The sequence below is a fragment of the Campylobacter sp. BCW_6873 genome, from assembly GCF_001762365.1.
In the GTDB taxonomy this organism is placed as follows: Bacteria; Campylobacterota; Campylobacteria; order Campylobacterales; family Campylobacteraceae; genus Campylobacter_D; species Campylobacter_D jejuni.
The window spans coordinates 1-115343 of record NZ_MJWS01000079.1 but is presented as its reverse complement, the minus strand read 5'-3'; the positions used below and the strand labels follow the sequence as shown (position 1 = coordinate 115343).

The 115343-nt window shown below is 29.8% G+C and carries 111 protein-coding genes, 1 other RNA gene and 3 pseudogenes (1 of these 115 running past the window's edge); 75 read left to right on the top strand and 40 right to left on the bottom strand.

Annotation, left to right across the window (positions count from 1 at the left end; translation table 11 throughout):
* The 17 genes from AJ932_RS07700 to AJ932_RS07620 all read left to right on the top strand — a co-directional run.
* Nucleotides 1-54: the 3' end of a DUF4006 family protein gene (locus AJ932_RS07700; protein WP_072223679.1), read on the top strand. It extends 168 nt beyond the left edge of the window; only the last 54 of its 222 coding nucleotides appear in the window; its start codon lies off the left edge, out of view; the stop codon is at nt 52-54.
* Nucleotides 51-152, top strand: a complete 102-nt coding sequence (locus AJ932_RS07695; protein WP_002858872.1) for a hypothetical protein — start codon at nt 51-53, stop codon at nt 150-152. Before AJ932_RS07700 ends, AJ932_RS07695 begins: the two co-directional genes overlap by 4 nt.
* Complete coding sequence (locus AJ932_RS07690; protein ID WP_002870878.1) at nt 149-751, top strand: hypothetical protein; 603 nt, start codon at nt 149-151, stop codon at nt 749-751. The genes AJ932_RS07695 and AJ932_RS07690 overlap by 4 nt, the downstream gene beginning before the upstream one ends.
* A complete protein-coding gene (locus AJ932_RS07685) occupies nt 738-1259 on the top strand; it encodes a FixH family protein (protein WP_002862138.1) in 522 nt (173 codons plus the stop codon). The genes AJ932_RS07690 and AJ932_RS07685 overlap by 14 nt, the downstream gene beginning before the upstream one ends.
* Nucleotides 1256-3622 carry a PD-(D/E)XK nuclease family protein gene (locus tag AJ932_RS07680; RefSeq protein ID WP_070278694.1) on the top strand — a complete coding sequence of 789 codons (2367 nt, stop codon included), beginning with the start codon at nt 1256-1258 and terminating at the stop codon, nt 3620-3622. The genes AJ932_RS07685 and AJ932_RS07680 overlap by 4 nt, the downstream gene beginning before the upstream one ends.
* Entirely contained in the window at nt 3619-6384 is a 2766-nt protein-coding gene (locus AJ932_RS07675; RefSeq protein ID WP_070210365.1) for a RecB-like helicase, read from the top strand. The genes AJ932_RS07680 and AJ932_RS07675 overlap by 4 nt, the downstream gene beginning before the upstream one ends.
* 83 nt (nt 6385-6467) lie before the next feature.
* Nucleotides 6468-6893: a 50S ribosomal protein L13 gene (gene rplM, locus AJ932_RS07670; RefSeq protein WP_002779321.1), complete on the top strand. Its 426-nt coding sequence runs from the start codon at nt 6468-6470 to the stop codon at nt 6891-6893.
* 2 nt (nt 6894-6895) lie between these two features.
* Nucleotides 6896-7285 (top strand): 30S ribosomal protein S9, encoded by a 390-nt coding sequence (gene rpsI / locus AJ932_RS07665; RefSeq protein WP_002851459.1) that lies wholly within the window; start codon nt 6896-6898, stop codon nt 7283-7285.
* A 124-nt stretch (nt 7286-7409) separates the two neighbouring features.
* Nucleotides 7410-8369, top strand: a complete 960-nt coding sequence (gene cadF, locus AJ932_RS07660; RefSeq protein ID WP_002862134.1) for a fibronectin-binding outer membrane protein CadF — start codon at nt 7410-7412, stop codon at nt 8367-8369.
* The gene (locus tag AJ932_RS07655) at nt 8369-9010 is read left to right on the top strand and encodes an HAD family hydrolase (RefSeq protein WP_070278692.1); all 642 of its coding nucleotides are present in this window, start codon (nt 8369-8371) and stop codon (nt 9008-9010) included. Before cadF ends, AJ932_RS07655 begins: the two co-directional genes overlap by 1 nt.
* A gap of 92 nt (nt 9011-9102) precedes the next feature.
* Nucleotides 9103-12663 (top strand): pyruvate:ferredoxin (flavodoxin) oxidoreductase, encoded by a 3561-nt coding sequence (nifJ, locus tag AJ932_RS07650; protein ID WP_070278690.1) that lies wholly within the window; start codon nt 9103-9105, stop codon nt 12661-12663.
* A gap of 23 nt (nt 12664-12686) precedes the next feature.
* Nucleotides 12687-12998, top strand: coding sequence for a hypothetical protein (locus AJ932_RS07645; RefSeq protein ID WP_002855438.1), 312 nt, complete (start codon nt 12687-12689; stop codon nt 12996-12998).
* On the top strand, nt 12976-14388 hold the full coding sequence (gene mshL, locus AJ932_RS07640; protein ID WP_070278688.1) for a pilus (MSHA type) biogenesis protein MshL: 1413 nt from the start codon (nt 12976-12978) through the stop codon (nt 14386-14388). Before AJ932_RS07645 ends, mshL begins: the two co-directional genes overlap by 23 nt.
* Complete coding sequence (locus tag AJ932_RS07635) at nt 14381-14989, top strand: ATP-binding protein (protein ID WP_002921280.1); 609 nt, start codon at nt 14381-14383, stop codon at nt 14987-14989. The genes mshL and AJ932_RS07635 overlap by 8 nt, the downstream gene beginning before the upstream one ends.
* 3 nt (nt 14990-14992) lie before the next feature.
* Entirely contained in the window at nt 14993-15580 is a 588-nt protein-coding gene (locus AJ932_RS07630; RefSeq protein WP_002921278.1) for a hypothetical protein, read from the top strand.
* A complete protein-coding gene (locus tag AJ932_RS07625) occupies nt 15570-17129 on the top strand; it encodes a GspE/PulE family protein (RefSeq protein ID WP_002862127.1) in 1560 nt (519 codons plus the stop codon). The genes AJ932_RS07630 and AJ932_RS07625 overlap by 11 nt, the downstream gene beginning before the upstream one ends.
* The gene (locus AJ932_RS07620; RefSeq protein ID WP_002921263.1) at nt 17126-18307 is read left to right on the top strand and encodes a type II secretion system F family protein; all 1182 of its coding nucleotides are present in this window, start codon (nt 17126-17128) and stop codon (nt 18305-18307) included. The genes AJ932_RS07625 and AJ932_RS07620 overlap by 4 nt, the downstream gene beginning before the upstream one ends.
* Here AJ932_RS07620 and AJ932_RS07615 read toward each other — a convergent pair.
* The 10 genes from AJ932_RS07615 to AJ932_RS07570 form a co-directional block, all read right to left on the bottom strand.
* Entirely contained in the window at nt 18300-19064 is a 765-nt protein-coding gene (locus AJ932_RS07615) for a TSUP family transporter (protein ID WP_070278686.1), read from the bottom strand. The two genes, AJ932_RS07620 and AJ932_RS07615, sit on opposite strands and share 8 nt — an antisense overlap.
* Nucleotides 19065-19067: 3 nt before the next feature.
* Nucleotides 19068-19832 carry a TIGR02757 family protein gene (locus AJ932_RS07610; RefSeq protein WP_002921261.1) on the bottom strand — a complete coding sequence of 255 codons (765 nt, stop codon included), beginning with the start codon at nt 19830-19832 and terminating at the stop codon, nt 19068-19070.
* Between the two features lie 16 nt (nt 19833-19848).
* Entirely contained in the window at nt 19849-21675 is a 1827-nt protein-coding gene (flgK, locus tag AJ932_RS07605; RefSeq protein ID WP_002921259.1) for a flagellar hook-associated protein FlgK, read from the bottom strand.
* Between the two features lie 9 nt (nt 21676-21684).
* Nucleotides 21685-22119 carry a flagellar protein FlgN gene (locus AJ932_RS07600; protein WP_002856482.1) on the bottom strand — a complete coding sequence of 145 codons (435 nt, stop codon included), beginning with the start codon at nt 22117-22119 and terminating at the stop codon, nt 21685-21687.
* A 39-nt stretch (nt 22120-22158) separates the two neighbouring features.
* A complete protein-coding gene (gene flgM, locus AJ932_RS07595) occupies nt 22159-22356 on the bottom strand; it encodes a flagellar biosynthesis anti-sigma factor FlgM (protein ID WP_002792053.1) in 198 nt (65 codons plus the stop codon).
* 62 nt (nt 22357-22418) lie between these two features.
* The gene (locus AJ932_RS07590) at nt 22419-22760 is read right to left on the bottom strand and encodes a hypothetical protein (RefSeq protein ID WP_002862122.1); all 342 of its coding nucleotides are present in this window, start codon (nt 22758-22760) and stop codon (nt 22419-22421) included.
* Nucleotides 22760-23806 carry a flagellar basal body P-ring protein FlgI gene (locus tag AJ932_RS07585; protein ID WP_070278683.1) on the bottom strand — a complete coding sequence of 349 codons (1047 nt, stop codon included), beginning with the start codon at nt 23804-23806 and terminating at the stop codon, nt 22760-22762. The genes AJ932_RS07590 and AJ932_RS07585 overlap by 1 nt, the downstream gene beginning before the upstream one ends.
* A 58-nt stretch (nt 23807-23864) precedes the next feature.
* A complete protein-coding gene (gene rsmD / locus AJ932_RS07580; RefSeq protein WP_002932292.1) occupies nt 23865-24548 on the bottom strand; it encodes a 16S rRNA (guanine(966)-N(2))-methyltransferase RsmD in 684 nt (227 codons plus the stop codon).
* Nucleotides 24541-24924 carry an ornithine carbamoyltransferase gene (locus tag AJ932_RS07575; protein ID WP_070278682.1) on the bottom strand — a complete coding sequence of 128 codons (384 nt, stop codon included), beginning with the start codon at nt 24922-24924 and terminating at the stop codon, nt 24541-24543. Before AJ932_RS07575 ends, rsmD begins: the two co-directional genes overlap by 8 nt.
* Nucleotides 24921-25994, bottom strand: coding sequence for a DUF5644 domain-containing protein (locus AJ932_RS07570; RefSeq protein WP_070278680.1), 1074 nt, complete (start codon nt 25992-25994; stop codon nt 24921-24923). Before AJ932_RS07570 ends, AJ932_RS07575 begins: the two co-directional genes overlap by 4 nt.
* An 86-nt stretch (nt 25995-26080) precedes the next feature.
* Between AJ932_RS07570 and AJ932_RS07565 the strand changes: the two genes are divergently transcribed.
* The 3 genes and pseudogenes from AJ932_RS07565 (at nt 26081) to AJ932_RS07555 (ending at nt 28425) form a co-directional block, all read left to right on the top strand.
* Nucleotides 26081-26902 (top strand): thiamine-phosphate kinase, encoded by an 822-nt coding sequence (locus AJ932_RS07565; RefSeq protein ID WP_070278678.1) that lies wholly within the window; start codon nt 26081-26083, stop codon nt 26900-26902.
* Nucleotides 26871-27989, top strand: a complete 1119-nt coding sequence (gene truD / locus AJ932_RS07560; protein WP_070278677.1) for a tRNA pseudouridine(13) synthase TruD — start codon at nt 26871-26873, stop codon at nt 27987-27989. Before AJ932_RS07565 ends, truD begins: the two co-directional genes overlap by 32 nt.
* A gap of 121 nt (nt 27990-28110) precedes the next feature.
* Nucleotides 28111-28425, top strand: a pseudogene (locus AJ932_RS07555) (hypothetical protein).
* 157 nt (nt 28426-28582) lie between these two features.
* Here the strand turns inward: AJ932_RS07555 and prfB are convergent.
* Nucleotides 28583-29680: a peptide chain release factor 2 gene (prfB, locus tag AJ932_RS07550; protein WP_070278675.1), complete on the bottom strand. Its 1098-nt coding sequence runs from the start codon at nt 29678-29680 to the stop codon at nt 28583-28585.
* Nucleotides 29681-29753: 73 nt separating this feature from the next.
* Between prfB and rimO the strand changes: the two genes are divergently transcribed.
* Both rimO and tilS read left to right on the top strand, forming a co-directional pair.
* Nucleotides 29754-31073 (top strand): 30S ribosomal protein S12 methylthiotransferase RimO, encoded by a 1320-nt coding sequence (gene rimO, locus AJ932_RS07545; protein ID WP_070278674.1) that lies wholly within the window; start codon nt 29754-29756, stop codon nt 31071-31073.
* Nucleotides 31063-32028, top strand: a complete 966-nt coding sequence (tilS, locus tag AJ932_RS07540) for a tRNA lysidine(34) synthetase TilS (protein ID WP_070278673.1) — start codon at nt 31063-31065, stop codon at nt 32026-32028. The genes rimO and tilS overlap by 11 nt, the downstream gene beginning before the upstream one ends.
* On the opposite strand, the gene AJ932_RS07535 is transcribed toward tilS, so the two are convergent.
* Genes AJ932_RS07535 through ciaI form a run of 3 tightly spaced genes read right to left on the bottom strand, consistent with a single transcriptional unit; the run spans nt 32011 to nt 34015 of the window.
* Nucleotides 32011-32724: an EI24 domain-containing protein gene (locus tag AJ932_RS07535; RefSeq protein ID WP_070278672.1), complete on the bottom strand. Its 714-nt coding sequence runs from the start codon at nt 32722-32724 to the stop codon at nt 32011-32013. The genes tilS and AJ932_RS07535 overlap by 18 nt on opposite strands.
* A 1-nt stretch (nt 32725) precedes the next feature.
* Nucleotides 32726-33415: a dUTP diphosphatase gene (locus tag AJ932_RS07530; RefSeq protein WP_070278671.1), complete on the bottom strand. Its 690-nt coding sequence runs from the start codon at nt 33413-33415 to the stop codon at nt 32726-32728.
* A 36-nt stretch (nt 33416-33451) separates the two neighbouring features.
* Nucleotides 33452-34015, bottom strand: a complete 564-nt coding sequence (gene ciaI / locus AJ932_RS07525) for an intracellular survival protein CiaI (RefSeq protein ID WP_002826203.1) — start codon at nt 34013-34015, stop codon at nt 33452-33454.
* Nucleotides 34016-34091: 76 nt separating this feature from the next.
* Between ciaI and AJ932_RS07520 the strand changes: the two genes are divergently transcribed.
* From AJ932_RS07520 to AJ932_RS07370, 32 genes are all read left to right on the top strand, one after another.
* Nucleotides 34092-34499 carry a hypothetical protein gene (locus AJ932_RS07520; RefSeq protein WP_070278670.1) on the top strand — a complete coding sequence of 136 codons (408 nt, stop codon included), beginning with the start codon at nt 34092-34094 and terminating at the stop codon, nt 34497-34499.
* Nucleotides 34500-34570: 71 nt separating this feature from the next.
* Nucleotides 34571-35353 carry an ABC transporter permease gene (locus AJ932_RS07515; RefSeq protein WP_070278668.1) on the top strand — a complete coding sequence of 261 codons (783 nt, stop codon included), beginning with the start codon at nt 34571-34573 and terminating at the stop codon, nt 35351-35353.
* The gene (locus AJ932_RS07510) at nt 35350-36012 is read left to right on the top strand and encodes an ABC transporter ATP-binding protein (RefSeq protein ID WP_070246284.1); all 663 of its coding nucleotides are present in this window, start codon (nt 35350-35352) and stop codon (nt 36010-36012) included. The genes AJ932_RS07515 and AJ932_RS07510 overlap by 4 nt, the downstream gene beginning before the upstream one ends.
* Entirely contained in the window at nt 36012-37130 is a 1119-nt protein-coding gene (locus AJ932_RS07505) for a capsule biosynthesis protein (RefSeq protein WP_070278666.1), read from the top strand. The genes AJ932_RS07510 and AJ932_RS07505 overlap by 1 nt, the downstream gene beginning before the upstream one ends.
* Before the next feature lies 1 nt (nt 37131).
* Complete coding sequence (locus tag AJ932_RS07500; protein WP_070278664.1) at nt 37132-38790, top strand: polysaccharide biosynthesis/export family protein; 1659 nt, start codon at nt 37132-37134, stop codon at nt 38788-38790.
* A 9-nt stretch (nt 38791-38799) separates the two neighbouring features.
* Nucleotides 38800-39747: an SIS domain-containing protein gene (locus AJ932_RS07495; protein ID WP_070278662.1), complete on the top strand. Its 948-nt coding sequence runs from the start codon at nt 38800-38802 to the stop codon at nt 39745-39747.
* Between the two features lie 3 nt (nt 39748-39750).
* Entirely contained in the window at nt 39751-41382 is a 1632-nt protein-coding gene (locus tag AJ932_RS07490; RefSeq protein ID WP_070278660.1) for a glycosyltransferase, read from the top strand.
* The gene (locus AJ932_RS07485) at nt 41375-42418 is read left to right on the top strand and encodes a glycosyltransferase family 2 protein (protein ID WP_070278658.1); all 1044 of its coding nucleotides are present in this window, start codon (nt 41375-41377) and stop codon (nt 42416-42418) included. The genes AJ932_RS07490 and AJ932_RS07485 overlap by 8 nt, the downstream gene beginning before the upstream one ends.
* Nucleotides 42419-42421: 3 nt before the next feature.
* A complete protein-coding gene (locus AJ932_RS07480; RefSeq protein WP_070278656.1) occupies nt 42422-43804 on the top strand; it encodes a glycosyltransferase family 2 protein in 1383 nt (460 codons plus the stop codon).
* Nucleotides 43805-43856: 52 nt separating this feature from the next.
* Nucleotides 43857-44813, top strand: a complete 957-nt coding sequence (locus AJ932_RS07475; RefSeq protein WP_070278654.1) for a UDP-glucuronic acid decarboxylase family protein — start codon at nt 43857-43859, stop codon at nt 44811-44813.
* 5 nt (nt 44814-44818) lie between these two features.
* Nucleotides 44819-46117 (top strand): UDP-glucose dehydrogenase family protein, encoded by a 1299-nt coding sequence (locus AJ932_RS07470; RefSeq protein WP_070278652.1) that lies wholly within the window; start codon nt 44819-44821, stop codon nt 46115-46117.
* Nucleotides 46114-47088, top strand: coding sequence for a UDP-glucose 4-epimerase GalE (galE, locus tag AJ932_RS07465; protein WP_070278650.1), 975 nt, complete (start codon nt 46114-46116; stop codon nt 47086-47088). The genes AJ932_RS07470 and galE overlap by 4 nt, the downstream gene beginning before the upstream one ends.
* A 1-nt stretch (nt 47089) precedes the next feature.
* Complete coding sequence (gene glf, locus AJ932_RS07460; protein ID WP_070278648.1) at nt 47090-48208, top strand: UDP-galactopyranose mutase; 1119 nt, start codon at nt 47090-47092, stop codon at nt 48206-48208.
* On the top strand, nt 48205-49173 hold the full coding sequence (locus AJ932_RS07455; protein ID WP_002912516.1) for a DUF4422 domain-containing protein: 969 nt from the start codon (nt 48205-48207) through the stop codon (nt 49171-49173). The genes glf and AJ932_RS07455 overlap by 4 nt, the downstream gene beginning before the upstream one ends.
* Complete coding sequence (locus AJ932_RS07450) at nt 49160-51010, top strand: capsule biosynthesis protein CapA (protein WP_032582290.1); 1851 nt, start codon at nt 49160-49162, stop codon at nt 51008-51010. The genes AJ932_RS07455 and AJ932_RS07450 overlap by 14 nt, the downstream gene beginning before the upstream one ends.
* Nucleotides 51001-51546 carry a dTDP-4-dehydrorhamnose 3,5-epimerase family protein gene (locus AJ932_RS07445; RefSeq protein WP_002912518.1) on the top strand — a complete coding sequence of 182 codons (546 nt, stop codon included), beginning with the start codon at nt 51001-51003 and terminating at the stop codon, nt 51544-51546. Before AJ932_RS07450 ends, AJ932_RS07445 begins: the two co-directional genes overlap by 10 nt.
* A complete protein-coding gene (locus tag AJ932_RS07440) occupies nt 51546-52604 on the top strand; it encodes a GDP-L-fucose synthase family protein (RefSeq protein WP_002912519.1) in 1059 nt (352 codons plus the stop codon). Before AJ932_RS07445 ends, AJ932_RS07440 begins: the two co-directional genes overlap by 1 nt.
* Before the next feature lie 8 nt (nt 52605-52612).
* Entirely contained in the window at nt 52613-53644 is a 1032-nt protein-coding gene (locus AJ932_RS07435) for a GDP-mannose 4,6-dehydratase (RefSeq protein WP_070278646.1), read from the top strand.
* Complete coding sequence (gene hddA, locus AJ932_RS07430; RefSeq protein ID WP_063674761.1) at nt 53641-54660, top strand: D-glycero-D-manno-heptose 7-phosphate kinase; 1020 nt, start codon at nt 53641-53643, stop codon at nt 54658-54660. The genes AJ932_RS07435 and hddA overlap by 4 nt, the downstream gene beginning before the upstream one ends.
* Entirely contained in the window at nt 54648-55253 is a 606-nt protein-coding gene (gene gmhA2 / locus AJ932_RS07425; RefSeq protein WP_070278644.1) for a D-sedoheptulose 7-phosphate isomerase, read from the top strand. The genes hddA and gmhA2 overlap by 13 nt, the downstream gene beginning before the upstream one ends.
* Complete coding sequence (locus AJ932_RS07420) at nt 55241-55915, top strand: nucleotidyltransferase family protein (protein ID WP_070278642.1); 675 nt, start codon at nt 55241-55243, stop codon at nt 55913-55915. The genes gmhA2 and AJ932_RS07420 overlap by 13 nt, the downstream gene beginning before the upstream one ends.
* 12 nt (nt 55916-55927) lie before the next feature.
* Nucleotides 55928-56041, top strand: coding sequence for a sugar transferase (locus AJ932_RS10365; protein WP_126239730.1), 114 nt, complete (start codon nt 55928-55930; stop codon nt 56039-56041).
* Between the two features lie 346 nt (nt 56042-56387).
* Complete coding sequence (locus AJ932_RS07415) at nt 56388-57743, top strand: DUF2972 domain-containing protein (RefSeq protein ID WP_186820401.1); 1356 nt, start codon at nt 56388-56390, stop codon at nt 57741-57743.
* A complete protein-coding gene (locus AJ932_RS07410; RefSeq protein ID WP_070278639.1) occupies nt 57733-58266 on the top strand; it encodes an adenylyl-sulfate kinase in 534 nt (177 codons plus the stop codon). The genes AJ932_RS07415 and AJ932_RS07410 overlap by 11 nt, the downstream gene beginning before the upstream one ends.
* Nucleotides 58267-59313, top strand: coding sequence for a sulfate adenylyltransferase (locus AJ932_RS07405; protein WP_070278637.1), 1047 nt, complete (start codon nt 58267-58269; stop codon nt 59311-59313). It begins immediately after the preceding gene.
* 10 nt (nt 59314-59323) lie between these two features.
* Nucleotides 59324-60283, top strand: coding sequence for a pyruvate kinase (locus tag AJ932_RS07400; protein ID WP_032590092.1), 960 nt, complete (start codon nt 59324-59326; stop codon nt 60281-60283).
* 9 nt (nt 60284-60292) lie between these two features.
* Complete coding sequence (locus tag AJ932_RS07395; protein ID WP_070278635.1) at nt 60293-61546, top strand: cation:proton antiporter; 1254 nt, start codon at nt 60293-60295, stop codon at nt 61544-61546.
* Nucleotides 61547-61623: 77 nt separating this feature from the next.
* On the top strand, nt 61624-63693 hold the full coding sequence (locus AJ932_RS07390; RefSeq protein ID WP_070278633.1) for a capsular polysaccharide biosynthesis protein: 2070 nt from the start codon (nt 61624-61626) through the stop codon (nt 63691-63693).
* The gene (kpsS, locus tag AJ932_RS07385) at nt 63690-64874 is read left to right on the top strand and encodes a capsule polysaccharide modification protein KpsS (protein WP_070278631.1); all 1185 of its coding nucleotides are present in this window, start codon (nt 63690-63692) and stop codon (nt 64872-64874) included. The genes AJ932_RS07390 and kpsS overlap by 4 nt, the downstream gene beginning before the upstream one ends.
* Nucleotides 64875-64946: 72 nt before the next feature.
* Nucleotides 64947-66068: a DUF829 domain-containing protein gene (locus AJ932_RS07380; RefSeq protein ID WP_070278629.1), complete on the top strand. Its 1122-nt coding sequence runs from the start codon at nt 64947-64949 to the stop codon at nt 66066-66068.
* Complete coding sequence (locus AJ932_RS07375) at nt 66065-67426, top strand: cytochrome P450 (protein WP_002936391.1); 1362 nt, start codon at nt 66065-66067, stop codon at nt 67424-67426. Before AJ932_RS07380 ends, AJ932_RS07375 begins: the two co-directional genes overlap by 4 nt.
* The gene (locus tag AJ932_RS07370; RefSeq protein ID WP_002862076.1) at nt 67423-67842 is read left to right on the top strand and encodes a hypothetical protein; all 420 of its coding nucleotides are present in this window, start codon (nt 67423-67425) and stop codon (nt 67840-67842) included. The genes AJ932_RS07375 and AJ932_RS07370 overlap by 4 nt, the downstream gene beginning before the upstream one ends.
* On the opposite strand, the gene acpS is transcribed toward AJ932_RS07370, so the two are convergent.
* Together acpS and fliL are read right to left on the bottom strand one after the other, a co-directional pair.
* Nucleotides 67843-68190, bottom strand: a complete 348-nt coding sequence (acpS, locus tag AJ932_RS07365; protein WP_002866684.1) for a holo-ACP synthase — start codon at nt 68188-68190, stop codon at nt 67843-67845.
* On the bottom strand, nt 68191-68727 hold the full coding sequence (fliL, locus tag AJ932_RS07360) for a flagellar basal body-associated protein FliL (RefSeq protein WP_002877383.1): 537 nt from the start codon (nt 68725-68727) through the stop codon (nt 68191-68193).
* Nucleotides 68728-68829: 102 nt separating this feature from the next.
* Between fliL and pgmL the strand changes: the two are divergent.
* Nucleotides 68830-70219 (top strand): annotated as a pseudogene (gene pgmL, locus AJ932_RS07355) (phosphoglucosamine mutase PgmL).
* A 47-nt stretch (nt 70220-70266) separates the two neighbouring features.
* Entirely contained in the window at nt 70267-70644 is a 378-nt protein-coding gene (locus AJ932_RS07350; protein ID WP_061210734.1) for a DUF1090 family protein, read from the top strand.
* Nucleotides 70645-70674: 30 nt separating this feature from the next.
* Here the strand turns inward: AJ932_RS07350 and rsfS are convergent, their stop codons facing one another.
* Together rsfS and nadD are read right to left on the bottom strand one after the other, a co-directional pair.
* Entirely contained in the window at nt 70675-71001 is a 327-nt protein-coding gene (rsfS, locus tag AJ932_RS07345) for a ribosome silencing factor (RefSeq protein ID WP_052804812.1), read from the bottom strand.
* 27 nt (nt 71002-71028) lie between these two features.
* A complete protein-coding gene (gene nadD, locus AJ932_RS07340; protein ID WP_002862071.1) occupies nt 71029-71574 on the bottom strand; it encodes a nicotinate (nicotinamide) nucleotide adenylyltransferase in 546 nt (181 codons plus the stop codon).
* 59 nt (nt 71575-71633) lie between these two features.
* Between nadD and gap the strand changes: the two genes are divergently transcribed.
* Genes gap through AJ932_RS07315 form a run of 5 tightly spaced genes read left to right on the top strand, consistent with a single transcriptional unit; the run spans nt 71634 to nt 76830 of the window.
* Complete coding sequence (gene gap, locus AJ932_RS07335; protein WP_070278625.1) at nt 71634-72632, top strand: type I glyceraldehyde-3-phosphate dehydrogenase; 999 nt, start codon at nt 71634-71636, stop codon at nt 72630-72632.
* 2 nt (nt 72633-72634) lie between these two features.
* Nucleotides 72635-73837, top strand: a complete 1203-nt coding sequence (locus AJ932_RS07330) for a phosphoglycerate kinase (protein WP_002783833.1) — start codon at nt 72635-72637, stop codon at nt 73835-73837.
* Nucleotides 73834-74505 carry a triose-phosphate isomerase gene (locus AJ932_RS07325; RefSeq protein ID WP_002859678.1) on the top strand — a complete coding sequence of 224 codons (672 nt, stop codon included), beginning with the start codon at nt 73834-73836 and terminating at the stop codon, nt 74503-74505. The genes AJ932_RS07330 and AJ932_RS07325 overlap by 4 nt, the downstream gene beginning before the upstream one ends.
* Before the next feature lie 3 nt (nt 74506-74508).
* Entirely contained in the window at nt 74509-75333 is an 825-nt protein-coding gene (gene fabI / locus AJ932_RS07320; RefSeq protein WP_002870612.1) for an enoyl-ACP reductase FabI, read from the top strand.
* A gap of 3 nt (nt 75334-75336) precedes the next feature.
* Nucleotides 75337-76830: a hydrogenase small subunit gene (locus AJ932_RS07315; protein WP_070278624.1), complete on the top strand. Its 1494-nt coding sequence runs from the start codon at nt 75337-75339 to the stop codon at nt 76828-76830.
* On the opposite strand, the gene feoB is transcribed toward AJ932_RS07315, so the two are convergent.
* The 7 genes from feoB to AJ932_RS07280 all read right to left on the bottom strand — a co-directional run bounded on the left by feoB (nt 76816) and on the right by AJ932_RS07280 (nt 84679).
* Nucleotides 76816-78669: a ferrous iron transport protein B gene (feoB, locus tag AJ932_RS07310; protein WP_070278623.1), complete on the bottom strand. Its 1854-nt coding sequence runs from the start codon at nt 78667-78669 to the stop codon at nt 76816-76818. The two genes, AJ932_RS07315 and feoB, sit on opposite strands and share 15 nt — an antisense overlap.
* Nucleotides 78666-78890 carry a ferrous iron transport protein A gene (locus AJ932_RS07305; RefSeq protein ID WP_002779147.1) on the bottom strand — a complete coding sequence of 75 codons (225 nt, stop codon included), beginning with the start codon at nt 78888-78890 and terminating at the stop codon, nt 78666-78668. Before AJ932_RS07305 ends, feoB begins: the two co-directional genes overlap by 4 nt.
* Before the next feature lie 81 nt (nt 78891-78971).
* Nucleotides 78972-80312, bottom strand: a complete 1341-nt coding sequence (locus AJ932_RS07300; RefSeq protein WP_002855354.1) for an MmgE/PrpD family protein — start codon at nt 80310-80312, stop codon at nt 78972-78974.
* A gap of 8 nt (nt 80313-80320) precedes the next feature.
* Nucleotides 80321-81688 (bottom strand): adenylosuccinate lyase, encoded by a 1368-nt coding sequence (gene purB, locus AJ932_RS07295; RefSeq protein WP_070278621.1) that lies wholly within the window; start codon nt 81686-81688, stop codon nt 80321-80323.
* Between the two features lie 9 nt (nt 81689-81697).
* Nucleotides 81698-82861, bottom strand: coding sequence for a trans-sulfuration enzyme family protein (locus AJ932_RS07290; protein WP_070278619.1), 1164 nt, complete (start codon nt 82859-82861; stop codon nt 81698-81700).
* Nucleotides 82862-82873: 12 nt separating this feature from the next.
* Nucleotides 82874-84313: a C4-dicarboxylate transporter DcuC gene (dcuC, locus tag AJ932_RS07285; protein ID WP_070278617.1), complete on the bottom strand. Its 1440-nt coding sequence runs from the start codon at nt 84311-84313 to the stop codon at nt 82874-82876.
* Between the two features lie 3 nt (nt 84314-84316).
* Nucleotides 84317-84679, bottom strand: coding sequence for a RidA family protein (locus AJ932_RS07280; RefSeq protein WP_070278616.1), 363 nt, complete (start codon nt 84677-84679; stop codon nt 84317-84319).
* Between the two features lie 167 nt (nt 84680-84846).
* On the opposite strand from AJ932_RS07280, the gene AJ932_RS07275 reads away from it, so the two are divergent.
* Nucleotides 84847-85503, top strand: coding sequence for a transcriptional regulator (locus AJ932_RS07275; protein ID WP_002859670.1), 657 nt, complete (start codon nt 84847-84849; stop codon nt 85501-85503).
* Here AJ932_RS07275 and AJ932_RS07270 read toward each other — a convergent pair whose 3' ends face one another.
* Both AJ932_RS07270 and AJ932_RS07265 read right to left on the bottom strand, forming a co-directional pair.
* The gene (locus tag AJ932_RS07270) at nt 85504-85974 is read right to left on the bottom strand and encodes a Cj1386 family hemin-binding protein (protein WP_070278614.1); all 471 of its coding nucleotides are present in this window, start codon (nt 85972-85974) and stop codon (nt 85504-85506) included.
* Between the two features lie 56 nt (nt 85975-86030).
* The gene (locus AJ932_RS07265; RefSeq protein ID WP_002936345.1) at nt 86031-87455 is read right to left on the bottom strand and encodes a catalase; all 1425 of its coding nucleotides are present in this window, start codon (nt 87453-87455) and stop codon (nt 86031-86033) included.
* Nucleotides 87456-87625: 170 nt separating this feature from the next.
* On the opposite strand from AJ932_RS07265, the gene AJ932_RS07260 reads away from it, so the two are divergent.
* The 3 genes from AJ932_RS07260 to fldA are packed head-to-tail and all read left to right on the top strand — an operon-like array spanning nt 87626 to nt 89129.
* Nucleotides 87626-87940 carry a DUF2325 domain-containing protein gene (locus tag AJ932_RS07260; RefSeq protein WP_002870622.1) on the top strand — a complete coding sequence of 105 codons (315 nt, stop codon included), beginning with the start codon at nt 87626-87628 and terminating at the stop codon, nt 87938-87940.
* Between the two features lie 2 nt (nt 87941-87942).
* Nucleotides 87943-88638, top strand: a complete 696-nt coding sequence (locus AJ932_RS07255; protein WP_070278612.1) for a hypothetical protein — start codon at nt 87943-87945, stop codon at nt 88636-88638.
* On the top strand, nt 88638-89129 hold the full coding sequence (gene fldA / locus AJ932_RS07250) for a flavodoxin FldA (protein ID WP_002855629.1): 492 nt from the start codon (nt 88638-88640) through the stop codon (nt 89127-89129). The genes AJ932_RS07255 and fldA overlap by 1 nt, the downstream gene beginning before the upstream one ends.
* Before the next feature lie 44 nt (nt 89130-89173).
* Here fldA and AJ932_RS10360 read toward each other — a convergent pair.
* The 4 genes and pseudogenes from AJ932_RS10360 to selA all read right to left on the bottom strand — a co-directional run bounded on the left by AJ932_RS10360 (nt 89174) and on the right by selA (nt 93594).
* Nucleotides 89174-89658: pseudogene (locus AJ932_RS10360) on the bottom strand (hypothetical protein).
* A 52-nt stretch (nt 89659-89710) separates the two neighbouring features.
* A complete protein-coding gene (locus tag AJ932_RS07240) occupies nt 89711-90421 on the bottom strand; it encodes a thioredoxin fold domain-containing protein (RefSeq protein ID WP_070278611.1) in 711 nt (236 codons plus the stop codon).
* Nucleotides 90422-90469: 48 nt separating this feature from the next.
* On the bottom strand, nt 90470-92275 hold the full coding sequence (gene selB / locus AJ932_RS07235) for a selenocysteine-specific translation elongation factor (RefSeq protein ID WP_070274869.1): 1806 nt from the start codon (nt 92273-92275) through the stop codon (nt 90470-90472).
* Nucleotides 92272-93594 carry an L-seryl-tRNA(Sec) selenium transferase gene (selA, locus tag AJ932_RS07230; protein WP_070278609.1) on the bottom strand — a complete coding sequence of 441 codons (1323 nt, stop codon included), beginning with the start codon at nt 93592-93594 and terminating at the stop codon, nt 92272-92274. Before selA ends, selB begins: the two co-directional genes overlap by 4 nt.
* A 77-nt stretch (nt 93595-93671) precedes the next feature.
* Between selA and AJ932_RS07225 the strand changes: the two genes are divergently transcribed.
* Nucleotides 93672-95345: a 4Fe-4S dicluster domain-containing protein gene (locus tag AJ932_RS07225; RefSeq protein WP_070278607.1), complete on the top strand. Its 1674-nt coding sequence runs from the start codon at nt 93672-93674 to the stop codon at nt 95343-95345.
* A gap of 2 nt (nt 95346-95347) precedes the next feature.
* Here the strand turns inward: AJ932_RS07225 and AJ932_RS07220 are convergent, their stop codons facing one another.
* Nucleotides 95348-96649 (bottom strand): MFS transporter, encoded by a 1302-nt coding sequence (locus tag AJ932_RS07220; RefSeq protein WP_052858245.1) that lies wholly within the window; start codon nt 96647-96649, stop codon nt 95348-95350.
* 166 nt (nt 96650-96815) lie between these two features.
* On the opposite strand from AJ932_RS07220, the gene rdgB reads away from it, so the two are divergent.
* On the top strand, nt 96816-97418 hold the full coding sequence (rdgB, locus tag AJ932_RS07215; RefSeq protein ID WP_070243130.1) for an RdgB/HAM1 family non-canonical purine NTP pyrophosphatase: 603 nt from the start codon (nt 96816-96818) through the stop codon (nt 97416-97418).
* Between the two features lie 31 nt (nt 97419-97449).
* Here rdgB and AJ932_RS07210 read toward each other — a convergent pair whose 3' ends face one another.
* From AJ932_RS07210 to mqnE, 6 genes are read right to left on the bottom strand one after another with little or no spacing between them, the layout of a single operon-like run.
* A complete protein-coding gene (locus tag AJ932_RS07210) occupies nt 97450-99921 on the bottom strand; it encodes an efflux RND transporter permease subunit (RefSeq protein ID WP_070278605.1) in 2472 nt (823 codons plus the stop codon).
* Nucleotides 99921-100490, bottom strand: coding sequence for an ABC transporter substrate-binding protein (locus AJ932_RS07205; RefSeq protein ID WP_002893960.1), 570 nt, complete (start codon nt 100488-100490; stop codon nt 99921-99923). Before AJ932_RS07205 ends, AJ932_RS07210 begins: the two co-directional genes overlap by 1 nt.
* A 9-nt stretch (nt 100491-100499) precedes the next feature.
* Nucleotides 100500-101198, bottom strand: a complete 699-nt coding sequence (locus tag AJ932_RS07200) for a VacJ family lipoprotein (protein ID WP_070278603.1) — start codon at nt 101196-101198, stop codon at nt 100500-100502.
* A 44-nt stretch (nt 101199-101242) separates the two neighbouring features.
* Nucleotides 101243-101686: a phosphoribosyltransferase gene (locus AJ932_RS07195; RefSeq protein WP_002870634.1), complete on the bottom strand. Its 444-nt coding sequence runs from the start codon at nt 101684-101686 to the stop codon at nt 101243-101245.
* Nucleotides 101687-101700: 14 nt separating this feature from the next.
* Nucleotides 101701-103020, bottom strand: a complete 1320-nt coding sequence (locus AJ932_RS07190) for an NCS2 family permease (protein WP_070274863.1) — start codon at nt 103018-103020, stop codon at nt 101701-101703.
* A gap of 9 nt (nt 103021-103029) precedes the next feature.
* Complete coding sequence (gene mqnE / locus AJ932_RS07185; protein WP_070278601.1) at nt 103030-104094, bottom strand: aminofutalosine synthase MqnE; 1065 nt, start codon at nt 104092-104094, stop codon at nt 103030-103032.
* A gap of 142 nt (nt 104095-104236) precedes the next feature.
* Between mqnE and AJ932_RS07180 the strand changes: the two genes are divergently transcribed.
* The 3 genes from AJ932_RS07180 (at nt 104237) to fumC (ending at nt 109910) form a co-directional block, all read left to right on the top strand.
* Entirely contained in the window at nt 104237-106585 is a 2349-nt protein-coding gene (locus AJ932_RS07180) for a nucleotidyltransferase (RefSeq protein ID WP_070278599.1), read from the top strand.
* Between the two features lie 3 nt (nt 106586-106588).
* Complete coding sequence (gene glmS, locus AJ932_RS07175) at nt 106589-108385, top strand: glutamine--fructose-6-phosphate transaminase (isomerizing) (protein ID WP_070278598.1); 1797 nt, start codon at nt 106589-106591, stop codon at nt 108383-108385.
* Between the two features lie 133 nt (nt 108386-108518).
* Nucleotides 108519-109910, top strand: coding sequence for a class II fumarate hydratase (fumC, locus tag AJ932_RS07170; RefSeq protein ID WP_070278596.1), 1392 nt, complete (start codon nt 108519-108521; stop codon nt 109908-109910).
* Between the two features lie 29 nt (nt 109911-109939).
* On the opposite strand, the gene AJ932_RS07165 is transcribed toward fumC, so the two are convergent.
* Nucleotides 109940-110983 (bottom strand): AI-2E family transporter, encoded by a 1044-nt coding sequence (locus tag AJ932_RS07165; RefSeq protein ID WP_002862038.1) that lies wholly within the window; start codon nt 110981-110983, stop codon nt 109940-109942.
* 3 nt (nt 110984-110986) lie between these two features.
* On the bottom strand, nt 110987-111994 hold the full coding sequence (gene ruvB / locus AJ932_RS07160; protein WP_002862037.1) for a Holliday junction branch migration DNA helicase RuvB: 1008 nt from the start codon (nt 111992-111994) through the stop codon (nt 110987-110989).
* 90 nt (nt 111995-112084) lie between these two features.
* Here ruvB and AJ932_RS07155 point away from each other — a divergent pair, with 90 nt between their 5' ends.
* From AJ932_RS07155 to AJ932_RS10980, 5 genes are all read left to right on the top strand, one after another.
* Complete coding sequence (locus tag AJ932_RS07155; protein ID WP_002783915.1) at nt 112085-112495, top strand: hypothetical protein; 411 nt, start codon at nt 112085-112087, stop codon at nt 112493-112495.
* Nucleotides 112496-112854, top strand: a transfer-messenger RNA (tmRNA) gene (gene ssrA / locus AJ932_RS07150).
* A gap of 212 nt (nt 112855-113066) precedes the next feature.
* The gene (locus AJ932_RS10990) at nt 113067-113534 is read left to right on the top strand and encodes a hypothetical protein (RefSeq protein ID WP_044778857.1); all 468 of its coding nucleotides are present in this window, start codon (nt 113067-113069) and stop codon (nt 113532-113534) included.
* Nucleotides 113503-114111 (top strand): toxin, encoded by a 609-nt coding sequence (locus AJ932_RS10985; protein ID WP_070278594.1) that lies wholly within the window; start codon nt 113503-113505, stop codon nt 114109-114111. The genes AJ932_RS10990 and AJ932_RS10985 overlap by 32 nt, the downstream gene beginning before the upstream one ends.
* A 37-nt stretch (nt 114112-114148) precedes the next feature.
* Nucleotides 114149-115336: an autotransporter outer membrane beta-barrel domain-containing protein gene (locus tag AJ932_RS10980; protein ID WP_315940609.1), complete on the top strand. Its 1188-nt coding sequence runs from the start codon at nt 114149-114151 to the stop codon at nt 115334-115336.
* Nucleotides 115337-115343 lie beyond the last annotated feature (7 nt).

Sequence of the window (115343 nt, the reverse complement as noted above, 5' to 3'; positions counted from 1 at the left end):
AAGATGTTTGGTTCAAAAGAACAAGATCATAGAAGTATAAAGGAAGCACAATGAGTAAGGCTTTGGAATATTTAATTGTTATTGGTTTAGTTGTTGCTGCTGCAATCACCGCTTGGTCGGTTTTAACTGTAAATCATCTTCATATAGGATGAAAAAAATATTACAAGATGGCTTTTTTTTAGCCATCTTCTTCTTTGTTTTATTGCCTTCTAGGGTTTTTGCTCTTGATGCTGTACTTTTTAATGAAAATATTTTAAGTCAAAAAGTAAGTAATGAGATTAATCTTATAGGAAAAGAGCTTTACCAAAAAAGTAATATTTTTATCGGCGTTATGGTTGGTGATGAAACTGAAATTGAAACTTTATTAAATAAACAAAAAGAACTTCCTCAATCTTATATATTGCTTCTTTTGTCAAAAAATTCTCACAAAGTTGATATAGTGGGCTCAAAAGGTGCTTTAGCTTTGATTGATAAAGAATCCGTGCTTAGTCCTTATCCTGGAACAGGATCTATTTTGCCGATATTAGCTACAAATAAAGGTGATATTTATAATGCTGCTATACTTAATGGTTATGCAGATATTGTAGATCGTGTGGCAAAATCCTTGGGATTACAATTAGAACATTCTATAGGCAATGCAAATCGTGATACTATCAATATCTTAAGAATACTTATCTATGGATTTATTTGCTTTGCATTGTTATACTATGCACAAAGAAGAATAAAGAGGAAAAAAAATGTTAGAAACTAAAAGAAGTTTTTGGCCTTATGGTATTTTGCTTTCACTTTTGGCTATAATTATTGCTTGTATTGTAACGATTTTTATAGCAAGTCACCATCCTGTATATGAGGATGATTTTTATTTTGACTCTTATCAAAATGTTGAAAATAATTACAATCAAATACAAAAACAACAAGTAAATTTTGATAAATTTTTTAAAGTAAATTTTCAAAATGATAAAATCACTTTTATAGGTAAAAGAAAAATTCCTAGTTATGAAGTGGATCAAAATTCCTATGTTGCAAATTTTAAAATTTCTGCATTACAAAATATAAATTCTGATGATTTAAAAGTTCAAGTTCTTCTTACAAGACCATTCACTAAAAATTTTGATCAAAAGTTAGAAGGACAAGTTAAAAATGGAATTTTAAGTATCGCTTTACCTAAATTAGATAAAGGTAGATGGGAGCTTAAGCTAAAGTTTTATGCAAATCAAGAAACAGTGGGTTTTTTTAGCTACGAATTAAATGCTCAATGAAATTAAGAATTTTTAGTTCTTCAAGACAAATTAGAGAGTATTATAACCAAAAAAAACAGCAAAATGCTTTATTAGATAGTGCTATTCATATAGGTGAATTTTTAGATAAAGTTTGTTTGAGTAATTTTCATAAGGCAAGTTCTTATGAAAGTTTGCTTTTAATGCAAGAAGCTTGTCTAAAAAGTAAGGATTTAGAAAAAAAACTAGGAATTTCGGTAGAATTTTTTGCTTTTTTGAAAAATAACGAATATCTTTTTTCTTTTTTTAAAGAACTTAGTTTAGAAAAAAAAAGCATAGAAGATCTTAAAAACAATGATTATTATGCCACCTATAATGAACATTTAGAAATTTTAGATGAGGTATATAAAAATTATCTTGCTTTACTTGAAAAAAATTCTTTTTATGATGATCTTTCTTTACCTAAAAATTACACTCTTAATAAAGATTTTTTAGATGAGTATGAAGCTATAGTTTATGATTTGCAAGGTTTTTTGAGTAAATTTGAAGAAAATTTATTAAGTGAAATTTCTCAGATTAAAGAAGTGGTTTTAAGTTTTAAAACAAGTAAATTTAATCTTGAATATCTTTCAAAACTTGATTTTTTAAAAATATTTGATTTAAAAATAAACACTCATTATGAAATCAATCTTTCAAAACAAGAGATTTTAAAAGAAGAAATTTTTAAAACAAAAAATTCAAAAATTAAACTCAAATCTTTTGAATTAAGGGCTTTACAATGCGCTTTTGTTATGGATGAAATTTCACATTTTGTACGCAAAGGTTTAGAGTCTGAAAATATTGTAGTTATAACTCCAGATGAAAGTTTTTGTGAGTTTTTAAGACTTTTTGATAAAGACAATATGCTTAATTTTGCAAGTGGGATTAGTATTAAAGAAAGTTTATTTTATCAAAAATTTCAAGCACTTTATGAAAGTGCTAGTAGTGCTTCTTTTGTTTATAAAAATCAAGAGGATTATTTTGAAGACACGCAGATGATTTTTGATTATCACAATACACTTTTACATTCTTTAAAGCTTGATTTTATAGAGTTTAAAAAGTATTTTGATGAGAAATGTGATTTTGAATATTTTGAAAAATTACTTGCTTTATTTTTAGAAAATGAAAAGCAAGAACTTATTTATTTGATACGAAAAGAACTTTATTTTATTAAAGATTTATTAAAAAATCAGTCTTTAACTCTTAAAGAGTTGATCCATCTTTTTTTCATGCAAATTTCACAACTTTCCCTTAGTGATGTAGGTGGAGGTAAGGTTACGGTAATGGGACTTTTAGAAAGTCGTGGGCTTTGTTTTGATGGGGTGATTTTGGTTGATTTTAATGAAGAATTTATTCCCAAAAGAAGTGTTAATGAACTTTTTTTAAACAATGAAGTGCGTAAAAAAGCAGGATTGATTAGCTATGATAGAAGAGAAAATTTACAAAGATTTTATTATGAAAGCTTGATGAAGAATGCTTTAGAAGTAAGTATTTGCTTTGTGGAAAATGAAGAAAAAAGCAAATCACGTTTTTTAGATGAACTTGATTTTGACTTTTTTTATGAAACTCATATCCACCAAAAAGCTTATCTTAATGCTTTAAAATTAGACTATGAAGGTATAAAACCTAATCTAACTCCTATAAAAGCTCCTATTTTAAGGCATAATCCTTTCGAGTTTCCACTTTCTTTTAGTCGTTTTAATTTATTGGAAAATCAAAAAAGAACTTATTATTATCGTTATATTTTAAATTTAGCAGAACCTAGGGTTTTAAGCGAGGAAAGCAAAGCGAAAAATCAAGGAAATTTCATCCATAAAATGCTTGAAATTTATTATAAAAATTATGCAAATAATGATTTTGATATAAAAGTTTTTACAAATTTATTGGATAAAGAATATCAAAAATACAATATCAGTGAACTTGATCTTGAAGTATTTAAATTAAAATTTATACAATTTGCTAAAAACGAAAAAGAGCATTTTTCAAAAGGCTTTTATGTCGCACATACAGAGCTTGAGTTAAACAATATTTTAAAGCTTGGAGCAGATAGTATAAAACTTAAGGGCACTATAGATCGTATCGATAGTTCAAAAGAAGGTAATTTGATCATTGATTATAAAAGTGGAAAAGTACCAAGTAATTCTTATCAACTTGCTTTTTACCAAGCCTTATATGATGAAAATGCAAGCGTAGGTTTTTATGATTTAAATAGCATGCAAATATTGCACCAAAAAGCTAAAAGTTTAGATGAGCTGAGAGAAAGACTTAAAGATTTGGTTCTTATGAGCAAGGAAGAAATAGAGTTTGAAAATGAACAAGATGAGTATTGTCCTTATAAACTCATTTATAAAAAGGAATTAAAATGAGTCAATTTGAGCCTTTTTTGGCATTAGAAGCGAGTGCGGGAAGCGGAAAAACCTTTGCCCTGAGTGTGCGTTTTGTAGCACTTATTTTAAAAGGAGTTAGGATTAATGAAATTTTAGCTTTGACTTTTACCAAAAAAGCTGCTAATGAAATGCAAAAAAGAATTATTGAGACTTTTTTAAACTTAGAAAAAGAAAATAAAACCAGTGAATGCAATGAACTTTGCAAGCTTTTAGGTAAAGATAAAGAAGAGCTTATTTCTTTAAGAGATGCTAAAAAAGAAGAATTTTTAAGAACAGAGTTAAAAATCAGCACTTTTGATGCTTTTTTCGGAAAAATTTTGCGTGTTTTTGCTTTAAATTTGGGCTTAAGTAGTGATTTTACAATGAGTGAAGAGAAGCTTGATGTAAGAGAGATTTTTTTAAAACTTCTTAAAAAAGATGAATTAAAAGATTTGGCTTATTATATTAATTTAGTTGATGAGAAAGAAAATTTTTTTAACGAGCTTGAAAAATTTTATGAGAATGCTTATTTTCAAAATCTTCCTAAAATTCCAAATCCATCTAAAGCTTATATCAATAAAGCCTATAGTGAGTTAAGAAGTTATTGTTTGGGTCTTACTCATGTAAAAAATTATAAAAATTTGTGTGACAATTTTAAAAGCGAAGTTTTAGATTTATCCGTGTTTATACAATCAAGCTTTATGACAAAATTTGAAAGTACAAAATATTTACAAGATTTAGAAAGCACTAACTTGCATTTTAGTACAAAAAGAATGGAGCTTATAAATGCTTTAAATACTTATGCTATAGAGCTTGAAAATTATAAAATTGCTAATTTAATGAATCTTTTAAATCATTATAGTGAAGCTAAAAATATATTTCATAAAGATAAAAATACCTTAAATTTCCAAGATGTGAGTAAAAAAGTTTATGAGCTAATAACCAGTGAATTTAAGGATATGATTTATTTTCGTTTAGATGGTTTTATTTCGCATTTGCTTATTGATGAATTTCAAGATACAAGCGTGATTCAATATCAAATTTTACGCCCTTTGATCGCTGAGCTTGTTTCAGGAGAAGGAGTTAAGAAAAATCGCACTTTTTTTTACGTAGGAGATAAAAAACAAAGTATTTATCGCTTTCGTAAAGGAAAAAAAGAATTATTTGATTTGTTAAAACAAGAATTTAGTCAAATTAAAAGTGATAGTTTAAATACTAATTATCGTTCTAAAGAGCTTTTGGTTGATTTTGTTAATGAAACTTTTAAAGAAAAAATCAAAGATTATAAAGAGCAATTTGCCTTAGAAAGTAAAAAAGGTGGTTTTGTGCGTATTGTGGAATCTAAAGAACAAAAGGTTAAAAACCAAGCCCAAGAAATCAAGGAAAAGACTTTAGAAACTTTATTTGAGCAAATTAATTTTTTAAGATCTAAAAATATTTCTTATGATGATATTTGTATTTTGTGTTGGAAAAATAGCGATGCAGATATGGTTTTGGATTTTTTAAGAGAGCAAAAAATTCCTGCGTTTACTCAAAGCAATGTTTTACTTGAAAATAAAGCAAGCGTAAGACTTGTTTTGGAATATGCTAAATATTGTATTTTTGGTGATGAGTTTTACTTGGTATTTTTAAAAGAACTTTTAGGTTTTGAGCCGAGAAAAATCACCCTTGATTTTTCAAAAAATGCTATGGAAAATATACTTTTTTTAATAAAAGAATTAAAACTTGATTTAAATGATATTGCTTTAATGCAATTTATCGAATATGCTAAAACTAAGGAAAATTTTTTAAAGCTTTTATTTGAGCCTTGTACTTTGAAAATAGTAAGCGAACAAAATATGGGTATTAGTATTATGAGTGTGCATAAATCTAAGGGTTTGGAATTTGATCATGTGATTTTGCTAGATAGTTTATCTAAAAACAATTCAAACAATGAAGATATCATGCTTGAATATGATATCAATCAAGGTTGGCAGCTCCATATTAAAGATAAAATTCGAGAGCTTACTAAAGAGCCTATTTATACCCTTTTTAAAGAAAATATTACAAGAGCAAATTATGAAGATGATATTAATAAACTTTATGTGGCTTTTACAAGAGCTAAGGAAAGTTTGATTATCATAAAAAGAAACGAAGAAAGTGTAAATGGAAATTATCCAAGTTATTTTAAGGGGGGATTTTTAAATATACATTCTCAAGAGAGAGGTTTTTTAGAAAGCAAAGAGCAAATTTTAAGTGTTAAAAAAGAAAGTATTCAAGCTTTACAAAAATTTGAAAAAATTAGCCCACAAGAAGTTCAAAGTGAAGAAAAGCTTGATAGTAAAGAGCTATATTTTGGAAATGCTTTTCATTTTTTTATGCAAAATTTAAAACTCCCTAAGAGTGAAAATTTTCAAATACTTACTCAAAGATGCAAGAGCAAATTTAGGCATTTTTTAGATGAGAGTGATTTTGAAAAGCTTTTTAAAAGAATTGAAATTTTGCTGAAAAATACTCAATTTCAAAATTTAATTAGCGATGGAAAGCTTTTAAAAGAGCAAGCTTTGAGTTTTAATGGAGAAATTAAACAATTAGACTTGCTTGCTCTAAAAGATGAAGAAGCTTTCATAATTGATTATAAAACAGGTCTTGCTATGCAAGATAAACATAAAGAGCAAGTAAGAACTTATAAGATTGCCATTAGTGAAATTTTAAAAAAAGATAAAGTGCGTGCTTTTATAGTTTATTGTTTGGAAAATGAAATTCAAATTTTGGAAATATAAACTTTATTTTTACTTAAATTAAGTAAAAATTAATATTATTTTTTATACAATCACATTTTAAATTTTTGGCAAAGGTAAAAATTATGACAAAGATAACAAAGCCAAACGAAGTAAAACGAGAATGGATTGTTTTAGACGCAGAAGGCAAACGCTTTGGCCGTCTTTTAACTGAAGTAGCAACAATTTTGAGAGGCAAAAACAAGCCTTGCTTTACTCCAAATGTTGATTGTGGTGATTATGTAATTATCATCAATGCTTCAAAAGCTGTATTTACAGGTGCTAATAAAGCAGAAGATAAGCTTTATCATAGACATTCAGGATATTTTGGAAGTGTAAAAAGCGAAAAATTTGGTGATTTACTTGAAAAAAATCCTGCAAAATTATATAAATTAGCAGTTAGAGGTATGCTTCCTAAAACAAATTTGGGCAGAGCTATGCTTAAAAAATTAAAAATCTATGCGGGTAGTGAGCACCCACACACTGCGCAAATTGCTAAAGAAGGAAAATAATCATGGCAACAACATACGCAACAGGTAAGAGAAAAACTGCTATCGCAAAGGTATGGGTAAAACCAGGTAGTGGTAAAATTAGTGTTAATGGTGTTGATTTAAACACTTGGCTTGGTGGACACGAGGCGATTAAGCTTAAAGTGGTTCAACCTTTACTTGTGACTAAACAAGAAACTTCAATGGATATTAAAGCAACTACTTTAGGCGGGGGCTATAGTGCTCAAGCTGAAGCTTTAAGACATGGAATTTCAAGAGCTTTAGCAGCTATGGATGCTGATTTTAGAGCTTTATTAAAACCTAAAGGACTTCTTACTAGAGATAGTAGAACTGTTGAGCGTAAAAAATATGGACGCCGCAAAGCAAGAAGAAGCCCACAATTCTCTAAACGTTAATATTTTTGGTGGGATTTTCCCACCTTTCTACAATTTTTTATAAAACTCATCCTTTTTTCTATCATTTATGTTATAATTGCGAAATTTAAATTTTTATTTTATAACACAATGAAAGGTTTTTTCTATGAAAAAAATATTCTTATGTTTAGGTTTGGCAAGTGTTTTATTTGGTGCTGATAACAATGTAAAATTTGAAATCACTCCAACTTTAAACTATAATTACTTTGAGGGTAATTTAGATATGGATAATCGTTATGCACCAGGGATTAGACTTGGTTATCATTTTGACGATTTTTGGCTTGATCAATTAGAATTTGGGTTAGAGCATTATTCTGATGTTAAATATACAAATACAAATAAAACTACAGATATTACAAGAACTTATTTGAGTGCTATTAAAGGTATTGATGTAGGTGAGAAATTTTATTTCTATGGTTTAGCAGGTGGAGGATATGAGGATTTTTCAAATGCTGCTTATGATAATAAAAGCGGTGGATTTGGGCATTATGGCGCGGGTGTAAAATTCCGTCTTAGCGATTCTTTGGCTTTAAAACTTGAAACTAGAGATCAAATTAATTTTAATCATGCAAACCATAATTGGGTTTCAACTTTAGGTATTAGTTTTGGTTTTGGTGGCAAAAAGGAAAAAGCTGTAGAAGAAGTTGCTGATACTCGTCCAGCTCCACAAGCAAAATGTCCTGTAGAACCAAGAGAAGGTGCTTTGTTAGATGAAAATGGTTGCGAAAAAACTATTTCTTTGGAAGGTCATTTTGGTTTTGATAAAACTACTATAAATCCAACTTTTCAAGAAAAAATCAAAGAAATTGCAAAAGTTTTAGATGAAAATGAAAGATATGATACTATTCTTGAAGGACATACAGATAATATCGGTTCAAGGGCTTATAATCAAAAGCTTTCAGAAAGACGTGCTAAAAGTGTTGCTAATGAACTTGAAAAATATGGTGTAGAAAAAAGTCGCATAAAAACAGTAGGTTATGGTCAAGATAATCCTCGCTCAAGCAATGATACTAAAGAAGGTAGAGCGGATAATAGAAGAGTGGATGCTAAATTTATTTTAAGATAATGAATAAAACTATTTTATTTGATTTAGATGGCACTTTAATTGATTCTACTGATGCTATTTTAAATTCTTTCCAAGGAGCTTTTAAAGCCCTTGGGTTAACTTCTAAAAATAATGAAGAAATCAAAAATCTCATAGGTTATCCTTTAGAGCAAATGTTTAGAATGCTTTATCCAGATAAAGTAAATTTAAGTAAAGAATTTGTATTAGCTTATCGTGAAATTTATGCACAAATTTATTTAGAACAAACCACTCTTTTGCCTAAAGTAAAAGAAGCATTAGAACTTGGAAGCAAAATTGCAGATCTTGGCATAGTTACAACAAAAGGAGGTAAATTTACTCCGATTTTACTTGATTATTTGGGAGTTAAAAAATTCTTTAAAACTTTAATTAATCTTGAAGATGTCACGAATCCAAAGCCAAGTTCTGAACCTATAATTTTAGCTTTAAAAAGACTCAATAAAACTCAAGAAAATGCCTATATGATAGGCGATACAATACTAGATATTCAAGCTGCAATTTCTGCTAATATCACTCCTTTGGCCTTAACTTGTGGCTATGGCAATGAAAATGAATTAAAAGCTCATTCTATGGTATTTTTAAATGCATATGAGGCTGTTAATTATATAGCTAGATTAAACTAATTTCAAGTTTTCGTTAAACGCCTTTTAAGAGAATTTATAGTAAATTGATAGCTAAAAAATTATAAAAATTATCAATATAAAGGAAGGTCTCAATGGGTAAAATTATGAAAACTATGGACGGAAATGAGGCTGCTGCATACGCTGCGTATGCTTTTACTGAAGTTGCTGGAATTTATCCTATTACACCTAGTTCTCCTATGGCTGATTACACCGATATGTGGGCAGCTGCAGGTAAAAAAAATCTTTTTGGAGTTCCTGTAAAAATCGTAGAAATGCAAAGTGAAGCAGGTGCTGCAGGTAGTGTGCATGGATCTTTACAGGCTGGGGCTTTGACTACAACTTATACAGCTTCTCAAGGATTACTCCTTAAAATTCCAAATATGTATAAAATAGCAGGTCAATTACTCCCCTGTGTAATCCATGTAGCAGCGCGTTCTTTGGCTGCTCAAGCTTTGTCTATCTTTGGTGATCATCAAGATATTTATGCGGCAAGACAAATTGGTTTTGCTATGCTTTGTTCGCATTCCGTGCAAGAAACCATGGACTTAGCTGGTATAGCACATTTAGCTGCAATTAAGGGAAGAGTGCCATTTTTGCATTTTTTTGATGGTTTTAGAACAAGCCATGAAATTCAAAAAGTTGAAGTAATGGATTATGCACATTTTGATAGATTATTAGATAGAGAAGCTTTGCTTGAATTTAGAAATAATGCTTTAAATCCAGAAAATCCAAAAACACGCGGAACAGCACAAAATGATGATATTTATTTTCAAACTAGAGAAGTAAGTAACCGTTTTTATGATGCTTTGCCTGATGTTGTTAATGAATATATGCAAGAAATTTCAAAAATCACAGGTAGAGAATACAAACCATTTACTTATTATGGACATAAAGAGCCAGAGCGTGTGATTGTTGCTATGGGTTCTGTGACTCAAGCACTTGAAGAAGTGGTAGACTATCTTAATGCTAAGGGTGAAAAGGTAGGGATTTTAAAAGTTTATCTTTATCGCCCATTTAGCTTAAAATATTTCTTTGATGTTATGCCAAAATCAGTGAAAAAAATCGCAGTTTTAGATAGAACCAAAGAACCAGGAAGTCTTGGGGAGCCACTTTATCTTGATGTAAAATCAGCTTTCTATGGAAGAGAAAATGCTCCTGTTATAGTGGGTGGAAGATACGGACTTTCTTCAAAGGATGTTGATCCTGCTCAAATGATAGCAGTATTTGAAAATCTTAAACTTGATAATCCAAAAGATGGCTTTACTGTAGGTATAGTTGATGATGTAACTCATACTTCACTGAGTACTGGAGAGAAAATTTCACTTGGAGATGAAAGTACGATCGAATGTTTATTTTACGGACTTGGTGCTGATGGAACTGTGGGCGCAAATAAAAACTCGATTAAAATCATCGGGGATAAAACGGATTTTTACGCTCAAGCTTATTTTGCTTATGATTCTAAAAAATCAGGGGGTTATACAAGAAGCCATTTAAGATTTTCTAAAAAACCTATCCGTTCAACTTATCTTGTTTCAACTCCGCATTTTATCGCTTGTTCGGTAGCGGCTTATTTGGAAATTTATGATGTTTTAGCAGGAATTCGCAAAGGAGGAACTTTCCTTTTAAATAGTATTTGGAATGCTGAAGAAACCATAAGACAACTTCCAGATGCAGTAAAGAAAACTTTAGCTGAAAAAGAAGTAAATTTTTATATCATCAATGCAACCAAACTAGCTCGTGATATAGGTTTGGGAAATCGTACAAATACCATTATGCAATCAGCCTTTTTCAAACTTGCAAAAATCATTCCTTATGAAGACGCACAAAAATACATGAAAGAGCTTGCGTATAAATCTTATAGTAAAAAAGGCGATGCTATTGTAGAAATGAATTACAAGGCTATTGATGTGGGTGCTGATGGACTTGTAAAAGTTGAAGTGGATCCAAATTGGAAAAATTTAGAGCTTAAAGAAAAAGAACAAACTAATGCCTATAAAGGTACTGAATTTGTTGAAAAAATCGTAAAACCTATGAATGCGGCTAAGGGTGATGATTTGCCTGTTTCAGCCTTTTTAGGTTATGAAGATGGAAGTTTTGAACACGGCACAACCGAATACGAAAAACGCGGTGTTGGGGTTATGGTACCAAGATGGATAGAGGCAAATTGTATTCAATGTAATCAATGTGCTTCAGTTTGTCCGCATGCTGTTATCAGGCCATTTTTGATTAATGATGAAGAAATGGCAAATGCACCTCGCGGTGTAAAAGATCATGCTTTAGAAGCTAAAGGAACCAAAGGAGAAAAATTAAGCTTTAAAATTCAAGTTTCTCCACTTGATTGTACAGGCTGTGAGCTTTGTGTTCATGAGTGTCCTACTAAAGAAAAATCTTTGGTTATGGTACCACTTCAAGAAGAGATGGATTTTGGTGAGCAAGAAAATGCGGATTATTTATTTAAAGAAATTACTTATAAAGATGATATTTTAAATAAAGAAACCACAAAAGGAGCGCAATTTGCCCAACCTTTATTTGAATTTCATGGGGCATGTCCTGGATGTGGGGAAACTCCTTATATTACTTTAATTACAAGATTGTTCGGTGAAAGAATGATTGTGGCTAATGCTACAGGTTGTAGTTCTATTTATGGGGGTTCAGCTCCATCAACTCCTTATAGAAAAAGTGTGAAAAATGGACACGGTCCTGCTTGGGGAAATTCACTTTTTGAAGACAATGCTGAGTTTGGTTTGGGTATGAAAATTGCAACTGAAAATACAAGACACCGCATTGAACATATCATGAATGAAAGTATGCAAGAAGTTCCAAATGCTTTATCAGCTCTTTTTAAAGATTGGATTGCAAATAAAGACAATGGTGCTATGTCTGTGGAAATTAAAGATAAAATGATCCCTATTTTAGATCAAAATAAAAATATCAAAGCTGTGCAAGATATATTAGAGCTTAAACAGTATTTAAGTAAAAAATCTCACTGGATTTTTGGTGGTGATGGTTGGGCTTATGATATAGGCTATGGCGGACTTGATCATGTTTTAGCAAGTGGAGAAAATGTAAATATTTTAGTGCTTGATACAGAAGTTTATTCTAATACAGGCGGTCAAAGTTCAAAATCTTCTAGAACAGGAGCTGTAGCACAGTTTGCAGCAGCAGGTAAACCTATACAGAAAAAAGATCTAGGTCAAATTGCTATGACTTATGGTTATATTTTTGTAGCACAAGTAAATTCAATGGCAAATTATACTCATCTTATCAAAGCTATCACTGCAGCTGAGGCCTATGATGGACCATCTTTGGTGATTTGTTATTCTCCTTGTATAGCTCATGGTATTAAAGGTGGGCTGGGTTACTCAGGAGAGCAAGGTGAGCTTGCTACAAAATGTGGTTATTGGCCACTTTATACCTTTGATCCTCGTTTAGAAGAGCAAGGAAAAAATCCTTTAACTCTAACAGGAAAAGAGCCTGATTGGGATTTATATGAGCAATTTTTAATGAATGAAGTGCGTTATAATTCACTTAAAAAAGCAAATCCTGAACACGCTGCTGAGCTTTTTGAACGCAATAAAAAAGACGCTCAACGTCGCTATAGACAGCTTAAGCGTATCGCTATGGCTGATTATAGCAATGAGGTTGAAAGCTGATAAAATATATTTTTAGTGCTACATTGTGTTTTAGCACTTTGTTTGCACAAGATAATTTTGAAGAGTATTTTAAACTTATAGATAAAGAAAATCGCATAAATTTTAATACTCTTCAAAACCCATTTGTGAATCCTACTTTTGAAAAATTAAGACATATTAAAATTACTGCAATTATGCTTGATAAAGTAAAAATTTATGATCGATGGTATAAAAAAGGTGATATGATTGATGATGCTATAATATATGAAATAAATACTAAAGAGATTAAATTCCAATATGATAATTTAGAAATTGCAATCCAAATAAATAAAAATGATAAGATTAATATTAATTAACATTCTTTTTTGCCATTATCTTTATGCTTTAGATTGTCAAAAGCGTCTTTTTGATATCAGTATTAATGAAAAATTAAGCATACAAGAAAGTCTTGATGAGCTTGCAAAATATTGTTCTTTTAGTATTATTGTTAAAGATAAAATTGCCAAAGAAAAATTAGAAACATTGCAAAATTCTGTCAATATTCATCAAATGAGTTTAGACGAAATTTTTAATTTTTTTATCAAAGAGCATGATCTTAGCTATGATTTTGATGGTAAAATTTTAAGAATTTCAGGTATTAATACGAAGATTTTTAAGATAAGTTATATCACTTCTATCAGAGAAGGACAAAGCATAACTAAAGCGTCTGTAGACGCTAAACCAAGGCAAAGTGAATATAGCGGTAGTTTTGATGATGCAGAAGACAATATGATTAAAAGTATGGAAAAATTTGATTTTTGGCAAAATATAGAAAAAGAGATTGTTGTATTATTAAAAAATTCTCATGAAGATTATGAGGCTAAAACTCCCATCATAAATCCCAATGCAGGTCTTATTATAGTAACTGGAACAAATTCTCAGTTAAAAAGTGTGAAAAATTATTTGCAAAAACTAGAAAATCGTCTTAAAAAACAAGTTATTATCGATGTTAGCATACTTGCTGTGAGTTTAAATGAAAGCCATTCTAGTGGGATTAATTGGCAAAATTTTAATATAGGTTTAAATTCGCAAGTAAATAATGAAAATTCTTTTATTCAGTTTCAAAATGGGCAAGGTTTTGTTAAGAATTTGGGTTTAAGGGCGAATTTAAATTTTGATTCTATTATTAACTTTCTTTCTCAAAATGGAAAAACTAGCGTGCTTTCTAATCCAAAGCTTATGGCTTTAAACAACCAACAAGCCATTATTTCTGTAGGCGATACTATAAATTATCAAGTCAAAGAAAGTTCTAAAGGTACTGAAAATGGGACTACTGTTAGTGAAAGTTATAATAATTATTCTATTTTTATAGGCATTTTACTCAATATCTTGCCTGAAATTTCTGATGATGGAAAAATAATGCTTAGAATTAATCCAAGCTTAAGTGATTTTAAGTATCCAGAAGATAATAAACGACAAAAAGAACCAAGAACTATTGCTCCTGATACCATACAAAAAAAGCTTTCTAGTGTTGTGCAAGTAGAGAATAATCAAACTTTAATTTTAGGTGGATTGATTTCTCACGATAAATCTAATGAGAAAAATTCTATCAATTTTCTATCAAAAATTCCAATTCTAGGTTCTTTGTTTAAAGGAGAAGTTTTAAATTCTAAAGCAACCGAAATTGTTTTTATTATCACTCCAAGTATAGTAGATAGTGTAAACGCTCCAAGTCTTAAAGATCTAGGATTTAAGCATTATGAGTAAAATTATTCCATTTAGAGAAGAAATTTTTCATCAAATCAATCAAATTTTAGAAAGCCAAAAAGCTTTTATTTTTTTATGGGGAAAAAGTGGTAGCGGTAAAAGTGTATTGTTGCAAAGATTGGCAAAAAAATATAATGTTGATTTTATTAATGAAAATTTTAAAGATCAGAGTTTCTTAAAAGAAAAAATTGAGTTTTTGATTTCACAAGGTCAGAGTTTAATCATTCTTGATGAAGTAGGAATGTATGATTATGCAATGCTAGAAAGCATTAGGATTTATAGTGATTCTATAAGTTTTGTTTTAAGTTCTCATAAAAAGTTAAATATACTTAAAAAAGAGCATTTTAAAAGTCGTTTAAGTGCTTGTTTTGAATTGAAAAATATTAGTCTTTTAGAGCTTGATGATTATATTAAATTGAAATTCGGAATGAATTTTTCAAATAAATGTCTTAAGTTTTTACAAAAAATTTCTCAAGGAAATTTAAGATATATTGATAAAACTTTAAAAAGTTTTTATGAGATAAATAGTTTTTTTGATACAAACAAAAGTCAAGAGTATATTTTAAAGCTTAGTGCTTTAGAGAATGGCTTATTAAGGTAAGGTATGCAAGAAAGAATTAAAGAACTTGAGCTTAGGTATAAATATTTTTTACTTAAAAAATATTTAAAATATTTATTTTTAATTGTTTTAATCTTAGTGATAGCATTTTGTTTTTTTGTGCTAATGCAAAAATATAATAAGCAAAAAAATATTTATTTGCAAGCTATTGAACATAAAAAGCATTTAGAGCAAAAGATTCTTCAAGCGCAAATTTTACAAGAAAAAAATAAGATTTCTAGGGAAAAGTTATATAAAGAACTAGAAGAAGTTAAAGCGGTGCGGGAAAATACACACATTAGTAAGATAGAAATTGATTCTAAAATTTTAAATATTTCTGATTTAAAAAAATCTTTTTATCAAAATCCAAGCTATGAAAAGGCATTAAATTTAGCTAAGAAGTATTTTGATATTAAAGCTTATCAAAAGACAATATTTTGGGCTTTAAAAGCCAATGAACTTGACAAGCAAAAACAAGATTCTTGGCTGATTTTTGCTCAGGCTAAAAGAGCTTTAGGTGAAGAAAAAGAAGCTCAAAGTGCTTTAGATGCTTATATAAATTATTATGGTTTAATGGAATTAGATGGAAAGTAGAATGGATAAAATTTTTCAAGCTTATATTGATAATGAAATAAGTCTTGATGAAATTTGCACTAAATTTAATATCACTTCTTGGGATTTTTTTAAAAAATTAGCAAATTTTTGTAATTTACATTTTGTTGATTTAGATGAAGATAATGATTTTATTTATGAAGGTATACCTTTTTCTTTACTTTTAAAATTTAAATTTCTGCTTATTAAAAACAATGACGGCTTTATGATTATTAGATCTAAACCTTGTTCTTTAGAGCTTTTAGAGCAAGTTAAGACTTTTATGATTTGTGAAAAAATCGTCACTGCAATTGCCGATGAATTAAAGATAGCTAAAATTTTAAATCAAATTCGTATTCAAGAGGAGATTAAAAGATTAAGCATTAAGCTTAGACTTGAATGGCAAGAAAATCAAAAAAGAGATGATCAAAGTTGCATCAGTCAAATTTTTGATTTTTTATTACATGAAATTTTATCTTTTCATGCGAGTGATATTCATATAGAAGCAAGGAATGATGATGCTTTGATTAGGTTTAGGGTTGATGGAATTTTGCGTGAATTTGCTATTTTTGAGAAGGATGTTTATGAAGCTTTGGTTTTTCATGTCAAATTTTTAGCTTGTTTGAATTTAGCTGAATCAAGAAAAACACAAGATGGAAGTTTTGAATTAGATTTTGAAAATGAAAGATATGATTTTCGTGTTTCATGTTTGCCTTTGATTTATGGCGAAAGTGTTGTTATAAGAATTTTAAAACATGATAAAGAAATTTTGGATTTGTATAAACTAAATCTTGGAGATAAAAATTTAGAAATTTTAAAAAAGATTTTACATCGTCCCAATGGAATGATTTTATTAACCGGCCCTACTGGCAGTGGTAAAAGTACAACTTTATACGCGTGTTTAAATGAGTTGAAAAGTATTGAAAAAAAGATTATTTCAGCAGAAGATCCTATAGAATATAAAATTCCTTTAGTGCAGCAAATTTTGCTTAATTCAAAAGTTGGAGTCGAGTTTAATAGTATTTTAAGAGCAATTTTAAGGCAAGATCCTGATATTATCATGATAGGAGAAATTCGCGATGAAGAAAGTTTAGATATTGCACTTAAAGCTTCTTTAACAGGTCATTTGCTTTTAAGCACCTTGCATACTAATGATGCTCTTAGTACCATTGATAGGCTTTTGGATATGCAAGCAAAAAGTTACTTGATAGCATCGGCTTTGAGTCTTGTTATAGCACAGCGTTTGGTTAGAAAACTTTGTCCTTGGTGTAAGCAAAAAAGCAAAAAACATTATATTGAATTTGAAGGTGAATTTTTTGAACCAAAAGGATGTGAGCGTTGTCATCATAGTGGATTTTTTGGCAGAGAATTAATCGCTGAGTGCTTAGAGATCAATGAAGATTTAGCTTGTGCAATTAGGGAAAATCAAGATAAAACGATTTTAATGGAGCTTGCAAAAAAATATGGTTTTCAAACTATGTTTGAACAAGGTTTAAAAAAAGCCAAAGAAGGTCTTACAAGTATAGATGAGCTTTTAAGGGTTGTAAGATGAAATTTTATGAAGTAGAATTTCTTAAAAACAATCAAAATTATACAAAAACTATAAAAGCTGAAAATTTAAATACAGCACAAGCAAAAGCCTTATCAAAGAATTGGAAAATCATTAATATAAAAGAAATTCAAAAATCTAATTTTCAGAGATTAAAAGATGAAAATTTTATACTCTTTTTTAAAGAGCTGGCTTTGTTGTGTGAAGTTGGATTAAGTGTTCAAGAAGCGATTAGAGAATTATATCTTATGCATTCTTGCAAGATTATGAAAAAAATATTAGACAATTTAATTTTAGCTCAAAATCTAAATCAAGCTTTTGAAAATGCTAATTTTGGATTAAATCGTGCGGAGTTAGCCTTGATTAAAACGGCTGAAAAGACAGGAAAAATCAGCGAAGTGTTTAATCAAATTTCTAAACTTCGAGAAAAAAGCTTAGAGACTCAAAAACAATTAAAAAAGGCTTTTAGATATCCTACTTTGGTTTTTTTAAGTATTATCGGAGCATTTTTGTTTTTAATGCTTTTTGTAGTGCCTAATTTTAAAGATTTATTTGAAAATTTAGGCACGAGTTTGCCTTTTATCACGCATGTAATGTTAGAAATTTATAATTTTTTAGATGACTATGGAATTTTTTGCATATTTTTGTTTGTTATTTTTATTGTTATGCTTATTTTAGCTTATAAAAATTTTCATTCTTTTGCTTTTTCTTGCGATTTTTTATTTTTAAAAATACCTTTGATTTCTCGTTTGATTATTTATAATCAAAATTATTATTTTTTTATGGTTTTTTCTTTACTTTTAAAAAATGGAATTTCAATATCTAAAGCTTTTGATTTAGCTATTATAGGGCTTGAAAATAAATTTTTAATTTTTCAGTATAAAAAACTTTTTAGTTTTATAGATTCTGGTCTTGAGTTAAGTCAGGTTTTTAAAAAGATTGATATTTTTGATTCTTTGGTATTTTCTATGCTTAGTGTTGCGATGAAAAGTGGAAGACTTGAAGTATTAAGTGAAGAAATTGCCAAATATTATCAACAAAAAAGCGAAAATTTGATGGATAGATTTTTGGTTTTTTTAGAACCTATGATGACTTTATTTGTAGCGCTTTTAGTTTTGTTTTTGGCTTTAGGTATATTCTTACCTATGTGGGAGCTTAGCTCAGGGGTCAATTTTAACTAAAATAATCCCAAGCTACTTTAATGATAGTAGCTCCTACAACGATTAAAAATAAAGTTTTTATAAACTTTCCATTAGTTTTTAACACAAGTTTTGAGCCTAAATAAGCTCCTAAAACTTGTCCTACACCCATAAGCAAACCTACAACCCATAAAAGTTCGTACTGCCATAAAAATATAGCAAGAGCAATGATATTACTAGTGAAATTTAAAATTTTAGTATTAATGCTTGCTTTTCTCATATTAAAACCTAGTAGCATCACACAAGCAAAAATCCAAAATGAACCCGTTCCAGGCCCTAAAAATCCATCATAAAATCCTAAAGTTAAGCCACAAATTAAATGAAAAATTTTGATATTTTTTATTTTAGGTTCGCTTTCGTGTTTACCTAAGTTAGGACGCAAGGCTGTATATAAGAAAGTAAGAGTTAAAAAGATTAAGATAATAAGCTTTAATTGCTCATCTTTTACAAAAAGAACGCTATAACTTCCTATAGCTGCTCCTAAGGCTGTAAAAAAAACACCCCAAGCAAGATGAGGTAGAGTGGTGGATTTAAAATAAGTTAAAGTAGCCGTAAAAGAACCAAAGACGCTTTGGAGTTTGTTTGTTGCTAAAGATAAATGCGCAGGAATCCCACAGGCTATGAGCGCTGGTAGAGTAATAAGCCCTCCTCCACCTACAATAGAATCTATAAAACCAGCAAAAAGAGCTACAAAAAAAAGTATAAAATAATAAATTGTATCTAAGTGCTCAAAGCCCATTTTTCACTCCTTAAATTTGTCAATTTCCTTACTTTGCCCTAAACGATAGAGTGCAAAGTCATATTTTATGGGATCATTTGCATCTAATTTTTTTAAATTTTGCGTGAGTTCTAAAACACTTTTATAATCATATATTTTACGCTTTAGAAGTCCTAAAGTCAAGGAAATTTTATGTGTATGTGTATCAAGTGGAATTAAAAGATCTTTGGTGTGAATTTTGGTAAAAAGTCCAAGATCAAGTTCATCTTTTCTAACCATCCATCTTAGATACATATTATAGCGTTTAAGAGGTGAAGTAGGGGTGTTTTGCCAAATTTTTCCAAAGAAAAAATCATACCCATAACTTGAATATGAATTTATGGTTTTGATTTTTTGCATAAAAGCTAAGATGGCATCTGTGGTATTTTCTCTTTTTTGATAGGCTTGATAAAAAAGTTCGTAGAGTGAAATTTCATTTTTAAGTCTTGAAAGAGTGATAAAAATTTCTTGTATATCTTTCTCATTTTGGAAGCGGTATTTTAAATTTTTAAGTTCTTTTTTTATTTGTTTTTCTTGAAGGTTTAATAAAGAAAAATCAAGTTTTTTTAGAAAATTTACTATATTTTTAGCATTTCCATAGGCAAATAAAGCACAAATTAAGGCAGTAAATTCATCATTGTGAATTTTAGCAATTTGCAAAGGATCTGGAGTTTCAAAAAGGGAATGATTGGTGTTTTTTTGATTGGCTAAAAAATCAAGCTTGGCTTTAAGATGGATAAAATTTTTCACTTGATATTACTAGAGCTTAAGATTTAAGTCCTAGTAAGGTATCAAGCATTTGATCTACAGTTGAGACGATTTTTGCTGCAGCACCGTAACTTGATTGGTATTGTATAAGAGCGGCTAATTCTTCATTTGTATTTACACCACTTTTAGATTGGTACTCGCTATAAACAGAATTATAAAGAGTTTCATTGCTTGAATTTACAACATTGTTATTTTCACCATCTGAGGCTATTTTACCTGTAAGTTTGCGGTAATATTCTTCCATAGTAAGATTATCGATAGTACCATCTTCATTATAAAAATTAACTTTATCATATTGAAGTTGGATGATTTTATTTGCCATGTCATTGCCACTATCAACCCCATTTGAGCTTGCTCTTACTGTGCTTGGATCATTTAAGATAGAATCTTTTACTTTCATGTCGCTTGCATCGGTTCCGCTGAAAAAACCACCTATGCTAAACGCACCTGCGAAATTTGTGCCTTTATCTTCAATGGCTACCTTAAAGCCTGATTTTGCATTGATTTGGAATAAACCATCTCCAGTTTTTGCATCGTAGCTAAAACTTGCATTGATATGATCATCAACATCATTATTTGCATTGTGATCGTTATTATCATCTGTATTAGCATTGATTTGACGCATGATATCATTCATGGTTGTATTTACATCTATGGTGATGGTTTTGGTGAGTTTTTTATCCCCTTTATCATCATAAATGACTATATCGAAACTTCCTGGTTGTATGGTTCTGTCGTAATTAACTAAAGGAATATCTCCCTTAAGTCCAGATAGATAATCAGAAGTAACAGAACTTTTCGCAGAACTTGCATAAAGATTGTTAGTTTCATTGATCATGGTCTTAGCAAAAGTATCTAAAGAATCCATATAACCTTGGATAATTCCATCTTTATATTTTCCTTCGCTTTTGCTATAGTTTCTACCGCGTAAGTCAAGTTGAGCGCCAAGCTGTCCACCGCTAATCTTTGCAGTAAGATCTCGAACTTTTTCATCAGGAGTTTCATAATAAATACTATAAGATTTATTCTTATCATCATAATCAAGCTTTAAAGGATGAAAATTTATCCCATCTACTATACTAAAACCTTCTATGCTTAGATTGTATTGATGTCCTGGATCAGTGATGGTTGTATCAAGGCGATTGTCTTGATTGATTTCATTTTTGCTTGCAACTGCACTAACTAGCTTTGAAAGAGTAAGCTCAAGCTCATCTCTTCTATCCCTAAGCTCATTTGCGTGTTCTGTTGGTAAGGCTTCTTGTCCATAAATTTGTTTATTTATAGTAGCAATTTCTTCACCGATTCTATTAATCTCATCAACCGTATTTTTAATATCATCATTTACTTTTTTTTGGATTTTATCCAAGGTTGCAAAAGTGTTATTAACGCTTTCTGTTAAGGTTTGAGAAGCTTTTACAAGGGCTATTTTTGTGGCATTTTCATTAGGGTTAGATGCAAAATCATTCCAAGCTTTGTTATAATTTTCTAAATCTTTCAAAATTCCAGTATTTTGTAAGTCTGGAAAACGCTGAGCGATTTCTTGTAAGGTTGAAGCCATATATTTAGTGTATTCTAGTTGGTTTGATGCACCTTTTAATTTATAGTAAGAATACTCATCATGCAAACGCACTATACTTTCTATAGCAGTTCCTGTGCCTACTTGAACTCCACCTGTGGTAATATACCCATTTGTAGTTTGCACTACTCTTTGGCGTGTATAAAAAGTTGCATTAGCATTTGAGATATTATTTCCAGTTGTTGCGATTTGAACTTCGCTTGCCTTTAAGCCTGTAACACCTGTGTATAATGTTCCAAAAATACCCATTATAAATCCTTATACATTGATCTTGAAAATTGACTCTGGATTTGTCTTTTTATCTCCATAAGCATTATTTGTTCCATCATTGATATCAAACATTTTATTTACTAAGCTATCAAGAAAATCTTTGACAATAAGAACAAATTTAGCATACTCTTTGTTTTTACTATGAAGGTTTTGAAGATTTTTTTTAAGTAGATCTAGTTTTTGTTTATCTTCATCATCTAAGAGTTCACTAAGCCCTTTTGTAGAGCTATTATTTAGCTCAACCAAGGCAACATCAAGTTGTTTTTTGGCTGTAATAAATTCGGCGATAAGTTTGTTTTTTTCTTCTACACTTGGCGTTACACTCTCATGTTTAGCCACTTTGATATTTTCTATATCTTCTTCGGTTAAAGCAATAAGTTTTGCTAAGATAGCATTTACTTCATCAAGTCTTTGTTTAAGCATATTTTCTCCTTTTCTCTCTCAAAAAAGGAGAATGAAAATTTAGATTAAAGAGTCAGCAATCGCAGCAGCTGTAGCTTTTGTATCGATTTTATAAGTACCGTTTTTAATCTGCTCTGCGATTTTGCTCGCTTTATCATTTTCCGTTTTTTGAGTATCGTTTGTTTTTGTTTCTTTATCTATTCTATTTGTATTTAATGTGGTATTTGCCACATAACTTTGTTGTATAGGATTGATCATTTCTGCCTCCTTGATCTTAGTTATAATCCTCTACAAACCATATCGACCCAAATTTAAAAAACTTAACCCCTTTCTTTTAAAAAATCGTATAATAATTTTGAAAAACCCATACCTCCACTTAAAGCTTTACTCATGGTATCGTTATACATGGAAGAGTATATTTCATCACTGGCATCTTTTCCAAAGAGTGAATTTTGACTTTTTAAAGATACGTCTAAAACTTGCTTTAAAAAAAATGCCTCAAAAGCATCTGTTTGTTCTTTTAAGGCTTCATCTTCTTTGCTCTTTGTAACTATATCATTATCATTTATTTTGATGCTTGATTCTAAACTTCTTGCTTTAGCTGCACGATCAAGTAAAGCACTATTCATACTATAAGTATTTAAAAAATTATCGATTTTCATTAGATGATCTCCAAATCCGCGTTAATTGCACCTGCGCGCTTTAAATTTTCCATAATAGCGATAATGTCATTTGGGGTTGCTCCAAGTTTGTTAAGCATTCTAGCTATATTTGCAACTGTACTTTTTGCATTGTTGATTCTTAAGGTATTTGAACTTGGATCTACAAAACCACCATCTTTCATATCGATTTCATTTTGATTAGCTACTGCGTTATTGTTTGGATCTATTTTTATGGTGATATCTTTATGAGTGATTAAAACAGGTTCTACCTCTACATCAACTCCAGCAATCACTGTTCCTGTTCTTTCATCAATGATAACTTTGCTTTGTGGTTTATAAGCTATATCTTGTTCTAAAACTCTTGCCATAAAATCAACATTTGAAAGATCTTCAGGTTTTTTGAGTTTTACTGTGCGAGAGTCGATGGCTTTAGCCACTTCTTCGCCAAAAACGGTATTTAAAACTCTTTCTATATCATTTGCGGTTTTAAAGTCCGCTACTTTTAAGCTTAAGGTTAGATCATTATTTTGACTAAAATTTTGTGGAATTTCTCTTTCTACATTAGCTCCGCCCATTACGATTGCAGCAGTTGAGTGAGAACCTGCTCCTCCTGGTCTAGGTGTTAAACCTCCTGTTGAGATAGAGCCTTGTGCTATAGCATAAATTTCACCATCAATCCCACGAAGTGCAGTCAGTAAAAGTGTTCCGCCTTGTAAAGATTTTGCATCACCCATAGATGAAACGGTAATATCAAGTTTATCTCCGCTTTTTGCAAAGGCCGGAAGTTTGGCTGTAACCATAACAGCTGCGGTATTTTTTGATTTGATATCGTTAGGATCTACTTTGATATTCATACCTTGCAAAAGGTTTGAGATGGATTGTAGTGTAAATTTAGAGCTTGTTCCATCGCCGCTTCCATTAAGCCCTACAACAAGTCCATAACCTATAAGTTGGTTATCTCTTACACCTACAGTGTTTGCTACATCCTTGATTTGCACTGCAAAAATGCTTGTCATAAAGAGTAAAAATATCGTTAAAACTCTCATGGATTCTTCCTTTAATCTATTGTTGATGATAGATCAAGCAAGAAGTGTTCCAAGTAAGTTAAGAAGTGTAAAAGCTTAAGCTAGTTGATCCAAATTTCTTTTCTTTAATTTTTTGAAAATTTTGGATTTTTTCGGGAGTTTTTATGGTTGAGTGGTGTTCAAAAATGATTAAATTTAAAGTCTTTAAATCTAAATTTTCTAAAAAATGATAAATTTTTTCATAAATATCGCTAAAACCTTCTCTGATATCAAAAGGCGGGTCAAGATATAAGATGATTTCATTTTTTGAATTTTCTATGAGTTGGGGTAAAATTTCAAAAGTATTTGCGTGGATCACTTCTAAATTTGGATCTATGTTTTTAGCATTTTCTAAAGCAATTTTATAGGCTTTTACATCAAGTTCTATAGCATAAGCTTTTAAAGCATAATTGCTTAGTGCTTCGGCCGCCATCAAAGCACTTCCGCCAAAGGCTTCAATGAAAATTTTATCTCTTAAATCTTCCCTTATTACATTAAAAACACAACTTTTTACTATACTTTTAGTGCTTCTTGTTGTTGTAAGACTAGGTAAAAGTAGTTTTTTTCCTTTGTATTTACCACTTTCTATATTTGTATAAAGCTTTGTTTCTTTGATTTTTTTTATTTTTTCTTTAGGAGAAGTAATTTCTTGTTTTTGAAGAAATTTTTTTCTTTTTTCATTGTGATTAAAAAAGTCTTTAACGCTTATAAATTCATCATTCATCATTAAGTGCTTTTACGAGTTTGTTTTTAAGATCTTTTATGGCAAGATCGATTTTATTTTCATAATCTTTTTTAAATTCCAAAGCAATAGCTTCAATTTTTTCTTCAAGCAGTCTTTTTTGTTCAAGCGCAAGTTGCAAAGCTGCTGCTTTTAAGGCATTGTCAAATTCATTTAAAGACTCAAACAAGGCTTCTTTGCTAAATGGCACGCTTAAAAATGGAGAGTTCTTAGAGATGATAAATAAGGGTTTTGCGGTGTGAATTTTTTCATCACTAATGATAAAATCACAATCTTTTTTCATTACCAAATGATCTTTTAAAAAAAGTTCTAAAGTTTTTTCTATGATGAGATCTTTACATTCTAAAGAGATTTTCATATCAAATTAACCTTTAAAGTGTGATTTTTTAATGATGGAGCTTGTATGCCTTGGATAAGGGCTAAAAACTCAAAACGACTTAAAATATAAAAGTCTTCAAAATCTCTTTTGCTTGTTTGCATAAGTTTTTTAGCACAAGTATCAAAAAGATAAAAATCCTTTTCTTCTTTTACTACCATAAAATCAGCCCCGCTATCATAAGCGTCCAAAACAATATCTGCAGCCATTTTATAGCTTAGTGTAGGATTTAAATTCAGCAAAGTAAAGCCATTATTTTTTGTACTGTTTTCATAGGAAATAAATTTAGCCTCAAGTTTGGATTTTAAAGTATCGCAAGCATTAAAACCATAAAAAGCTATATTGAAATCTTTAAAATTATGTTTAATTTCCTTAAGTTCTTTGATCTCATTATCAAAAGCATTGGTTTTAGGTAAATCAAAGTGTAAAATATTTTTATCAAAAAATCCTAAATTTAAAATTTCATTTTGTAGGTTTTTAATCGTTGTTTCTAAAATTTCATTTTTGCTTTCAAGGTGATAAAAAATACCCTTTTCTTTATCTGCTAGAGTTTTTAAAATTTCTATCTTTTTTTCAGGATATTTTTCTATCATTTTTGAAGCCAAATAAAACACTCCATCGCCCATATATTCAGGAAGATAGTCTAAAATTTCACTTGCATAATATAAATAATCATATTTTGCATAAAGCTTTTTATCCTCTTCATCGCCAAATTTTTCAAGATATTTGTATTTGTCTAAAAAATCATTTTTATCAATGATAAGATCTTTAATAGCTCTTTTTGTACTTAAAGGCTCGATGCAAAGATTAAAATCAAATTCTTTTGCTATTTTTTCTAAAGGTGTAAAAAGTGGTATGATTTGCTTATTTACAACTATGTAAGTATCTTCATCTTTATCAAAATCAAAATAAATATCATCATCTTGAACTTGCAAAAGCAGATCATAAAAGCTTGCAAAATTTTCATAATTATCATAAATATAAGGTTTATAATAAGCCTCATAATCCTTGGTTTTATCAAATCTAAAAATTCTTAATTCTAATTTTTTCATGGTTTTTCCTTAAATATTTCTATATTATATAAAATTTTTCTAAAATTCACTAGAATTTAAAAGGAAATTTTATAAAATCACGCATTATGAACAAAGAAGATTTTATTATCAAAGCTTTTTTAAATGAAAAAAATGGCGATGATGGAGCTATTATCAATGATTGGTGTTTTAGCAAGGATTTGTTTTTTGAAAATGTGCATTTTAAAAGAGAGTGGCTTAGCTTAGAGCAAATCGCTACAAAAGCAATGCTTGTTAATATCTCAGATGCCATTGTGATGAATGCTGTACCAAAATACGCACTTTTAGGACTTGCTTTACCAAAAAATTTAAGCGAAAATGAGATCAAAGCTTTGCAAAAAGGTTTTTTAAAAACAGCTAGGAAATTTAATATAAAAATCATAGGCGGCGATACTATAAGCAATGATAAAATAGACATTAGTCTTACTATCATTTCAAAGATTAACGATAAAGCCGTTTTTAGAAAAGGTTTAAAAAAAGGACATTTACTTGCTTATACAGGAAAATTAGGGCGAAGTTTAAAAGGGCTTGAAATTTTACAAAATGGGGGTACTTTAAAACCAAACCATGTATTTATAAAGCCAAAATTAAGAGCTAGTTTTTTTTATGAAATCGCACCTTTAATTTCTTGTGCTATGGATATTTCAGATGGTTTAAGTAAGGATTTATCAAGACTTTTAGTCTTAAATAAATGCGGTATTTCTTGGTTTAAAAAACTTGATGATTATACGCTTTATAGCGGAGAAGAATATGAAATTTTATTTGCTTTTGATGAAAAAGAACGGCAAAATATAGAAACAATAGCCAAAAAACACGGCGTGAAATTAAATATCTTTGGAAAAGCAGTGAAAGGAAAATATGAATTTAGCGGAAGAGAACACCATTTTTAAGCCTTTGTATAGTTTAAAACACAGTCCTATTAATGCGTATTTTAGTAAAAATAGCGATGATTTTGTAGTGCGTGAAAGGCCTTTGTATGAATTTAGCGGCAAGGGCGAGCATCTTATTTTGCATATCAATAAAAAAGATTTAACCACAAATGAAGCTTTAAAAATTTTAAGTGAAGCAAGCGGGGTTAAAATAAGAGATTTTGGTTATGCAGGGCTTAAAGACAAGCAAGGATCAACCTTTCAATACCTTTCTATGCCTAAAAAATTTGAGAGTTTTTTGTCAAATTTTTCTCATCCTAAACTTAAAATTTTAGAAATTTTTACCCACGAAAACAAGCTAAGAATAGGGCATTTAAAAGGAAATTCTTTTTTCATACGCTTAAAAAAAGTTTTACCAAGCGATGCCTTAAAACTAGAACAAGCTTTGATGAATTTGGATAAACAAGGTTTTGCGAATTATTTTGGCTATCAGCGTTTTGGAAAATTTGGGGATAATTATAAAGAAGGGCTTGAAATTTTGCGTGGCAAAAAGATGAAAAATGTAAAAATGAAAGAGTTTTTAATTTCAGCTTTTCAAAGCGAGCTTTTTAATCGCTATTTGAGTAAAAGAGTGGAGTTATCACATTTTGCAAATGATTTTAGCGAAAAAGAATTGATCCAAATTTATAAAATTTCTAAAGAAGAAGCTAAGGAACTTAAAAAACAAGAACAATTTTTTAAGCTTTTAAAAGGCGAGGTTTTAGGGCATTATCCTTTTGGAAAGTGTTTTTTATGCGAGGATTTAAGTGCTGAGCTTGGGCGTTTTAAGGCAAGAGATATAAGCGCCATGGGGCTTTTAATCGGTGCTAAGGCTTATGAAACAGGAGAAGGTTTGGCCTTAAATTTAGAAAATGAAATTTTTAAAGATGCTTTGGAGTTTAAGGCTAAAATGCAAGGTTCAAGACGCTTTATGTGGGGATATTTAGAAGAGTTAAAATGGCGTTATGATGAAGAAAAAGCTCATTTTTGTATAGAGTTTTTCTTGCAAAAAGGCTCTTATGCTACTGTGGTTTTAGAAGAAATTTTGCATAAAAATTTGTTTGAGTGAAATAATTATGAGTTAAATTTTTACGTGATTTTTACTTTAGAATTTATTGCAAAAATGATATTTAAATTTTAAATTTAGGTATAGTTATATTAATTTAATTTTAAAACTAGGAGCAAAAATAATGAAAAAGATTTTAACAAGTGCTTTGGCTTTAGGAGCTATGACTTTGATTATAGGTTGTGGCGATGGCGATTTAGTCGAGTAAAAAAACAATGGCAACGATCAAGCTATGTTTGATTTAGGTAATCAAGAGATTATGAAAAAATATCCAAATCATAAACTTTATGATTATACTTCAGTCAGAACAATTAGTGATATTAACAATCCAGAAGGCAAAATTAAAGAAATGAAGCGTGATTTAGAAATAGATAAAATTCCATACTCAAACTATGTTTTCTTATTAAATCCAAACGATAAAAAGACTATAAAGTTGTGAGTGTTTATTGCGATAAAGATTTTAAGAAAAGAGTTTATTGTTCTGTGAATGATGCTCTTAGGTTTTATGCAAGATAATAAAACAAGCTGGAAAATCCCGCTATCTTTCTAATTTTTTTATACCGACATTTTGCAGAAATTACTTATTTTTAAGCCTGCTACTCCGTTTTCAAAGCAATCAAAACGCCTTCTATCATTTTCTTAATATCTCCATCAAGGATATTATCCACTTGAGAAAAAGCTTCTCCGCTGCGATTGTCTTTGACTTGCTGATAAGGGAAAAGCACATAAGAGCGGATTTGATGCCCCCAACCTATCTCGCTTTTTTCTCCAGCATTAGCACTATCTTGTTGTTTCATGAGTTCAAGTTCATAAAGGCGAGATTTTAGCATTTTAAAAGCAGTGGCTTTGTTTTTGTGCTGACTTCTGTCATTTTGGCATTGTACAACTATGCCGGTTGGAAAATGTGTGATTCTTACAGCTGATTCTGTTTTATTGACATGTTGTCCGCCTGCACCGCTTGCTCTGTAATAATCTATTCTTATGTCTTTTTCTTCGATTTCAATTTCTATATCATCATCAAGTTCAGGGCTTACCATAACACTTGAAAAGCTTGTATGACGGCGTCCTGCACTATCAAAAGGAGAAGTTCTTACCAAACGATGGATGCCATTTTCAGCCTTTAAATAACCATAAGCATTTTCGCCTTTAACTAAAAAGCTCACATCTTTAAGCCCTGCTTCTTCGCCTTCTTGAAAGTCTAGAGTTTCGACTTTAAAACCTTCTCTTTCGCAAAATCTTAAATACATTCTATAAAGTATGCTTGCCCAGTCATTACTTTCTGTTCCGCCTGCACCAGGATGAATGGAAACAATGGCATTTTTACCATCATTTTCTCCGCTTAAAAGCATGGAAATTTCAAGACTTGTGATAGTATCTTCAAGTTTTGATGCGTCATTAAATAAAGCTTCAAGCGTTTCTGTATCGTTTTCGCTATTGGCTAGATCGAAAAGTTCACTTGCGTCATTTAGGGCATTAAAAGCATTTTCATAGTTTTTAAGCAGATTGGTGATTTTGGTTTTTTCTTTGCCTATGATTCCTGCTTGTTTGACATCACTCCAAAAAGAAGGAGAATTTTCAAGCTCTTCGATTTCTTTAAGCCTTGTTTTGATATTTTCAGGCTTGATGATGGAGGCTATGTTGCCGACTTTGTTTTTTAAAGTTTTTAAAAGTTCGCTAAATTCGTAATTATCCATAAAATTTCTTTGCTATAATTATATTTTTAAAATCAAAAATTATATCAAAAGAAAACTTTAATATAGGAAAAAAATGCCAAAACTTTATCTTATGTCTTTAGGTTGTAATAAAAATTTAGTCGATAGCGAGATCATGCTAGGACGCCTTAGTGCTTATGAGCTTTGCGATGAACCAAACAATGCTGATGTTTTAATCGTAAATACCTGTGGTTTTATCGATAGTGCAAAAAAAGAAAGCATTAATGCGATTTTGGATTTGCACGAACAAAGAAAAAAAGATTCTCTTTTGGTGGTTACGGGTTGTTTGATGCAGCGTTACCGCGAAGAACTTATGAAAGAACTTCCTGAGGTTGATCTTTTCACAGGTGTGGGTGATTATGAAAGAGTCGATGAAATGATACTTAAAAAAACAAATTTATTTTCAAATTCGACTTATTTGCAGAGTGAAAATTCCAAACGCATTATTACAGGTTCAAATTCCCATGCTTTTATAAAAATCGCCGAAGGTTGTAATCAAAAATGTTCTTTTTGCGCCATCCCAAGTTTTAAAGGTAAGTTAAAATCTCGCGAAATAAGTAGTATTATAGCTGAGCTTAAAGATTTGGTAGCTAGAGGTTATAAGGACTTTTCTTTTATCGCACAAGATACGAGTTCTTATTTGTTTGATAAGGGTAAAAAAGATGGGCTTATACGCTTAATTGATGAGGTGGAAAAAATCAAAGGCATAAGAGCAGCTAGAATTTTATATCTTTATCCTACGAGTGCGAGCGAAGCTTTGATCAAACGCATTATAGCTTCTGAAATTTTTGTAAATTATTTTGATATGCCTTTGCAGCACATAAGTGATAATATGCTTAAAATCATGAAGCGTGGGGCAAATAGCACAAGACTTAAAGAAATGCTAAATTTAATGAAAAGTGCGCCAAATAGCTTTTTACGCACAGGCTTTATCGTAGGGCATCCAGGTGAGAGCGAAGCGGATTTTGAAGAGCTTTGTGAATTTGTTAAAGACTTTGGTTTTGATAGAGTGAGCGTTTTTGCGTATTCCAAGGAAGAAGATACGGCCGCTTTTGATATGGAGCAAGTGCCTTTTAAAGTGATCAATAAAAGGCTTAAAATCATAGAAAAAATTGTTGATGAAGTCATAGAAAAAAGTTTTGAAAAAGAAGTAGGGCAAAAGCGTTTAGTAGTTTGCACGGGAGAAAGTAGCGAGGGAGAGTTTTTCATCGCAGCTAAAGATTTAAGATGGGATAGAGAGATTGATGGGGAAATTCTTATCAATGAAAGCGAATGTGGAAATTTAGAAATGGGGCAAATTTATGAATGTGAAATTTTACAAAACCTTGATAAAAAGCTCCTTGCTAAGGCTTTAAGAAAAGTAGATGCAAATTAAAGATGAAATTTTATCCCTTTTAAAAAGGGGTAAAAATTTACTCGCTTTTTCTTATGGAAGTGATTCTAGTGCACTTTTTTATCTTTTAATGCGAGAAAAGATCGACTTTGATCTTGTGATGATAAATTACAAAACTAGAAAAAATAGTGATTTAGAAGAGTTAAAAGCTAAAGAACTTGCTTTAAAATTTCATAAAAAAATTTTTATAAAACACGCTCCTAAATTTCAAAATAATTTTGAAAAAAAAGCCAGAGATTTTCGCTATGATTTTTTTGAAAAAATTTGTCTTGAGCAAGATTATGATCATCTTATCTTAGCCCATCATTTAAACGATCAGTTTGAATGGTTTTTGATGCAACTTTCACGAGGCGCAGGTTTGGCTGAAATTTTAGGTATGCAAGAGTATGAAAAACGCTCAAATTATACACTTTTACGCCCTTTACTCTTTATAAGTAAAGATGAAATTTCATCTTTTTTAAAAGAAAAAGATATTTTTCATTTTCATGATGAGAGTAATGAAAATGAAAAATATTTTAGAAATTATATAAGAAAAAATTTCTCTAATGCCTTTGTGAGTGAATTTCATCAGGGTTTAAAAAGAAGTTTTTCTTATCTTAGTAAAGATAGGAAAAAACTTTATGATTTTGAAAATATCAAAGAAGTTCAAGGGCTTCTTATTTGCTCTAAAAATGAAAGTTTGATTGCTAGAGCGGTAAAAATGAAAGGCTTGCTTTTAAGTGCAGCGCAAAGAAAGGAGCTTTTAAAAGGTGATTGTGTTTTAGGTGGCAAAATAGCACTTGTGTATAAAAACGAACAAGCTATTGTTTTTGAGTATGAAACTTGTCAAAAATTACCCAAAAATTTCAAAGAAGAGTGCAGAATAGCTAAAATTCCAAGACTTTTAAGAGCTTATTTGTATAATCACAAAATCGATATTTCAAGCCTTAGCTTTTAATTTTAAAATTCTTTGATAGGCTAAATGTGTGAGAAAAATCACAAAAAACACTTGCAAAAAAAGTCCTAAAAGTGGCACTGATGAGAGTAGATAAAAACAAAGAGTGCTAAATTTAAACTCTAAAGGTGAAAAATCAGAATGAAAATTTTTAAAACTTTCTTTATCTAAAATCGTGCTAGTAATATCAAGCATTAAAAGTTTGTGAAAGAGATAATAAAACACAAGATAATAGATGAAAAGGTTGATAAAGGGTAAGAATAAAGCCAAGGTGCAAAGTATAAAAAATATCCCAAATTTAATAAAAATTTTAAAACTTTCAAAGATGACTTTTGGGGTTGAAACTTCATTTGTATTATTATAATGGTAATATTTTTGGTTGATTTCTTTAGCAATAAAAGGGGTAAGAAAAGAAGTGATAAAAAGGGCTAAAAAAACCGAAGCAAAAACAACAATAAAACCTGAAAATAAAAAACTTATAATGGTGATTAAAATTTGTACAAAATGAAGGGCATAAAACCACGCCCAAAACGAATCTTCTCCAACACTAAATAAAGAATTAAAATAATCCAGCAAAGCCGAAAAGCCAAGTGCTCCTAAAAAAAGCATAAATATAAGGCTAAAAATCAAAGGAATTAAGGCAAATTTTAAAAATTTAAGACTTAAAAAATCTTTGATCGCAAGTTTTAAAATATCCAAATTATGCCTTTTTGTAGCATTCTTCTAGTTTTTTATAAATAGCATCAAAATCAAGCTCTTGTTCTAAAATTTGAGCTAAAACTTCATTGTCTTCTTTACCATTCCAAGTTTTTTTATAGTTACCATCTTTGTAGCCATGGTTTTGTCTAAAAATATTTAAAACATTTTTACCTATGTAGGTTTTATAAAGAATTTCAAGATTAAGCCCGCATTTAATAGCTAGGGTAAAATAGGTTGAAAGCAATTCTCCAAGATTAAATCCAAAGCCACTGCATTTATGGATAATAAGCTCTATATCATTTAAAATACTATAAATATCACTCTCATTAGGATGCTCTTCTTCTTTGCAAAAATCCTGAAATACACTTACTGAAATCACTTCATTGGCTATAATTTTAAAATCATTTCCATTTTTATTGCGATATTCTTCAAGTAAAAGACTTAAGATAAAATGCCAAATATCGACAATCTCTATGCGTACATTTTCCCAATTTGTTGGACTTGAAATGTTTTTCCAATGTTTCCATGTAAAAGAGTCTATAAGTTCTGCACATTCCATATAAATACAGCGTCTCCAACTGATCAGTTTTCCTTCTTTGGTATAGCCATTTTCCCAATTTAAGCCATTGGTTTCATCGTTGAGTTTTTGTTGGAGTTTGAGCATATTTTCTAAAATTTCGATATTTGTCATTTAAAAACTCCTTGATAATTTTTAATATTATATGATTTAAGCGTAAAGATTTAAACTATCATCTGTCTTATCTTGATTTTCCTTGGCTTTTTCTTGTTGTTTTTCAAGTTGTTTTTTCATTTGTTCTAAAACTTCATCAAGAAGTTTTTTGCTATCTTCAAGCATAGAAGCATTGATATCTTTATCATCTGTTTGATTTTGTTTTAGTAAATCACTGAGTTTATTTGTAAAATTATTCATAATAGCATTTTGATGGTTTTCATCATTTGGTGTTGGTAGAACATTTGCCATTTGCATAGCTGATTCTATAATTTCTTTTGGCTTTAACTCTCCGACTTTAGAATTTGCTAAAAAGTCTTTGATCATAGGTTCAACTTCTTTCATAGCATTTTTAATCTCATCAAGATCATTTTGTGTGAGCTTAGAGCCTTCAAAAGTAAAGCTAAAGCCATACTGACGCTTAAGATTAAGAGTTTTACCTTCTTCATTATTTGCATAACTTACACTTTGATTATCATACATAGATAAGGCTAAGTGTTTGCCACTTTTTGTTGTATAATCCATCGAAAAACTTTGGTTTTTGCTAGCATCAATTTGCATTTCTTCCCCTTATATTTATAGTTTATAAAATTATAATCGGTTATTTTTAAAAATATTTTAGTATAATTTTTATAATATGGATGAAAGAATTTTAGAATTTATAAAAAATGAGCAGCTTTTATCTTGGGCTATGATTGATGAAAAAGGTGTTTATACAGCTAGTGCTTTTTATGTTTTTGATGAGAAAAATTTAGCTTTTATTATCGCTTCTCATGAAGATACTAAGCATATAAGATTAGCTAGTGAAAATTCAAGTATAGCACTTAATATAGCCAAAGAAAGTAAAATAGCCTTTTTAAAAGGTGTGCAAGCTAAGGCCAAGTTTAAAATCGCAAACAAGGAGCAAATAAAAATTTATTTTTCTAAATTTCCCTTTGCTAAACTTGATAAAAGTGCAAAAATTTATGCTTTAGAGCTTTTTTGGCTTAAATTTACTAACAATGCTTTAGGACTTAGTAAAAAGCTTGAGTTTTGTAAAAAATAAATTTTTATGATTTTGTTTAAAAAAATGAGTTATGATTATAGTTTATGTAAATTATTAGGTATAGAAAATAAATGTTCAATGTAATTCACGCTTTATTTTTTAGAGAGTTAAAAACTAGATTTGGTGCTAATAGGCATTTGGGTTATCTTTGGGTAGTTGGAGAACCAATGTCAATAACACTTGCCATCACAGTAATTGTTACCATTATAAGAGAATATCATCATCAAGTTATGCCTGAAGGAATTTCTATTTTTATGTTTTTAATTTCAGGTATTATGCCTTTTTTTATGTTTAGAAGTATAGTAACTCAACTTATGAATGGTACTCAGGCAAATTTGGCTCTTTTTGCTTATAAACCTGTAAAGCCTATACATGTATTTATTGCTAGAACTTTGCTTGAATTTTGTATTTATTTTGTGATTTTTATCACTGTGCTTTTTTTTGCAGGATGGTTTTTTAGATTTGATGTATTTCCTATTCATTTGCTTGGGGTTCTATTTTGCATTTTTTTACTTATGTGCTCAGCTTTTGCTTTGGGGATTTGTTTTGCTATTGTTTGGCATTTTGTAGAACCTTTAAGAACTTTATTAGCTTATTTTAGCATAGTGTTTTATTGGACTTCAGGTATTATACTCCCTACTTGGTTAACCCCTCGCCCTTTACTTGATATGCTATATTATAATCCCTTGCTTCATATTTTTGAACTTTTAAGATTTAATTTCTTTGAGAATTATCCTTTGCAAGATGAATATAGTTATTTTTATGCTACATTTTGGATTTTGTTTGTTTTGTTTATAGGACTTTTTATCTATTACTATAACAGACAAGCTTTAACGGCAGCAAAAAAAGAATGATAAAGTTAATCAATCTAACAAAATCTTATCCTTTATTTAGTGGTGGGAGGCATTATGTTTTTAAAAATTTTACTTTTGAATTTCCTGAAAATTGTAGTATAGGATTGATGGGGGGTAATGGTGCAGGTAAGTCCACCCTCATGAGACTTTTAAGCGGAGCAGAGCTTCCTGATAGTGGTAAGATAATTACTAATAAAAAATTATCTTGGCCTTTGGGTTTAAATGGAGCTTTTCAAGGTTCTTTAACCGCTAGAGATAATGCTAAATTTGTAGCTAGAGTGTATGGATATAAGGGTAAAGAACTTCAAGAAAAAGTAAAATTCGTAGAAGATTTTGCAGAGCTTGGGAAATTTTTTGATGAGCCTATGAAGACTTATTCTTCGGGAATGAGTGCTAGGATAGCTTTTGGACTTAGTATGGCCTTTGATTTTGATTATTATTTAATTGATGAGGCAGGAGCTGTTGGAGATCCTGCTTTTAGGGAAAAAAGTGTGAAATTATATAGAGAAAGATTAAGCAAATCAAAAGTGATTATGGTATCTCATAATGTAGCTGAAATTAAAGAATGGTGTGATAAAATAATTTATATGAAAAATGGACAAATTACGGTTTATGATGATGTAGATGAAGGAATAGCTGTATATCAAGGAAAAGTTTAATGGAAGAAAATAAAACTTTATTAGAAAAAATCAAAGATTTAAGTATATTTGATTCTTTTAAAATTGTTTGGTTTATAATGATTTTTGTTGTGATTTATTATACATTGATTGCAGCACCAAGATATGTAAGCACGATGATTTTAGATGTTAGATCAACAAGTGGAGAAAGCACTCAAACAAGTGGAATCTTGTCTTTGCTTAGTAGTACTTCTACAGCAAGTGAAGATTTAAATTATCTAAAAGGTTATATAGAATCAAGTGATATGTTAAAGATTTTGGATGAAAAAATCAAACTTAAAAGTCTTTATCAAGAACAACATGTAGATTTACTTTTTAAAATTTGGGATTCAAGTTCCAAAGAGTCTTATTTGAAATATTATCAAAATCGCGTAAAACTTTATGTAGATGAAACCACTAAGCTTTTGCAGGTAGAAGTAGAAGGTTTTACGCCTAAATCAGCTCATTTGATTGCTCAAACTATTATGCAAGAAAGCGAAAAATTTATCAATGAAATCTCTCATAAAGCAGCCAGAGAACAAATGGCTTTTGCTGAAAATGAAGTGCAAAAATACAAAGAACGTTATCAAAAAGCGCAAAATGATTTGATTGCTTTTCAAAATAAATATGGAGTTTTTGATCCTTTAAAGCAAGCTGAAGCCAAAGCGAGTTTGGTTGCGCAAATTGAGGCTAATTTAGCTCAAAAAGAAGCTAAACTTTTAACTTTACAAAGCTATATGAATGATGCAGCACCTGAAGTAGTAGCACTTAAAGCAGAAATTGAAGCGATTAAAAAACAACTTTTAAGGGAAAAATCTAAAATTTCAGCTAACAATTCTTCTCAAAAGCTTAATGATTTGGCTGCTAAATTTCAGGATTTAACTATAGAAGCTACTTTTGCGCAAAAAGCTTATGAAGCAGCTTTAAAAGCTTATGAAAGCGCTAGAATAGAAGCTTTAAGAAAAATAAAACAACTTGTTATCATCCAAAGTCCAGATATTCCAGAAAGCGCAAAATATCCTGAAAGAATTTATGATATTTTAACAGCATTTATTGTATTATCTTTGATTTTTGGGATTGTTAAATTTATTAAAATGATAATAGAGGAGCATAAGTATTAAAATGAAAAAAATATTAATTTTATTTTTTAGTTGTATTTTATGTTTTGGAGCCGTGGATGTTTCACAAATCATTTCAGCGGAAGATCAAGGTTCTACTACAACTAGTATAGATCAAAATTTAAGCTCAAATTATGATATAGCAAATAAAGAAAATAATCTTACAAAAATTCATCAAATTTTAGTATTTGGCGCTCATCTTTTTAATGGAAATTTTAAAAATTACAATCAAAGAGTTTATAACCCAGATTATAAGATCGCAGTCGGTGATCAAATCAGTCTTAAAATTTGGGGAGCTGTTGAGTTTTCGCAAGTTTTAGTGGTGGATTCTCAAGGAAATATTTTTATCCCTAAAGTAGGAGCTGTAAATTTGCTAGGTGTGAAAAATAGTGCCCTTGTAAGTGTTATAAAAGCACGTGTTAATAAAATCTATAAAAGCAATGTTTTTGTTTATGCAGATATGAATGCTTATCAAAATGTCAGTGTTTTTGTAACAGGAAGTGTTAATGCTCCAGGACTTTATCAAGGACTTAGTTCGGATTCAGTGATCCAGTATCTTGATAAAGCAGGAGGTATAAATTTAGAATATGGAAGTTTTAGAGATATTCAAATTTTGCGTAATAACAGCGTGATAAAAAATATCGATTTATATGATTTTTTGCTAAAAGGGCAAATGGATCTTTTTCCTTTTAGAAGTGGAGATGTTATTTTAGTAGGAAATGTTCAAAATTACGCTTTTGTTGATGGTGATGTGCAAAGACCTTTTCGTTTTGAACTTTCAAATGATATTAAAACTTTAGCTGACTTAGCTAGAGTATCAGGTGCTAAACCTATCGTAACTAATGCTATCGTAAAAAGTTATGGTGAAGATCATAAACTTGATGTCAGTGCTTATAATAAAATGCAATTTTCAAAAGTTTTACTTAGAACGGGAGATGAGGTAGAATTTCACCCTGAGTATGTTTCTGAAAATATAACTATAAGTGTAAATGGTGAGCATAATGGTTTAAAAACTTTGGTTGTGGGTAAAGGAACGACTTTAGAAGATATTTCTAAACTAATCAAGGCTAATCCGCAATCAAATATGCAAGCTTTACAAGTATTTAGAAAAAGTGTAGCGAGAACTCAAAAAGAACTTATCAATGCTCAGCTTAAAGAGCTTGAAACTCTAGCTTTAACTAGCAGTTCTGTTACAGCTCAAGGTGCAGCTATAAGAGCTCAACAAGCAAAAACGATTTTAGAATTTATCCAAAGAGCTAAGCAAGTAGAGCCTAAGGGTCAAATTGTCATCGATAATCCAAAGTCTTATAATTCAGTTATTTTAGAAGATGGTGATACTATTAATGTGCCAAGTAAGAATAATCTCATCATAGTTCAAGGCGAGGTTTCTTTACCTGGGGCTTTTGTGTATGATAAAGGAAAAGATTTAAGATATTATATCAATCTTGCAGGAGGTTATGGAGAAAGAGCGGATACTTCAAAAGTTTTGGTGATACGAAGCAATGGAAAAGCTGAAAAATATCATAGTGGTATATATATGAAACCAGGCGATTCTGTGTTGGTATTGCCAAAAGTAGATAGTGAGAATTTGCAAATTTTTTCAATGTTAACTCAAATTCTTTATCAAATTGCTATCGCAACCAATGTTGTGCTTAATCTTTAAGGTTTAAATATGAATACTCTTGAAATAGCTAAAGAAGTTTTTGAAAAAGAAGCGCAAGCTATTTTGGATTTGGCTAAAAATTTAGATGAAAATTTTAACCAAGCTGTAAATTTAATGCTAAATACCAAAGGGCGCTGTATAGTCAGTGGCATGGGTAAATCAGGTCATATAGGCGCTAAGATAGCAGCTACTTTAGCAAGCACAGGAACACCAAGCTTTTTCATCCATCCAGGAGAGGCTTTGCATGGAGATCTTGGAATGTTAACTTCCGAAGATGTTTTAATTGCTATTTCAAATTCAGGAGAAACTGAAGAAATTTTAAAAATTATTCCTGCTATAAAAAAACGCAAAATTCCACTTATAGTAATGAGTGGTAAAAAAAATTCCACCCTTGTAAAGCAAGGTGATATATTTTTAAATATAGCTGTCGAAAAGGAAGCTTGTCCTTTACAGCTTGCTCCTATGTCTTCGACAACAGCAACTTTGGTTATGGGGGATGCTTTAGCTGCTGCTTTGATGAAAGCAAGAAATTTTAAACCTGATGATTTTGCTCTTTTTCATCCAGGGGGGAGTTTGGGGCGTAAGCTTTTAACCAAGGTAAAAGATCTTATGGTTTCAAGTAACCTTCCTATAGTGCATCCTGATACCGAATTTAACGATCTTGTTGATGTGATGACTAGTGGAAAGCTAGGGCTTTGTGTGGTGCTTGAAAATGAAAAATTAGTGGGTATTATCACTGATGGGGATTTGCGTCGTGCTTTAAAAGCAAGTGATAAGCCAAGATTTGATTTTAAAGCTAAAGAAATCATGAGTACAAATCCTAAAGTAGTCGATGCTGATGCTATGGCAAGTGAAGCAGAGGAGATCATGTTAAAACATAAAATCAAAGAAATTATAGTAGGAAAAGAAGAAAAAGTTGTAGGTATTATCCAGCTTTATGCCATAGGGAATGTGTAAATTATGCCTTTATTATCGGTCATTATTCCTTTTGGTTTAAGTAAAGAGCGTTCCTATATAGAAGAAAGGGTTGTTAAAAAGGCGAAATATTTTAAAAGCGATGAGAATATAGAATTTATTTTCGTTGAAGGATATTCATCTAAAGATCACGAGCTTAAAAATTTTATCCAAACAAACCATCATATTTATCTTAAAGATATGGATCAAAAAGCTTTTTCTCAAGGAAGATGTAGGAATTTAGGAGCAAGTTATGCGCATTCAAATGTTCTTTTATTTTTGGATGTGGATTGTTATATTTCTTTAGATAATTTTGAAAAAATTTTAAAACTAATTCAAATTAAAAATATTTCTCAAAATATCAATGCTTTGATAGTTTTACCCGTAGTGTATCTTAGTAAAGAAGCTAATGAAAAATTAAAACAATACGATGATAAATTTTGGGATATTTTAATACAAGAGGATTTATTTACGGCAAAAAATACTTGGGTAAAATTTTTTTCCCCAAGTTCTACTTCAAGTATCGTGATAAATAAACATCAGTTTTTAAGATTGGGCGGAAATGATGAAAATTTTATCGGGCATGGTTATGAAGATTTTGATCTTTTTGCTAGAATTTTAAAAACTTGTGTGAGTTTTGAAAAAATGCCTGCTAATTTAAGTTATGATGCTAGAAATTGGAATTTTTTTGACTTTAAAGGTTTTAGATCTTGGTTTTCATTACTTGGTTATGAGGCTTGTTTTTATGGAATTTATATGTATCATTTTTATCATATAGAACCCAATCAAAACGCTTATATGCAAAATAAAGATAAGAATCATCGGCTTTTTTATAAGCATTTAAAAAATATCAAAAAACACGATTTAAAACCTTTGCAAGTTTTTAAAGCTAAAGGTGAAAAAGTTTTAATGCTTTTTAAAGATCAAAATTATGATTTTAAGGATATTAGTGTTTATGTGGGAGAAATTATCTATAAAAATATAAGTGATTTTTTTATAGCTAAAGAGTTAAAATATGAACCTTTGTTGGATTTTTTGCAACAAGAAAAAATCACTAAAATATTTTTGGATGCAAGTATGAAAGAAGAAATTGATGGTATAGATTATTGTGATATTTTTTATTTTCAAAAAGGAATTTTACCTCATTCTTGGTTTTTTGGAAAAAATTTAGATTTAGATTATAAACAAGATTTAAATTTAAGCGAGCAAAAACTTTATCAAATGAAAAAATATTTTTTAACTTTAAAGAAGAATGAAAAAAAAGTTATCTTGGATTTTTTAAGTCAAAACAATGACGATGAGCATGATTTGTATGAAATGCTTTATTATTTGATTAACGAGCTTTATAGTTTTGAGCATGATGGAATTTTTTATCAAATCATCATTGATAAAGAAAAAATGCTGATGGCGCAAAAATATGATAAAAGCTTTTATCCTTTAAGATCTTTTGTTTATAAACCTTATTTGTATGAGCTTAGAAGCATAAGACCTTTTTCATTTTTGATGAAAATTTTAGGTTTAGAGTATCTTGGCGCTATGATTTCACATACTAAATTTTATCGTTTGGCAAGAAAATTGTTTTTTAATCCTAAGGGGTTTTTTGAGGATTTGAGAGCTAAAAAGAATGCAAATGTATAAATGTTTAGTTAAACCTAAAATTTCTGTTATTATCCCTTCTTATAATTCGGCTAAATATATCAAAGAATGTTTAGACAGTGTGATTTTTCAAAGTTTAAAAGAGATTGAAATTTTATGTATAGATGCGTATTCAATTGATGGAACTATAGATATATTAAAATCATATGAAAAGCAAGATAGTAGAATTAAAATTATTTTTTCAAAAAAAAAGAGTCTGGGTTATCAAATTAATCTAGGATTAAAAGAAGCTAAAGGAGAATATTTTACAATAGTTGAAAGTGATGATTATATAAAAATAGATATGTGTGAAAAACTTTATAGATTAGCCCGCAATCAAGATTGCCAAGTAGTTAAATCTGATTTTATTGGCTTTAAAGATAAAAGAAGCCAAAGAGTTTTTAAAAACCTCTCTATATGTTATGATCAAACTTTGTATAATAAAAAAACTAATTCGTATTTAAATCCAAGTATTATTATAAATTCTTGGAATATGAATCAATCTAGTCTTTATAAAATGGATTTTATAAAAAAACATGATATAAGAGCAAATGAAACACAAGGAGCTTCTTATCAAGATATAGGATTATGGTTTCAAATTTTAAGTTTGGCTTCAAGTATTTATTTCTATAAAGAAGGGTTTTATTTTTATAGACAAGATAATGAACATGCTTCAGTTAAGAGTAAAGATAAAATATATTGCGTTTGTGATGAGTTTGAGTTTTTAGATAAGTTTCTTGATAAAAATTTAGAGCTTAAAAGTAGATTGCAAGATGTTTTTTATTATTTTAAATTTAAAATGTATTTATGGAATTTAAGGCGTATTGATGATAAGTATAAGTTAGAATTTTTATATAAATTTTCGCAAGATTTTTCACTTATTTATGATAAGTTAGATAAAACAGTGTTTAAAGCTAGTGAAATATCTGAAATTTCTTGCATTATTCAAGATCCTAGCAAATACTATAAAAAATATAATAGTGTTTTTTATAGTATAAAAAAAAAGATTTTTAGAATAAAAAGAAAATATTTTAGGTAAAAGATGAATAAAACAGTAGGCGTAGTTATCCCAATCTATAATGTAGAAAAATACTTAAAAGAATGTTTAGATAGTGTTATTAATCAAACTTATAAAAATTTACAAGTTGTGCTTGTAAATGATGGTAGCACTGATGAAAACTCATTTAATATAGCTAAAGAATACACTTTAAAAGATGAAAGATTTATACTTTTTGATAAAAAAAATGGTGGTCATAGTTCTGCTAAAAATGTCGGCATAGAGTATTTTAGTGGAAAATATATACTTAAAAATAAAACTCAAATTTTAGAAAAAAATTCTTTAATCGAATTTAATATAGAAGGTAATAATCCCTATGAAATTTATACAGTGTATAAAAGTTATAAAGCTTTTCATGCTACTAAAGATTTAGCTGATTTTATTTATCCTAGTATAGACTATATTATCTTTTTAGATTCTGATGATTATTGGGAGCTTGATTGTATAGAAAAATGTGTTCCTAGAATGAATGGGGTTAATGTTCTTTGGTTTGATTATAAGTTTTTAAATAAAAATAAAGCAACTCAAATGGAAATTTATAATTACGCAAAAGAACAAATCATTACTCCTTTGCAATGGTTAAAAAGGACTAGAGAAATAGGTAATTATTTATTTTGGTATGCTTGGCAAGGAATGATTGACTTTACTTTTTTGCAAAAAATTAATATTAAATTTATCAATCAGATCATCCATGAAGATCATCATTTTGGTATAGCACTTTTTTCTATGACTGATAATATATATATATATCCTGAGAAAAAGTATATATATCGTTTTAGAGAAAGCAGTATAAGCAATCAAAAACAATATAGCATAAATACTAACTCTTATTTGTATGCTTTATATATAGAATTTGATAAAAATACCTATGAATTAAAAAGGTACCAAATGTCTATGAATTGGATTTTTACTTGTTTGGAATTGATAAAAGTTTTAAAATATAATTCAAATAATGAAATATCAATCCTCGTCGAACAAACATTTTTGCCTACTTTACTTGATAGAACTTTGATTATTTTTTTTATAGATAAAGATCCGTTGTTACTTAAAAATAAACTGCAAGAATTAAAAGATTATTTTGAAAAATTTCATTTAAGTGGAGCAGAATGTCTTAAATATCAATTGTCTTATCGTTTAGGGCAATTTGTTTTATCTAACTATAGAAGTTTAAGAGGTTTAATAAAAATTGTTTTAAATGCTAAAAAAATGATATTAAATATTCAAAAAGAACAAGAGTTGTTTCAAGAAGCAATCAAAAATTACCCTTTTATTGTTTTTTCTTCTTCTGGTGAAGATCTAGAAAGTAGAAAAATCAAAAAACATTATTCTTATCGTTTAGGGAAATTTTTAAAAATTATTTTAATATAAGCTAGTTTGAATTATAATAATAACTTTTATTGAAATTAAGAAAGTATTTATAATGAGAGTTATTTTAATCACTGGGGGAGCGGGATTTCTAGGTTCTAATTTATGTAAAAGACTGCTTAGTGAAGGCAATAAAATTATTTGTGTAGATAATAACTATACAGGTAGAATGGAAAACATCAAAGAACTTTTAGAAAATGAGAATTTTACTTTTATAGAGCATGATATTTGTGAGCCACTAAAAATCACACAAAAACTTGATCAAATTTATAATTTTGCTTGTCCAGCTTCTCCGCCTGCTTATCAAGGAAAACACGCTATAAAAACAACAAAAACAAGTGTATATGGTGCTATAAATATGCTTGAGCTTGCAAAAGAGCATAATGCAACTATTTTACAAGCTTCAACTTCAGAAGTTTATGGAGATCCACTCATTCATCCACAAAATGAAGAATATAGAGGTAATGTAAATCCTATAGGAATTCGTGCTTGCTATGATGAAGGGAAAAGATGTGCTGAAAGTTTGTTTTTTGATTATCATAGACATGAAGGCGTTGATATTAAAATAATAAGAATTTTTAATACCTATGGAGAAAATATGGATCCAAATGATGGCAGGGTTGTAAGTAATTTTATATGTCAAGCTTTAAGCGGAAAAGATATCACAATTTATGGAGATGGTTCGCAAACGCGTTCTTTTTGTTATGTTGATGATTTGATTGATATTATTATTAAAGTGATGAATTCTTCAAAAGATTTTCAAGGGCCTATAAATACTGGTAATCCTAGTGAATTTACTATAAAAGAATTAGCACAAAAGGTCATAGAAAAAACAGGTTCTAAATCAAAGATTATTTATAAAGATTTGCCATTAGATGATCCAACTCAAAGAAGACCTGATATTTCTTTAGCTAAAGCTAAATTTAATTGGGAGCCAAAGATAAATTTAGATGAAGGTTTAGAAAAAACTATAAAGTATTTTAAAGAAAAAATTACAGAATTTAAAGGATAAAATATATGAAAATAGGAATTATAGGAACAGGTTATGTTGGACTTCCAACAGGTGTTGGTCTAGCAGAACTTGGAAATGATGTTATTTGCATAGATAGAGAAAAATCAAAAATTGATGCTTTAAATGATGGAATTTTAACAATTTATGAGGATAATCTTGAAGAAATTTTTCATAAAAATGTAAAAGAAGGTCGTTTAAAATTTACAACTTCTATGCAAGAAGGCATTAAAGATGCGGATTTAGTGATCATAGCAGTAGGAACTCCACCGCACCCAGTTACAAAAGAAGCAGATATGAAGTATATTCATGCAGCTGCGACTGAGTTAGCGGATTATTTAACAGGTTATACAGTAATTGCTACAAAATCCACTGTTCCTGTTGGCACAGGCGATGATATAGAAAGTTTAATTAGCAAGAAAAATCCAAATGCAGAGTTTGATGTTCTTTCTTTGCCTGAATTTTTAAGAGAAGGTTTTGCAGTATATGATTTTTTCAATCCAGACAGAATTATAGTAGGAACAAATTCACAAAGAGCAAAAGCAGTGATAGAAAAGCTTTATGAGCCTTTTAAAGGAAAAAGTGAGTTGCTTTTTGTAAATCGCCGTTCTTCAGAAACTATTAAATACGCTTCAAATGCATTTTTGGCTATTAAAATTCATTATATTAATGAAATGGCAAATTTTTGTGAAAAAGCTGGAGCTGATATTTTAGAAGTTGCTAAAGGTATGGGACTTGATACTAGGATAGGAAATCGCTTTTTAAATCCTGGACCTGGATATGGAGGTTCGTGTTTTCCAAAAGATACTTTAGCTATGGCTTTTATGGGTAAGCAAAATGATATCGATTTAACTTTAATCAATGCAGCTATTAAAGGCAATGAAGAGCGTAAAAATCACATGAGTGAAAGAATTTTAAATAGTATTAAGGATATCAAAAATCCAAAAATAGCCGTACTTGGCCTTGCTTTTAAAGATGGCACTGATGATTGTAGAGAAAGTCCCGCTGTAGATATTATTTTTAAACTCTTAGAACAAAAAGTTAAAATTTGTGCTTATGATCCAAAAGCTATGGATTTAGCTAAACAAATTTTAGAGGATAAGATTGATTATGCTAATTCCATGTATGAAGCCATAAAAGATGCTGATGTGATTGCTATACTAACAGAATGGAAAGAATTTTCAAGTCTTGATTTGAAAAAAGCTTATGATTTGTTAAATCATAAAAAAATTATTGATTTAAGAAATTTACTTGATAAAAATGAAGCTATAAAACTAGGTTTTGAGTATCAAGGTGTAGGTAGATGAAAAATATTTTAGTTGTAGGTGGTGCAGGATATATAGGCTCACATACCTTAAAACATTTACTAGATAATAATTATAATTGCATTGTCATAGATAATCTTATCTATGGACACAAACAAGCTATAGATAAAAGAGCTAAATTTATTCATGCAGATTTACTAGATACCTTTTCTTTAACTAGTGTTTTCAAGCAAGAAAAAATAGATGCTCTAGTGCATTTTGCAGCTTTTGCTTATGTGGGAGAAAGTGTTGTAAATCCTGCAAAATATTATCAAAATAATGTAGTAGGAACTATAAATCTTTTAAATGCAATGCTTGAAAATAATGTTAAGGATATAGTATTTTCAAGCACTTGTGCAACCTATGGAGAACCACAATACACCCCAATTGATGAAAAGCACCCTCAAAATCCTATCAATGCTTATGGAAGAACCAAGCTTATGATAGAACAAGTTTTTGCTGATTATGAAAAAGCTTATGGTTTAAGGCATATTTCTTTAAGATATTTTAATGCAGCAGGCGCAAGTAAGGATGGACTTATCGGAGAAAGTCATGAACCTGAAACTCATTTAATTCCTTTAGTTTTAAAGGCTATAAAAGGAGAAATTCCTGCTATAAATATTTTTGGAAATGATTATGATACCGAAGATGGAACTTGTATAAGAGATTATATTCATGTAGAAGATTTAGCATTAGCTCATCGTTTAGCCTTGGAAAATTTACATAAATTTAGTGGTTGTATAAATCTTGGTACGGGGATAGGTACAAGTGTAAAAGAAATTATCAGTGCAGCTGAAGTTGTAAGTGGTAAAAAGTGCCCTATAAATTATGCACCAAGAAGAGCTGGAGATCCTGCAAGATTATACGCAGATAATAAAAAAGCAAAAGAAATCTTATTTTGGGAAGCAAAATATACTGATATTAAAGATATAATTAAAAGTGCTTGGAATTGGGAAAACAATAGAAAGTATTAAGATGAAAAAAGTAAAAAATTTAATTGTAGGTTGTGGGCTTAGCGGGACGATTTTAGCTGAGCGTTTAGCTAGCAAAGGACAAGAGGTTTTAATCATAGATAAAAGAGAGCATATTGGTGGAAATATTTACGATTATAAAGATCAAGAGAGTAATATAACTGTGCATAAATATGGACCCCATGTTTTTCATACTAGTATAAAAGAAGTATGGGAGTATCTAAGTCGTTTTACAAAATGGCATTATTTTATGTATAGAGTAAAAGCTTTTATAGATGGTAAAGAAGTAAATATCCCTTTTAATCTTGATACTTTACATAAAGTTTTTCCAGAGTATTTAGCCAAAGAGCTTGAACAAAAATTAGTAGGTAAATTTGCTTTTAACTCCAAAATTCCTATTTTAGAATTAAAAAATGCAAACGATAAAGATTTAGAATTTTTAGCCGAGTATATTTATAAAAAAGTTTTTTTAGGTTATACAGTAAAGCAATGGGGTGTAAAACCTGAAGAGCTTGATTTTTCAGTTAGTGCAAGGGTTCCTGTATATATAAGTCGTGACGATAGATATTTTGTAGATAATTATCAAGCTATACCAAAAGATGGTTACACAAAAATGATTGAAAATATAATCAATCATCCTTTGATAAAAGTACAATTAAATACTGAGTTTAAAGACATAAAAAAAGATATAGAATATGAAAGATTATTTTATACAGGAGCGATTGATGAATTTTTTGACTATAAATTTGGAAGATTGCCTTATAGAAGTTTAAATATAGTATTTGAAACTTTTGATAAAGAGTATATGCAATCAGGCCCTCAGGTAAATTATCCTGAAAATTACGATTTTACAAGAAGTGTTGAGTATAAATATTACCTTGATGAAAAATCTAATAAAACCATACTTTCTTATGAATTTCCTTGTGAATATGAAGAAGGTAAGAATGAAAGATACTATCCTATACCCAATGATGAAAATCAAAAGCTATATGAAAAATATTTAAAAGAATCTGCTAAACTTACAAATGTGTATTTTTTAGGTAGGCTTGGAGATTATAAATATTATGATATGGATAAAACCGTGGAGAGAGTGTTGAAATTTATAAAGGAGTTATTGCAATGAAAGAAAAAAAAGAAAATCAAAATCCAAGCATCAAAATACTTGTGGGTTACCATAAACCAGCTGAGTTACTTAAAGATGATATTTTAACTCCTATTCACCTAGGAAGAGCTTTGGCAACAGAAGCTTCTAAAGACGGAGAAATGTCCAAGGAGGAATTTGAATGGATGTGTGAAAATATGATGGGAGATGATACAGGGGATAATATATCATATTTAAATCGCTACTTAAATGAATTAACGGGAATTTATTGGGCTTGGAAAAATTATGATAAATTAGGTAATCCTGACTATATAGGGTTTATGCATTATAGAAGACATTTTATTTTTGATAATAATTTTACAAACAGTCTGCAATTAAATGGAGATGGTTATTCATATTTATTTGATGCTTTAGATAAAAAATATTTTCAGTATATTTCTTCAATAGATTTTTTCAGAGAAATTAAAAATTATGACTTGATTATTCCTAAAATTTTTGATTGTAATTTTATTTTAGATAAGATTCAAGAGTTTAAATCTTGCAAAGAATTTTTATATTCTTGGAATGGCAATAATCATACAGGATATAATATAGTTAAATTGATTTCTAGTATGCAGCCAAGATATTCAGATTTTTTAAATATAATCGATAAAAATACAAAATATTACCCATATAATATGTTTATAATGAAAAGAGAAATTTATTTTAACTATGTAAATTTTTTATTTGAAATAATTTTTCAAGTGTATGATATTATGAAAAATGATCTTTATATGAGAACTAATATATTTAATAAAAGAGAGATTGCATGGCTTAGTGAATATATTAGTACGTTATTTTTCTATTCTTTGCAAAAAGAAAATAGAATTATTGGAGAAAAATATGTATCTTGCGGAATTAATTGTTTTAATATTGATAGTAATATCAAAAAGAAAAATAATATTAGTATAAGTAAACTAATAAGGAGAATTCTTGAAAAAATATAAGAGAAAATTAATAATCTCTAATAGAGACGATGGTTTTGGTGAAAGAATGTGTTCTTTATTGAATGCTATGTATATAAGTAAAATTCTTAACTTTCATTTTGGTTTTGTTTGGAAAAATAAAGTTGATAGCTTATTGTATCAATATAAAAAAACTGATAGATATTTATGTTGTAATGATTGTATTGATAAAGAAGAAATTTTTCATAGTGATTTTATAAAAAAATTTCACTATGATACTATACCTAGTTCTATTATTCATAGTTTCTTTAAAATGAAAGGGAAAAGTATTTATATATTAAAAAACAAGCCTTATGAATATTCTTTTGGACACCAATCATGTCAAGAAGATTTATCCACTATTTTTAGTGATGTTAAAGAACGGCAATATAGAAAGCTCCTAAGGAAATCTTGGAATGAAATTCAATTTTCTTTAAATTTTAGACATATAATGCTTGAAGCAGAAAAAGTAGCTAAGATGTTTGAAAAAGGATTTGTAGCAATACATATTCGTAGCGGTGATATTGTTTTTGAATTTAAAGGTTATTCTAGATGGCTTATGTTTTCGGCTTATAAAGCAGTTAGTTTTAATTTGATAGCATCGGTGATCAAATATAAGTTAAATTATATTGAAAATATTATAATTTTTAGTGATGATACAGATTCTTCTAAAATTCTTAAAAAATATTGCGATAATAAAATTTTTTTAGCAGAAGAGTTTTTATGTGATAAACATTTGTCTAATGATGAGAGAAGTTTTTTTGAAATTATTTTAATGTCTAAAGCTCAAGAAATTTATCATTCAGGAAATTCTGGTTTTTCACGATTAGCTTGTTTCATAGGAGTAAGCAGATCTATTTGTATTTATAAATATTTTTCAAAGATACAGCAATATAATTTTATTCTTGATAATATAGATGAGTTAAGATTATCTCGACAACAAAAAGCTTATTCTTATTTTATGTTATTTATTTTTGCTAGAGAAATGAAACTTTCCAAGAAAAAGCAGATGTTTTTTTTGGAAAAGGGTTATGAAGAAGATAAAAATAATAAAGTTTTTATTCTTTCGCAGATAGAAATATATTTTTCATTGTGTGATTATGAGAAAGCAAATCAAATAATTAAAGAAATTGTTTATAAAAATGAGTTTATGTCTTTTTTGGAAATGCTAATAACTAAGTCATATGATTTGGGTTGTTATGATAATTTTGTATTATTTCATTCATATTTATTAAATATGAATGGTTTTCTTCTAAAAAAATATCCATATATTGCTTTAGTTTCGTATTTGATCGCACAAGATATTTATTTAAATTTTAAAAAATTAAGCAATTCTTATCATCATCTTCATATGTTATTTTTAGAATTACTATATCAAAATCAGGATATATTTCAATTTCTTATTGATACCCATTTTTATAAACTGAATATTAAATTTCAGAAATTCAGCAGTAAAGATTATTTTGATATTATGTATTTATTAAAAAACAATGCAACAGTACGAGTGAAACAAAGTTTGGCGTATAAAATAGGTTATGGTTTTATCGGAGCAAACGGTTGGGTTCAAAGATTATATTTTTTTTATCATTTAAATAATGTATTGCTTAGACATAGGACAAACATAAAAGAATTTAAAAATTTTATAAAAAATAAAGATAAATGTCTTATTAAAAGAAATGAAGGGTATTATATGGAATTGCAAAGATTAAGGAATTATCTTTCGTATCAATTTGGCGTAGAAATTATTAAAGCCCATAACAGTTTCTTTAGATTATATTATATTTGTTTGCCTATCAAATTATTATTTATTATTTTAAAAAGGAGATTTCGATGGAAATAAAATTCAATATAGAAGAATCTAAAATTTTGAACGGGGTATATATAATAACTCCGAATAAATTTAGTGATTTAAGGGGTGATATATGGACAGCATTTACAGATGAATATTTGAGTAATTTAGTGCCAAATGGAATTAAGTTTAAGCATGATAAATTTATAAATTCTCATTTTAATGTTTTACGTGGAATTCATGGTGATGTAAAAACTTATAAGCTTGTAACTTGTGTCTATGGAGAAGTGCATCAAGTTGTGGTTGATTGCAGAAAAGATTCGCCAACTTATCTAAAATGGGAGAAATTTATTATAAGCCCTAGAAATCAACAGCTTATTTTATTGCCGCCAAATATGGGAAATTCTCATTATGTAAGTTCAAAAGAAGCCGTGTATTACTATAAGCTTGCTTATGAGGGCGAATATTTAGATGCTCCTGATCAATTTACTTATGCTTGGAATGATGAAAGAATCGCTATAGATTGGCCAACAAATTCTCCTATTCTTTCAGAGCGTGATATTCTTGCAATGAATAAGGATAAATAATGAATAAAGATTCTAAAATTTATATAGCAGGACATACAGGTTTAGTCGGTTCTTCAATTTTAAAAAAATTACAAAATGATGGCTATGAAAATTTAATTTTTAGAACTCATTCTGAACTTGATTTGACAAATCAGCAAGCTGTAACCGATTTTTTTAAAAAAGAAAAACCAGAATATGTCTTTTTCTGTGCTGCTAAAATGGGTGGCATGATGGAACAGCTAGAGAGAAGAGCTGATTTTTTGTATTTAAATTTAATAATGCAAACTTTTGTACTACATGAAGCTTATAAGAATGATTGTAAAAAATTACTTTACTTAAGTTCTCTTTGTATTTACCCACAGGATGCATCACTGCCGATAAAGGAAACAAGTATGCTTGAGGGAAAATTGCAATTTATTAATGAGCCTTATGCGGTTGCTAAAATTACAGGTAATAAAATGTGCGAGTTTTATAACCAGCAATTTGGCACAAATTTTATTACTTTAGTTCCAACAAGTATTTATGGACCTGGGGATAATTTTAATTTAGCCACAGCTCATGTTTTTCCTGCAATATTTGCAAAAATTTATTTAGGAAAATTGCTAAATGAGCAAAAGCATCAAGAGTTGTTTAATAGCTTGAGATTGGATAATATACAAGATGTTTTAAAATATTTAAGTCAATTTGATATTGATGAGAATAAGGTTACATTGCTTGGAAGTGGTAACCCTAGAAGAGAATTTATTTACGTGGATGATGTTGCAGATGCATGTATTTTTACAATGGATAAAATTGATGCTTCTATGTTGAAAAAATATGATGAAAATTTTCATAATACTCACTTAAATTTAGCTGATGGCAAGGATTACTCAATTAAAGAAGTTGCTTTTTTGATAAAAGACATTATAGGATATAAAGGGGATATCATTTTTGACTCTTCCAAGCTTGATGGAACAATGTTAAAGACAACCAATACTGAAAGAATTAGAAAATTAGGCTGGAAGGCAAAAATCAAGCTTGAAGACGGCATTAAGATGATGTATGAATGGTATTTAAAAGAGCAAAATATAAGACAATAGGAAAAATCATGAAAAAAACAGCATTAATCACAGGATTTACAGGGCAAGTTGGCTCACAAATGGCAGATTTTTTACTAGAAAATACTAACTATGATGTTATAGGTATGATGCGTTGGCAAGAACCTATAGACAATATCTATCATTTAAGCGATAGGATCAATAAAAAAGATAGAATCAGCATTTTTTATGCTGATTTGAATGATTATTCAAGTCTTCAAAAACTTTTTGAGAGTAAAAGACCGGATGTGATCTTTCATTTGGCCGCACAGTCTTACCCAAAAACTTCTTTTGATATACCTATAGAAACTTTACAAACCAACATAATAGGAACAGCAAATATTTTGGAAAATATAAGATTATTAAGACAAAAAGATGGATACGATCCGGTAGTACATATTTGTTCTTCAAGTGAAGTTTATGGTAAAGCAAAAGTAGGCATAAAACTTAACGAAGAAACAGCCTTTCATGGAGCAAGTCCTTATAGTATAAGCAAAATCGGCACTGATTATTTAGGAAGATTTTATGGCGAAGCTTATAATATTCGCACTTTTGTTACAAGAATGGGAACACATAGTGGCCCAAGACGAAGTGATGTGTTTTTTGAAAGCACGGTGGCAAAGCAAATTGCACTTATTGAGGCAGGTTATCAAGAACCGGTTATCAAGGTTGGAAATCTTTCAAGCGTAAGAACTTTTCAAGATTGTCGTGATGCTATAAGGGCTTATTATCTACTTTCTCTTGAAAGTGAAAAAGGAAAAGTTCCTTGTGGGGAAGCTTTTAATATAGCAGGAGAAGAAGCTTTTAAACTCCCTGAGGTTATTGATATACTTTTATCTTTTTCTACAAGAAAAGATATTAAAGTAGAACAAGATGAGCAAAGATTGCGTCCTATTGATGCAGACTATCAAATGTTTGACAACACAAAAATCAAAAGTTTTATCAATTGGAAACCAGAAATTCCAGCTAGAAAAATGTTTGAGGATTTATTAAATCATTGGAGAGATGAGATTAAAAAAGGAAGGATTCCTTTGAATAGATGAAAACTATACGCACACAAACTCCTCTTCGCCTTGGTTTAGCAGGTGGGGGAACTGATATTAATTTATATTGTGATAAATATACAGGTTATGTTTTAAATGCGACTATATCTTTATACATACATTGTACTTTGATCGAAAGAGAAGATGGAAAAATCATTTTTGATTCTCCTGATACAAATTCTTACTCTGAGTATGAAAGTAAAGAATTTTTAGAAAATGATGGAAAATTGGATATTTTTAAAAGTATTTATAATCGTATTGTAAAAGATTTTACAAAAAAACCTTTGAGTTTTTCTTTGCATACCTATTCGGATGTACCAAGTGGTAGTGGTTTGGGCGGAAGCTCAACTTTAGTTGTAGGCATTATAAAAGCTTTTGTGGAGTGGCTTAATCTACCTTTAGGAGAATATGAAATCGCTAAACTTGCTTATGAGATAGAAAGAGAAGATTTAGGTATAGTAGGTGGAGCGCAAGATCAATACGCTGCAACTTTTGGTGGCTTTAATTTCATGGAATTTTATGATAATAAAAGAGTCATTGTTAATCCTTTGCGTATTAAAAACTGGATAGCTAGTGAGCTTGAAGCTAGAACCGTGCTTTATTTTACCAATATCACAAGAGAAGCAAAAGATATAGAAGAGCATAAAAAAGGAAAACTTGGAGATGAAAAGTCTTTAGAGGCCATGCACGCGATAAAACAAGATGCTATAAAGATGAAAGAAGCTTTATTTAGAGCCGATTTTGATACTTTGGCACAAATTTTAGGTAAGTCTTGGCAGTCAAAAAAAATCATCTCAGAAATTGTTAGTAATGATGAGCTTGAAAGAATTTATAAACTTGCTATAGATAATGGAGCTTATAGCGGCAAAACTAGCGGAGCAGGAGCTGGTGGATTTATGTTTTTCTTTGTAGATCCTACAAAAAAATACAACTTAATCAAAGCTTTAAACAAAGAACAAGGTTATGTACAAGATTTTTCATTTACAAAAGAGGGGGTTAAATCATGGAGAATTTAAATTCTTATATAAAAGAACATTTTCGAGAATCGATTTTGGTAAAAGAGCAAATTTTAAAAGATGAGAATTTGATAACTCTTATTAAAAATGCTTCATTAGAAGTCATAAAAGCTTATAAAAATGGTAACAAAACTTTGCTTGCAGGAAATGGTGGTAGCGCAGCTGATGCACAGCACATCGCAGGGGAATTTGTAAGTAGGTTTTATTTTGATAGACCAGGGATCGCAAGTATTGCACTTACTACAGATACAAGTATTTTAACAGCTATCGGGAATGATTATGGTTATGAAAATTTATTTGCTAGACAAGTACAAGCTCAAGGAGTTAAGGGAGATGTTTTTATAGGAATTTCTACAAGCGGAAATAGTAAAAATATCTTAAAAGCTTTAGAGCTTTGCAAGCAAAAAGAAATCATAAGTATAGGCTTAAGTGGAGCTAGTGGTGGAGCGATGAATGAACTTTGTGATTATTGTATAAAAGTGCCTTCAACTTGCACGCCAAGAATTCAAGAAGCACATATTTTAATAGGGCATATTATTTGTGCTATCGTTGAGGAAGAGCTTTTCGGTAAAGGTTTTTTTTGCAAGCAATAATACTTTGTGGTGGCTTAGGAACAAGACTTAAAAGTGTTATAAAGGATATTCCAAAGCCTATGGCACCGATAAATAATAAACCTTTTTTAGAATTTATTTTTGAGTATCTTAAAAAACAAGGCATAAAAGAAGTTATCTTAGCAGTATCATACAAATATGAAGTGATAAAAGAGTATTTTAAAGATGAGTTTTTAGGTATAAAAATAAAATACAGCATCGAAAAAGAGCCTCTAGGAACAGGTGGAGCTATAAAAGAGGCTTTGAAATTTATAAAAAATGAAGCTTATGTTTTAAACGGCGATACTTTTTTTGATATAGATTTAAGTAAATTAAAGCTAAATGGAAATAGAATTTGCCTCGCTTTAAAACAAATGAATGATTTTGATAGATACGGCACGGTAAATGTTGATGGGCAAGGTCTTGTAATTTCTTTTGAAGAAAAAATATTTAAAAATCAGGGTTTAATCAATGGTGGAATTTATCTTTTAGCTAAAGATATTTTTAATGAATTTGATTTAGAGAAAAAATTTTCTTTTGAAGAGTTTTTACAAGAAAATTATAAAAAACTAAAAGCTAAAGCTTGTATTTTTGATGATTATTTTATAGATATTGGTGTGCCTGAGGATTATTATAATTTTACAATCAACCAAAGCCATTTTTAAAGAAGAAACCCTATGTATAACCCAAACTCAGCTATAGAAAGAATAAAAAATCATTTAGCTTATAAACTAGGTCAAACTGTGATAGAACATAGACATAATGGGGGGGGGGTATATAGCATTATTTAAAAAACTTTATAAAATTAAAAAACAACATAAAAAAGAACAACAAATTTATCAACAAACCATACAAATCTTTCCTCAACTTAAATATCCAAGTTTGGAAACATGTCCTGATTATAATGAATCCCTAAGATATAAATTTCATTTATCTTATATGCTGGGAGAAGTTTTAATCAAGGCTGATATGAATAAGTTTAAAGATGGGTATTTTTTTCTTTTTAAAAATATAGAACAAACTAAAAAAGATTATAAAATAATAAAAGAAATTTTAGATCTTTCTAAAAAGTTTGAAGAAAATATTTATATTATACTTGCTGAAAATAAAAATTTATTCATGTGTAATTTGGATAATTTGAAAATTATTTTAGACTTACATAAAAATTATATACCAGCATTAAAAGTTATTTTTCAAAATTTTAATTATACGCTAAATCATTTGGAAATGATACAAGAATGGTTATTATCAAGTGATTTTAAGCAAAGATTTCAAGATGTAAATCATCCTTATCCTTCTTTACTTGACCCTAAAAAACTTAATGATCAAGCAGAAAAAATAAATTATCATAATATTTCAGGCGAATTAGCTTGGAAAATGAATTTACCATTGCCTGAAAATTATAAATTAATATGGCTATGGGCTGCATGTAGTGGAACAATGGCTATTTATACATTTTTTAATTATTCAGGTATTTCAACTATTAATGCAAATGGTTGGGAAGATGAAAAAAAAGTTTATATTGATAATTATACGTATATATTAAGCAAAAAAACACATGTAGCAATAGCTCCAAGAGTGTTTGAAAATAATGATAAAATTTATTATTTATTTACTAGCAATGTTCCTTTATTATATATATGTAGAGATCCAATATCAATTATCAGGCATGCAATAAATCATATAGGTGACCAAAATAGCAAAATAAAACCAATGATGAAACAGATAACTTTAAATTCAAATTTTAAAGAGCTTTTTCCAGAAATACTTTACTGGTATTCCAATTCAAGCAAACCTGAATTGAATAGCTTGATAAAAGTTTTAGATAATTATGAACTTTACTTTAAATCATATCAAAGAATTAAAATTTTAAAAAAAGATGTATTGTGTTTTGAACTTAATGAAATCTCTGGTTTAAATGCTCGAAAAACATTTGATTTTATAGCTGATAAATTTTTTAATGTAAAATGCGATTATTCTTTTTTTTCTAAAAGAATTAATCGCCATCAAGGTGACTTGGTTGTGCTTCCAGTTGTATATTCTATTGTTATAGGTGAAATTTGTATTAATATAGTAATTACTACAAAAAATCTTATGTATTTTAATTCTTTAGAGCCTAAGATGACAGATGAAGACTATATTGACATTACTTCTGAAATTTTTAAAGAAAGAAAGTTAATGTTTGATAATATTATTTTGTTAATAAAACAAAAAGAATATAATATTTTAAAGAATAATCAAAAATGTTTTATAGATAGCAAAAAATATTTAAACGGTTATATGGATGCGTTTGAAGAGAATGAGATAAAGATTAAAAACAATCTTATTACAGAAGAAGAAATTTTGCAATATTTACAAATGAGAAAAGATTTGCGATTAAAATTAAAAGATATTTTAGATGAAGAATTAAATTTTATAAAAATAAATTATCCAAAGCATTTAAAACAATGGAAATATTATCAAAAATTTGAGCAGATGTGTAATGAAACATAATTTAACTATTTGGCTTACAGGTTTAGCAGGAAGTGGTAAAAGTTATATAGCGCAAGCATTGTATAGAAAATTAAAAGAGAAATATGACAATGTTATTTATCTTGATGGAGATGAGTTAAGAGAGCTTTTGGGATTTTTTACTTATGATAAAAAAGGTCGTATGGATGTATCCTTTAAACGATCCGATTTTGCTCGTTTTTTAAGTAATCAAGGAATGATAGTTATCGTAAGTGCGATTTCTATGTGGAATGAAATTTATGAGTATAACCGCAAATATTTAAAAAATTATTTTGAAATTTATATAAAATGTGAATTTGAAGAGTTGAAAAGACGCGATAAAAAGAATTTATATACCCAAGCTTTAAAGGGTGAAATTTCAAATGTCGTGGGTGTAGACATTCCGTATGATGAACCAAAGGCTGATTTAGTGATTGATAATACCCAAATGACAGCGCTTGATGATAAGGTTTGCCTTATTTTAACAGCACTTTCTCAAAATTTAGATAATTCAAAGCGCGAATAAATGTTACAAGTTACTCATGAAAATTTCCTAGATTTAAAATATTTTGCTAGCAGTGTGTTCTATCCTTTGGAAGGTTTTATGAATTATGAAGAATATAAAAAAGTAATTTATGAAATGCAACTTTTAAATGGTGAAATATGGACCTTGCCTATTACTTTGGAAGTGGATGATTTTAAAGATATTTATGTAGGACAAAAGCAAGATTTATATTATCAAGACAAATTTATAGGAAATATTCAAATCGAAGATAAATTTTGCGTTCAAGATCAGGATCTTTATGAAATTTTTCAAACTAAAGATGAAAAACATCCTGGTATTATTAAAGAAAAAAAACGCTCTTCTTTGCGTGTTGGTGGAAAGATAGAACTTAAAGAAGAATTTTATAAAGATTCTTTATATAAAAATATCTTAAAAGATGTTTTTAATGCTGATATTAAGACCATAGTGGGTTTTCAAACAAGAAATCCTATCCACAGAGCTCATGAACATTTGCAAAGAATTGCGCTTGAAATTTGCGATGCTTTGTTTATTAATCCTCTAACAGGCTGGAAAAAGCAAGGGGATTTTACCGAAGCAGCAGTGATGAGTGCTTATAAAACTATGTTTGATGAGTTTTATCCTAAAGATAGAGTTTATATTCAAGGTTTACAAACTGCTATGCGTTATGCAGGTCCTAAAGAAGCTATTTTTCATGCTTTACTTAGAAGAAATATGGGTTGTACCCATTTTATCATTGGCAGGGATCATGCAGGAGTGGGAGATTATTACGGAATTTACGAGGCACAAAAGTTAGCTAAAGATCTATCAATGCGTTATGATTTAGGTATAGATTTTTTACTTTTAAAAGAACCTTATTATTGTTCTAAATGTCAAAAAATTGTGAGTGAAAAAAATTGTGCACATTATAAAGAACATAGAATTGCAATTAGTGGTACGCAAATTAGAAAGGATTTAAGTGAGGGTAAAATTCCTAGCGAACTTATGATGCGTTCAGAAATTTCTGCTAGTATACTTGCTTTAGGTAGAGGAAATATTTTTATCAATTAAAGGATTGACAATGAAGAAGCTTATTTTAACAACAGGCCCTAGTTTAGGTGGAAAGATAAATCTTAATCAAATTCATCAAGATAAATTTATTTATAGAATCAATGGGGCACATGGAGATATAGAGAGTATTAAAAATACTATTATTAATTTAAGAAAACAAAAAACTGATATTGATATTTTGATTGATTTACCAGGAAATAAAATTAGAACTTCAGGCATTAGCGAGGCTATTCAAGTAGAAAAAGATAAGGATTTTTCTTTAAAAATTGATCAATTTAACTATAAAGAATTTTATAAGCTTGTTAAACCAGGTATGGAGGTTTATGCAAATGATAGTGTGTTTTTATTTATTGTAAAAGAAGTTAACGATAAAGAAATTATATTTACATCTAAAAGCACAGGATTGCTTTTAAATAATAAGGGTATGCATGTAAGAAATTTGCATGATAATATTCCTTTTTTATTTGAAAAAGACAAGGAACTTATAAAGCTTTGCAATGAGTTTGATATAGCTTATGTAGGAGCTTCTTTTGTAAGAAAAGCAAGTGATATACAAGAATTAAAACAAGTGCTTCATTCAAATACTAAGATTATTTCTAAAATTGAAACTTTAGAAGCAGTGAATAATTTATACAGTATTTTGCAAGAAGTAGAATATATTTTAATTGATAGAGGAGATTTATCCACAGAAATTGGTATAGAAAAAATTCCACGTTTTCAAAATTATATTGTAGAAATGGCACATCATAATGCAATTAAAGTATTTTTAGCTACACAAATTTTAAAAAATATGGAAGAAAAACCCATTCCTACTATTGCAGAAATTGATGATTTATATAATATCGCAAAAAGTGGAGTTTTTGGTGTGCAACTTTCTGAAGAAACAGCTGTAGGACACTATGTAGAAGAATGTGTTAAGATTTTAAATTTAATACAAGATGAAATCAATAATGAAAAAATCATTCTTTAAGAAAGCAATATGAAATTTGAATCTTTAAGTCCTGAGAATATTAGTATTATATTTTTATCTTTAGGAGTTTTATTATTTTCTTCTTTTGTTTTTGGAAAATTATTTACTTTATTTAAAGCCCCAAAAGTAATTGGTGAAATTTTTGGTGGTTTTGTTTTGGGGGCAAGTGGTTTGTATATTTTTGCTCCTGATTTACTTACAGATATCTTTAATGGATTTAACGAGCAAGGCAAGATATTAAATATTTTTTATCAATTAGGTTTGATATTTTTAATGTTTATTGCAGGGTTTAATACGCAAATTAGTTTTGAAAAACAAAATATTAAGATTATTTCTACTTTATTTTTAGGTGGTACTTTTTTATCTGCTGGTGTGGGATATTTTTTTATTGATTATTTTAAAGAAAGTTTTATTGGAATAAAGGGGAATGATTTATCTTTTGATTTGGTTTTTTTAATAGCCATTGCTGTAACTTCTATACCTGTGATATCAAAAATATTTTTTGATATAGGAGTGATTAAAACAAGATTTGCAAGCATAGTTTTAACCACTTCAACAATACAAGATTTGTTTTTATGGATTTTACTAAATATTACTATTAATGCCGCAACAAATCAAGATTTAACTTTAATGAGCAATCTTAAAACCGCTTTTCTTACTTTATTTTTATTTATAGCTGTGAAGGTAATTTCTCATTTCTTTGAAAAAATTTCTTTTCGCATGAGTACAATTGATTTTTTTACTTTAAGCTTTGTTGTGTTATTTTTATCTATAGCTTTTTTAAATATGATTCATATCAACCCTATGTATACTTCATTTCTTGTAGGTTTTTTAATAAAAAATATTTTAAATAATCATCAAGAATTAAGAGAAAAAGTTAACGGTATTTCAGATATGGCTTTTTCATTTTTTATTCCTATTTATTTTGCTTTAATCGGTATTCAATTAAATATTATACATGAATTTTCTTTTAGTATGTTTATATTCTTCCTAATTCTTGCGTGTTTATTGAAATTTTTAGGTTGTTATATAGGATTAAATTTTGTTAAAATTTCTAATATTTCAAGAATTAATTTTGCAATTACTATGAATGCTAGAGGTGGTCCAGGAATAGTTTTAGCGAGTGTTGCCTATTATTATCAGATTATTAATGTAAGTTTTTTTACAACACTTATTTTAACTGTTTTAATTTCTTCGATGATGGCGGGTTATTGGTTGAGATATCAAAAAAATAAAAATATAAATATTTTTTCTGAATTTTGATAAAAATTATAGAATTGAATTTTTGATATAAAAAATTTGTTATAATTCTTTTAAAAATATTTTTAAAAGAAATATTTATGAAGTATTACTCAACATCAAAAAAACTTATCACTAATGTTAAAAATTTTTATACCATTTTTTTATATAAGAAAAATTTAAAAATCAACAAAGATGATCTTTTCTTTGGCTGGGGACGTAAAAAATCAGGTTTAAAAGCTATGAATTTAGCTAAAAAATATAATACTAAATTCATACTTTTAGAAGATGGATTTATCCGCTCATTAAACTTAGGGGTTGAAAATAGCCCAAGTTTTTCTATGGTTAAAGATGATATAGGCATTTATTATGATGCAACAATGCCTTCAAAACTTGAAAATCTTTTAAATACTTATGAATTTAAAGGTGAAGAAATCAAGCAAGCTAAAAAAGCTATAGAGCTTATCAAAAAATATAAAATTAGCAAGTATAATAACAATCTTGATATCCCAGATGATTATTTTCAAAAAGATGAAAAACGTGTTTTAATTATTGCTCAAACGGCCAATGATGCCTCTCTTGAATTTGGGCTTGCTAAAGATTTTAAAACTGTCGATATGATAAAAGATGCCATAAAAGAAAATCCTGATTCTAAAATTTATATAAAAATCCATCCTGATGTTTTAAGTGGTAAAAAACAAAGTGATTTAGATATAAATTCCTTACCTAAAGAATGTATTTTAATCAGTGAAAATTTTAATCCCATAGCCTTGCTTGAGTTTTTTGATAAGGTTTATACTAAAACTTCTGGTATGGGTTTTGAAGCTTTGATACAAGAATGCGAGTGTGTTTGTTATGGCATGCCATTTTATGCAGGTTGGGGTCTAACAAAAGATAAATTAGAGTGTAAAAGAAGGATGCAAAAAAGAAGTTTAGAAGAAGTTTTCTATGCTGCTTATATACTTTATAGCGAGTATTTTAATCCTTATTTAAATCAAAAAAGTAATATTTTTGATACTATTCAAACTTTAGCAAAATATAAAGATATAGAAAAGGCAAATTCTAATAGACTTTTTATGCTAGGCTTTACCTTATGGAAAAGGTATTTTATCAAGCCTTTTTTTAAGGCTAAAAATAATGAAATTATTTTTTTAAATTCTATTAAATCTTTAGCTAGATACAAGCTTAAAGAAGATGATAAATTCTTTATTTGGGGTAAAAAATATGATGAAAATACTCTTAAAAATTTGCTTTTAGTAAAGGCAAAAGAGCAAAATTTAACTAGTTTTACCCCTAAAGTTTCTTTAGTGGAAGATGGTTTTATCCGCTCAATTTCACTAGGTTCTGATCTTACGCGCCCTTTTTCTTTAATCGTTGATGATAAAGGACTTTACATAGATCCAAATAAGCCAAGCAAATTAGAAGAGCTTTTGCAAAATGAAATTTTTGATAAAAATATGCTAAATAGGGCAAAAAATATTATAAAAATCTTACTTCAAAACCGCTTTTCAAAATATAATGGTTTAAAGCATGAAAATTTAAAGATCAATGCCAAAATAGGACAAAAGGTTATTTTAATCCCCGCTCAAGTTGAAGATGATGCTTCGATGATTTTAGGGGGTTTTGGCTTATCTACTCTTGATTTACTTAAGGAGGTGCGTACTAAAAATCAAGATGCTTATATCATCTTTAAGCCTCATCCTGATGTGTTAAGTGGCAACCGTGTGGGTTTAAAAGATGAAACACTCATCTTGGAATTTTGTGATGAGATTGTAAAAGATTGCAGTATTGATAGTGCTATAAAAATTGCCGATGAAATTCACACTATTACTTCTACAAGTGGTTTTGATGCTCTTTTAAGAGCTAAAAAAGTTTTTACTTATGGCATGCCTTTTTATGCGGGCTGGGGTTTAACAAAAGATAAATATAGATGCGAAAGAAGAACAAGAAAACTAAGCCTAGAAGAGCTTGTAGCAGGTGCTTTGATCATATATCCAAGATATATAAATCCTAAAACAAAAACTTTATGTGAAATTGAAGTTTGTTTAGATATAATGCTAAATTTACAAAAAGATTATTTTTCAAAAAAACATATAAAATTGGCAATAGATTTTAAAACTTTTATGCTTAGAAAAATAAGAAGATTTTATGAATTTTTAGCAAAGAAATGAGATTTAGCACTAAAATTAAAAAAGAATTTAGCGGTAAAAATGTTTTACTCTTGCAAGGGCCTGTGGGAAATTTTTTTCATCATCTTGCAATGAAAATGAAAAAAAACCAAACCAAAGTTTTTAAACTCAATTTTAATGGTGGAGATTTTTTTTTCTATCCTAGTGGAACAAGGTGTAAGTGTGATGAAAAAGATCTTGAAAATTTCTATAGGGATTTTTTTCAAAGTAAAAAAATCGATGCTATTTTAATGTATAATGATTGTCGTATTATCCATGCTAAGGCTATTAAAGTGGCTAAAGAATTAGGAATTGAAGTATGGATTTTTGAAGAAGGGTATTTAAGACCTTATTGTATTACTTTGGAAAAAGATGGGGTGAATGCAAATTCTTCTTTGCCGCGTGATAAAAATTTTTATCTTTCTCAAAATATTTTTACCAAAGAAAGCATAAAAGAAATTCCAGGTGGATTTAAATTTATGGCTTTTGATGCTTTTTTGTATTGGTTGTTTGCTTTTATTTTAGCTCCATTTTTTAACAACAAACTTCATCATCGTACTTTATATCCTTTTGAATTTTTATTTTGGTTTAGATCTTTATATAGAAAATATCTTTATAAGATTACAGAAAAAAAACTAAATGAAAAGATTTATAATTTAGAAAAAAAGTACTTTTTGGCGATTTTACAAGTTTATAGCGATACGCAAATTAAATATCATTACAAAAAAAGCATAGAGCACTTTATAGAAGAAACCATACTTTCTTTTGCAAACCATGCAAGAGCTAAATCTTATCTAGTTTTTAAACACCATCCCATGGATAGGGGTTATAAGAATTATTCTAAACTCATAAATGATTTAACTCAAAAATATCATGTAGAAGGAAGGGTTTTATATGTTCATGATACCCACTTGCCAGTTCTTTTAAGAAAGGCTTTAGGTTGTATTACTATAAATTCAACAGTAGGTCTTAGTGCTATTTTAGAAGGCTGTCCGACTAAGGTTTGTGGCAATGCTTTTTATGATTTTGAAGGCTTATCTTATCCAAAAAAACTTCAATTTTTTTGGCGTGAAGCTCATGCTTATAAACCCAATCCTATTTTGGTATGTAATTTTAAGAAATATCTTTTACAAACTAATCAATTCAACGGCAATTTTTACAAAAATTTCTTTTTAGACAAATAAGACTAAAAAGCTTTGATTAAGAGAGTTTTTAAAGCAAAGTTGTTATAATTAAAAGCAAAAAAGAAATATTGTATGGATAGGGAAGTATTTTATATAGCAGGATATGATCCTAAAAGTTATAGATTTTATTATGATTTATTTAAAAAAAACCTAAAAGATTATTCCCATGCTTTTAATATTAAAGCTGATTTAAGTAAAATTGAAAAAAAAGAGCAATTTCCTTTTTTTCAAATTTCTTGCGAAGGAGTACAAACTAAGTATCATTTTTTAACATGGAATGATATTGTTAAAAAAAATTGGTCAGAAAATTATAAAGATGCCTTAGCGGATTGTTATAGCTTTTTTAGAATTTATACCATTACAGGACTTTTTATCAAATTTGGCAAAGAGTCGATTTATCAACTTATCACAGGTTATTATCCTTTTTTTTATGTGTTATTTTCTTTACTATTTTCTTTGGTTTTAGCTTTTGGAAGTTTTGCTTTTTTGCAAAATTATATGCATTTTTCTTTAGCCATCATCATAGGATGTTTTTTAGGGTTTTTACTAAATCATTTTTTATTTAAATTAGGTAAGAAATTAGCTGTATTTTGGATAGCAAGAATTTGTGCTTTTTGTGCTACTTGGCAAGATAAAAAAATAGGCATTATGCAAGAAAGAATCAAGCTTTTTGCAAATGTTATAGTAGATAAGCTAAAACAAAACGAAAGCAAACAAGATTATGAGCTTATTTTGGTAGCACATAGTGTTGGAACTATAGTTTGTATAGAAGTTTTGGAGTATATTTTGAGACAAAATTTAGATTTATCTTTACTTCGTAAATTAAAAATTCTTACTTTAGGAGAATGTATACCTTTAGTGAGTTATCAAAAAAAAGCAGATGAATTTAGAAAGAAGCTTGAATTTGTTTCAAGGTTCGATTTAAAATGGTATGATTACACATCGATTATTGATGGAGCATGTTTTCCTCAAGTGGATTTTTTCCGCACGAGTGGTGTAAATGCTAAATTTACACCCCCATTTTTAAGTACTAAATTTCACACTTTATATGAAAAACATGAGTATAAAAAAATAAAAAGAGATAAAAATAAAGCGCACTTTTTATATCTTTATAGTATTAGTGTTAAAGGTGATTATGATTTTTTTTCTTTCATCATAATGCCTAAATTTTTAGAAGAAAAGGTAAAAATATGAGTGAATGTCCCTTTTTTCCAAAACCTTATAAAAATAAAGCTTCTACACTTTTAACTTTTTTGTTAAAGCGTAGATCTTGGCTTGATGGGCTTTATGAGCGTAGTTATAAAATGCAAACAGGCTATGTGAAGATGCCAAATTTTGATCTTTATGTTATAAATGACACTAAAGAAGTTAAAAGAATGATGGTTGATGAGGTTAGAGAATTTCCTAAAAGTGCATTTTTGCATGAGCTTTTAAGTCCGCTTTTAGGGGAGAGCATTTTTACTACAAATGGTGAAGTTTGGAAAAAGCAAAGAGAGCTTTTGCGTCCAAGTTTTGAAATGACTCGTATCAATAAAGTGTTTAATCTTATGAGTGAAGCTGTGGCAGATATGATGGATCGTTTTAGCAAGTATCCAAATCATGCTGTTATCGAAGTAGATGAAGCTATGACTTTTATTACCGCTGATGTGATTTTTCGCACCATTATGTCTTCAAAACTCGATGAGGAAAAAGGTAAAAAAATCTTAAATGCCTTTGTGACTTTTCAAGAGCAAAGCGTGCATACAGCCATGCGTCGTATGTTTCGTTTTCCAAAATGGCTTTCTTATGTTTTAGGAGATCGTAAGCGTGCTAAGGCCGGAGATGTGATCAGACAGGTTTTAAGTGACATCATAAAACCAAGATATGATATGGCAGATAATGCAGAATTTGAAGATATTTTAGGATCTTTGCTTTTAGTAGTGGATGCAGATACAAATAAGCGTTTTTCTTTTGAGGAAATTTTAGATCAAGTGGCTATGCTTTTTTTAGCAGGACATGAAACCACAGCAAGTTCTTTGACATGGACGCTTTATTTGCTTAGTCTTTATCCTAAGGAGCAAGAAAAAGCTTATGAGGAGATTACTCAGGTTTTACAGGGTGGAGCCATTGAAATTTCGCATCTAAGACAGTTTAAATACTTAACAAATATTTTTAAAGAATCTTTAAGACTTTATCCTCCTGTTGGATTTTTTGCAAGAGAGGCAAAAAAAGATACCCAAGTTAGAGATAAGCTTATTAAAAAAGGTTCTGGGGTGGTGATTGCTCCTTGGCTGATACACAGACATGAAGAATTTTGGACAAATCCACATGGATTTAATCCTTCTCGTTTTGAAGGAGAATACAAAAAAGATGCTTATTTGCCTTTTGGTGTAGGGGAAAGAATTTGCATAGGACAAGGTTTTGCTATGCAAGAAGCGATTTTGATTTTGGCTAATATTTTAAAAACTTACAAACTAGAACTTGAAGAAGGTTTTGTACCTGATGTAGTAGGGCGTTTAACAGTGCGTTCGGCTAATGGTATGAGGATAAAATTTAGCAAAAGAGAGTTATGAAAAGAGTTAGAACTAAAATTCGTGCCAATTTTCGTCGTCGTGTAAAACGCACTTTAAAAGGAAGCTTAAAAGAAAAATTAGCAGGGACTATTCTGCTTTGTGCAATAGTACCTTTAGCAGTTTTAGGATATCTTTTTATCGTGATTATAGGAACTTTTTTTAATACCGCACGAGCAAGACAGGGTGTTAGAGCCTTAGATCATTTTGTAAATGCAAGCTTGTTTAATGGCTATGCTTGGGAGAGCGTTTCTTCTCATGCGTGGCGTGAAAGAAATCGTAAAAAATGGGCAAGGATTGTTATAAAAATCACAGATTTTTTTCAAAAAGATCATTGTAAAAGAGCAAATAAAAGAGAACAACCTGTGGTAGATTTCATACTTTCAAGAAATTTAGACAAGCAAACTATAGGAAAATAATCAAACTATAGCCACTATGGCTATAGCAAAACCATTATCATGAGAAATGCTTAGGGAAGTTTGAGTGATATTAAAATTTTTTGTAATTTTTTGAGAATATTTTAATTTAGGCGCGTTTTTTTCATCTTTTGATATTTCAATATCAAAAAAACTGCATAATTCACAAATTCCAACACCCAAAGCCTTGCTAGCAGCTTCTTTAGCAGCCCAAAGACCTGCTAGAGTTGCTGGATTTTTAATGAGTATTTGTTCTTTTGGGCTTAGAAATTTATCCAAAAAATTTTTGCCATGTCTAGAATGAATTTTTTCTATCCTAGAAATGGCGATGATATCACAGCCTACACGCATTTAAGAAACTACAAAATCCGTAAAATAAACATTTTTAATAAAGCCATCGGTTAAAATTTCATTGATTTTTCCAACTAGCTCATCTTTTAAACGTTCTTTGCCTTTTTGTGTACTTACTTCTTCAAAAGTTTTAGCTGTTAATGTACGAATAATAATATCACGAATCACCGGGACTTTTTTATCAAGTTCAGGTTTTAAAAGTTCGCTATTTTGTTCTAGTTCTATAGTGCATTTTACATATCTTGAGCCGCTATCGCTAAGTAAATTTAGGGTAAAAGGATCAAGTGGGTACATAGGACCTATATTAGCAAAATCACTACCTCGCTGAGTAGGAGCTGAAACTTTAGGTTTATCAGCTTTTGTCTCTTCTTTTGGAGCTTCTTTGACTTCACTTTCATCACTTGAACTGCTTGAAATAAGCCAAGCAATCACTCCCATAATACTAAGAAGTAAAACAAAAAGTAAAATAACAATAATAATTACAAGTGAACCGCCTTTTTTCTTTTTCGTTTCTTCGTTTTCTAATTCTTCATCCATAAATTTTCCTTCATTTAGTGAAATTAATGTAAAATTGTAGCAAAAATTTCTTTTCTATCCAAATTTGCTTTAGAAAAACGATAAATTTAGGTTAAAGAAGAGATGAATTTAAAGGAAAAAAATGTTAGATGTGATTTTTAGAGAATATGATATAAGAGGGCTTTATAGCAAAGAACTAAATGAAAAAAGTGTTAAGGCTATAGGTTTTTGCTTGGGACAAACCATGCTAAATAAAGGCTGTAAAAATGTAAGTGTGGGCTATGATGCAAGATATAGTGCAAATGAACTTTTTAATTATCTTGTGAGTGGACTTAACAAAGCAGGGATAAAAATCTATGATATAGGGCTTGTGCCAACTCCATTGGGATATTTTAGTCTTTATGAGGGCTTGAAATTTGATGCAAATGTTATGATAACAGGCTCTCATAACCCAAAAGATTATAATGGTTTTAAAATCACTATCAATAAAGAAAGTTTTTTTGGTGTAGAATTAAAAGAGTTTTCAAAAGAAGTTTATAAGCATTTAGATGATGAGATTGAAGAAAATTTAGAAGTAGAAAAATACGATATTTTAAGCCTTTATGTGAAATTTATGTGCGAGCAATTTAGTTTTTTAAAGGATTTTAATTATAAATTTGGTGTTGATTGCACAAATGGTGCGGCTGGAGTGGTGATAGAGCCTTTAATCAAGGCTTTAAATTTAAAAGCTCATGTAATGTTTGCAGAGCCTGATGGACAGTTTCCAAACCACGCTCCAGATCCTACAGAAGAAGAAAACTTAAGTGCGATTAGAGAGTTTTTAAATCAAAATCAAGATTATTCTTTAGCTTTTGCTTTTGATGGGGATGCTGATAGAATGGTTGCTTTGAGTAAAACTCATGTATTTTGCGGGGATGAGCTTTGTTATTTGTTTGCTAAAAATATTCCTAATCCACGCATTTTAGGTGAGGTAAAATGTTCTAAAAATCTTTTTGATGAAGTGGCTAAATTTGGAACTATTTTTATGGGAAAAACAGGGCATTCTAATATTAAAAAAATGATGAAAGAAAAAGATATTGATTTAGCTGCTGAAGTGAGTGGACATATTTTCTTTAAACATAGATATTTTGGTTATGATGATGGAATTTACGCATTTTTAAGAGCCTTAGAACTTGTTTATAAAGGTTTTGATTTAGAAAGTATGATCAAAGCTTTACCAAAACTTTATACTACGCCTGAAATTAAAATTCCTGTAAATGAAGAAGAAAAATTTAAACTTGTGGAAGAATTTCAAAAAGAGATCGAAAAAGGAGCTTTAAAAGGTGTTAAAAGTCTTTGTGAAATTGATGGAGCTAGGATAGATTTTGGCGATGGATGGGCTTTGCTTCGTGCATCTAATACCAGCCCTTATCTTATCACACGTTTTGAAGCAACTTCTTTAGAAAGAGCAAAAGAGCTTGAAAGTATGGTATTCAGTTTGTTTAATGAGATAAAAGCTAGGCTTAAGAATTGATGAGATAATATTTCGCGATTTAAATTTATTTTAAAAAGGAATTAAAAATGAAAAAAATACTTGTTTTACTTTCGTTATGTGCCTTTGCTTTTGGTGTAAGTGAATGTGATAGAAAAATCGATCGTATCAATAAAGAAATCAGTTTTTCTAAAGCGCATAATGATACAGCTAGAACTTTAAGCTTGGAGCTTGCTTTAAAACAAGTACAAAATGATTGTGCTAAAGATCCTATGTTTTATGATAAAAAGTTAGAAGCTAAAAAACTTAAAGAACAAGAAGTGGAAAAAATCGAAAAAGAACTTGATGCTTTAAAAGAACAAAAAGATTATATGAGTAAGGCTGAGTATAAAGCTAAAAAAGAAGCTTTAAAAGAACAAAAAGAGAAAATCAAAAAAGAAATTAAAGAATATATTGATAATCTCTAAAAATTAAAAGGCTAATTAAATTTAGCCTTTTTAAACCCTACCTTTTTTAAGATTTTCTAATAATTCTTCTATATTATAAATTCCTCTGTGTTCTGGTGTTAAAAGATGGATTAAAATATCGCCAAGATCAATCACGCTCCATTCTTCACTACTATCTATGTTTAAAAATTCCTCACCTTTGGTTTTAAGTTGTGTTTTAAGCTCATCGATCAAAGATAGAGCGTGTCTTTCTCCTAAAGTAGCTGCGATAATGACATATTTTACAAAGTATTCTTGCTCACTCATGTCAATGGTTTTGATATCTTCAGCTTTTTTTTCATCTAAAATTTTAACGATTAAATCTATTCTTTCTTGCATTCTTTTCCTTTAATTTTTGAAATTGTATCAATTTTTTTGTAATTTTTCATAATATTTTTTTACTTCATCTTTAATTTCTTCACAAACTTCATTTGTATTTAAAGTATTGCGTATGAAAGAAGAAGCGATTTTTTTATCGGTTTTTAAATCTTTGAAATTCTTAGGAATTTCTATATCATTGCGATTGGCAATAACAAATTCTACTAAAGAATTAAGTTTTTCAAAATCATGCCAAAGATGAAGTTTTTCTAAATGATCTGCTCCGATTAAAAGATAAAATTTACTAGGATTATAAAGCTTATAAAGATACTTAACGCTTTCTATACTAGGAACAGGGCGTTTTTGCTTGGTTTCAAAATCACAAATTTCAACTTTTGGCAAATGCCCCCAAAGTTTTTTAACCCATAAGAATCTTTGCTTTTCATCAGCGCTAAAACTTTGTTTAAAAGGATTGATATAAGTAGGCATAATAATAAGCTTATCAATATCTAATTTTTCCAAAGCCTCTAAAACAACGCTATTATGACCATTATGCGGCGGATCAAAACTGCCACCAAAAAGTGCTATCTTCATTAAAATTTTAACCTTTTTTTTGTAGAATATTAACATTATATTTTGCAAAAGGAAATTAAATGGCTGTAAAAGTTGCTATAAATGGTTTTGGACGCATAGGCAGATGTGTTGCAAGAATCATCTTAGAAAGAAATGATATTGAGCTTGTGGCGATAAATGATACTACGGATATTGAACTTACAAAATACCTTTTTAAATACGATACAGTACATGGTGAATTTAAAGGCAGTGTTAATAGTGAAGGCGATGATTTAGTGGTAAATGGTAAAAAAATCAAAGTATTTAAAAGTCGCAATGTAAAAGATCTTGACTTTGCAAAATACGGGGCACAAATTGTTTTAGAATGCACAGGGGCGCATTTAACTATGGCAAAATGTCAAGAATTTATAGATATGGGAGTACAAAAAGTGATCATGAGTGCTCCTGCAAAAGATGATACTCCTACTTATGTTTTAGGAGTAAATTCAGAACTTTACAAGGGTGAAAGCATTATTTCTAATGCAAGTTGTACAACAAATTGTTTAGGTCCTGTTTGTCGTGTTTTACAAGATAATTTTGGCATCGAAAAAGGACTTATGACAACAATACATGCTTATACAAATGGACAAAGTATTATTGATGCTAAAGCTAAAGATAAACGCCGTTCTCGTGCTGCAGCGCAAAATATCATTCCAACCTCTACAGGCGCAGCAAAAGCTATGAAACTTGTTATGCCTGAACTTAATGGCAAGCTTCATGGACAAAGTATGCGTGTGCCAGTGATTGATGTATCAAGCGTGGATTTAACTGCACAACTAAGCCGTAAAGTCAGCAAAGATGAAATCAATGAAGCTTTTAGAAAAGCTGCAACTACAAATTTAAAAGGCATTTTAATGGTAGATGATGATGAAAGAGTTTCAAGCGATTTTATCACTTGTTCTTATGGAGCTATTGTAGCAAGTGATTTAACTCAAGTGATTATGGATGATTTTATCAAGGTAATTGCTTGGTATGATAATGAATGGGGCTATTCAAGTCGTCTAGTAGATATGGCAGTATATATTGCAAATAAGGCTTAATCATGAGTGATATTATTTCTATAAAAGACATTGATTTAGCTAAGAAAAAAGTTTTTATAAGATGTGATTTTAATGTTCCTCAAGATGATTTTTTAAATATCACTGATGATAGACGCATAAGATCAGCTATTCCTACGATAAGATATTGTTTGGATAATGGTTGTAGTGTGATTTTAGCCTCTCATTTAGGGCGTCCAAAAGAAATTAGTTCCAAGTATTCTTTAGAACCTGTGGCTAAGCGTCTTGCTAGACTTTTAGATAAAGAAATTATTATGGCAAAAGATGTTATCGGCGAAGATGCAAAAACCAAAGCTATGAATTTAAAAGCGGGCGAAATTTTACTTCTTGAAAATTTGCGTTTTGAAAAAGGCGAAACTAAAAATGATGAAAATTTAGCCAAAGAACTTGCTTCTATGGTTCAAGTTTATATCAATGATGCTTTTGGAGTATGCCATAGAGCACATTCTAGTGTAGAGGCGATTACTAAATTTTTTGATGAAAAACACAAAGGCGCAGGATTTTTACTCCAAAAAGAAATTGATTTTGCAAGCAATCTTATCAAACATCCAGCACGTCCTTTTGTCGCTGTTGTTGGAGGTTCAAAGGTAAGTGGAAAACTTCAAGCATTGACAAATTTATTACCAAAGGTAGATAAATTAATCATAGGCGGAGGTATGGCATTTACTTTTTTAAAAGCTTTAGGTTATGATATAGGAAATTCACTTTTAGAAGAAGAACTTTTAGAAGAAGCTAATAAAATTCTTACCAAGGGTAAAAATTTAGGAGTGAAAATTTATCTTCCAGTAGACGTTGTAGCCGCTCCTGCGTGCTCACAAGATGCGCCGATGAAATTTGTTCCAGCGCAAGAAATTCCAAATGGTTGGATGGGTTTAGATATAGGACCTGCGAGTGTGAGACTTTTTAAAGAGGTGATTTCTGATGCGCAAACGATTTGGTGGAATGGACCTATGGGTGTTTTTGAAATTGATAAATTTTCAAAAGGTAGCATTAAAATGAGTCATTATATCAGTGAAGGACATGCAACTTCTGTTGTTGGAGGCGGTGATACGGCTGATGTGGTTGCGCGCGCAGGTGATGCAGATGAAATGACTTTTATTTCCACTGGAGGTGGTGCTTCTCTTGAACTTATAGAAGGCAAAGAACTTCCAGGCGTAAAAGCTTTAAGATCTAAGGAAAATGAATGATCTTTGCTGCAAATTTAAAATGCAATCACACAAGAGCAAGTTTTAAAATTTATGCTGAAATTTTAAATAAAACTATGGGAGCAAAATGTGATGATATTATCGTTTTCCCACCTAGTGTGGCATTTTTAGAAAATGAAAATAACTTCATACAAGGAGCGCAAAATTTTTATCCTTGTGTTAATGGTGCTTTTACAGGCGAGCTTGGAAAAGAGCATTTGGATGAATTTGGGATCAAATGTGTTTTAATCGGGCATTCTGAAAGAAGAGCTTTAGGAGATGAAGAATTTATTAAGGCTAAATTTGATTTTGCTAAAGAGCATGGTTATAAAATTGTTTTTTGTATAGGTGAAAATTTAGATACAAAAAATTCAGGCAAGACTTTAGAGTTTTTAAAAAAACAACTTGAAATTATTGATTTAAATTATGAAAAACTCATCATCGCTTATGAGCCTATTTATTCTATAGGAACGGGAGTGAGCGCACAAAGTACAGATATCGCTAAAGTGCTTGAATTTTTAGCGAGTTTAACCAAGGTACCTTTGCTTTATGGTGGAAGTGTGAATGAAAATAATATCAAAGAAATTTTAAGTGTAAATCATTGTGGTGGAGTTTTGATAGGCTCTGCAGCTTTAAAAGTAGAAAATTTTATAAAATTAATCAAAGGATAAAAGATGATTATGAAGGGTAAAAAAGGCCTTATTGTAGGGGTTGCGAATAATAAATCTATCGCTTATGGCATAGCAAAAGCATGTTTTGATCAAGGAGCCGAGCTTGCTTTTACTTTTTTAAATGATGCTTTAAAAAAACGCGTAGAACCTATAGCACAAGAGTTTAATTCTAATTTTGTTTATGAGCTTGATGTAAATAATAACGAGCATTTAGATTCTATCGCTGAAAAAATCAAAAAAGATTTAGGCGAGATTGATTTTGTAGTGCATGCGGTTGCTTTTGCTCCAAAAGAAGCTTTAGAAAATTCTTTTTTAGAAACTTCAAAAGAAGCTTTTGATATAGCTATGCAAACTTCTGTGTATTCTTTACTTTCTTTAACACGTGCACTTTTACCTATTTTAAAAGATAAGGGTTCGATTTTGACTTTAAGTTATCTTGGTGGGGTTAAATATGTACCTCATTATAATGTTATGGGTGTAGCAAAAGCCGCACTTGAAAGTTCTGTGCGTTATTTAGCAAGAGATCTAGGAGTAAAAGGAATTCGTGTTAATGCTATTTCAGCAGGTCCTATTAAAACTTTGGCAGCAAGTGGAATAGGGGATTTTAGAATGATTTTAAAATACAATGAAATCAATTCTCCTTTAAAACGCAATGTTAGTATAGAAGATGTAGGTAATTCGGCTATGTATTTACTTAGCGATTTAGCAAATGGTGTTACAGGTGAAATACATTATGTTGATGCAGGATATAACATCATGGGTATGGGCGATGTTGAAAAAAATGAAGAAGGGCAAACTGTTCTTTGTTGGGATAATCAAAAAGGATAAAAAATGGCAAAGCTTAGCAATGAAGAATTAAAAAATATACTTGAAGATCGCATTAAAAAACTTGAGAATTCTACTTTAAAAGAGGACAAGGTTATCAATGAAGAAAGTGTAAAAATTCTTGCTAGGCATTTATCTTTAGGCAATGAAATTCCAGCTCTTGCTCAAAGATTTTTTCAAATCGCACCTAAAACAAAGTTAGTATGGCTTCATCTTTGTGAATGTACAGGGTGTAGCGAGAGTTTGTTGCGTTCTGAGTTGCCAAGTTTTGATGAGCTTATTTTTGATTTTTTTTCTTTAGAATATCATGAAACTTTAATGGCGGCAAATGGCACTAAGGCTGAAGAACTTTTAGAGCATGTTTTAGAAGAAGATTTTATTTTAGCGGTTGAAGGTGGTGTTGCAGCCATTGATACCTTTTTTCTTACTATAGGAGCACAAGGAGAGAGTGGCTATGAAATTTTAGAAAAACTAGCTGCTAAAGCCAAGGCTATCTTTGCAGTGGGTACTTGTTCAAGTTATGGTGGTATTCAGGCTGCTTATCCAAATCCTAGTAAAACCTGTGGTATTAGTGAAGTCTTAAGTCAAAAAGTAGTAAATATCCCAGGTTGTCCTCCAAGTGATGTAAATATCATTGCGACTTTAAGTTTTTTTGCTTTATTTGGAGTTTTGCCTGAACTTGATGAGCAAAATCGTCCTGTGTGGGCTTATGGTAAATGTTTGCATGATATGTGTGAAAGAAAGGCGAAATTTGAAAGTGGGATTTTTGCTGAACATTTTGACGATGAAGCTGCAAAGAATGGAGCTTGTTTATTTAAGATAGGTTGTAAAGGACCTTATACTTACAACAACTGCCCTAAAGTGAAATTTAATGCTAAAACTTCTTGGCCAGTGGCTGCAGGACATGGTTGTATAGCCTGTAGTGAGAAAAATTTTTGGGATGAGTTTGGAAATTATGAAAAGCCTATGGCAAATATTTTTTCTTACGCTAAACTTTGCAATGAAGAGTTAAAACAAGAATTTTTTCTAGAAGAGCAAATTAAAATTTTAGAACAAATAGATTTTGAATTTGAAAGCAATATAAAACTTATTTTACAAAATATAGCTAAAAATAAATTAGGTGCTTTGCTTGTAGAAAATTATAAAAAATCTTTTGAGAAAAACTATGCTTTTATAGAACAAAATTTTGATGAAAATTCGATGCCTTCAAAAGATTTTTGGAAATATCTTGAGATGAGTTTTATTTTAGTTAAAGGTGAGTTTTTAAAAGATAAGAATGATTTTTTAATTGCGGCAAAAAATTACGCTTTTAAACATGCAAGTCCTTATGATTTTAAGTTAAATATGAACGCTGAAAAACCAAAGCTTGATGTGAATAAATCTTTTCGTATGACTTTAATCTATCTTTGCGGCGGACTTGATTTTGAAGGTATTGCTTATAGCATTTTAAAAGCTTTTGAAGATAATATTACTAAAATTTCATCATTAAAAGCAAGTTAATTTAATAAAATTTTTAGCGATATGAAGTCCTATAAAAGCTACTATATAAGCACTTGTGCAGGTAAAAAGAAAGAGAAAGAGAGTGTATTTTAGCTTTCCACTTTCTTTTGAAAAAACTATAGTTGCTGCAAAGCAGGGATTATAAATCATTACAAATAAAATAAAAGCCACTGCACTTGGTATGGGTATGTTTTTAGCGATAATTCCTTTTAAATCATTATTTGTTTCATCTACATCTTTTCCTAGTGAATAAAGCACGCCCATAGTTGAGATCATCACTTCTTTAGCAGCCAAACCACTGATTAAAGATACGCTTAATTTCCAATCTAACTCAAGGGGTTTAAAAATAGGTTCTATGCCTTTGCCAAATTGTCCTAAATAACTTTGTTCTATAGCTCTTTCTTGAGCATTAAAATCATTTAAATTTTCTTCACTTTTTGGAAAATTGCTAGCAAACCATATGAGCAAAGAGGCCAAAAGTATGAAAGTTCCTGCTTTTTTAAGATACATTTTGGCTTTATTATAAACCATAAACCAAACTAAATGCCAATTTGGCATACGATATTTTGGCATTTCCATAACAAAAGGTTCATCAAGTCCACGAAATGCTGTCATTCTTAAAAATTTTGCAGCACAAAGTCCTAAAATCGCACCTAAAATATAAATTCCAAAAAGATAATTTCCTGCTTTTTCACTTGGAAAAAAAGCACCGATAAAAAGCACATATACAGGAAGTCTTGCCCCACAACTCATAAAATTGATCACAAAAAGAGTTAAAAGTCTATCTCTTTTGTTCTTAAGAGTGCGTGTAGCCATAAAAGCAGGTACCGAACAACCAAAACCAGTGATTAGCGGAATAAAACTTTTACCATGCAAACCAAATTTATGTAAAATCCCATCAAGTAAAAAAGCTACTCTTGACATATAGCCTGTGGTTTCTAAAAGAGCTATGCCTAAAAATAAAATTATTATATTAGGTAAAAAAAGTATCACAGCACCAACACCTGCGATAATCCCATCAGCCAAAGCTGAAGCGATAAAGGTATTAGAAATATTGTTTTTAACAAATTCACCTAAGGCATTAAAGCCTGATTCTATATAATCCATAGGAATTTGTCCTAAGCTAAAGGTGAGTTGAAATAAAAGCCACATTAAAAATAAAAATATAGGTAAGCCAAAGAATTTATGGATAAGTAAGGCATCGATTTTTTTGGTTAAATTTCTTTCTTCTTTTTTGTGTGTAATAATTTTTTTTGAAAGTTCATTAATAAAATATAATAAATCTTCTTTTTCCGGACTTTTTTCGCAAAGCGGAGTGTAAAATTGAGATCTTGGAATAAATTTACTTTCAAATAAAATAATAATTTTTTGCAGCAAAAGTTCTAAATTTTCTTTTGTTTTTGCTGAAATTTCAACAACTTGACTTTGAAATTCTTGGCTTAAAACAGAAGTGTCAAGCTCTATACCTTCTTTTTTGGCTTCATCGCACATATTTAAAGCTAAAAGCATTTTTTTATTAAGGCTTAAAAGTTCTGCACTAAGGATAAGATTGCGTTCTAAATTGGTGGCATCTAAAACATTAACAATAACATCATAGTCATTTTGATTTAAAAAATGACGTGTGATTTTTTCTTCTTCGCTATATCCATCTAAAGAATAAGTTCCTGGTAAATCAATGACTTCAAATTCATAGTTTTTGTAAAAAGTTTTTGCGCTTGCTTTTTCTATAGTAACTCCGCTAAAATTTCCTACTTTCATATTAGCTTTGCAAAGCGCATTAATAAGAAGACTTTTGCCTACATTAGGCTGACCTACAAGGGCTATTTTGATTTTTTTCATATAAGATTCACTTCTATGGTTTTAGCTTCATCAGATCTTAGGATAACACAACTTGTATCAAGTTCTACCATTATGGTGGCATTTTTTAAAGAGGAGTGAATTTTTTTCAAGTTTTTATTTTTAATAAATCCAAAGCTTAAAAGTCTATTTTTGAGTTCTTTGTGAGCGTTTAAATTGACAATAATAGCCTTTTGTCCATCTTTTAACTCGTTTAAAGTCATTGTAATTCCTAAATTAATAATAAATATTATAATAAAAAAGTGTAATGAAATTATCCTTCTTGTAAAAAGAAGGATAAATATTTAAAAAGAAAAGTGGTTTAAATTTTCTAGATTGATGATTTGATCTAGAATTTTGTTAGCTTTAGCATTATCAAGGTAAATTTGTGCATTGGCTAAAAATTTAGCTTTTAATTCTTCAAAACTTAGTGGATTATCAAAATTACCTTTATTGATAAAAACATCTTTTTGGATTATGTGTCCATCTTGCAAACTGGCTTCTAAATGCCCTGGAAAATATTTTGGAAAGCCTTGAGATTTCCTTTTTTCGTAACTGATTTTTTTAGCAAATTCTAGTACTTCTTCACGCTTTAAATTTTCATAAGAATTAAGAGTGATTTTGCCATCAAAGAATCCTAGAGCCATTAAAAAAGGCATGGAAAATTTAGCTTCATAAGCACTATTTGGAGTGTATTTTGCTTCCAAAGGATCACAGATAAAAGAAATAGGAACTTCATCTACAAAACAATGAATACTTTTAATTTCATCAGCTTTTAAACCATCATTTTTTAAAGCAATAGCACAATCAATAAGCCCATGAGCAAAATGACAACTTGGATAAGGCTTGATTGAAACTTGCATAGTTTGCCAAATTTCTCCTAAGGCTTTGTTAAGTTCTGTTTTATCGCATTCTTCTTCTATGCCAAAACATTTAAAGATATTATCCCTACCTTCAAAAATACTCAAAGGTCCACTCATATTGTTTTTAGCAAAATGAGCTACCATAATGCCGTTTTTAATAGCATTGGCAATATGTAAAACTTTTGAATTAGATCCATTGGATAAAAACTCATTAACCCCACTTGCAAAACTTCCTGCAAGTCCTAAAGCATTGATGATTTGTTCTTTGTTAAGATCTAGTAAGATTGCACTTGCACTCACGCTTCCAAAAATTCCTGCAATAGCAGTAGTATGAAAACCACGCTTATGAAAAGTACCTTTGCTTGCAATGCCTACTCTAGCTGCAATTTCCCAGCCTATTATAAAAGCTTTGATGATTTTTTTCGCATCTTTGCTAACATGAAAACCATAACTTAAACAAAGTGGAGTTAAAATCGCACTTGCATGCAAAATCGCTTCTGTATGCGTATCGTCAAAATCTAACGCATGAGAAGCAATGCCATCTAGCATGGCTGCGTATATAGGATCTAATTTTTGATCATTTATCCAAATAGGAGTATTTTTTTCTGTGCTTAAATTTTCAAAAGCTTTAAAAGCATTTAAAACACATTCTTCTTTGCTTGCTGCTATAGCTGTTCCAAGGCTATCAAGCATAAGCTCTTTAGCCCTTTGAACAACTGCATTAGGGATATTTTCATATTTAAGATTGAAAATAAAATCCGCTAAAATTTCACTATAGAACATGATTTTTCCTATTTTAAGATAGCGCTATTTTTGATTTTTGCCAAAAATTCATCTATAAGTTTTGGTGCATATCCTACATAGGTTGTTGCATCAAGCAAAGCATCGATTTCTTTTTCTTTCAATACTTTAGATACTCTTTTATCTGCAAGTAAAACTTCTTTAAAAGTTTTTTGTTTTTCTATACCTAGCATAGCATTTTCATAAACAATTTCATGGGCATGTTGTTTTCCATAATGATCGCTTAATGCAAACATAACACGCTCTGCTAAAACAAAACCATTAAGAGTATTTAAATTTTTAAGCATTTTATCTTTTTTTACTTCTAAATCGCTAAGAGCGAATTTCATGTTTGCTAAAACCACAGAAAGCATTAAAAACATTTCAGGTAAAAGCTTCCATTCCATTTTCCAAACTTGACCATCTCTTTCATGTTCATGTCTTTCAATATCACTTAAAATGGCTAAATTTGCTTTAAAAGCATTGCTTACTGTAACTGCATTTTCGCTTACTGCAGGATTTCTTTTGTGTGGCATAGTGCTTGATCCTACTTGTCCTTTGCCAAAAGGTTCAGCAACTTCATCAATTTCATTATGCGAAAGGATTAAAATTTCATGAGCGATTTTGTTAAAGGTTGCGTTGATATTACCTAGTACAAAACCAAGTTCTATAAAGCGATCACGTGCGCTCTGCCAAGAAATATTAGGCACATCAAGTCCTAAATTTTCTAAAGTGAGTTTTTCTACCTCATTACACTCATCACTTAAACTTGCTTTAGTTCCTACAGCGCCTACTATACTACCTACATAAAGTCTTTTTTCAAGTTCAAGTATTCTTTCAAAATGACGCTCAAGTTCGCTTAACCAAATAGCCACTTTATGTCCAAAAGTAATAGGCAAAGCTTGAAGTGCCAAAGTTCTTCCCATCATAGCAGTATTTTTATGGGTTTTAGCTAGTTTTGCTAGGGCTTTTGCGATAGCTTTTAATTCGCTTTTTATAAGAGTCATTGCTTCTTTAAATTGTAAAACCAGTCCTGTATCGATGATATCTTGAGTGGTTACTCCAAAATGTACATATTCGCCTAAATTATTATCGCAAGCTTTTTCCAATCCTCTTACAGTAGGAACTAAAGGGTGTTTGGTCTTTTTAAATTCAGCAAAGATAAAGTCCATATCCATAAATTTATAATGAGCTTTTTTTGCGATCTCATCAGCTGCTTTTTTAGGGATAATTTTAAGTTTTGCTTGTGCTTTTGCTAAAGCTGCTTCAACATCGAGCCATTTTTGTATGCGGTTTTGTTCGCAAAAAATAGCACGCATTTCCTGCGTGCTCCATGAGTCTGCTAGTAATCTATGATCAAATACGCTAATTCCTGTCATCTTATCTCCTTATTTTTTAATACTATCAAAAGCTTGTGTTAAATCAGCAATTAAATCTTTAGTATCTTCAAGACCTATATGAAATCTTACAAATGGCCCTCTTGCGCTTAGGTCTGTTGCGGTTCTAGGCGGAGTAGTTACGGTGGCTAAGCTTTCATATCCACCCCAGCTAGCACCAATTGAAAAGTATTCTAGTTTATCTATAAATTTAATAGCATCCTCTTTGCTATAACCTTCTGCAAATTCTATGGTAATCATACCATTTGCACCTTTATGATCACGCATGAAAATTTCATGATTTGAGTGGGATTTGAGTTTTGGATAGAAAATTGTTTTAATTTCTTTTCTGTTTTGTAAAAACCCTACAATTTCATCAGCACTTTTTTCATGAGCTTTCATTCTCACATCTAGTGTTCTCATACCACGAAGTACTAAGTAAGCATCATCAGGACTTGTTGTAAAGCCTAAAGCTTCTGGAAGTTTGTCAAAATTTTTCCATTCTTTTTCGTTGATTACTACTATACCCATGGTTACATCAGAGTGTCCGCTAAGATATTTTGTAGCGGCGATAACTGAAATATCCACTCCAAGTTCTAAAGGATTTAGAAAATATCCACTAGAATAAGTATTATCAATGGCTACAGGGATATTATGCGCATGGGCAATTTTGCAAAGTTTTGGTAAATCTATGATTTCATAAAGTATAGAACCTGGACTTTCGCATAAGATAAGCTTGGTATTAGGTTTGATTTTTTCTTCTACATCACTTGCATCAGCTTTTAAAAAATTAATTTCAACACCTATTTTTTCTAAAAATAATTCGCAAATCGTTCTTACAGGCCCATAAATTGCATCAGTAATTAAAAAATGTGCATCTTTGCTTGCATAGTTTAAAAGCACCATAGCTAATGCTGCAAGTCCTGTTGGGAAAAGTTGTGCTCTATAGCCACCCTCTAGAGTGCAAATAAGTTTTTCAAGTTCAAAATTAGTTGTTGTTCCTCTAGCTCCATAACTTAAAACACGATCTGTTTTTCTTAATTCTCTATATTTTTGCCAAGTTGCGTGATCTTTAAAAAGTATGGTTGATGCACGCATAAGCGTAGGATTAACTGATCTTACTTCAGCGCCTTGATCACCTCTGCCACAATGAATAAGTTTAGTTTTTGAGTTCATTTTTTCTCCTTTTTAAAGATAAATATAAGTCATAATAACATTTACAATAGCCGCTACAAGCATAGGAATAGCTGTTCTTTTAACCACGGCAAAAGGACTTACTTTTGCAATAGCTGAGATAGCTAAGATTGCTGGCGCAATAGGACTAACACATCTTCCAAAGCCCGTCATGATTTGAATTGGTGCTATCATGGTGATAGTTTCAACTCCAAAGTGTTTTGCTATATTTGGGATAAGTGGAGCAAAGCTAAAAAATGCTGCATTTCCTGAACCCATTAAGAAAGCACAAACTGCAAGCAAGATTGAAACGGCGATAATAATAGCCAAAACTCCAAATCCTGCATTTTTGCAAAATTCTATTAAAGTATCTACAAAGCCTACAGATAAAAGACCACTTGCAAATACTTGACCACAAACGATGAGTGAAACTGTGATAACAAATAAATGTCCCATTCCTTTAAAGAAAATCATAATAGAATTAAGAGTTTCTACTATGCTTTTATAGCGTATCATTTCAAAAATAATAGCCACAAAAGTTGAAATCACCATTGCTACTGGAACATTCATTTTAATTGCGGTACTAGCAGCTGCTTTGACTTCTTCAGCACTATTTATTCCCATTAAAACCAAGATGCTATCGAGTACTGAACTAAATCCTAGGATTAAAACCAAAGGAATTATAGGTAAAATCGCATAAATTCTAGGAGGTTTTTTAAGTTCTTTTTCTTTGCCTTCATTTTCATTTAGTTCTTTTTCAATTTCTTGTGTATTGAAGACAAAATTATCTTTTTTGTCAAAAAATTTATTGCAAAGATATATTGCAATACCTACAGCTATAATGATAGGTAAAGTCGTAGGGAGTTGATAATGAACAAAATAAATTGCAGGATCAACTTCAGCTACTTTTGACGCCATGATCACATTTCCACTCCCAGGTCCATGATCGATATATTGACAAATAGCAATCACGCTTAAGGCAGAAAGCTTTGAAACACCAGAGCGTACAAGTATAGGATACATAGTAACCATAAGTAAAAGTGCCAAGCCTGCGTGAGAAGGGATAAAAAGAACTAAAAATTGCACGATAAAATAAGCAACTATGAGTAAAACATAAGGAGATTTTACAGCTTTTAAAGGTTTTTCAAAAACTTTAAAAAGTGCATAAGAAGCCCCTACATGATCCATATAAGCAGAAAAACCTGCTATAGTCATAAGTGTAAGTCCAAGCCCTGCTAATGTACTTGACATGGTTTGATTAAAAACTTGAAAAATATCAAAAAAACCTAAATTTAAAGAATCTTTGGTAACAATGTGTGGAGAAAGTCCAAAAATAGCAGCTAAGGAAAGTAAAAGTAAACCACTTAAAAGCAATGCCATGTGAGCATTGATTTTTTTATAAAGCATAAAAACAAGTAAAAAAATGCTAAATAGAGATAAAACAATACCTAGCATATTTTAGCCTTTTTGAGCGATAATCTCTATCTCTACTTTAGCTTTTTTTGGCAGATCTTTTACCGCAAAAGCACTTCTTGCTGGATAAGGATCTTTAAAAAATTCAGCATAAATTTCATTAAATGCTATAAAATCATTAATATCAGCTAAAAAGCAAGTGGTTTTAATCACTTTATCATAACTGATACCATTTTCTTCTAAAATAGCACCGATATTTTTCAAAGATTGTTTGGTTTGTTCTTTGATATCAGAACTTTCTATTTCTCCTGAAATAGGGTTGATAGGAAGTTGTCCTGATATAAATAAAAGTCCATTTGCTTCTCTGTAAGCTGAGTATGGACCAATAGCTTTTGGATAGTTTGACATGAATTCTCCTTTGTTGAATATAGATTAAGCAGAGTGAATTTTATCACTACAATAATAACTTGTCAATAGTTTATTATTATAATAATAAAATTTTATTTTTTAAGAAATGTTTTAAAGTATAAAGAGTAGAATTTAATATTATATTAATTTTTATTGAAGGCGGTTTTATGGATGAGGGACAAAAACAACAATTTATAAAGTTGACATATTTTTTAGGAGAAGTCCTAGGTGAGCAATATGAGATAGTGTTTCATGTAATTACTGAAGATGGAGCTTATATTGCGGCAATTGCTAATAATCACATTAGTGGGAGAAGTTTAGATTCCCCCTTGACTGCTTTTGCAAGTGAGCTTATGCAAAATAAAAAATATTTAGAAAAAGATTTTTTATGTGATTATAAGGCTCTTGTTGGAAAATCAAAATTAATTAGAGGATCTACTTTTTTTATTAAAAATCATGATAAATTAGTAGGTATTTTGTGTATCAATCATGATACTAGCATTATGAGAGATTTAATATGCAAGATGATTGATTTAGAAAAAATTGGAGATATGGGTGATATTTTAGGAAATATTAGTTTTTCTCAAAATGATTCAAGCATAGAAACATTAAGTCACTCGATAGAGGATATTTTAGTTCAAAGTGTAGATTCTAGTTATTTAAATTCTGATTATCAATTAAGTATTACTCAAAAAGAAGAAATTGCTGAAAAGCTATATGAAAAAGGTATTTTTAATATAAAAGGAGCGGTTCCTATCGTAGCAAAATTTTTAAAAATTTCAGAACCTAGTGTTTATAGGTATCTGAAGAAATTTAAAAAATAACTAAAATTTTTTGATAAATTTTAGTATTTTTAGGCTCATTTTCTTTAAAAAATTATTTTTAGATTTTTTGAGTAAAAATTCTGCCACATCTTTGCGTCCAAACATAATAGCAAAAGTATAAGGTGTCATTCCTAAACTATTGTTTTCGTCAATATTTGCTCCATATTTAACTAAAAGTTCACACATAGGTAAGTATCCTTTAAAACAAACTCCCGCTAATGGGGTTTGTCCACGATCGTTTTTTTCATCTACTTTTGCACCTTTTTCTAAAAGCATTTTAGCGCTTTCATAAGAATTATTATAAGCTGCAAGCATAAGCAAGCTATCGCCTTTATGAGTTTTTAAATTTACATTTAAACCTGCTTCTATCATGATTTTAAGATTTTCATATTCATTATTTCTTGCAAAATTAAAAGCCATTTTACAAAGCTCTTCAAATCTTTTTTCTTCTTCTAAACTAAGAGTTATCATTGTTTTTCCTTAATTATTATAATCTTTAGTTTGCCACCAAAAGTGGCAAGTAAAAATTATTTTTCTAAAGCTTTTTTAATTCCTTTTGCATAATCAGGTGAAATTTTTTCAAAATGTTCTAAAGCTCTAGTGATAATTTTTTCATCAACTCCCTCCATAGAAGCGGCAATATTATGAAAAAGTTGAGTTTTTTGATCATCATTCATAAGATTAAATAAAGCTCTTGGTTGAGTATAAAAGTCATTATCTAGTGGAGCATATCTTTGTGCTACGCCTTCTAAGACTAAATCAGGTTCAAGATAGCTTTTGTCTTCTTTTGGGCTATTATCATAGCTGTTTGGTTCATAATAAGCAGCATCATTTTTATAACTATCAAAATTCATAGCACCAGCGACATTGTAAGTATTCACTTCGCTTTTTGCACGATTTACTGGTAAAAGATGATAATTAGTTCCTATTCTATATCTTTGTGCATCAGGATATGAAAAAATTCTGGCTTGCAACATTTTATCAGGGCTAAAGCCAATTCCAGGAACGATATTGCTTGGACTAAAGGCAGCTTGTTCAACTTCATTAAAATAATTTTGAGGATTTTTGTTTAGAATCATTTCGCCTATATCCATCAAAGGTACAAGACTATGAGGCCAAATTTTTGTTAAATCAAAAGGATTAAATCCAAGCTTTTCTATATCTTTTTCAGCAAGAATTTGAACTTGAACTTTCCATTTTGGAAAATCTTTATTTTCTATAGCATTATAGAGATCTCTTTGATGACTTTCCCTATCCTTTGCTATAAGCTCTGCAGCTTCTTGGTTGGTAAGATTTTTAATCCCTTGTTGGGTTTTAAAATGGAATTTCACCCAAAATCTTTCATTTTTATCATTAATAAAACTATAAGTATGGCTTCCAAATCCATGCATATGACGATAACTTGCAGGAATTCCTCTATCACTCATAAGAATGGTTACTTGATGTAAGCTTTCAGGACATAAACTCCAAAAATCCCAAGCAGCATTATTGCTTCTTAAATGTGTTCTTGGATCTCTTTTTTGAGTATGGATGAAATCAGGGAATTTATAAGCATCACGGATGAAGAATGTCGGAGTGTTATTTCCTACCAAGTCCCAGTTTCCTTCTTTGGTGTAAAATTTAATAGCAAAACCTCTCACATCGCGTTCAGCATCTGCTGCACCTGCTTCACCTGCTACTGTTGAAAAGCGTAAAAATAATGGAGTAACTTCGCCTTTTTGAAAAATTTTAGCTTTGGTATAAGCACTTAAGTCTGCCGTAATTTTTATTTCGCCATAAGCTCCACTTCCCTTAGCATGAACGGTTCTTTCTGGAATTCTTTCTCTATTTTGATGAGCAAGTTTTTCAAGTAAAAGATAATCTTGCATAAGTAAAGGTCCTTTTGCGCCTGCGCTTAATGAATTTTGGTTATCGGCTATAATGTTTCCAAAATCGTTAGTCAATTTTTTCATTGTTTTCTCCTAAATAATAAAATTTATTAATTAGTAAATTATATCTATTAAAAATTAAAATTAACTGAATAATTGCATTTTATTAATAATAAATTTCAAAATAAATTTAGTTTTTTTATATTATAATAATAATTATCAAAATATATTTTAAAAATCACAAAGGAGAATTTATGTCAGTTTTGGTTATTGGTGCAGATGAAATCACTCCTATTAGAGCTGTTTTACATGATTTAGGTGCTAAAAAAATAGAACACTGGGATGCGCGTAATGAAAATAGAGTTAATCGCAAGCCGATTCCTTGTGATACAGAATGTATAGTAATGTTAACAAGCTTTTTAAATCATAATACTATGAAAAAAATCAAAAGTGAAGCTAAAAAGCGTAAAATTCCATTAGTTTGTGCAAAAAGAAGTGTAAGTTGTGTGTATTGTGAATATTGTAAAATTTTTAATCTTAATAAAGAATTTTCTTGCTATAAAGGTTAAAGATGTTATTTGGATTTGATGATAAGCGAGAATTTATACCGCAAATTTATCGCTATTTAAACAATCAAGAGCTTATGTTGACTTTTTTAACTCAATATAATGCGAGCGTTGATAGCACTCTAAAAATTCCTCTTTCATATGCAAAAAATACCAAGAGTTTAAAAATGATATTTGGAAATTTTTTACATGATATAATGCATGTTTCATTTGGTAAGATTCAAAATATAAATATCAAGCTTAATGTATACGCTTTTTACTTTCAAAAAAGAAAAAGCTTGATTTTTAATACTAAAATATCTAAGAATGTCGATCTTTTAAGACTTTTAAGAATTTATCTTTATGGCATTTGTTTTGATGCGCAAATTTTATTTAGCTCTTATGTTTATGATAAGGTTTCTTTTCAAAATAATGGAAAAAATATAGATCAAGATGGTGATATTATTATAATAGATAAGAAATTTGCAATTTTACCACTTTGCAAAGAGATTAATACACATAATTTAAAAATTGAAAATGAAATTCATGGATTATTGAATTTAGTAAAAGAAAACAATTTTGAAAAATTTTATATTGTTTGTCCGCGTAACAAAAATTTCACACATTTTATTGAAATAAAACATTTTTTGTGTGATTTAAACAAAACTATGTTAAAATTAGTTCCGTATAAAATATCAAATCAAATTATAAGGAGAAAATAATGTCAGTAGCAGTAATCTATGGTAGTGCTATGGGAAATACAGAAGGAGCGGCTAATACAATTGCTTCAAAACTTGGAATTAGCGATGTTTTTAATATCTCAGATATTGATGCGGCTAAAATGAATTCTTACGATAAATTAATTTGTGGAACTTCAACTTGGGGAAGTGGTGATTTACAAGATGATTGGGATGGTTTTGATTTTTCAGGGCTTAGTCTTGGTGGAAAAACTGTAGCTGTATTTGGTATGGGTGATAGTGAAAGTTATTCTGACACTTTTTGTGGTGGCATGGGTAAATTAGCTCAAAATTTAAAAGATGCAGGTGCAAATTTGGTAGGAGAAGTTTCAACTGATGGTTATACATTTGAAGCAAGCGATGCGGTTGTAGATGGTAAATTTGTTGGACTTGCTCTTGACAATGATAATCAAGAAGATCAAACTGAATCAAGAATTGATGCTTGGGTAGAACAAATCAAACCTTATTTTGCTTAATAATTCTTAAAATCAAGAGTTTTTATACTCTTGATTGTCTTTTCTTAAAAATAAAAAAAACTCACTATTTGATTTATAATTTTATTTTCTAAAGATAATTGACAGCGTTCTTTATTTCCAAGATAAGCTGTTCTTGCAAGAAGACTTGTTTTTTGAGAATTGTAATTTTTAGAGTTGATTTGTAAATTAACTTGCATAGTATAGTAGTTTTCTACCATCCATTCTCCATCACTTTCGAAAGGATCAAAATCGTAAAAAAATCTTGCTGAAGTTGTGATTTTTTGAGCATAAGAACGCTTTTTCATATCTACAAGATTATTAAAATTTCATAATCTGCATTCTCTTTTACTTCTTTTAAGCCTAAATTTTTAAGTTTTAAAGCCAAATCTCTATCCAAAGTAGTTCGAAGTTGGCTAGGATTTTGAAAGGAAATTTTAAAACTTTGTTGTTTTTGCGATCTGATAAAAATGCCTTCATTGCTTGTTTGAATAAAGCTTTGCATGAAAGTTGCATTGGTGCAAGCACTCATAAAGAGTGCTATAAAAAAGCTTAAAATTAAAGCAAATTTTTAGACATTAGGTTTATTTAATAATAGTTGGAGTAGCACTAAGACCTAATGAACGATATTTTTCATATAAGGAAAAAACTTCTTTTAATTTTGCATCACTTACTTTTGGATAATTTTTGATATTTGCATCGTAGTATTTGTTTAAAATTGCGATTTTTTCTTTATCATTTTTTGCTTTTTTTGCTTCTTTGTAGATTAGAGCGGATTTTTCAAAAGCAGATTTTCCATGTACTGGAGTTAAAATATAATTAACTTGATAGTTTTTAAGTTCATCATCAATTTGAGCTAAATGTTCTCTACAATAAGGGCATTCAGGATCCGAAAAAACATAAATTGCAGGTTTATTTTTATCTCCCAAAGCTATTACCATGGTTTCTTTTTGTGCTACAGCTTTAGCATTTTTTGTAAAATTTTCTCTTGCTTCTTGAAATTTTTTCATTTCATATTCTTGAGCATAAGAAATTCCCGTTTTCAAGTCGATAAGATCAGGGGTAATAAGACTATCTTTTGTAAAAAGAATGTTTTCTTGTTTTTGTCCATTTAATTCAACGCTTACAATAACACTTTCAAAACCCGTATTACCAACCTTTTGACGATTTGATACGCTAACGGTAGCATTTGGAAATTGTGCTTTAATGCTTTTTGAATAAAAATCACTAATTTCTGAATTACTTGCAGCAAACAAAGATGCTGAACAGGCAAGAATTAAACTTAATTTTTTCATAGTTTATAAATCCTTTAAATAAATTATGTTTAATTCTATAATGATTTTCTAAATGTTTGTTAAAAATCTTTTTTCAGCTTCTTTACTTACTTGAGGAAATTTGTCTAAGTATTCTAAATAAGCAATAGCATATTTTCTTGAAAGATTAAAATATTCTTTCATACTTTGCACATCAAGACTTTGATTTTTTAATAAATTTAAACATTCTTGCATAAGTTTTTCAAGAGCTTGTTTTTCTATAAAAAGATTGTGTGAAAGTCTTACAACCAAGCCTTTTTGGGTAAGTTTTTTGAGTATATTATCTCCGCTTTTTCTATCAAGTTCTAAAAAATCATAAAGATTATAAGGAGCTTCGGGTTTAATACCTTGTTTTTTTAAAATTTCATACATTTGGTTATTGTTTTTTTCTTGAAGTTTTTCAAAATCTATACCTTTTTTAAAATAAATTCCATTTTGAAAATCCAATAAATTTGACATTTCTTTGAGCCCAAGTTCGCAAAAATTTTCACTTGCCCAAGTAATCCTTAAGGCTAAAGAATGTGCTGAAAGCATGGCATAAGGATTTTTTTCAAGTATGAATTTGATGAAATTTTTAATTTCTTCTAGACTTTGTAAATGATATACATTAAGATTTTTTTCATCGACAAATACTTGATTTAATTCTTTTGCTAATTTCAATGCTTTTTGATGAGAGAGTTTAAATCTTTGATAACTTGAAAGCAAGCCAAAGCCATATTTGTGTGCGTCTTTTAAGAAAGAAAAGGCTGCTTTAAAATCTTTATTTTTCAAAAACATTAAAAATTTATTTTTTTGTTCTTTTTTTAAAGGTTCGCTTAAAGGATTTAAAACCCTACCACCGCCTATAACACGATTGTTTTGTAATAAAATAAAAGCCTCATCAAAACTTAAAAATACATTTTTATCAAAACTAAAATGCACAAAAAATTCATCATTTTCTAGTTTTTTTAATATATTTATTTTGCATTCTATTTGTCTTGAACCCACGCAAAAAATCATTTTGCTATTTTGTAAATTTTTTGCTTTAACTAAAGCATCGCATTCTTTAAAGGCTTTAAAATAACCTTTTTTACTTAGCAAATAACCTTTTTTCAACTCTTTATAATCACAATTTAAACTTAAAGCCACACGGTTACAAGCTTTGATTTGCTCTAAATTAGTATCGTGGTTTTGTATATTTTTAACAATGAGTTCTTTTTGAGTGTCTAAACAGATGATTTTTTCATTTAAAGTAATACTTCCTTCATTAAGACTGCCTGTAACGACAGTTCCTATGCCTTTTAGAGAAAAAACTCTATCGATATAATAATGAAAAATCAGTTCTTCATCGTTTTCTTTGTTTTCTATGGTATAAAGATAATTTTTTAATTCTTCTATGCCTTGATTATTTTTTATACTGGTGTGAAATACTTTTAAAATGGGATAATCTAAATTTTTTAACTCTTCTAAAATTTCTACACTTTTTTGCTCTATATTTTCACAAAGATCACATTTGCTAAGCACTAAAATGATATTTTTAATATCAAGAATTTTTAAAATTTCTAAATGTTCTAAACTTTGTTCTTTTAAACCCTCGTTAATATCTATGACAAATAAACAAACACTAAAGCCAAAAGCTCCACTTACCATAGTTTTAACCAAATCTTTATGCCCTGGAACATCGATAAAAGAAATGTTTTTATCTTTTAATTTAAGATTTGAAAAACTTAAATTAATGGTGATTTGTCTTTCTTGTTCTTCTTTTAAGCTATCGCCTTCAAAACCATTTAAAGCTTTAATGAGTGAAGTTTTTCCATGATCAATATGTCCTGCGGTTCCTATAATAACAGATTTCATAAGTTTTCCATTTGATTGATTGTAAGAATAAGTTTTTGAAGTTCATTTTCTTGTATAGTTCTAAAATCAAGAACAAATTCATCATTTTCAATGCGTCCTATGATATTTTCTTTTCTAAATCGAGTTTGTAGTTTTAAAGCATCTCCTTGAAAAGTTAGTATATAAGTATTTAAACTTTTATCAGGCATAGAACCTCCTCCTACTAAACTTTTGCTTTTTTTAAGCTGGGTTTGAAAATTTAATTCTTTTTGCACTCTTAAAGCTTTTTTTTCTATAAAGGATAAGTCATCATTTAAAAGTTTTAAGGTAATAATTTTTTCATAATCTTTTTGCAAATAAGCTTTTAAGCTTTCGTTTAAAAAAGATAGAGTTAATTTATCCACTCTTAGCATTCTTAAAAGTTGATTTTGTTTAAGCTTTTCTATGAGTTCTTTTTTTCCAAGTATAATGCCCGCTTGCACACTACCAAAAAGTTTATCTCCACTAAAACTTAAAATATCACATTCTTGCACGAGTTTTTTGATTTTAGGTTCATTTTTAATCAGTTTTTCGTTTAAATTTTCACACCAGCCAGAACCTAGATCATAATAACTCAAAAGCCCTTTTTCTTTTGCTAGTTCATGTAGATCTTTTATATTTACTTCACTGTGAAAACCCATAAGAGAGAAATTAGACTTGTGGGTTTTTAAAATTAGAGCGGTATTTTCACTGATAGCTTGTTCATAGTCTTTTAAGTGTGTTTTGTTGCTAGTTCCAACTTCGCAAAGCTTTACACCTGCAGCTTTTATTACTTCAGGCACGCGAAAACTGCCACCAATTTCTACAAGTTCTCCTCTTGAGCTTATGACTTCTTTATCATAACAAAGAGAATTAAGTACTAAAAAAACTGCCGCAGCGTTGTTATTGACTACTAAAGCATCTTCGCATTCAAAAAGCATTTTAAGTTTTTCTAGCACCAAAGCATAGCGAGAGCCTCTTTTTCCATTTTCTAAATCAAACTCTACATTAGAATAATTACAAATGATATCTTTACACGCTTCATAAAATTCTTCATGGATTACACTTCTGCCAAGGTTTGTGTGTATAACGACTCCGCTTGCATTAATCACACTTTGTAAGTCTTTGCGGTAAAAAGTTTTGATTTCTTTTTTGATTTCTAAAAGTAGTTTATCTTTAGAAATTTCATCTTGGGAAAAATTTTCTTTTAGTTTTGCGACAACTTTTTTACAAAAAAATGCTTTGATATAAAAAGGATAGGATTTTAAACTCTCATCTTCAATAAGAGTGTTAATCTGCGGAAAAGTTCTAAATTTGTTCATCTTAAGCCTTAAGAAAATATTTGGTTATTTTAACATAGAATTTATAAAATGATGTTTTAAAGAGATTAAGGAAGACAATGCAAGATTTTGTTTATATAAAAAATGATGTTTTAATCCCTTTGCCTGATGCTATTGAAATTTTAGATCAGGTAAATGATAAAGAAGCGTTAATTTGTAATGATAAAAATCAAAAAGCACAAATTTATGCCCCTGAGATTAATTTTTATCTTAAAAATTCTCAAGATGAAATTTTAGAGCAAAGTAAAAATGTCTTAACGCTTTATGAAGCAAGAGCTAGCGTTTATGATTTAGGGCTTGATTTAGAGCAAAGCAAAGAAGTGAAAAATCGTTTGATTTTAGTAGATAGCGATACTCAAACCGTAGAGTTTTTAAAAGAACATGGATTTAAGGTTATTGCTTTAAGCAGTGCAGAAATTTTAGCTGTTTTTGGAAGTGTAGGGGAACTTTGTGCTGTGGTTAAAAATCAAGGCGAAGAAGTGGAAATAGATTTTGATTTTTTACTTTTTAAAGCTGAGGATTTAAGCGTTGTGCGTAAAGATTTTACAAGACAAAGTGGATGTTATAATCTTTTAAATTTTGAAAATCTTGAAGTATTGTTGGAGTTTTTGCAAAGCAAAAGTCCAAAATATCATTATAAAACTTATATTAGCTATAATGCTAGCGTGTGCCAATACCACGAAAGACGCAGTGAGCATTGTGCAAAATGTGCTGAAATTTGTCCTACTGTGGCGATTTTGAAAGATGATGAAAACAAACATTTGGAATTTTCTCAAGTGGATTGTTTGGGTTGTGGAGGATGTATTAGTGTGTGTCCTAGCGGATCGCTTGATTATGCTCCTATGCCAAGAAAAAGTTTTTTTACTCTTTGTGAGTTTTATAAAGATAAAAAAATTTTAATCATTCCTAAAAAAATGTCTTTAGAAAATTTGAATCTTGCTTTACCAAAAGATGTTTTACCCTTTATGATAGAGGGTGAAAAATGGCTTTCTTCTATGCATTTTTTAACACTTTTGCAAAATAGTGGAGCAAATTTGGTTTTTTATACGGACTTTGTATCTCGTGGTAGCAATGAGGCTATTGTACTTTTAAATACTTTTTTTGAAAGAAAATTTCAAAAAAAAGCTATTTTTGTTGCTAAAAATGAGAAAGAATTGCAAAATGTTTTAAAAGAGCAAGAATTCATACAAGATTTAAAATATGATTTTCATAATAACACCTTAACTACAAGAGAAAATTTTGCCAAAAGAATGCAAGAAATGATAAAAAATGAAGATTTTGGTAGTATAGAAAGTGGCGAATGGTTGCGTTATGGTAAGGTAGAAATCAATCCTAACACCTGTACGCTTTGTCTTTCTTGCGTTGGTGCCTGTAATGTAGGAGCTTTAATCGCTGATAAACAAGAAAATGCTTTGAAATTCAATGCTTCTCTTTGTACGACTTGTGGGTATTGTGAGTTAAGTTGTGCCGAAAAAGATACTTTAAAATTATTTCGTAGTGGAATGGAGTTTAGAGCTTCTTATTTTGAATATCAAACCATGGCAAAAGATGAGCTTTTTGCCTGTATAGAATGTGGTAAAGAATTTGCCACCAAAAAAGCTGTAGAAAAAATAGCCAATTTAATGAAACCTAAATTTGGTAATGATGAGAATAAAATCAAAACACTTTATTGTTGTGCAGATTGCAAGGCAAAAGTGATGATAAAAGCAATGGGTTTTGCGGGGCAAAATTAGATTTAGATCTTAATTTTGCCTTCTAATTCTTCTTTATTTGTAAGTTTGCTATCAAATTTAACAACAAGATTTTTAGAGTTTTTATAAATATCTACAACTCCTAAATTTTCGCTAAAAGTACTGAAATTTAAAGGTGTTTCTAAAGGTAGATAAAGGTTTTTAAAATCAGCTGGATTTTTTAAGAAAAATAATGCCACAAGCCAAATTAGAGCTAAAACCACTAAAATAATAGCCAAAAGATTTAAGGCATCTAGATGTAAAAATATCCCTCCGATAATACCGCCTATAAAACTTCCACCATATCCAAAAGCATTAAACAACCCTAATGCTGCACCTTTTTCATGAACTTTACAAAATTTTGATGCGCAACTTTGCATAATAGGTTCGTGTAAATTAAAACCTATAAAAAAAATCACAACCGCTATGATAAAAAAATCTATAGAATTACTAAAAGTAAAAAAAAGATAAGAAAGTATGAAAAAAACAATTCCCAAGAGTAAAATTTGTTTAGCTAAACCTCTTTTTTCGCCTAAACTTCCAGCAAAGCCCATAGCGATAAAACCTGCTATCATAGAAGCGCTATAAACAATCCAAAGTTTATCAGAAGCAAAGCCTAAATGTTTTACTAGGATAATAGGAATACTTAAAAATGCTATACTCATAAGCATTTTTTGCATGAAATTAGTAAGATTCATAAGGGCTAAATTTTTTTGTTTAATAAGATGAAAAAAAGGAGTTTTTTCATTTTCATGAGTGATTTTATTTTCTTTAGGTACAACGGTATAAAGTAAAATTATACATAAAAGAGACAAAGCCGCACTAAGATCAAAAAGGCTAGATAAACCCCATTTTGCACTCATTAAAGGAGAGATCACCATAGAAGCTGCGAAACTAAGTCCTATAAAAGAACCCATTACCGCCATGGCTTTACCACGATTTTCTTCTGTGATAAAATCACTTATCATTGCCGTAGCTACTGCTCCAATAGCTCCTGCACCTTGGAGCATTCTTCCTAAAAGCATGATGTAGATATTTTCTGAAAAAGAGCAGATTAAAGAGCCTATTATAAAAATAATCAGTCCAATGAGCATGGTTTTTTTACGACCAATTTTATCACTTAAAATTCCAAAAGGCATTTGTAAAATCATTTGGGTTAAGGCATAAACACCAACTAAAAGTCCCACTAAAAATTCATTAGCACCTTCAAGTTTTAAAGCATAAAGACTTAAAACTGGCAAAACTATAAAAAGCCCAAAAAATCTTGTTCCAACTATGAAAGATAAGGGTAAGACATTATTTAGCATTATCAATTTCCTATTAAATTTGAAATTTAAATTAGGATAATTTTACTATGAAATGGATTAAGCATTGATTAACATCGTTTTATCATTTGATATTTAAAAGCTACGCACAAGGATAAATTTTATAAAATCATATTTTTGTTTTTGATATTATTTTGGAGCTTTTGTTATGAAGATTATCCTAGCTACGAGCAATATGCATAAGGTTTTAGAACTTAAAGAAATTTTGAAAGATTTTGAAATTTATGCTTTTGATGAAGTTTTAACGCCTTTTGAGATTGAAGAAAATGGAAAAACTTTTAAAGAAAATGCTTTGATTAAAGCAAGAGCAGTTTTTAATGCTTTAGATGAAAAGCAAAAAAAAGATTTTATCGCTTTAAGTGATGATAGCGGCATTTGCGTAGATGTTTTAGGAGGAAATCCAGGAATTTATTCTGCTCGATTCAGTGGTCAAGGTAATGATAAAAGCAACCGTGATAAGCTTGTAAATGAAATGATAAAAAAAGGTTTTAAACAAAGTAAGGCGCATTATGTTGCTGCTATTGCTATGGTAGGTTTGATGGGGGAATTTAGCACACATGGAACCATGTATGGCAAAGTGATTGATACAGAAAAAGGTGAAAATGGTTTTGGTTATGATAGCCTTTTTATTCCAAAGGGTTTTGATAAAACCTTAGCCCAGCTTAGCGTGGATGAGAAGAATAACATCTCTCATCGTTTTAAAGCTTTAGAGCTTGCAAAAATCATTTTAAAGATTTTAAATAAAGGATAAGAAATGAAAAATTTTTTAAAATATATAGCTATTATTGTTTTAATATATGCTCTTTATGTTGGTTTGGAAACTTGGTTTTCTTAGAATAAATAGTAATTAAAAAGCTTGGTAATAAGAACAAACTTCCACTTAAAAGCAAAATCATTACAAAAACGGTTAAAATTCCAAAATAAATTGTTGGAATGAAATTACTACTCATCATCACGCTAAAACCTAAAACTATGCTAATGGTAGTATAATAAAGTGCCGAACCTATACTAAGGTGAGAAATCATAATGGCTTCTTCTAGGCTTTTGTTTTTAATTTCTTCTCTAAAACGATAAATATAATGTATAGCATCATCAACGCCTATACCTATAGCAATAGCAGCTATAGTGATACTCATCATATCTAAAGGAATACCTAAAAGTCCCATAAGAGCAAAAACCACACTTAAAGGAATAACATTTACTAATATAGCTGCAACTGAAAATTTTAAATCCCTAAAAACAATGATAAAAAGTATGAAAATAGCTAAAATTACAAATATAAGAGTATCAAATTGTGATGAAAAAAGACTTTGGAGCATATTATTATAAAGCACCATTATGCCTGTGATTTGCACTTCTACTCCATCGTTTTTTACAAGTTCGTTGAGCTGTTTTTTAAGATCTATTAAAAACTCATTACGTCTTAAATTCGGATCAGAATCAATAATACGCATACTAAATCTTAATTCGTTATTTTCTATGCTTACAAAAGGTGAGAGTAAGTCTTGTTTAAATTTAGCAGGTAAATTCTCATTTAAAAACGCAAGAGCAAAATCATCTAAATCTTTTCCATCATTGATATTTTTCCCTAGAGTTAAAAGACTATTAAGACTTAAAACCGAGCCTACAAATTCTTTGTTTTCTAAAAATTCATGAACTTTTTTTGCAATACGTGTTTTTTTAGAGTCAAACCAATAAGTTTCTTGTGTGGCCAAATTTTCAAATTCACTTTCAAAACTATCAAGTGCATCGCTTATATTTTGATCGTTTTTATTATTTGGAAAACGAATAATCACTTCTAAAGGCAAGGTTCCACCTAGATTTTTATCAATAACCAAAAGTCCTTTTTTGATTTCGCTACCATCTTTGAAATAATTTACAAAAGAATTTTCAACTCTGAGTTTTGAAATGCCTATTAAAGCTAAGATTATAGCAAGAACTGAAATTCCATAAATCATGCGACGCTTTTTAGGATCAAGAGCGGTTTTAGCACAAAAGGCTAAAAGATTAAATTTAAACTCTTTTTTATGATAATTTTTTGGTTTTAAAAGAACCAAGATACTTGCTAAAAATAAATAACTAAAGATAAGAGCTAAACCTATACCTATACTCATCATAATACCAAGTTTTATGATAGGTTCGATATTTGATAGGATTAAAGAAAAAAATCCTATCATCGTTGTAACAATGGCATAAAGGCTAGGATTTGCTTTGGCTAGTAAGGTTTCAAGCACTATGCGCTCAACTTTAGCTTTGGGATGATTTTGGGTACTTTCGATAAAATGCGTGATCAAATGAACAACTACACTTAAGGTGATAATTAAAACTAAAGCAACGTAATTTGATGAAATAACTGTGATTTGAAAATTTAAAAGTGCAAAAACTCCACTAGCCGCACTTAAGCTTATAAAACAAATAAAAAGAGGTAAAAAAACAAAACGCCATGAACGGAAAAAATAATAAAGTGCAAATCCCAGTAAAAATACAAGAGAAACACCATAAAGCACAAGATCAGATTTTATATAAGCTATCATATCATCAGCGATCATGCTTACGCCACCAAGGTAGAGCGTATCTTTGTTTTTTTCATAATTTCGAACTATGCTTTTAATAGTATCTAGACTTTGTTTCGTGATAACTTTTTGCTTGTTTTGATGTTCTTTTATGGCAAGACGAATTTGATCTTTTTCTTTTTCATCGGTAGCAAGATCGCGTTTTTCTATAAGGTTATTATAAACTGTATCAGGCTTTAAGTAAATAATAAGCCCTGTTACTTTTCCATCTTTTGAGATGATATTATTTTTGTAAAAGGGACTATTTAAAATTTCATTTTGAGCTTTTGTGCGGTTTATGTCTAGGCTTTCTATATTTGGGATATTTTTTAAAAGTTCTTTTAAATCCGTATTTTGCGAACTTTGAAGCAAAGGGGCATTGATGATACTAAAAACGCGTTCTACTAAAGGGGCTTTTTCTAATTCTTCATGAAGTTTTTTTAATTTGGCTAAATTTTCATTTGAAAAAGGTTTTTCATCATAGGGTTTGAAGGCTAAAAGTAAAAAATTATCACTTTTATAATGTTTTGAAATTTCTCTAAAAGTTTTTAAATCTGCATCATCTTCTAAAAGTAAACTTTCAGCACTTGCATCTACACTAAGCTTAAAAGCAAAAAAGCTTAAAAACAGGCATATAAACAAGGTTCCAAAAAAAGTACTTTTTGGACGAGAAATAAAAAACTTTAAAAGCTTTGCAAACATTATTCTATGACAATACTTTCAAGTTTTTGAAGCAGGGCATCAAAGCCTTGGTTGGCTAAAATATCTCCAAATTGTGATCTATAAGTTTGTACTATACTCACACCTAAAACATCTACATCATAAATAAGCCAGTTGTTATTATCATTGTAAAATTTGAAAATGATATTTTTTTCTTCCCCATCTACTACCATAGAAGTAGTTAAAAAATAGCGTTTTTCATTTTTTAACTCACCATTTTTGACCTTTAAAACCTGATCTTTATAAAGACTGAGTTTATCGGTAAAACTTTTTTTAAGACTTGTTTCAAAGGCTGTGGTAAATTTTTCTTGTTCTTTTGGGGTTAATTTAGAATAATTTTTCGAAAGACTGAGTTTTGCCATGAGTTTATAATCTATTATGCTATCAAAAAGTTTAAAAATTCCATCAGCAGCTTGTTTTTTGTCTTCTTTGCTATCTTGTAAAAGTTTTAAGCTTGCATCAATGTTTTTTTGCATAGTACTAGAAATTTCATCTAGTTGTAAGGCAAAAGCATTAAAAAATAAAGCCAAGATTAAAAATATTTTTTTCATTATTTTCCTTTATTTGCTAAGTTCATTGCGTCTTTGCTCGTAAGCATCACGCAAGAATGGATATAAATTAGGCGTGTTGTGATAAATTTCATCAATTTCATCGAGTCTAAAACTAAGTTCATTACCAAATCCATAAGCACTTATAGCTATACTTGCCCAAGTAGGATCAATGTAAGCGGTAAAAGTTGCATACCAAGTTGCAGGTAAAGCAAGAGTATCTCTAAGATTACTAGGGCCGAGTATAGGTAAGACAATATGAAAACCGCTTCCTACGCCCCAATGAGCCAAAACGGTTCCTAAGTCCGCGGGATGTTTTTTAAGACCCATTTTTGATGCCACATCCATAAGTCCACCAAAGCCCATAATGGTATTGGCGGTAAATCTTTTAAATTCTTCCCCTGCTTCTTCAAATTTAAACTGCAAGACATTACCTACAAAACGCAAAGGAGCAAGTAAATTATCAAAGAAATTTCTTACTCCTAATCTTATAAATTCAGGGGTCATGGCGTTATAGCCCTTAAGAACGGGACGCAAACCATAATCATACAAAGCCACATTAAAGCTTGTCATAGCTTTGTTATATCCTGAAAGCGGATCGTTTACTTGATAGTTTTGGTATTCTTGTTCAAAATCATCTAAATTTTGTTCTTTAGCAAAAGCAAAAATAGTAAAAAAAATTAAAATAAAAGATATAAATTTTATTCTCAAGCAAAAACTCCTAAAAATTTTAAAAGTAAGATTATAGCAAATTTTTAATCAAGATTTATATCCCAGTAAAAATCCACCCATTCAGTAGCTTCTTTTACTTTAAAATCAGGCTCCAAAAGAGCGGTTTTTTTGTAAAAAATGGTTGCAATTTTAAGTTCTATATGGGGAAATTTTTCAAGCAAAACTTTTTTTATTTCTACTAAACTTTCTCCACTATCTACTATATCATCAATGAGTAGAATTTTTTTGTGCTTGCTTAAATCAGGAATGTTAAAAATTTCAATAGTATCAAGTTTTTTTGTATCATCGTAATGAATTGAGTTTAAAGCAAAAAGCTGACGTGTTTTCAAAGCTACTGCTAAAGAGTGTCCTAAACTCATTCCTCCTCTTGCTATAGCTAAAAGTGCATCAGGGTTAAAATCTTTTTTAATTTCTTTAGCAAGAATTTTTACATCTTCTTTAAATTCTTCATAGGAGTAAAATATCATTATATATCCTTAATTTATTGTAGTGCCATAAGTAAAAAATTACCCAAAGATAATAAACTTAAAACTATAATGCCAAGATTGATTTTATCCCATTCGCGTTTAAAAATTCTTACAAGCAAATAAGAAAGAAAACCAAAAGCAAAACCTGTGGTAATGGAGTAAGTAAAAGGCATCATGATAATAGTAAAAAAGCTTGCTACAGCTATAGCACTATCTTTAAAATCTATATTTTTAACTTCCATAAACATTAAAATTCCAACCATTACAAGTACGGGGTATATTGCGTTTGCAGGAATGGCTTTAAAAAGTGGCAGTAAAAAAAGTGTAAAAGCAAAACAAATAGCTACAACTAAAGCTGCAAGCCCCGTTCTTCCTCCGCTTTCAACCCCTGTAGTGCTTTCTACAAAAGCAGTAACTGTAGAAGTACCTGTCATAGCTCCTAAGGCTGATCCTGTTGCATCTGCCATTAAGGTTTTGCTTAGTTTTTTTTCTCCATTTTTGGGATCATTAAAAATCTTTCCTCTTTCACCCACACCTGTGATAGTTCCTATACTATCAAAAAGTTGAGTGATAAAAAAAGTAAGAATTATAGGTATCATAGTAATATTTAAGGCACTTTTGATATCAAGTTGTAAAAAGATGGCTCCTAAACCATTTTCCATGCTAAAATTTGGCAAAGAAAAGATTTGCACAGGAAAACTTGCATTATCTAAATGAAAAATCCAAGCGATAATAGAGCTTGCTAATACCCCCAAAATAAAAGCTCCGCGAAGTTTTATAGCCCAAAAAAAGATGATTAAAGCTAGAGTAAAAATTCCAAAAAACACATGGGGGATTTTGAAATTTCCTATGCTGACTAAAGTATCTTTATTATGCATTATCACACCCATTTGACTTAAGCCTAAAAATGCAATAAAACAACCTATACCGGCACAAATTGCAAGACGTAAATCTTTTGGGATATTGCGGATTACCCAAAGGCGAAAATGCGTAAAGGAAAGTATGAGAAAAATAATACTTGAAATAAAAACAGCTCCTAAGGCACTTTGCCAAGCTATGTTTTGACCTAAACAAACTGCAAAGGTAAAATAAGCATTTAAACCCATTCCAACACTCATAGCTACAGGAGTATTGGCAAAAAAAGCATTAAAAGCACTTGCAACTATGGTGATTAAAGCTGTTGCGGTGATTAAAGCTTCTATGGGCATTCCTGTATTTCCTACTATGCTAGAATTTACGGGGATAATGTAAACCATAGCCAAAAAAGTAGTAAGCCCTGCTATAACTTCAGTTTTAAAACTCGTATTGTTTTCTTTGAGTTTAAAAAAGTCCATTTTTTCTCCTTAGTAGGTTTTTAGCTCGTTATATAAACTATCGCGTTCTACAGGAATAAGATTTGAAGTTTTTATCATATCGATAAAAGTTTTTAAACTTGTGCCTTTAGCAGATTTTGCACCACCTGCACTTTGTATGCTTTCTTTTTCTATGGTGCCGTCTAAATCATTAGCTCCAAATTCTTGTGCTACCATGGCTAAATTTAAAGTCATTGTTGCCCAGTAAGCTTTGATATTTTTAATATTATCAAGCACTAAACGAGCAATGGCAATGGTTTTTAAAATTTCTTCACTATCCATGATTTTATCAGTTTGTATAAAGCTATTATCCCTTTGCCAAACTAGAGGGATAAAAGCATTAAATCCACCGGTTTGATCTTGAAGATCACGCAGTCTTAACATATGATCGATCCTGTGATGTCTTTCTTCTATATGCCCAAAAAGCATGGTAGCATTACTTTGTTTGCCTTTTTCATGCCAAAGTTTATGAATTTTAAGCCAATTTTCACTGCTAACTTTTCCATGACAAATTTTCTTACGCACTTCTTCATCAAAAATTTCAGCTCCACCGCCTGGCATGGAATCAACGCCGTATTCAAGCATTTTTTCTATCACTTCTTCATAGCTCATTTTAAAACGACGATGTAAAAAATCAATCTCGGCAGCAGTCATAGCTTTCACATGAAGATTGGGATATTTTTCTTTTATCATTTTAAAAATTCCTAAGTACCATTGCCAAGTTGTATCTTTGTTGTGAGCTGAAACGATATGCACTTCTTTGGTTTCTCGTTTTACGGTTTCATCAACAATTTTCATGATTTCTTCATGAGTCATCAAATAAGGATTAGGATTTTTTCGGTGTGCTGAAAAGGCACAAAATTTACAGGTATCTGCACAGATATTAGTTGGATTGATATGACGATTGATATTAAAATAGACTTTTTTTCCATGAAGTTTAGTGCGTTTTTTGTGAGCGTATTTGCCTAGGGTAAAAAGATCTAAATCCCAAAGTGCATTGGCTTCTTCTTGGTTTAATCTTTCTTCATTTTCTAGTTTGGTAATTAAATTTTTCATTTTAATTTTACTCTTTTGCTGTTTTTAAATAAAGCATTATAATTTTTGCTTACTGAAAAAGAGTTTATAGAAAAAGCCAAAATAAAAGATATTTTTGTTAAGATTATTATTAAAATATTAAAATTTAAAGAGAGTGGAAATTTTGTTAAATAAAGAATTAGAAATTTTTAAAAAAAATCTTAGTTCCTATACCCAAAGTTGTAGAAAATTTTTTCTTAAGCAAGGGGCGTTTAGCTTATATCATTCTAAAAATATGGATAATTTCATAAAAAAAGCTTATGATATAGTTCTTAAAGATTATTTTGATGATTTTTCACCTCCAAGTGATAATATCCCTTTTTGTGTTTTAGCAAGCAAAGCATATGCAAACAATAGTCTTTGTTTTAATGAAAGTATTTCTTTGATTTTTGTTTATAAAGATATTAAGGCTTTTCATTTAAAACCTATGATTAAGGCTTTTATCGAAATTTTAAATGATGCGCATTTGCAAATTAATTCGGTTGTCTTAGAATTTAATGGACTTTATAATGCTAGCAATGAGCTTAAGACTTCTATAATACAAACTCGTTTCATATGTGGTTCTAGGATTTTATTTAAAGGGATTAAGACAAAATTTGAGAGTATTTTAAAAGAAAATAAAAATGATTTTGCCAAGCTTTTGCTAGAAAATTTTAAAGAATTTGATATTCCATTTATAAAGCAAGAATTTAATATCTTAAAAGATTTTGGCGGATTAAATCATTTAAGATCCTTAGAGGGTTTGCTTGTTCTTTTTAAGACTTCTCCAAAAAATTATGCTTTAAATTTTATAGATGAAAAAAATTTAAGCGAGTTACGTTTAGCTGGAGACTTTTTACTTTCTTTAAAATCAGCGATGAATTTATTAAGTGCTAAAGATGAGGATGAGTTTTTACTTATTAATGTTCATGACTTGAGTGAATTAATGTATAAAAAAGCTAAAAAACATTTTGGAGCAAATGAGTTGTTGGTTCAAAAGGCTTTGCAAAGTATGCATACTATAGGTTTTTATACACACTTTTTAGCAAAGCAAATTCAAGATGGATTAAATCATACTCTTAAACAAGAATATAAATTTAAAACTCTTGTGGAAGTTTTAGAATACTTATTAAAACTTGAAGATAAACAGGTTATTTTCGATCTTAACTTGGTTTTTGCCCTAAGAAGATTGAAATACGGTAAAAAAGATATAGAAAAAGCTTTAATGCTTTTTGAGAAAATTTTTTATAAAAGGCATAGTTTTTGTGTTTTAAAGCTTTTGCTTGATAGTGGAATTTTAAAAGATTTATGCAAGCCTTTTTGGACAGTTCGTTTTTTAAGTGATGAAGAAGGAAATTATAGTTTTGATGAGCAAGTTTTTCTTATGTTAAGTGAATTTGAAAAATACGAAGATGAGCTTGAGATACTCCAAAAACTTAAAACCGATGAAAAAATGATTTTAAAGCTTGTGATACTTTTAAGCGCTATAGAAAGTGAAAATGAAATTTCTTTAGCAGGCATATATAGAGCGTATTGCTCCAAATTTGATTTAAAGAATGAAATTTTAGAATGGGGTCTTAAAATATTTAAAAACAATAATGCCTTAAAAGATCTTGTAGAAAAAGAAGATATATATAATCCTATTGTTGTAAGTAGCTTGGTTTCTAAACTAGAAAATTTAAAAAATTTAGAGCTTTTATACACTTTAACTTGGCTAAAGGCTAAGGCTTTAAATTACAATGCTTTTTATTTTAGGGTTCTTGATAAACTTTTAGAAAATGCAAAACAAGGTCTTGAAGATGAAAATCTACTTGAAGAAAGTGCAAGAAGAGTAAAAAAAGAATTAACACTTAAAAGAAGTAAGATTTTTTTAGAGCAAGATGAAATTTTGCAAGATAAAATCATACATATCAAATCAAATCTTTTTATTATAAAAAATACTTTTGAAGATATTGTTATGATTTCTAAATTAGCCAAAGAAAATGATTTTAAATTTTGGTTTAGTAATGAAACAAATCTTAGTTTGCAAATTGTTGCACCACTTCATTTTAATATTGCCATTATTTTAAGTTCTTTAACAAATTTAAATCTTATTTTCATGAATTTTTTTGAACTTTTTGATGATAAAATTTATTTAAGATTTGAATATGATAATATTATCAGCGATGAGCAAAAACTAAAACTTTGCGAGCTTTTAAATTCAAATCTTTCTGGTTTTAATTTGAAAAAAATTAAAAAGCCAGTCATTAAAAAAGATGAGTTAAAATTAGACTTAAACTATTCTAAAATGTATGCCAAATTAGGTCTTAATACCAAAGATCAGCAAGGTTTAATGGCGTATTTGATGAATGTTTTTAATGAACTTGAACTTGTTTTATGTGCAGCAAAAATTCAAACCATAAGACAAAGGACGCGTAATATTTTTATTTTTCAAAAGAATGAAAAATTAGAACATAGCGAGCAAAAGTTAGTTAATTTATTAATAAGTGAGTAAAAAATGTGTGGAATTGTAGGCTATATAGGAAATAATGAAAAAAAACAAATTATACTAAATGGACTTAAAGAATTAGAATACCGTGGCTATGATAGTGCGGGTATGGCAGTGATGCAAGAAGGAGAGCTTAGTTTTTTTAAAGCTGTAGGAAAACTTGAAAATTTGGCGAATAAATGCACGGATTTTGAAAGTCAAGGTTATGGTTTTGCTATAGGTCATACAAGATGGGCAACTCATGGTAAGCCTACTGAAATCAATGCACATCCTCATTTAGGACAGTATTCTTGTGTGATTCACAATGGTATTATAGAAAATTATAAAGAAATCAAAGATAAACTTGAAAAAGAAGGCGTGAGTTTTTTAAGTCAAACCGATACTGAAGTTATTGTCCAGCTTTTTGAATTTTACGCAAGAAATTTGGGAGTTTTTGAAGCTTGGCAAAAAACCATCAAAGAACTTCGCGGTGCTTTTGCTACTTTGTTAGTAACAAAAAAAGATCCCAATCATGTGTATTTTGCAAAAAATGCTGCTCCTTTGATTATCGGTAAAAATGCAAATAAAGAATGGTATTTTTCTTCAGGTGATGCACCTTTGATAGGAAGTTGTGATGAGGTAATGTATCTTGAAGATTTAAGCTTGGGATACGCGAGTAAAGATGAGCTTGTTGTTTATGAAAATGATGTTTTAAAATCACTTTGTTTTTCTAAGCTTTCAGGCGATAAGGCTTATGCAAAAAAAGACGGCTTTCGTTTTTTTATGGAAAAAGAAATTTATGAACAAAGTCGCGTGATGAGTGAAGTTTTAATGGGACGTATTCAAGGCGATGAAGTCGTTTTTGATGAGCTAAACAATGAAGATTTAAGTCAAGTAGATGAAATCACGCTTTGTGCTTGTGGAACAAGCTATCATGCTGCAATGGCAAGTGCTTATTTGTTTGAAAGAATTGCTAAAGTTAAAGCTAAAGTAGAAATTGCAAGTGAATTTCGATACCGTGAAGCAATTATAAAAAAAGATTCTTTATTTATCGTTATTTCTCAAAGTGGAGAAACAGCAGACACTTTAGAGGCTTTAAAGATTGCAAAAGAGCAGGGCGCTAAGACTTTTGCAATTTGTAATGTGGATAATTCTAATATAGTGCGTTTAGCACATCTAAGCCTTTTAACTCGTGCGGGCATAGAAAAAGGAGTTGCTTCAACTAAAGCTTTTGCCACTCAGGTTTTAACACTTTGGATGCTTGCTATTTTTATGGCACAAAAAAGAAATTTAAATGTTTCTGATGAAATTAAAGCGCTTTTACATACTCCAAATTGTGTGAGTGTAAAACAGGCTTTACATGAAAAAATTCATCGTTTATCCAAGCGTTATTTGGATGGACATGGCTTTTTCTTTATAGGTAGAGATGTATTTTATCCTTTGGCCTTAGAAGGAGCTTTGAAACTTAAAGAATTATCTTATCTTCACGCTGAGGGTTATCCTGCAGGAGAGATGAAACATGGCCCTATTGCTCTGGCTGATTCTAAACTTTATACTATAGCTTTAATGCCAAAGCATATGCTTTATGAAAAAACAAAATCAAATGTTGAAGAGCTTATTGCTAGGGATTCTACAGTGCTTAGTATTTCGCCTTTAGAATTTAATTTAAGCGATGATTTTATAAAAACTAATGAACAAAATCATTATATGTGTGAATTTTTTGAAATGATGGTAGTTACTCAACTTTTAGCGATGGAAATTTCCATAAGACTTGGTAATGATGTGGATATGCCAAGAAATTTGGCTAAAAGCGTAACAGTGGAATAATCCGTGCAGTTTAAAGAAACTGCACATAACTTTCAAATACTTCAAAAATTATAAATAAATTTTAAATTATAAGCTAATTTTATGCTTATTTTTGCTTAAATAATTCTAACAATATTTCTAGAAAGGAAACACTATGGAATACAGAGTTGAACATGATACCATGGGTGAAGTTAAGGTCCCAAATGACAAATATTGGGGAGCTCAAACTGAAAGAAGTTTTGAAAATTTCAAAATCGGTTGTGAGAAAATGCCAAAGGTTTTAATCTATGCTTTTGCAAATCTTAAAAAATCTTTAGCTTTAGTCAATAACAAACTTGGCAAACTTGATGATGCTAAAAAAAATGCTATAGTTCAAGCTTGTGATGAGATTATCGCAGGTAAATTTGATGATAATTTTCCACTTGCGATTTGGCAAACAGGTTCAGGTACGCAAAGCAATATGAATATGAATGAAGTTATTGCAAATCGTGCCACTGAAATCATGGGCGGAGATTTTCGAAAAGAAAAGCTTGTACATCCAAATGATCATGTTAATATGAGTCAAAGTTCAAATGATACTTTTCCAACTGCTATGAGTATTGTTGCGGTTGAGCAAGTAGAGAAAAAGCTCATCCCTGCGCTTGATGAGCTTATTGCAACTTTTGAAAAAAAAGTAAAAGAATTTGATGGTATTATCAAGATAGGACGCACGCATTTACAGGATGCTACGCCACTTACTCTAGCACAAGAATTTAGTGGATATCTTTCTATGCTTTTGCATTCAAAAGAGCAAATCATCGCTTCTTTACCAACTTTAAGAGAACTTGCCATAGGAGGAACCGCAGTAGGAACAGGGCTTAATGCGCATCCAGAATTAAGCCAAAAAGTAAGTGAAGAACTAACTCAACTTATAGGTACGAAATTTGTTTCAAGTCCAAATAAATTTCATGCTTTAACAAGTCATGATGCGATCAATTTCACTCATGGAGCAATGAAGGGTTTGGCTGCAAATTTAATGAAAATTGCAAATGATATAAGATGGTTAGCTTCAGGCCCAAGATGCGGTCTTGGTGAGCTTATCATCCCTGAAAATGAGCCAGGAAGTTCGATTATGCCAGGTAAGGTAAATCCTACCCAGTGCGAAGCTGTTACTATGGTTGCTGTACAAGTGATGGGAAATGATGCAGCTATTGGATTTGCAGCAAGTCAAGGAAATTTTGAGCTTAATGTGTTTAAGCCTGTGATTATTTATAATTTCTTGCAAAGTCTTGATTTGTTGGCTGATTCTATGCATTCATTCAATATCCATTGTGCTGTAGGCATAGAACCAAATCGTGCAAAAATCGATCATAATCTTCATAATTCTTTAATGCTAGTTACCGCTCTAAATCCACATATAGGTTATGAAAACGCTGCTAAAGTAGCCAAAAATGCCCATAAAAAAGGTATTTCTTTAAAAGAAAGTGCAATGGAGCTTGGTTTGGTTAGCGAAGAAGATTTCAATAAATTTGTTGATCCTACTAAAATGATAGGTCTAAAAGCCTAGAACATAAAACTTGCCTTTTTTAAGGCAAGTTAAATTAAATTCTTATCTTTTAAAATCACATACATTCTTAAAGTTGATACAAAAAAAGTTAAAATCGCAGGACCTAGTATAATACCCCAAAAACCAAAGGTTGAAATTCCTGCTATCATAGCCAAGAAAATTAAAAGTTCGTTGATTTTGGTTGGGGTTTTTACAAGTTTTTTGTTGATCCATTTGATGATTAAAGGTTTGATTAAAGTATCTGCTATAAAAGAAATTACAATTACAGAATAAATAAAAATAACAAGAGCTGAGTTAAGATTGTTTGAGGCAAATTCATAAAGACTTACAGGCACATAAATTAAAGCTCCTCCTATAGCAGGTATGAGAGAACTTACAGCAAAAATTACTCCCATTAAAATTCCATCATAACCATAAAACATTGTAATTAAACCAAAAAGTGCACCTTGAAATATTGCTACAATTACCATAGAGTAAAGCACAACAGCCATAACATTACCCACTTCGCTTAAAACATCATCGAGTTCTTTTTTATCAATGGGAATGATGGATTTAAGATAGATAACAAGTTCTGTTCCATATAGATTTGCAAAGAAATAAAATACGCAAATTAAAACCATATCTATAAGAAATTTAGCTCCTGATTTTGTAAAACTTGAAGCATAACTTAGAATTTGTTTAGAAATGCTATTTAAATCTATAGAAGCTAAAAATTCTTTGATTTTAGGTTCTAAAAAATTAAAGCTTTCAGGCAAGGTAAATTGATAGTTTTTGACATAATCAAGTGTTTGTGTGACTAAATTAATATCAAAATTTTTTAAAGCTTTGGCAAGTTCTATCATAGCATAAACAAAAGGTGCAAAGAAAAGCAAAACCATACAAGTTGTTGTAAGAATGGAAGCTAAAAATTTATGCCCTTTAGTAAGATTTAAAAATTTCGCATTGATATTTGAGGTAGCTACCGCCATTAAACTAGCTATGATAATTACAAGTAAAAAACCTTTAAAAAGATAAAGCAAAAGAAATAAAATAACTAAAATAAAGCTTATAAGAAAGAATTTTCCATTTTGCAAAATTTACTCCTCAAATAAAGTTTTTTCATAGTTTAATTTTAAAGCACTATAGCTTTTTGTACTAGCTATGCGCCCTTTTGCAGTGCGTTCTATATAGCCATTAGCTAGTAAATAAGGTTCGATTACATCTTCTATGGTATTTTCATCTTCGCTTAAAGCCGCAGCAATGCTTGCAAGTCCGATAGGTTTTTGTTTAGCAGCAGTTAAAAGTTCAAGATATCTTAAATCCATCGCATCAAAACCAAGCTCATTCACTCCTAAAGAATTTAAGGCCTCATTAGCCCTTTTTTCTGTGATAATCTCTTCATCATTAACATCAGCAAAATCTCTTACCCTTTTTAAAAGCCTTAGAGCTATTCTAGGGGTTGAACGACTTCTTTTAGCGATCTCAAGTGCGGCTTTTTCTTCGCAAGTTTTATTAAGTTTTAAAGCTGCTTTTTGCAAGATGAGAGCAAGTTCGCTATCTTTGTAAAATTCTAATCTAAATTGCATACCAAAACGATCTCGCAAAGGATTACTAAGCATACCTGCACGCGTTGTAGCTCCTATAAGAGTAAATTTTGGCAAATCGATTTTTATGGTTTGGGCGGCTGGACCACTACCTATGATAATATCAAGGCGGTAATCCTCCATTGCAGGGTAAAGCACTTCTTCGATAGCAGGGCTTAAGCGATGAATTTCATCAATAAAAAGTATATCTCCTTCGCTAAGATTGGTTAAAATAGCGGCTAAATCCCCGCTTTTTTCTATCATAGGAGCGGCGGTTGTTTTGATATTTGCACCCATTTCATAGGAGATGATATTAGCTAGTGTTGTTTTTCCAAGTCCTGCAGGACCGCTAAAAAGTATATGATCTAAACATTCATTGCGTTTTTTAGCTGCAGCTATAAAGACATTTAAATTTTTTTTAATGCTTTCTTGACCTATATAACCATCAAAATTTGAAGGACGCAACGAAGTTTCGTAAGTTTCATCAAAGGAGTATTTTTCTATTTCTACTATTCTATCCATATCTTTGCTTATATTTTGGAAAAATTAAAATAAGATTTTAGCTAAAATTTGCTAGAATTTACATTAAACTTTAATGATTATGGTTTAAAAATGGGAATTTTAACAAAATTAGAATTAGATTATGAAATTGACGATATAGAAAAATTTTTACAATTTTTTAGAACCATGTGCGATAGGTTTGAACCTTTAATCATCAAGCTTGGAAGCGATAGTGTGCGTTATAAAGAAGCCATAAAAGAGCTTGAAACTTTAGCACACAATACCGCTTGGGCAGCAAGACGCTTAAATCTTGAAGAAGTGACTGATTTTTGCGTATTTTGCGAAGAGATGATGGCACAAGCAAATCGCTTTAACGGGCCTGCTAGTGATGAATTTACGGATTGGATGCTTTTGATGAGTGATCAGTTTGAAAAATATTGTCGTTCATATGAAAATGATGATTCTGTTTTAGCGGTTTTTAATCCTTTAATTGTTAATGTTCCAAATATTATTTCTAAATAAGGGAGCGACTTGGCTTCGACAGGAGTAAGTCTGCTTAGATGGCATGTCGCTTTGGGCAAAGCGTAAAAAGCCCAAATAAAATTAAACGCAAACAACGTTAAATTCGCTCCTGCTTACGCTAAAGCTGCGTAAGTTCAGTTGAGCCTGAAATTTAAGTTATACTATCTAGCTTAATTTTCGGTCATTTTTGATAGTGTAGCCTTGCGTTTGACAAGCGTTGAGGTGAAATAAAGTCTTAGCCTTGCTTTTGAGTTTTGGAAGATGAGCGAAGTAGGGTGAAGTAGTCATCTTTGCTAAGCATGTAGAGGTCTTTGTGGGATTATTTTTGGACAGGGGTTCGATTCCCCTCGCTTCCACCATCACGCTAATTTTAAGTAAATCATAAGTTTATTTTAAATTTTTAGAATTTTTTATATGAAGTTAAGATCGATTTATTACCCTTAAAACTTTGATATATTAAGTTTTATAATTTTTCATTAAAAATTTATAGTTTTATTTTTAAGCTTATTAAAAAAAAAAGGGGGGGGGGTATAATTTTTCCTTCAGTTTAAATTTATTGAAGGAGAAACTTATGAAGAAAAATGCTTCGAGCAAGATATTGCTAAGCTTAGGTGCAGCAACTTTGCTTTATTCAGGTGCTTTTGCACAAGAAATCAATCTTACAGAGTCTTCAGATATAGGAAATTATTTTGAAGAAAATGGTAAGGATATCAATCTCAAAAATCCTGATAATTACAAAGGGCAAGATTTAAGTATTAAAATGGGCATTGGAGATTTACCAAGCGATGGCTATGATAGCGCTGATTATCGATTGAACATTGATATCGGTAAAAACAATACTTTAAGCTTTAAACACAATAATGGCGACCATCCTGCTTATGTAACAAATTTAAATGCTACTGCTAAAGAGGTTAAAACAACAGATATAATTTTACAAGCTTTTGCGCCTTCGGTGATTAATGGAGATTTAACTATGACTAGCTTAGGAGGTGAAGCCATTACCGAGGATGAAAAAAAGCTCAGGTATAATTCTTTATAATGGAACAGAAGGAAAAAGTGCTAATGGTAGCTTAACTATAAATGGAAATTTTACCGCTAATGAAACTCTTTTTGCTACTTATGGAAATTTTGTTAAGGTAAATGGAACTGCAAATCTTACAAATTCAAATTTTGGACTTATCAAACGCTCTTATACAGACTTAGAAGCAAATAATGTAGTAATGGTTCAAGCTAAAGATTTCAATGAAAACATTTTAAAAGCAAAGAACAATGCAGGTGCATTACTTGTAAAATTTTTAAATGATTATGTTTCAACTGATCTTCATGGCAAAGATGAATTAGAAACAGGAGCTATTATAGATATTAGCGACGAAGAGAAATATGGCGATGGAATAAAAGGCTTAGTAGATTATAAACTTAGCGTTCAAAACTGCGGTGGCAATAAATGCTTAGTGATCAATGGAGGTGCTACTACAGCAGCTAAAGATAAACTCACGCAACTTAAAGTAGATATAGATACTATTGATAAATTGCTTAAAAATGAATTTGATTTTAGTCAAGATGAAGAATGGAAACAAGCCAAAGAAGCTCTTGAAAAACAAAAAAACCGAACTTGAACAACTCAAATAAGAAGCTGAGAAAAACGGCGGTAAAATCGATGATGAAAAATACATTGATTTAGTAAATAAAAACTTAAATTTAAATCTTAGTGCTAATGATAAAGCTTCTATCCTAGCTCTTCGTTCTATCACAGAACAATTAGGAAGTATAGGGGCAGATTTAGCAAGTAGAGAAGGTGTAAAACTAGCCCTACAAATCAAAAAAGACACAGACAATACAGGTAAATCTGTATCTAATCTCAATTCAGCTTCTAGTGCAGTAAATACCACTATGAATATTTCTAATGATGTTTCTATAGGTTCTCGTGTAGCAATGCTAAACAATCCTTTTGGAACCTATGCTTCTAAAATGAATGGCCTTAAATTTGCTGCTTTAGATAGTGATATGAGACCAAGCTATGTAAATGAATATACCAATAGTATTTGGGCTAATGCTTTTGGTGGTGCTAACATTATCGATGGAGATAGTGGTGCAATGTATGGTGCTACCGTAGGGGTAGATAAACAAGCTAATGATAATGTTTTATGGGGTACTTATTTTACTTATGCAAATGCTAAAATCAAAGACAATAATTTAGAACAAAAAAGCGATAACTTCCAATTAGGTATGTATTCTACTATCAATATAGCTCCACAATGGGAACTTAATCTTAAAGCTTATGCTCAAGTTTCTCCAACTAAACAAGACAATATTCAAACAGATGGTGCATATAACTCAGATTATACAAGCAAATTCTTAGGATTTAGTGCTAATGTAGGTCGTGTGTTTGACTTTAGTGATAATACTTTATTTATTAAACCTTTTGCAGGGATAAATTATTATTTTAGTTATACTCCATCTCATACAGAAAATGGTGCTATTGCTAAAGATATTGATTCTATGAAAAACAATTCTGTAAGTGTTGAAGTGGGTGCTGAATTTAGAAAATATATGAATGAAAACTCTTATATTTTTGTAACTCCAAAAATAGAACAATTTGTTATCAATAGTGGTGATGATTACACAGCTAACCTAGCTGTAAATAATGCTTTCTTTACTAGCGTAGAAGCTAACAACAAGAAAAAAACATACGGACAAATTATCGTAGGGGGTAATGTAGATTTTACAAATCAACTCAGTATGAATCTTGGCTTTGGTGCTAAACAAATACTAGCAGGTAAAGTAGATAATAAAAATGAAACTTACTTAAGTGGTCAAGTAGGACTTAAGTATAAATTTTAATCTTAAA

Bases quoted from the DNA above. Each gene is read 5' to 3' on its own strand.
- AJ932_RS07695 (WP_002858872.1), top strand. From the start codon at position 51: ATGAGTAAGGCTTTGGAATATTTAATTGTTATTGGTTTAGTTGTTGCT.
- AJ932_RS07690 (WP_002870878.1), top strand. From the start codon at position 149: ATGAAAAAAATATTACAAGATGGCTTTTTTTTAGCCATCTTCTTCTTT.
- AJ932_RS07685 (WP_002862138.1), top strand. From the start codon at position 738: ATGTTAGAAACTAAAAGAAGTTTTTGGCCTTATGGTATTTTGCTTTCA.
- AJ932_RS07680 (WP_070278694.1), top strand. From the start codon at position 1,256: ATGAAATTAAGAATTTTTAGTTCTTCAAGACAAATTAGAGAGTATTAT.
- AJ932_RS07675 (WP_070210365.1), top strand. From the start codon at position 3,619: ATGAGTCAATTTGAGCCTTTTTTGGCATTAGAAGCGAGTGCGGGAAGC.
- rplM (WP_002779321.1), top strand. From the start codon at position 6,468: ATGACAAAGATAACAAAGCCAAACGAAGTAAAACGAGAATGGATTGTT.
- rpsI (WP_002851459.1), top strand. From the start codon at position 6,896: ATGGCAACAACATACGCAACAGGTAAGAGAAAAACTGCTATCGCAAAG.
- cadF (WP_002862134.1), top strand. From the start codon at position 7,410: ATGAAAAAAATATTCTTATGTTTAGGTTTGGCAAGTGTTTTATTTGGT.
- AJ932_RS07655 (WP_070278692.1), top strand. From the start codon at position 8,369: ATGAATAAAACTATTTTATTTGATTTAGATGGCACTTTAATTGATTCT.
- nifJ (WP_070278690.1), top strand. From the start codon at position 9,103: ATGGGTAAAATTATGAAAACTATGGACGGAAATGAGGCTGCTGCATAC.
- mshL (WP_070278688.1), top strand. From the start codon at position 12,976: ATGATAAGATTAATATTAATTAACATTCTTTTTTGCCATTATCTTTAT.
- AJ932_RS07635 (WP_002921280.1), top strand. From the start codon at position 14,381: ATGAGTAAAATTATTCCATTTAGAGAAGAAATTTTTCATCAAATCAAT.
- AJ932_RS07630 (WP_002921278.1), top strand. From the start codon at position 14,993: ATGCAAGAAAGAATTAAAGAACTTGAGCTTAGGTATAAATATTTTTTA.
- AJ932_RS07625 (WP_002862127.1), top strand. From the start codon at position 15,570: ATGGAAAGTAGAATGGATAAAATTTTTCAAGCTTATATTGATAATGAA.
- AJ932_RS07620 (WP_002921263.1), top strand. From the start codon at position 17,126: ATGAAATTTTATGAAGTAGAATTTCTTAAAAACAATCAAAATTATACA.
- AJ932_RS07615 (WP_070278686.1), bottom strand. From the start codon at position 19,064: ATGGGCTTTGAGCACTTAGATACAATTTATTATTTTATACTTTTTTTT.
- flgK (WP_002921259.1), bottom strand. From the start codon at position 21,675: ATGGGTATTTTTGGAACATTATACACAGGTGTTACAGGCTTAAAGGCA.
- AJ932_RS07600 (WP_002856482.1), bottom strand. From the start codon at position 22,119: ATGCTTAAACAAAGACTTGATGAAGTAAATGCTATCTTAGCAAAACTT.
- flgM (WP_002792053.1), bottom strand. From the start codon at position 22,356: ATGATCAATCCTATACAACAAAGTTATGTGGCAAATACCACATTAAAT.
- AJ932_RS07590 (WP_002862122.1), bottom strand. From the start codon at position 22,760: ATGAAAATCGATAATTTTTTAAATACTTATAGTATGAATAGTGCTTTA.
- AJ932_RS07585 (WP_070278683.1), bottom strand. From the start codon at position 23,806: ATGAGAGTTTTAACGATATTTTTACTCTTTATGACAAGCATTTTTGCA.
- rsmD (WP_002932292.1), bottom strand. From the start codon at position 24,548: ATGAATGATGAATTTATAAGCGTTAAAGACTTTTTTAATCACAATGAA.
- AJ932_RS07575 (WP_070278682.1), bottom strand. From the start codon at position 24,924: ATGAAAATCTCTTTAGAATGTAAAGATCTCATCATAGAAAAAACTTTA.
- AJ932_RS07570 (WP_070278680.1), bottom strand. From the start codon at position 25,994: ATGAAAAAATTAGAATTAAGAATTTTTAGATTTGATAAAACCAAGGAT.
- AJ932_RS07565 (WP_070278678.1), top strand. From the start codon at position 26,081: ATGAACAAAGAAGATTTTATTATCAAAGCTTTTTTAAATGAAAAAAAT.
- truD (WP_070278677.1), top strand. From the start codon at position 26,871: ATGAATTTAGCGGAAGAGAACACCATTTTTAAGCCTTTGTATAGTTTA.
- prfB (WP_070278675.1), bottom strand. From the start codon at position 29,680: ATGGATAATTACGAATTTAGCGAACTTTTAAAAACTTTAAAAAACAAA.
- rimO (WP_070278674.1), top strand. From the start codon at position 29,754: ATGCCAAAACTTTATCTTATGTCTTTAGGTTGTAATAAAAATTTAGTC.
- tilS (WP_070278673.1), top strand. From the start codon at position 31,063: ATGCAAATTAAAGATGAAATTTTATCCCTTTTAAAAAGGGGTAAAAAT.
- AJ932_RS07530 (WP_070278671.1), bottom strand. From the start codon at position 33,415: ATGACAAATATCGAAATTTTAGAAAATATGCTCAAACTCCAACAAAAA.
- ciaI (WP_002826203.1), bottom strand. From the start codon at position 34,015: ATGCAAATTGATGCTAGCAAAAACCAAAGTTTTTCGATGGATTATACA.
- AJ932_RS07520 (WP_070278670.1), top strand. From the start codon at position 34,092: ATGGATGAAAGAATTTTAGAATTTATAAAAAATGAGCAGCTTTTATCT.
- AJ932_RS07515 (WP_070278668.1), top strand. From the start codon at position 34,571: ATGTTCAATGTAATTCACGCTTTATTTTTTAGAGAGTTAAAAACTAGA.
- AJ932_RS07510 (WP_070246284.1), top strand. From the start codon at position 35,350: ATGATAAAGTTAATCAATCTAACAAAATCTTATCCTTTATTTAGTGGT.
- AJ932_RS07505 (WP_070278666.1), top strand. From the start codon at position 36,012: ATGGAAGAAAATAAAACTTTATTAGAAAAAATCAAAGATTTAAGTATA.
- AJ932_RS07500 (WP_070278664.1), top strand. From the start codon at position 37,132: ATGAAAAAAATATTAATTTTATTTTTTAGTTGTATTTTATGTTTTGGA.
- AJ932_RS07495 (WP_070278662.1), top strand. From the start codon at position 38,800: ATGAATACTCTTGAAATAGCTAAAGAAGTTTTTGAAAAAGAAGCGCAA.
- AJ932_RS07490 (WP_070278660.1), top strand. From the start codon at position 39,751: ATGCCTTTATTATCGGTCATTATTCCTTTTGGTTTAAGTAAAGAGCGT.
- AJ932_RS07485 (WP_070278658.1), top strand. From the start codon at position 41,375: ATGTATAAATGTTTAGTTAAACCTAAAATTTCTGTTATTATCCCTTCT.
- AJ932_RS07480 (WP_070278656.1), top strand. From the start codon at position 42,422: ATGAATAAAACAGTAGGCGTAGTTATCCCAATCTATAATGTAGAAAAA.
- AJ932_RS07475 (WP_070278654.1), top strand. From the start codon at position 43,857: ATGAGAGTTATTTTAATCACTGGGGGAGCGGGATTTCTAGGTTCTAAT.
- AJ932_RS07470 (WP_070278652.1), top strand. From the start codon at position 44,819: ATGAAAATAGGAATTATAGGAACAGGTTATGTTGGACTTCCAACAGGT.
- galE (WP_070278650.1), top strand. From the start codon at position 46,114: ATGAAAAATATTTTAGTTGTAGGTGGTGCAGGATATATAGGCTCACAT.
- glf (WP_070278648.1), top strand. From the start codon at position 47,090: ATGAAAAAAGTAAAAAATTTAATTGTAGGTTGTGGGCTTAGCGGGACG.
- AJ932_RS07455 (WP_002912516.1), top strand. From the start codon at position 48,205: ATGAAAGAAAAAAAAGAAAATCAAAATCCAAGCATCAAAATACTTGTG.
- AJ932_RS07445 (WP_002912518.1), top strand. From the start codon at position 51,001: ATGGAAATAAAATTCAATATAGAAGAATCTAAAATTTTGAACGGGGTA.
- AJ932_RS07440 (WP_002912519.1), top strand. From the start codon at position 51,546: ATGAATAAAGATTCTAAAATTTATATAGCAGGACATACAGGTTTAGTC.
- AJ932_RS07435 (WP_070278646.1), top strand. From the start codon at position 52,613: ATGAAAAAAACAGCATTAATCACAGGATTTACAGGGCAAGTTGGCTCA.
- hddA (WP_063674761.1), top strand. From the start codon at position 53,641: ATGAAAACTATACGCACACAAACTCCTCTTCGCCTTGGTTTAGCAGGT.
- gmhA2 (WP_070278644.1), top strand. From the start codon at position 54,648: ATGGAGAATTTAAATTCTTATATAAAAGAACATTTTCGAGAATCGATT.
- AJ932_RS10365 (WP_126239730.1), top strand. From the start codon at position 55,928: ATGTATAACCCAAACTCAGCTATAGAAAGAATAAAAAATCATTTAGCT.
- AJ932_RS07410 (WP_070278639.1), top strand. From the start codon at position 57,733: ATGAAACATAATTTAACTATTTGGCTTACAGGTTTAGCAGGAAGTGGT.
- AJ932_RS07405 (WP_070278637.1), top strand. From the start codon at position 58,267: ATGTTACAAGTTACTCATGAAAATTTCCTAGATTTAAAATATTTTGCT.
- AJ932_RS07400 (WP_032590092.1), top strand. From the start codon at position 59,324: ATGAAGAAGCTTATTTTAACAACAGGCCCTAGTTTAGGTGGAAAGATA.
- AJ932_RS07395 (WP_070278635.1), top strand. From the start codon at position 60,293: ATGAAATTTGAATCTTTAAGTCCTGAGAATATTAGTATTATATTTTTA.
- AJ932_RS07390 (WP_070278633.1), top strand. From the start codon at position 61,624: ATGAAGTATTACTCAACATCAAAAAAACTTATCACTAATGTTAAAAAT.
- kpsS (WP_070278631.1), top strand. From the start codon at position 63,690: ATGAGATTTAGCACTAAAATTAAAAAAGAATTTAGCGGTAAAAATGTT.
- AJ932_RS07380 (WP_070278629.1), top strand. From the start codon at position 64,947: ATGGATAGGGAAGTATTTTATATAGCAGGATATGATCCTAAAAGTTAT.
- AJ932_RS07375 (WP_002936391.1), top strand. From the start codon at position 66,065: ATGAGTGAATGTCCCTTTTTTCCAAAACCTTATAAAAATAAAGCTTCT.
- AJ932_RS07370 (WP_002862076.1), top strand. From the start codon at position 67,423: ATGAAAAGAGTTAGAACTAAAATTCGTGCCAATTTTCGTCGTCGTGTA.
- acpS (WP_002866684.1), bottom strand. From the start codon at position 68,190: ATGCGTGTAGGCTGTGATATCATCGCCATTTCTAGGATAGAAAAAATT.
- fliL (WP_002877383.1), bottom strand. From the start codon at position 68,727: ATGGATGAAGAATTAGAAAACGAAGAAACGAAAAAGAAAAAAGGCGGT.
- AJ932_RS07350 (WP_061210734.1), top strand. From the start codon at position 70,267: ATGAAAAAAATACTTGTTTTACTTTCGTTATGTGCCTTTGCTTTTGGT.
- rsfS (WP_052804812.1), bottom strand. From the start codon at position 71,001: ATGCAAGAAAGAATAGATTTAATCGTTAAAATTTTAGATGAAAAAAAA.
- nadD (WP_002862071.1), bottom strand. From the start codon at position 71,574: ATGAAGATAGCACTTTTTGGTGGCAGTTTTGATCCGCCGCATAATGGT.
- gap (WP_070278625.1), top strand. From the start codon at position 71,634: ATGGCTGTAAAAGTTGCTATAAATGGTTTTGGACGCATAGGCAGATGT.
- AJ932_RS07330 (WP_002783833.1), top strand. From the start codon at position 72,635: ATGAGTGATATTATTTCTATAAAAGACATTGATTTAGCTAAGAAAAAA.
- AJ932_RS07325 (WP_002859678.1), top strand. From the start codon at position 73,834: ATGATCTTTGCTGCAAATTTAAAATGCAATCACACAAGAGCAAGTTTT.
- fabI (WP_002870612.1), top strand. From the start codon at position 74,509: ATGATTATGAAGGGTAAAAAAGGCCTTATTGTAGGGGTTGCGAATAAT.
- AJ932_RS07315 (WP_070278624.1), top strand. From the start codon at position 75,337: ATGGCAAAGCTTAGCAATGAAGAATTAAAAAATATACTTGAAGATCGC.
- feoB (WP_070278623.1), bottom strand. From the start codon at position 78,669: ATGAAAAAAATCAAAATAGCCCTTGTAGGTCAGCCTAATGTAGGCAAA.
- AJ932_RS07305 (WP_002779147.1), bottom strand. From the start codon at position 78,890: ATGACTTTAAACGAGTTAAAAGATGGACAAAAGGCTATTATTGTCAAT.
- AJ932_RS07300 (WP_002855354.1), bottom strand. From the start codon at position 80,312: ATGTTCTATAGTGAAATTTTAGCGGATTTTATTTTCAATCTTAAATAT.
- purB (WP_070278621.1), bottom strand. From the start codon at position 81,688: ATGACAGGAATTAGCGTATTTGATCATAGATTACTAGCAGACTCATGG.
- AJ932_RS07290 (WP_070278619.1), bottom strand. From the start codon at position 82,861: ATGAACTCAAAAACTAAACTTATTCATTGTGGCAGAGGTGATCAAGGC.
- dcuC (WP_070278617.1), bottom strand. From the start codon at position 84,313: ATGCTAGGTATTGTTTTATCTCTATTTAGCATTTTTTTACTTGTTTTT.
- AJ932_RS07280 (WP_070278616.1), bottom strand. From the start codon at position 84,679: ATGTCAAACTATCCAAAAGCTATTGGTCCATACTCAGCTTACAGAGAA.
- AJ932_RS07275 (WP_002859670.1), top strand. From the start codon at position 84,847: ATGGATGAGGGACAAAAACAACAATTTATAAAGTTGACATATTTTTTA.
- AJ932_RS07270 (WP_070278614.1), bottom strand. From the start codon at position 85,974: ATGATAACTCTTAGTTTAGAAGAAGAAAAAAGATTTGAAGAGCTTTGT.
- AJ932_RS07265 (WP_002936345.1), bottom strand. From the start codon at position 87,455: ATGAAAAAATTGACTAACGATTTTGGAAACATTATAGCCGATAACCAA.
- AJ932_RS07260 (WP_002870622.1), top strand. From the start codon at position 87,626: ATGTCAGTTTTGGTTATTGGTGCAGATGAAATCACTCCTATTAGAGCT.
- AJ932_RS07255 (WP_070278612.1), top strand. From the start codon at position 87,943: ATGTTATTTGGATTTGATGATAAGCGAGAATTTATACCGCAAATTTAT.
- fldA (WP_002855629.1), top strand. From the start codon at position 88,638: ATGTCAGTAGCAGTAATCTATGGTAGTGCTATGGGAAATACAGAAGGA.
- AJ932_RS07240 (WP_070278611.1), bottom strand. From the start codon at position 90,421: ATGAAAAAATTAAGTTTAATTCTTGCCTGTTCAGCATCTTTGTTTGCT.
- selB (WP_070274869.1), bottom strand. From the start codon at position 92,275: ATGAAATCTGTTATTATAGGAACCGCAGGACATATTGATCATGGAAAA.
- selA (WP_070278609.1), bottom strand. From the start codon at position 93,594: ATGAACAAATTTAGAACTTTTCCGCAGATTAACACTCTTATTGAAGAT.
- AJ932_RS07225 (WP_070278607.1), top strand. From the start codon at position 93,672: ATGCAAGATTTTGTTTATATAAAAAATGATGTTTTAATCCCTTTGCCT.
- AJ932_RS07220 (WP_052858245.1), bottom strand. From the start codon at position 96,649: ATGCTAAATAATGTCTTACCCTTATCTTTCATAGTTGGAACAAGATTT.
- rdgB (WP_070243130.1), top strand. From the start codon at position 96,816: ATGAAGATTATCCTAGCTACGAGCAATATGCATAAGGTTTTAGAACTT.
- AJ932_RS07210 (WP_070278605.1), bottom strand. From the start codon at position 99,921: ATGTTTGCAAAGCTTTTAAAGTTTTTTATTTCTCGTCCAAAAAGTACT.
- AJ932_RS07205 (WP_002893960.1), bottom strand. From the start codon at position 100,490: ATGAAAAAAATATTTTTAATCTTGGCTTTATTTTTTAATGCTTTTGCC.
- AJ932_RS07195 (WP_002870634.1), bottom strand. From the start codon at position 101,686: ATGATATTTTACTCCTATGAAGAATTTAAAGAAGATGTAAAAATTCTT.
- AJ932_RS07190 (WP_070274863.1), bottom strand. From the start codon at position 103,020: ATGGACTTTTTTAAACTCAAAGAAAACAATACGAGTTTTAAAACTGAA.
- mqnE (WP_070278601.1), bottom strand. From the start codon at position 104,094: ATGAAAAATTTAATTACCAAACTAGAAAATGAAGAAAGATTAAACCAA.
- glmS (WP_070278598.1), top strand. From the start codon at position 106,589: ATGTGTGGAATTGTAGGCTATATAGGAAATAATGAAAAAAAACAAATT.
- fumC (WP_070278596.1), top strand. From the start codon at position 108,519: ATGGAATACAGAGTTGAACATGATACCATGGGTGAAGTTAAGGTCCCA.
- ruvB (WP_002862037.1), bottom strand. From the start codon at position 111,994: ATGGATAGAATAGTAGAAATAGAAAAATACTCCTTTGATGAAACTTAC.
- AJ932_RS07155 (WP_002783915.1), top strand. From the start codon at position 112,085: ATGGGAATTTTAACAAAATTAGAATTAGATTATGAAATTGACGATATA.
- AJ932_RS10990 (WP_044778857.1), top strand. From the start codon at position 113,067: ATGAAGAAAAATGCTTCGAGCAAGATATTGCTAAGCTTAGGTGCAGCA.
- AJ932_RS10985 (WP_070278594.1), top strand. From the start codon at position 113,503: ATGAAAAAAAGCTCAGGTATAATTCTTTATAATGGAACAGAAGGAAAA.